The organism is Streptomyces flavochromogenes (assembly GCF_000717595.1).
Taxonomy (GTDB): domain Bacteria; phylum Actinomycetota; class Actinomycetes; order Streptomycetales; family Streptomycetaceae; genus Streptomyces; species Streptomyces flavochromogenes.
The window spans coordinates 1-98,797 of the sequence record NZ_JNZO01000029.1 but is presented as its reverse complement, the minus strand read 5'-3'; the positions used below and the strand labels follow the sequence as shown (position 1 = coordinate 98,797).

92 protein-coding genes and 2 pseudogenes are annotated in these 98,797 nt (G+C 72.4%); 50 read left to right on the top strand and 44 right to left on the bottom strand.

The features are described from left to right. A partial coding sequence (locus tag IF00_RS0131900) for a hypothetical protein (RefSeq protein WP_342451059.1) occupies nucleotides 1–1,029 on the bottom strand: 1,029 nt, incomplete at its 3' end. A gap of 426 nt (nucleotides 1,030–1,455) precedes the next feature. Here IF00_RS0131900 and IF00_RS0131895 point away from each other — a divergent pair. After that, a complete protein-coding gene (locus IF00_RS0131895; protein WP_030324088.1) occupies nucleotides 1,456–3,171 on the top strand; it encodes a chitinase in 1,716 nt (571 codons plus the stop codon). 79 nt (nucleotides 3,172–3,250) lie between these two features. Here IF00_RS0131895 and IF00_RS0131890 read toward each other — a convergent pair whose 3' ends face one another. After that, on the bottom strand, nucleotides 3,251–4,747 hold the full coding sequence (locus IF00_RS0131890) for a serine/threonine-protein kinase (RefSeq protein ID WP_030324086.1): 1,497 nt from the start codon (nucleotides 4,745–4,747) through the stop codon (nucleotides 3,251–3,253). A 122-nt stretch (nucleotides 4,748–4,869) separates the two neighbouring features. Between IF00_RS0131890 and IF00_RS0131885 the strand changes: the two genes are divergently transcribed. Continuing rightward, entirely contained in the window at nucleotides 4,870–6,225 is a 1,356-nt protein-coding gene (locus tag IF00_RS0131885) for a M14 family metallopeptidase (RefSeq protein WP_030324084.1), read from the top strand. Between the two features lie 70 nt (nucleotides 6,226–6,295). Here IF00_RS0131885 and IF00_RS0131880 read toward each other — a convergent pair whose 3' ends face one another. The 4 genes from IF00_RS0131880 to IF00_RS0131865 form a co-directional block, all read right to left on the bottom strand. Next, nucleotides 6,296–7,738, bottom strand: coding sequence for a GntP family permease (locus IF00_RS0131880; protein WP_030324082.1), 1,443 nt, complete (start codon nucleotides 7,736–7,738; stop codon nucleotides 6,296–6,298). A gap of 153 nt (nucleotides 7,739–7,891) precedes the next feature. Then, nucleotides 7,892–8,326 (bottom strand): RidA family protein, encoded by a 435-nt coding sequence (locus IF00_RS0131875; RefSeq protein ID WP_030324081.1) that lies wholly within the window; start codon nucleotides 8,324–8,326, stop codon nucleotides 7,892–7,894. After that, entirely contained in the window at nucleotides 8,323–9,084 is a 762-nt protein-coding gene (locus tag IF00_RS0131870; protein WP_030324079.1) for an IclR family transcriptional regulator, read from the bottom strand. The genes IF00_RS0131875 and IF00_RS0131870 overlap by 4 nt, the downstream gene beginning before the upstream one ends. Continuing rightward, complete coding sequence (locus IF00_RS0131865) at nucleotides 9,081–10,115, bottom strand: sugar kinase (RefSeq protein WP_030324077.1); 1,035 nt, start codon at nucleotides 10,113–10,115, stop codon at nucleotides 9,081–9,083. Before IF00_RS0131865 ends, IF00_RS0131870 begins: the two co-directional genes overlap by 4 nt. A 124-nt stretch (nucleotides 10,116–10,239) precedes the next feature. Here IF00_RS0131865 and IF00_RS0131860 point away from each other — a divergent pair, with 124 nt between their 5' ends. Beyond that, entirely contained in the window at nucleotides 10,240–11,505 is a 1,266-nt protein-coding gene (locus IF00_RS0131860) for an alanine racemase (protein WP_030324075.1), read from the top strand. Between the two features lie 11 nt (nucleotides 11,506–11,516). After that, nucleotides 11,517–13,094: an N-acyl-D-amino-acid deacylase family protein gene (locus tag IF00_RS0131855; RefSeq protein ID WP_030324073.1), complete on the top strand. Its 1,578-nt coding sequence runs from the start codon at nucleotides 11,517–11,519 to the stop codon at nucleotides 13,092–13,094. Here IF00_RS0131855 and mptB read toward each other — a convergent pair. The 3 genes from mptB to IF00_RS45805 all read right to left on the bottom strand — a co-directional run bounded on the left by mptB (nucleotide 13,074) and on the right by IF00_RS45805 (nucleotide 17,475). Next, nucleotides 13,074–14,504: a polyprenol phosphomannose-dependent alpha 1,6 mannosyltransferase MptB gene (gene mptB, locus IF00_RS0131850; RefSeq protein WP_030324071.1), complete on the bottom strand. Its 1,431-nt coding sequence runs from the start codon at nucleotides 14,502–14,504 to the stop codon at nucleotides 13,074–13,076. The genes IF00_RS0131855 and mptB overlap by 21 nt on opposite strands. An 11-nt stretch (nucleotides 14,505–14,515) precedes the next feature. Further along, nucleotides 14,516–16,849, bottom strand: coding sequence for a bifunctional polysaccharide deacetylase/glycosyltransferase family 2 protein (locus IF00_RS0131845; RefSeq protein ID WP_342451058.1), 2,334 nt, complete (start codon nucleotides 16,847–16,849; stop codon nucleotides 14,516–14,518). Between the two features lie 125 nt (nucleotides 16,850–16,974). Further along, complete coding sequence (locus tag IF00_RS45805) at nucleotides 16,975–17,475, bottom strand: hypothetical protein (protein WP_158710539.1); 501 nt, start codon at nucleotides 17,473–17,475, stop codon at nucleotides 16,975–16,977. 145 nt (nucleotides 17,476–17,620) lie between these two features. On the opposite strand from IF00_RS45805, the gene IF00_RS0131835 reads away from it, so the two are divergent. The 7 genes from IF00_RS0131835 to IF00_RS0131805 all read left to right on the top strand — a co-directional run bounded on the left by IF00_RS0131835 (nucleotide 17,621) and on the right by IF00_RS0131805 (nucleotide 24,972). Beyond that, nucleotides 17,621–18,832: a pyridoxal phosphate-dependent aminotransferase gene (locus tag IF00_RS0131835; protein WP_030324066.1), complete on the top strand. Its 1,212-nt coding sequence runs from the start codon at nucleotides 17,621–17,623 to the stop codon at nucleotides 18,830–18,832. A 78-nt stretch (nucleotides 18,833–18,910) separates the two neighbouring features. Further along, a complete protein-coding gene (locus tag IF00_RS0131830) occupies nucleotides 18,911–19,312 on the top strand; it encodes an SCO4983 family protein (RefSeq protein WP_030324063.1) in 402 nt (133 codons plus the stop codon). Between the two features lie 196 nt (nucleotides 19,313–19,508). Then, on the top strand, nucleotides 19,509–20,639 hold the full coding sequence (locus tag IF00_RS0131825) for a hypothetical protein (protein ID WP_030324061.1): 1,131 nt from the start codon (nucleotides 19,509–19,511) through the stop codon (nucleotides 20,637–20,639). Next, entirely contained in the window at nucleotides 20,636–21,853 is a 1,218-nt protein-coding gene (locus IF00_RS0131820) for a toxic anion resistance protein (protein ID WP_030324059.1), read from the top strand. The genes IF00_RS0131825 and IF00_RS0131820 overlap by 4 nt, the downstream gene beginning before the upstream one ends. Further along, complete coding sequence (locus tag IF00_RS0131815) at nucleotides 21,850–23,451, top strand: substrate-binding and vWA domain-containing protein (RefSeq protein WP_030324058.1); 1,602 nt, start codon at nucleotides 21,850–21,852, stop codon at nucleotides 23,449–23,451. Before IF00_RS0131820 ends, IF00_RS0131815 begins: the two co-directional genes overlap by 4 nt. Further along, nucleotides 23,438–24,040 (top strand): hypothetical protein, encoded by a 603-nt coding sequence (locus IF00_RS0131810; RefSeq protein WP_030324057.1) that lies wholly within the window; start codon nucleotides 23,438–23,440, stop codon nucleotides 24,038–24,040. The genes IF00_RS0131815 and IF00_RS0131810 overlap by 14 nt, the downstream gene beginning before the upstream one ends. A gap of 17 nt (nucleotides 24,041–24,057) precedes the next feature. Continuing rightward, the gene (locus tag IF00_RS0131805; protein WP_030324056.1) at nucleotides 24,058–24,972 is read left to right on the top strand and encodes a poly-gamma-glutamate hydrolase family protein; all 915 of its coding nucleotides are present in this window, start codon (nucleotides 24,058–24,060) and stop codon (nucleotides 24,970–24,972) included. Between the two features lie 138 nt (nucleotides 24,973–25,110). Here IF00_RS0131805 and IF00_RS0131800 read toward each other — a convergent pair whose 3' ends face one another. After that, entirely contained in the window at nucleotides 25,111–26,934 is a 1,824-nt protein-coding gene (locus IF00_RS0131800; protein WP_030324054.1) for a phosphoenolpyruvate carboxykinase (GTP), read from the bottom strand. 196 nt (nucleotides 26,935–27,130) lie between these two features. Here IF00_RS0131800 and trhA point away from each other — a divergent pair, with 196 nt between their 5' ends. Further along, a complete protein-coding gene (gene trhA, locus IF00_RS0131795) occupies nucleotides 27,131–27,832 on the top strand; it encodes a PAQR family membrane homeostasis protein TrhA (RefSeq protein WP_030324052.1) in 702 nt (233 codons plus the stop codon). A 39-nt stretch (nucleotides 27,833–27,871) separates the two neighbouring features. On the opposite strand, the gene IF00_RS0131790 is transcribed toward trhA, so the two are convergent. Genes IF00_RS0131790 through IF00_RS0131780 form a run of 3 tightly spaced genes read right to left on the bottom strand, consistent with a single transcriptional unit; the run spans nucleotide 27,872 to nucleotide 30,072 of the window. Next, the gene (locus IF00_RS0131790; protein ID WP_030324049.1) at nucleotides 27,872–28,894 is read right to left on the bottom strand and encodes a glycoside hydrolase family 26 protein; all 1,023 of its coding nucleotides are present in this window, start codon (nucleotides 28,892–28,894) and stop codon (nucleotides 27,872–27,874) included. 1 nt (nucleotide 28,895) lies between these two features. Further along, nucleotides 28,896–29,549 (bottom strand): vitamin K epoxide reductase family protein, encoded by a 654-nt coding sequence (locus IF00_RS0131785; protein ID WP_030324048.1) that lies wholly within the window; start codon nucleotides 29,547–29,549, stop codon nucleotides 28,896–28,898. A 19-nt stretch (nucleotides 29,550–29,568) separates the two neighbouring features. Next, a complete protein-coding gene (locus IF00_RS0131780) occupies nucleotides 29,569–30,072 on the bottom strand; it encodes a DUF5949 family protein (RefSeq protein ID WP_030324047.1) in 504 nt (167 codons plus the stop codon). 148 nt (nucleotides 30,073–30,220) lie between these two features. Between IF00_RS0131780 and IF00_RS0131775 the strand changes: the two genes are divergently transcribed. Together IF00_RS0131775 and IF00_RS0131770 are read left to right on the top strand one after the other, a co-directional pair. Next, nucleotides 30,221–30,634 carry a tyrosinase family oxidase copper chaperone gene (locus IF00_RS0131775; protein WP_030324046.1) on the top strand — a complete coding sequence of 138 codons (414 nt, stop codon included), beginning with the start codon at nucleotides 30,221–30,223 and terminating at the stop codon, nucleotides 30,632–30,634. Beyond that, nucleotides 30,618–31,484 carry a tyrosinase family protein gene (locus IF00_RS0131770; protein WP_030324045.1) on the top strand — a complete coding sequence of 289 codons (867 nt, stop codon included), beginning with the start codon at nucleotides 30,618–30,620 and terminating at the stop codon, nucleotides 31,482–31,484. Before IF00_RS0131775 ends, IF00_RS0131770 begins: the two co-directional genes overlap by 17 nt. 93 nt (nucleotides 31,485–31,577) lie before the next feature. Here the strand turns inward: IF00_RS0131770 and IF00_RS0131765 are convergent, their stop codons facing one another. The 6 genes from IF00_RS0131765 to IF00_RS0131740 form a co-directional block, all read right to left on the bottom strand. Further along, complete coding sequence (locus tag IF00_RS0131765) at nucleotides 31,578–31,853, bottom strand: chaplin (RefSeq protein ID WP_030324043.1); 276 nt, start codon at nucleotides 31,851–31,853, stop codon at nucleotides 31,578–31,580. A 347-nt stretch (nucleotides 31,854–32,200) separates the two neighbouring features. Beyond that, entirely contained in the window at nucleotides 32,201–32,677 is a 477-nt protein-coding gene (locus IF00_RS0131760) for a hypothetical protein (protein ID WP_245234688.1), read from the bottom strand. Between the two features lie 154 nt (nucleotides 32,678–32,831). Beyond that, the gene (locus IF00_RS42905; RefSeq protein ID WP_030324039.1) at nucleotides 32,832–33,425 is read right to left on the bottom strand and encodes an LPXTG cell wall anchor domain-containing protein; all 594 of its coding nucleotides are present in this window, start codon (nucleotides 33,423–33,425) and stop codon (nucleotides 32,832–32,834) included. A 255-nt stretch (nucleotides 33,426–33,680) separates the two neighbouring features. Next, nucleotides 33,681–33,962 carry a hypothetical protein gene (locus IF00_RS0131750; RefSeq protein WP_030324038.1) on the bottom strand — a complete coding sequence of 94 codons (282 nt, stop codon included), beginning with the start codon at nucleotides 33,960–33,962 and terminating at the stop codon, nucleotides 33,681–33,683. Between the two features lie 238 nt (nucleotides 33,963–34,200). Further along, nucleotides 34,201–35,076 carry a hypothetical protein gene (locus IF00_RS0131745; protein ID WP_051820711.1) on the bottom strand — a complete coding sequence of 292 codons (876 nt, stop codon included), beginning with the start codon at nucleotides 35,074–35,076 and terminating at the stop codon, nucleotides 34,201–34,203. A 277-nt stretch (nucleotides 35,077–35,353) separates the two neighbouring features. Continuing rightward, a complete protein-coding gene (locus IF00_RS0131740; protein WP_030324034.1) occupies nucleotides 35,354–35,593 on the bottom strand; it encodes a chaplin in 240 nt (79 codons plus the stop codon). Between the two features lie 403 nt (nucleotides 35,594–35,996). Between IF00_RS0131740 and IF00_RS0131735 the strand changes: the two genes are divergently transcribed. The 9 genes from IF00_RS0131735 to IF00_RS0131695 are packed head-to-tail and all read left to right on the top strand — an operon-like array spanning nucleotide 35,997 to nucleotide 46,613. After that, nucleotides 35,997–37,031: a DUF3344 domain-containing protein gene (locus tag IF00_RS0131735; RefSeq protein ID WP_388305819.1), complete on the top strand. Its 1,035-nt coding sequence runs from the start codon at nucleotides 35,997–35,999 to the stop codon at nucleotides 37,029–37,031. Between the two features lies 1 nt (nucleotide 37,032). Beyond that, nucleotides 37,033–38,169 (top strand): glycosyltransferase, encoded by a 1,137-nt coding sequence (locus IF00_RS0131730; protein WP_030324031.1) that lies wholly within the window; start codon nucleotides 37,033–37,035, stop codon nucleotides 38,167–38,169. Continuing rightward, the gene (locus IF00_RS0131725; RefSeq protein ID WP_030324029.1) at nucleotides 38,166–39,614 is read left to right on the top strand and encodes an exopolysaccharide biosynthesis polyprenyl glycosylphosphotransferase; all 1,449 of its coding nucleotides are present in this window, start codon (nucleotides 38,166–38,168) and stop codon (nucleotides 39,612–39,614) included. Before IF00_RS0131730 ends, IF00_RS0131725 begins: the two co-directional genes overlap by 4 nt. Before the next feature lie 2 nt (nucleotides 39,615–39,616). After that, the gene (locus IF00_RS0131720; RefSeq protein WP_030324027.1) at nucleotides 39,617–40,930 is read left to right on the top strand and encodes an O-antigen ligase family protein; all 1,314 of its coding nucleotides are present in this window, start codon (nucleotides 39,617–39,619) and stop codon (nucleotides 40,928–40,930) included. Further along, a complete protein-coding gene (locus IF00_RS0131715; protein ID WP_245234687.1) occupies nucleotides 40,923–42,929 on the top strand; it encodes a lipid II flippase MurJ in 2,007 nt (668 codons plus the stop codon). The genes IF00_RS0131720 and IF00_RS0131715 overlap by 8 nt, the downstream gene beginning before the upstream one ends. Beyond that, entirely contained in the window at nucleotides 42,826–43,629 is an 804-nt protein-coding gene (locus IF00_RS0131710; RefSeq protein WP_051820710.1) for a polysaccharide deacetylase family protein, read from the top strand. The genes IF00_RS0131715 and IF00_RS0131710 overlap by 104 nt, the downstream gene beginning before the upstream one ends. After that, a complete protein-coding gene (locus IF00_RS0131705; protein WP_030324021.1) occupies nucleotides 43,626–44,759 on the top strand; it encodes a glycosyltransferase in 1,134 nt (377 codons plus the stop codon). The genes IF00_RS0131710 and IF00_RS0131705 overlap by 4 nt, the downstream gene beginning before the upstream one ends. A gap of 13 nt (nucleotides 44,760–44,772) precedes the next feature. Then, nucleotides 44,773–45,456, top strand: coding sequence for a YveK family protein (locus IF00_RS0131700; protein WP_030324019.1), 684 nt, complete (start codon nucleotides 44,773–44,775; stop codon nucleotides 45,454–45,456). Beyond that, nucleotides 45,453–46,613 (top strand): GNAT family N-acetyltransferase, encoded by a 1,161-nt coding sequence (locus tag IF00_RS0131695; protein WP_030324018.1) that lies wholly within the window; start codon nucleotides 45,453–45,455, stop codon nucleotides 46,611–46,613. The genes IF00_RS0131700 and IF00_RS0131695 overlap by 4 nt, the downstream gene beginning before the upstream one ends. 540 nt (nucleotides 46,614–47,153) lie before the next feature. Here IF00_RS0131695 and IF00_RS47210 read toward each other — a convergent pair. Then, nucleotides 47,154–48,305, bottom strand: a pseudogene (locus IF00_RS47210) (glycoside hydrolase family 26 protein); the annotation flags it as partial. 156 nt (nucleotides 48,306–48,461) lie between these two features. Here IF00_RS47210 and IF00_RS0131685 point away from each other — a divergent pair. Beyond that, a complete protein-coding gene (locus IF00_RS0131685; protein ID WP_030324016.1) occupies nucleotides 48,462–49,805 on the top strand; it encodes a carboxylate--amine ligase in 1,344 nt (447 codons plus the stop codon). Between the two features lie 26 nt (nucleotides 49,806–49,831). Then, complete coding sequence (locus IF00_RS0131680; RefSeq protein WP_030324014.1) at nucleotides 49,832–51,088, top strand: FAD-dependent oxidoreductase; 1,257 nt, start codon at nucleotides 49,832–49,834, stop codon at nucleotides 51,086–51,088. Nucleotides 51,089–51,158: 70 nt separating this feature from the next. Here IF00_RS0131680 and IF00_RS0131675 read toward each other — a convergent pair whose 3' ends face one another. Together IF00_RS0131675 and IF00_RS0131670 are read right to left on the bottom strand one after the other, a co-directional pair. Then, the gene (locus IF00_RS0131675; protein WP_030324012.1) at nucleotides 51,159–51,392 is read right to left on the bottom strand and encodes a chaplin; all 234 of its coding nucleotides are present in this window, start codon (nucleotides 51,390–51,392) and stop codon (nucleotides 51,159–51,161) included. A 168-nt stretch (nucleotides 51,393–51,560) separates the two neighbouring features. Beyond that, nucleotides 51,561–51,974, bottom strand: a complete 414-nt coding sequence (locus IF00_RS0131670; protein WP_030324010.1) for a rodlin — start codon at nucleotides 51,972–51,974, stop codon at nucleotides 51,561–51,563. A 218-nt stretch (nucleotides 51,975–52,192) separates the two neighbouring features. On the opposite strand from IF00_RS0131670, the gene IF00_RS0131665 reads away from it, so the two are divergent. The 3 genes from IF00_RS0131665 to IF00_RS0131655 all read left to right on the top strand — a co-directional run bounded on the left by IF00_RS0131665 (nucleotide 52,193) and on the right by IF00_RS0131655 (nucleotide 54,563). Then, on the top strand, nucleotides 52,193–52,603 hold the full coding sequence (locus IF00_RS0131665; protein ID WP_030324009.1) for a rodlin: 411 nt from the start codon (nucleotides 52,193–52,195) through the stop codon (nucleotides 52,601–52,603). A 417-nt stretch (nucleotides 52,604–53,020) separates the two neighbouring features. Further along, nucleotides 53,021–54,061, top strand: a complete 1,041-nt coding sequence (locus IF00_RS0131660; protein WP_030324006.1) for an LCP family protein — start codon at nucleotides 53,021–53,023, stop codon at nucleotides 54,059–54,061. A 94-nt stretch (nucleotides 54,062–54,155) separates the two neighbouring features. After that, the gene (locus IF00_RS0131655) at nucleotides 54,156–54,563 is read left to right on the top strand and encodes a rodlin (protein ID WP_030324004.1); all 408 of its coding nucleotides are present in this window, start codon (nucleotides 54,156–54,158) and stop codon (nucleotides 54,561–54,563) included. A gap of 76 nt (nucleotides 54,564–54,639) precedes the next feature. On the opposite strand, the gene IF00_RS0131650 is transcribed toward IF00_RS0131655, so the two are convergent. From IF00_RS0131650 to IF00_RS47200, 3 genes and pseudogenes are all read right to left on the bottom strand, one after another. Then, complete coding sequence (locus IF00_RS0131650; protein ID WP_030324000.1) at nucleotides 54,640–56,661, bottom strand: thioredoxin domain-containing protein; 2,022 nt, start codon at nucleotides 56,659–56,661, stop codon at nucleotides 54,640–54,642. Nucleotides 56,662–56,743: 82 nt separating this feature from the next. Beyond that, nucleotides 56,744–57,262, bottom strand: a complete 519-nt coding sequence (locus IF00_RS47205) for a hypothetical protein (protein WP_030323998.1) — start codon at nucleotides 57,260–57,262, stop codon at nucleotides 56,744–56,746. A gap of 91 nt (nucleotides 57,263–57,353) precedes the next feature. After that, nucleotides 57,354–57,680 (bottom strand): annotated as a pseudogene (locus IF00_RS47200) (ABC transporter ATP-binding protein); the annotation flags it as partial. Between the two features lie 310 nt (nucleotides 57,681–57,990). Here IF00_RS47200 and IF00_RS0131640 point away from each other — a divergent pair. Further along, a complete protein-coding gene (locus tag IF00_RS0131640) occupies nucleotides 57,991–61,320 on the top strand; it encodes a tetratricopeptide repeat protein (RefSeq protein WP_030323997.1) in 3,330 nt (1,109 codons plus the stop codon). 111 nt (nucleotides 61,321–61,431) lie between these two features. On the opposite strand, the gene IF00_RS0131635 is transcribed toward IF00_RS0131640, so the two are convergent. Both IF00_RS0131635 and mca read right to left on the bottom strand, forming a co-directional pair. Continuing rightward, on the bottom strand, nucleotides 61,432–61,668 hold the full coding sequence (locus IF00_RS0131635) for a hypothetical protein (RefSeq protein ID WP_037639462.1): 237 nt from the start codon (nucleotides 61,666–61,668) through the stop codon (nucleotides 61,432–61,434). Nucleotide 61,669: 1 nt separating this feature from the next. After that, nucleotides 61,670–62,551 (bottom strand): mycothiol conjugate amidase Mca, encoded by an 882-nt coding sequence (mca, locus tag IF00_RS0131630; RefSeq protein WP_030323993.1) that lies wholly within the window; start codon nucleotides 62,549–62,551, stop codon nucleotides 61,670–61,672. Between the two features lie 98 nt (nucleotides 62,552–62,649). Here mca and IF00_RS0131625 point away from each other — a divergent pair, with 98 nt between their 5' ends. Then, a complete protein-coding gene (locus IF00_RS0131625) occupies nucleotides 62,650–63,051 on the top strand; it encodes a DUF4307 domain-containing protein (RefSeq protein WP_030323992.1) in 402 nt (133 codons plus the stop codon). A 189-nt stretch (nucleotides 63,052–63,240) separates the two neighbouring features. Beyond that, nucleotides 63,241–63,738 (top strand): transcription elongation factor GreA, encoded by a 498-nt coding sequence (gene greA, locus IF00_RS0131620; RefSeq protein WP_030323988.1) that lies wholly within the window; start codon nucleotides 63,241–63,243, stop codon nucleotides 63,736–63,738. Nucleotides 63,739–63,858: 120 nt separating this feature from the next. Here the strand turns inward: greA and IF00_RS0131615 are convergent, their stop codons facing one another. From IF00_RS0131615 to ilvA, 3 genes are all read right to left on the bottom strand, one after another. After that, nucleotides 63,859–64,656, bottom strand: coding sequence for an ABC transporter permease (locus IF00_RS0131615; RefSeq protein ID WP_051820714.1), 798 nt, complete (start codon nucleotides 64,654–64,656; stop codon nucleotides 63,859–63,861). A gap of 5 nt (nucleotides 64,657–64,661) precedes the next feature. Next, nucleotides 64,662–65,702 (bottom strand): daunorubicin resistance protein DrrA family ABC transporter ATP-binding protein, encoded by a 1,041-nt coding sequence (locus tag IF00_RS0131610; RefSeq protein ID WP_030323984.1) that lies wholly within the window; start codon nucleotides 65,700–65,702, stop codon nucleotides 64,662–64,664. A gap of 136 nt (nucleotides 65,703–65,838) precedes the next feature. After that, nucleotides 65,839–67,068, bottom strand: coding sequence for a threonine ammonia-lyase (ilvA, locus tag IF00_RS0131605; RefSeq protein WP_030323983.1), 1,230 nt, complete (start codon nucleotides 67,066–67,068; stop codon nucleotides 65,839–65,841). Nucleotides 67,069–67,217: 149 nt separating this feature from the next. Between ilvA and IF00_RS0131600 the strand changes: the two genes are divergently transcribed. The 4 genes from IF00_RS0131600 to IF00_RS0131585 are packed head-to-tail and all read left to right on the top strand — an operon-like array spanning nucleotide 67,218 to nucleotide 68,802. After that, complete coding sequence (locus IF00_RS0131600; protein ID WP_030323981.1) at nucleotides 67,218–67,784, top strand: MarR family winged helix-turn-helix transcriptional regulator; 567 nt, start codon at nucleotides 67,218–67,220, stop codon at nucleotides 67,782–67,784. A 40-nt stretch (nucleotides 67,785–67,824) separates the two neighbouring features. Further along, nucleotides 67,825–68,307: a sigma factor-like helix-turn-helix DNA-binding protein gene (locus tag IF00_RS0131595; protein ID WP_030323980.1), complete on the top strand. Its 483-nt coding sequence runs from the start codon at nucleotides 67,825–67,827 to the stop codon at nucleotides 68,305–68,307. Then, nucleotides 68,304–68,555, top strand: a complete 252-nt coding sequence (locus tag IF00_RS0131590) for a hypothetical protein (RefSeq protein WP_030323978.1) — start codon at nucleotides 68,304–68,306, stop codon at nucleotides 68,553–68,555. The genes IF00_RS0131595 and IF00_RS0131590 overlap by 4 nt, the downstream gene beginning before the upstream one ends. A 55-nt stretch (nucleotides 68,556–68,610) precedes the next feature. Beyond that, nucleotides 68,611–68,802: a DUF1059 domain-containing protein gene (locus tag IF00_RS0131585; RefSeq protein WP_030323976.1), complete on the top strand. Its 192-nt coding sequence runs from the start codon at nucleotides 68,611–68,613 to the stop codon at nucleotides 68,800–68,802. A 59-nt stretch (nucleotides 68,803–68,861) separates the two neighbouring features. On the opposite strand, the gene IF00_RS0131580 is transcribed toward IF00_RS0131585, so the two are convergent. Next, nucleotides 68,862–70,016, bottom strand: coding sequence for a cystathionine gamma-synthase (locus tag IF00_RS0131580; RefSeq protein ID WP_030323974.1), 1,155 nt, complete (start codon nucleotides 70,014–70,016; stop codon nucleotides 68,862–68,864). 73 nt (nucleotides 70,017–70,089) lie between these two features. On the opposite strand from IF00_RS0131580, the gene IF00_RS0131575 reads away from it, so the two are divergent. From IF00_RS0131575 to abc-f, 4 genes are all read left to right on the top strand, one after another. Further along, nucleotides 70,090–71,196 (top strand): hypothetical protein, encoded by a 1,107-nt coding sequence (locus tag IF00_RS0131575; protein ID WP_030323973.1) that lies wholly within the window; start codon nucleotides 70,090–70,092, stop codon nucleotides 71,194–71,196. A 113-nt stretch (nucleotides 71,197–71,309) separates the two neighbouring features. After that, complete coding sequence (gene msrA / locus IF00_RS0131570) at nucleotides 71,310–71,972, top strand: peptide-methionine (S)-S-oxide reductase MsrA (protein WP_030323971.1); 663 nt, start codon at nucleotides 71,310–71,312, stop codon at nucleotides 71,970–71,972. Nucleotides 71,973–71,997: 25 nt separating this feature from the next. Beyond that, nucleotides 71,998–72,669 (top strand): hypothetical protein, encoded by a 672-nt coding sequence (locus IF00_RS42900; protein ID WP_051820709.1) that lies wholly within the window; start codon nucleotides 71,998–72,000, stop codon nucleotides 72,667–72,669. A gap of 154 nt (nucleotides 72,670–72,823) precedes the next feature. Then, nucleotides 72,824–74,461: a ribosomal protection-like ABC-F family protein gene (gene abc-f / locus IF00_RS0131560; protein WP_030323967.1), complete on the top strand. Its 1,638-nt coding sequence runs from the start codon at nucleotides 72,824–72,826 to the stop codon at nucleotides 74,459–74,461. Here the strand turns inward: abc-f and IF00_RS0131555 are convergent. Together IF00_RS0131555 and IF00_RS0131550 are read right to left on the bottom strand one after the other, a co-directional pair. Then, nucleotides 74,444–74,800, bottom strand: coding sequence for a DUF1330 domain-containing protein (locus IF00_RS0131555; RefSeq protein ID WP_030323966.1), 357 nt, complete (start codon nucleotides 74,798–74,800; stop codon nucleotides 74,444–74,446). The genes abc-f and IF00_RS0131555 overlap by 18 nt on opposite strands. Before the next feature lie 86 nt (nucleotides 74,801–74,886). Further along, nucleotides 74,887–75,939, bottom strand: a complete 1,053-nt coding sequence (locus tag IF00_RS0131550; RefSeq protein WP_030323964.1) for an NAD(P)-dependent alcohol dehydrogenase — start codon at nucleotides 75,937–75,939, stop codon at nucleotides 74,887–74,889. A gap of 128 nt (nucleotides 75,940–76,067) precedes the next feature. Between IF00_RS0131550 and IF00_RS0131545 the strand changes: the two genes are divergently transcribed. Then, nucleotides 76,068–76,937, top strand: a complete 870-nt coding sequence (locus IF00_RS0131545; protein WP_030323963.1) for a helix-turn-helix domain-containing protein — start codon at nucleotides 76,068–76,070, stop codon at nucleotides 76,935–76,937. 98 nt (nucleotides 76,938–77,035) lie between these two features. Here the strand turns inward: IF00_RS0131545 and IF00_RS0131540 are convergent, their stop codons facing one another. Both IF00_RS0131540 and IF00_RS0131535 read right to left on the bottom strand, forming a co-directional pair. After that, the gene (locus IF00_RS0131540) at nucleotides 77,036–78,307 is read right to left on the bottom strand and encodes a L,D-transpeptidase (RefSeq protein WP_030323961.1); all 1,272 of its coding nucleotides are present in this window, start codon (nucleotides 78,305–78,307) and stop codon (nucleotides 77,036–77,038) included. A 218-nt stretch (nucleotides 78,308–78,525) separates the two neighbouring features. Next, entirely contained in the window at nucleotides 78,526–78,867 is a 342-nt protein-coding gene (locus tag IF00_RS0131535) for a hypothetical protein (protein WP_051820708.1), read from the bottom strand. 111 nt (nucleotides 78,868–78,978) lie between these two features. Here IF00_RS0131535 and IF00_RS0131530 point away from each other — a divergent pair, with 111 nt between their 5' ends. Beyond that, nucleotides 78,979–79,248: an LPXTG cell wall anchor domain-containing protein gene (locus IF00_RS0131530; protein WP_030323958.1), complete on the top strand. Its 270-nt coding sequence runs from the start codon at nucleotides 78,979–78,981 to the stop codon at nucleotides 79,246–79,248. 100 nt (nucleotides 79,249–79,348) lie between these two features. Here the strand turns inward: IF00_RS0131530 and hutH are convergent, their stop codons facing one another. The 5 genes from hutH to IF00_RS0131505 all read right to left on the bottom strand — a co-directional run bounded on the left by hutH (nucleotide 79,349) and on the right by IF00_RS0131505 (nucleotide 85,859). Continuing rightward, on the bottom strand, nucleotides 79,349–80,890 hold the full coding sequence (hutH, locus tag IF00_RS0131525) for a histidine ammonia-lyase (RefSeq protein ID WP_030323957.1): 1,542 nt from the start codon (nucleotides 80,888–80,890) through the stop codon (nucleotides 79,349–79,351). Between the two features lie 531 nt (nucleotides 80,891–81,421). Further along, nucleotides 81,422–82,564, bottom strand: a complete 1,143-nt coding sequence (locus IF00_RS0131520) for a GGDEF domain-containing protein (protein WP_030323956.1) — start codon at nucleotides 82,562–82,564, stop codon at nucleotides 81,422–81,424. A gap of 80 nt (nucleotides 82,565–82,644) precedes the next feature. Next, a complete protein-coding gene (locus IF00_RS0131515) occupies nucleotides 82,645–83,439 on the bottom strand; it encodes an enoyl-CoA hydratase/isomerase family protein (RefSeq protein ID WP_030323954.1) in 795 nt (264 codons plus the stop codon). Between the two features lie 222 nt (nucleotides 83,440–83,661). Then, nucleotides 83,662–84,804, bottom strand: a complete 1,143-nt coding sequence (locus tag IF00_RS0131510; RefSeq protein WP_030323953.1) for an adenylate/guanylate cyclase domain-containing protein — start codon at nucleotides 84,802–84,804, stop codon at nucleotides 83,662–83,664. 203 nt (nucleotides 84,805–85,007) lie between these two features. Next, nucleotides 85,008–85,859, bottom strand: a complete 852-nt coding sequence (locus IF00_RS0131505; protein WP_030323951.1) for a biotin--[acetyl-CoA-carboxylase] ligase — start codon at nucleotides 85,857–85,859, stop codon at nucleotides 85,008–85,010. Between the two features lie 134 nt (nucleotides 85,860–85,993). On the opposite strand from IF00_RS0131505, the gene IF00_RS0131500 reads away from it, so the two are divergent. Together IF00_RS0131500 and IF00_RS0131495 are read left to right on the top strand one after the other, a co-directional pair. Continuing rightward, nucleotides 85,994–87,586, top strand: a complete 1,593-nt coding sequence (locus IF00_RS0131500; protein WP_030323950.1) for an acyl-CoA carboxylase subunit beta — start codon at nucleotides 85,994–85,996, stop codon at nucleotides 87,584–87,586. 33 nt (nucleotides 87,587–87,619) lie between these two features. Beyond that, on the top strand, nucleotides 87,620–87,832 hold the full coding sequence (locus tag IF00_RS0131495) for an acyl-CoA carboxylase subunit epsilon (protein WP_030323948.1): 213 nt from the start codon (nucleotides 87,620–87,622) through the stop codon (nucleotides 87,830–87,832). An 85-nt stretch (nucleotides 87,833–87,917) separates the two neighbouring features. Here IF00_RS0131495 and IF00_RS0131490 read toward each other — a convergent pair whose 3' ends face one another. After that, the gene (locus IF00_RS0131490) at nucleotides 87,918–89,336 is read right to left on the bottom strand and encodes an MFS transporter (RefSeq protein ID WP_030323946.1); all 1,419 of its coding nucleotides are present in this window, start codon (nucleotides 89,334–89,336) and stop codon (nucleotides 87,918–87,920) included. A 37-nt stretch (nucleotides 89,337–89,373) separates the two neighbouring features. On the opposite strand from IF00_RS0131490, the gene IF00_RS0131485 reads away from it, so the two are divergent. The 3 genes from IF00_RS0131485 (at nucleotide 89,374) to IF00_RS0131475 (ending at nucleotide 90,906) form a co-directional block, all read left to right on the top strand. Beyond that, a complete protein-coding gene (locus IF00_RS0131485) occupies nucleotides 89,374–90,042 on the top strand; it encodes a TetR/AcrR family transcriptional regulator (RefSeq protein ID WP_078944922.1) in 669 nt (222 codons plus the stop codon). Nucleotides 90,043–90,146: 104 nt separating this feature from the next. Continuing rightward, nucleotides 90,147–90,275 carry a morphogenic membrane protein MmpB gene (gene mmpB / locus IF00_RS47710; RefSeq protein ID WP_280922632.1) on the top strand — a complete coding sequence of 43 codons (129 nt, stop codon included), beginning with the start codon at nucleotides 90,147–90,149 and terminating at the stop codon, nucleotides 90,273–90,275. A 25-nt stretch (nucleotides 90,276–90,300) separates the two neighbouring features. Next, the gene (locus IF00_RS0131475; protein ID WP_030323943.1) at nucleotides 90,301–90,906 is read left to right on the top strand and encodes a nucleoside triphosphate pyrophosphatase; all 606 of its coding nucleotides are present in this window, start codon (nucleotides 90,301–90,303) and stop codon (nucleotides 90,904–90,906) included. An 18-nt stretch (nucleotides 90,907–90,924) separates the two neighbouring features. On the opposite strand, the gene IF00_RS0131470 is transcribed toward IF00_RS0131475, so the two are convergent. Next, the gene (locus IF00_RS0131470) at nucleotides 90,925–91,362 is read right to left on the bottom strand and encodes a hypothetical protein (protein WP_037639469.1); all 438 of its coding nucleotides are present in this window, start codon (nucleotides 91,360–91,362) and stop codon (nucleotides 90,925–90,927) included. A 373-nt stretch (nucleotides 91,363–91,735) separates the two neighbouring features. Between IF00_RS0131470 and IF00_RS0131465 the strand changes: the two genes are divergently transcribed. Further along, complete coding sequence (locus IF00_RS0131465; RefSeq protein ID WP_030323939.1) at nucleotides 91,736–93,490, top strand: acetyl/propionyl/methylcrotonyl-CoA carboxylase subunit alpha; 1,755 nt, start codon at nucleotides 91,736–91,738, stop codon at nucleotides 93,488–93,490. 101 nt (nucleotides 93,491–93,591) lie between these two features. Continuing rightward, nucleotides 93,592–94,137 (top strand): TetR/AcrR family transcriptional regulator, encoded by a 546-nt coding sequence (locus IF00_RS0131460; protein WP_030323937.1) that lies wholly within the window; start codon nucleotides 93,592–93,594, stop codon nucleotides 94,135–94,137. A 72-nt stretch (nucleotides 94,138–94,209) separates the two neighbouring features. Here IF00_RS0131460 and IF00_RS0131455 read toward each other — a convergent pair whose 3' ends face one another. Both IF00_RS0131455 and IF00_RS0131450 read right to left on the bottom strand, forming a co-directional pair. Further along, the gene (locus IF00_RS0131455; protein WP_030323936.1) at nucleotides 94,210–95,136 is read right to left on the bottom strand and encodes a DeoR/GlpR family DNA-binding transcription regulator; all 927 of its coding nucleotides are present in this window, start codon (nucleotides 95,134–95,136) and stop codon (nucleotides 94,210–94,212) included. 249 nt (nucleotides 95,137–95,385) lie between these two features. After that, a complete protein-coding gene (locus IF00_RS0131450) occupies nucleotides 95,386–96,825 on the bottom strand; it encodes an NAD(P)H-quinone dehydrogenase (RefSeq protein WP_030323934.1) in 1,440 nt (479 codons plus the stop codon). Between the two features lie 228 nt (nucleotides 96,826–97,053). Here IF00_RS0131450 and IF00_RS0131445 point away from each other — a divergent pair, with 228 nt between their 5' ends. Further along, nucleotides 97,054–97,491, top strand: coding sequence for a gamma-glutamylcyclotransferase family protein (locus IF00_RS0131445; protein WP_030323932.1), 438 nt, complete (start codon nucleotides 97,054–97,056; stop codon nucleotides 97,489–97,491). A 211-nt stretch (nucleotides 97,492–97,702) separates the two neighbouring features. Continuing rightward, on the top strand, nucleotides 97,703–98,506 hold the full coding sequence (locus IF00_RS0131440; protein WP_030323930.1) for a purine-nucleoside phosphorylase: 804 nt from the start codon (nucleotides 97,703–97,705) through the stop codon (nucleotides 98,504–98,506). Nucleotides 98,507–98,797 lie beyond the last annotated feature (291 nt).

The window sequence follows — 98,797 nt, the reverse complement described above, 5'->3', positions numbered from 1 at the left end:
GGTGTACGAGGAGGACGGGGGCGCCGGGTGGGCCGGGTGCCCGGCCTGGTACTGAACCGGGTGCGCGTCGCCGGACTGTCGGGCCGGGAGCCCGCCCGTCTGCTGGGTCGCGTGCGCTCCTGGTCCGAGTGCGCGGGCGCCGTCGTCGCGCCGGCCCCCGGCCGGGCCGCCGTTCAGCGCGCGGCCGCCCTGTTCCGGCACCGCTCCGGCCTGGAGGGGTGCCCCGCAGAAGCCGCAGCGGTCGCCGATGAGTTCCATCGCGCACCAGTGGCAGGTCTCGCGCCGTACGGAGGAGACGAGCTGGTAGAGGACGGGCAGGTCGGGCAGGTAAGCGGCGAACTCGACGAGCTTTCCGGTCCCCCACCAGCGGGGTGAGGCCTCGGGCAGCGGAGTCTCCAGGACGGCGCCGTGGATCCGCCACCCGGGCACGAGGGTGGTCGTGGGCCAGTCGGTCTGGAGCTGGCCGCGGGCGATCAGGAGTTCGGTGGTGAACTCCGGTCCGGGCAGGGTCGCCTCGCCGCTGCCGACGCGGGTGATCTGGGCGGTGGGTCCGGCGAGTACGGCGAAGTGGGCGCCGGGCAGCCAGCCCTTGAGGTGGGAGCCGAGGCTGACGGGGACGCGGTCGAGGCGGGAGACGGAGCCGAGGACGGCGCCGGCGTAGATGTAGTGGGCGAGCAGCCGGGCGGCGGAGGCGAGGACTCCGGGGCTGAAGTCGCAGCCCGCCAACTGCCGGAGCTGGCGAACGAGTACGGCCGCTCCGAGGGGTGGCAGGTCGGTCATGACCAGCGCGATCCGGTCGCTTTCGAGCAGGGCGCGGACGGCGCGCAGGCGTTGCTCGACGGCGGCCGGGGCGGAGGTGGGGCAGACGACGATCACGTGTCCGTATCGCGCGATGAGCTGCTGCATGTCGGCGATCGAGGCGTCGAGCGACTGGGTGTCGGGGGCCGGGAGAACGGTGGCGTGCGGGGTCCCGGGATCGGTCGGCGGCAGTGCCAGGTCGGCACTGGTGACCGCGATCGCTGTCGGCACGTCGGACCCCCCGTCCCCTCCGGCCTCCGGTGGTCCCGGGGGCCGCGGATCACTTACCGCGTTCACGGCATCACCGCAGGGTGCTGCCGCCTCTGCACCTTATCCACGACCCCCGGGGTGGTGAACACACAATCCGCCAAGCCGGCCCGCTTTCTTGGGGGTCCGGAGCGCGAACCCGTCGGCCCGCTCCGGGCAGCCGTCACCCGCTCCGAACAGGGCTTGCTGCCAGAGGTCTTGACAACGCGATTGGTCTGGACCAACTTGTCCCCACAGCGGTGGCCACCGCCCGCACTGCTCGTACCGCCGGCACCTTCCGCACCCCCCTACCCCCCGCACCGCCTCGTACCCCCGTACGAGCCCCTCCGTACGACGACGTACGGCACCTCCACATCCCCCACATCCCCAACTCCCCTCCGGAGGATGCACGTGGACCGCACCACCACCCGCCCGCACGGACGCCGCTGGCTCGGCGGAGCGCTCGCGCTCGCCGTCGGCTCCGGGCTCGTCCTCGTCGGCGGAGCCGGCACCGCGCAGGCGGCCGACGTCAACGTCGCCAAGAACGCCGGTTTCGAGAACGGCCTCGCCAACTGGTCCTGTTCCGCCGGGAGCGGCGCCGCCGTCTCCTCCCCGGTCCGCACCGGCGCCGGCGCGCTCCGGGCGACCCCGGCCGGGCTCGACAACGCCAAGTGCGTGCAGACCGTGGCCGTGAAGCCCAACTCGACGTACACCCTGAGCGCCTGGGTCCAGGGCGGTTACGCCTACCTCGGGGCGAACAACACCGGGACCGGCTCCGGCAGCGTCTCCACCTGGACGCCCGACAGCGCCGCCTGGAAGCAGCTCACCACCACCTTCACCACCGGGGCGAGCACCACCTCCGTCGAGATCTACACCCACGGCTGGTACGGGACCTCCCCGTACTCCGTCGACGACGTCAGCGTCTTCGGCCCCGACGGGGGCGGCGGCCAGGACCCCGATCCGGTGGTCCCGTCCACCCCGACCGGCCTCGCCGCGGGCACCGTCACCTCCTCCTCGGTCGACCTGAGCTGGGGCACGGTCTCCGGCGCCACGGGCTACAAGGTGTACCGGGACGGTGGCAACCCGCAGACGGTGAGCGGCACTTCGGCCACGATCACCGGCCTCACGGCCGACACGGCGTACCAGTTCCAGGTCTCCGCGACGAACTCCGCGGGCGAGTCCGCGAAGTCCGGCGCCGTCACGGCCAGGACCGCCAAGGTCACCGACCCGGGCCCCGGCCCGGCCGTGCCCAAGCACGCCCTCACCGGCTACTGGCAGAACTTCGACAACGGCGCCACGGTCCAGAAGCTGCGGGACGTGCAGTCGCAGTACGACATCATCGCCGTCTCGTTCGCCGACTCGACGACCACGGCGGGCCAGATCGTCTTCAACCTCGACCCGGCCGTCGGCTACGCCTCGGTCGCCGACTTCAAGGCGGACATCGCCGCGAAGAAGGCAGCCGGCAAGTCCGTCATCATCTCGGTCGGCGGCGAGAAGGGGAACGTCACGATCAACAGCGACGCCTCCGCGACCGCCTTCGCGAACAGCGCTTACGCCCTCATGCAGGAGTACGGCTTCAGCGGCGTCGACATCGACCTCGAGCACGGCATCAACTCGACCTACCTGACCAAGGCGCTGCGTCAGCTGTCCGCCAAGGCCGGTTCGTCGCTCGTCCTGACGATGGCCCCGCAGACCATCGACATGCAGAACACGGGCACGGAGTACTTCAAGACCGCGCTCGCCGTGAAGGACATCCTCACGGTCGTCAACATGCAGTACTACAACAGCGGTTCGATGCTCGGCTGCGACGGCAAGGTCTACAGCCAGGGCTCGGTGGACTTCCTCACCGCGCTCGCCTGCATCCAGATCCAGGGCGGTCTCTCCCCGTCGCAGGTCGGCCTGGGCGTCCCGGCCTCCTCGCGGGGCGCGGGCAGCGGCTATGTCGACCCGCAGATCGTGAAGAACGCGCTCGACTGCCTGACCAAGCTCACGAGCTGCGGCACGTTCAAGCCGGCCCAGGCCTGGCCGACGCTGCGCGGCGCCATGACCTGGTCGACCAACTGGGACGCGACGGCCGGCAACGCCTGGTCGAACGCGGTGGGCCCGCACGTCCACAACCTGCCGTAACGCATCCGTCCCGCACCACCCGCGGCGCCGCCGGTCTCCCGGCGGCGTCGCGTCGTTCTTCGAGCCGAAGGCTCCGACCTCACCGGGGCAGGAACCGGGCCAGGACCCGGTCCAGTCCGGTGACCCACTCCCCGACCCTGGCCGCCCGGCGCCCGTCGATCTCGCAGACGTAGCTGGTGCCGTCGTAGAGGTCGACGGCGATCCGCAGCCACCGGCCGCGCCGGGTCCGCTCGTACCGCACGGCTCCGATCTCGGGCCAGGTGAACTCCGCTTCCTCGTCGAGCAACTGGAGGCAGATCCCGGCGCCGTCCACGACGATCCCGTACACATGGTCGGCGGCCACGAAATCCGCCACGGGCTGCGGGGGCGCGACGGGCGGCGGCGGGACGAAGAAGGCGGGGGTCGGCGGCCCGAACCCCGGCGGGACCGAGTCGTGCGGAGGCGGGGGTGCGTACGCCGACGGAACCACGGCCTGCGGCGGAACGGGGGTGGACGGGACCACGGCCTGCGGCGGCACCGGCGTCGACGGGACCACGGCCTGCGGCGGAACGGGGGTGGACGGGACCACGGCCTGCGGCGGCACCGGCGTCGACGGGGCCACGGCCTGCGGCGGAACGGGGGTGGACGGGACCACGGCCTGCGGCGGCACCGGCGTCGACGGGACCACGGCCTGCGGCGGTCCGTACGACGGCGGGATCGAGTCCTGCGGCGGCCCGAACCCCTGCGGGACCGGATGCCGCGGCGTCGCGGGCGCGTCGAGGAACGTCGGCGAGGGCGTCACCCCCGCCCCGTCCCGCGTCGCCCCCTCCCCCAGCACGTCCAGGATCTCCTCCGGCGTCGGCCGTCCGGCCGGGTCCTTCGCGAGGCAGCGGCCGACGAGCCCGCGCAGGGGCTCCGGTACGGCGGTGAGGTCCGGGGCCTCGTGGACCGCGCGGTACATGAGGCCCATCGGCGTCCCGCCCCCGAAGGGGCGCCCGCCCGCCGCGGCGACCAGCACCGCACCCAGCGCGAAGACGTCCGCCGCGCCCGTGACCTCATCGCCGAGGGCCTGTTCGGGGGCGAGATAGCCGGGGGTGCCGAAGGCGGAGCCGGTGGCGGTGAGCCGGGTCGACTCCAGCGCGCGGGCGATGCCGAAGTCGAGGACGCGGGGCCCGTCGGGGGCCATGACGATGTTGCCGGGCTTGAGGTCGCGGTGGACGAGCCCGCAGGCGTGGATGGCCTCCAGGGCCTCGGCGAGCGCGGCGCCGAGCGAGCGCAGCCGTCCCTCGTCCATCGGGCCCTGTGCGGTGACGAACGCCGCGAGGGTGGGGCCGGGGATGTAGGCGGTGGCGAGCCAGGGCGCCTCGGCGTCGGGGTCGGCGTCGACGACCTGGGCGGTGTGGAAGCCACCGACCTGCCGGGCCGCGGCGACCTCGGCGCGGAAGCGCGCGCGGAACGAGGGATCGGAGGCGAGTTCCGGCCGCGCCACCTTGACGGCCACGGCGCGCCCGCCCCGCGATCGGGCCAAATAGACGGTGCCCATGCCGCCTTCGCCTAGCTTGTGCTCGATGACGTATCTACCGATGAGGGTCCCCACCGGGACAGTATGGCCGAACTCACCGTCTTGACCGGTCCATGACACAGGCTCACCATGTGGCCGAACACCGAACACCCGCACGCGCTTGTCGCACCCCCCACCCTCCCCACCCAGGAGACAGCATGCGACGTTCCCTCCGCGGCAGAAGGTCCGCCACCCTCGCGGCCCTCTTGGCGCTCGCCCTCGCGGCGCCCGTATCCGCTCTCACGACACCCGCCGGGGCCGACCCGTCGTCGGCCGCCGCCCGGATCGCCGTCGGCGCCGACGAGGTGATCCGGCAGTACGAGGTCGCCGGCCCCTCCACCCCGGCCGCCCGGAGCGCGCTGACCGCCACCGGCGTCTCGATCGACGAGGTCGACGCCCGGTCGGTCGTGGTCAGCGCCAACACCGAACAGCTGAGGAATCTCAAGGCGCTCGGCTACAAGCCGGTCGCCCTGCCCGGCCCGCCGGACCGGACGGCCGAGGGCGGCAAGACGGCCGGCCCGCTCGACTTCCCCTCCGCCGACGCGAGGTACCACAACTACGCGGAGATGAACGCGGAGATCGACCAGCGCCTCGCCGCCCACCCCTCGATCATGCGCAAGCAGGTGATCGGGAAGTCGTACCAGGGCCGGGACATCGTCGCCATCAAGATCAGCGACAACGTCGCCACCGACGAGGCCGAGCCCGAGGTCCTCTTCACCCACCACCAGCACGCCCGCGAACACCTCACCGTCGAGATGGCGCTGTACCTCCTCCGTGAGCTCGGCGCGGGGTACGGCAGCGACTCCAGGATCACCAGCGCCGTGAACGGCCGCGAGATCTGGATCGTCCCGGACCTCAACCCGGACGGCGGCGAGTACGACATCGCGAGCGGCTCCTACCGCAGCTGGCGCAAGAACCGCCAGCCCAACTCCGGCTCCTCGTACATCGGTACGGACATGAACCGGAACTGGGACTACAAGTGGGGCTGCTGCGGCGGCTCTTCGGGCTCCAAGAGCTCCGAGACGTACCGCGGCGCCGCCCCCGAGTCCGCCCCCGAGGTCAAGGTCGTCGCCGACTTCGTCCGCTCCCGGGTGGTCGGCGGCAAGCAGCAGATCACCGCGGCCATCGACTTCCACACGTACAGCGAGCTCGTGCTCTGGCCCTTCGGCTGGACCACGGCCAACACCGCGCCGGGCATGACGCTCGACGACCGGAACGCCTTCGCCGCGGTCGGCGGCAAGATGGCGGCCAGCAACGGCTACACGCCCGAGCAGTCCAGCGACCTCTACATCACGGACGGGTCGATCGACGACTATCTGTGGGGATCGCAGCGGATCTTCGCGTACACCTTCGAGATGTACCCGTCCTCGTCCGGCGGCGGCGGCTTCTACCCGCCCGACGAGGTCATCGAGCGCGAGACGAGCCGCAACCGCGACGCCGTCCTCCAGCTCCTGGAGAACGCCGACTGCATGTACCGCTCGATCGGCAAGCAGGCGCAGTACTGCGCGGCCTGACGCCCCGTAGGCACCACGGACGCCCCGGCGGAACTCCGCCGGGGCGCCTCCGCCGTCGCGGTCCGGTCGCTCAGACGAACAGACTCAGCACGGCCGCCGCCGCGAAACCGGCCAGCGAGAGCACCGACTCCAGCACCGTCCAGGACTTGAGGGTGTCCCGCTCCGTGATGCCGAAGTACTTGGAGACGATCCAGAATCCGCCGTCGTTGACGTGCGACGCGAAGATCGAGCCGGCCGAGATCGCCATGATGACGAGGGCCAGGAAGGCCTGCGAGTGACCGCCGCCCTCGACCAGGGGCAGCACGATGCCGGCCGTGGTGACGATGGCGACCGTCGCCGAGCCCTGGGCGACGCGCAGCACCAGGGAGATGAGGTAGGCGAGCACGATGACGGGGAGCCCGACGTCGTGGAAGGTGTCGGAGAGCGCCTGGGCGACGCCGCTCACCTTGAGGACCGCGCCGAAGACCCCGCCCGCGCCGACGACGAGCAGGATGTTGCCGACCGGCTTGAGGGAGGAGGTGGACACCTGCTCCAGGGACTTCCGGGACCAGCCGCGCCGGATGCCGAGCAGCCAGTACGCGAGGAAGAGGGCGAGCGTCAGCGCGACGAAGGGGCTGCCGAAGAACTCGATGACCGAGCGGAGGGTGGACTCGTCCAGGGCGATGGAGGAGAAGGTCGCGGCGAGGATGAGGACCAGCGGCGTGCCGATGATGAGGAGCACGGTGGAGAGCGCCACGGGCGCCTCGGTGCCGCCGGACCGCTCGGCGGCGACCTTGGCCCGGGCCTCCTCGGCCGCCTCGACCATGTCCTGCGGGACCGCGACGAAGAGCCGTCGGCCGATCCAGCCGGCGTACGCCCAGGCCGCGAGCACGGCGGGGAGGCCGACGAGGACACCCATCAGGATGACCCAGCCGAGCGAGACGTGCAGAAGGCCGGCGGCGGCGACCGGGCCGGGGTGCGGCGGCAGGAAGGCGTGGGTCATGGAGAGGCCCGCGAGCAGCGGCATGGCGTAGAGCAGGATCGACTTGCCGGACCGCTTGGCGGCGGCGTAGACGATCGGCGCGAGGACGAAGATGCCGACGTCGAAGAAGACCGGGATGCCGAAGATGAGGCCGGTGAGGCCCATCGCGAGGGGGGCGCGCTTCTCGCCGAAGAGGCCGAGGAGACGGCTGCTCAGCACCTCGGCGCCGCCCGAGACCTCCAGGATCGCGCCGAGCATGGTGCCGAGGCCGATGATGATCGCGACATGGCCGAGGATGCCGCCCATGCCGGTCTCGATGACGGAGGTGGCGGCGGACTTCTGGACGGTGCCGAAGAGTTCGGTGACGGAGAGGCCGGCGGCGAGGCCGACGCCGATGGAGACGGCGAGCAGTGCGACGAAGGGCTGGAGCCGGACCTTGATGATCAGCAGGAGCAGGACGGCGATGCCGAGGGCGGCGACGGTGAGCAGCCCGGCGGTGCCGGGTATCAGGTGGAGCAGTCCACCGGTGTGCGGGGGTGCGACGGGGTTCATGGCGGGGGGAGACCTCGCTTGGGGGAGGGCGTGCGGGCAGGGCGGAGCGCGGCACGGCGTTCGCGGGGTGAACGCCGTGCCGTGGGGCGACTGGCTCAGGAGGATCGGTCCAGGTCCGTTCGGGCCGGGGTGCTCGGGTGCTCGGGACCCGGTTCAGCCGAGGACGGCGAGGGCGTCGATCTCGATGAGGAGACCGGCGGGCAGGCCGACGTAGACCGTGGTGCGGGCGGAGGCGGGGGCCTTGAGGCCCTGCTCCTCGAAGTACTGGTTGTAGATCGCGTTCATCTCGGCGAAGTGGTCCACGTCCGTCAGGTAGACGCGCATCATCATCACGTCGTCCCAGCTCGCGCCGCCCTCCTCCAGGATCGCCTTGACGTTGGCGAAGGTCTGGAGGGTCTGCTCGCGCAGGGTCGGGCCCGCGACGGTCGGCGCCTGGCCCTCGACGGCGGGCAGGAAGCCGACCTGGCCCGCCACCTGCAGGATGTTGCCCTTCTTCACGCCGTGCGAGAACTTCGCGGGCGGGGTGGTGTGGGTGGCGGGGGTGAGGGCGATCTTCTCGGTCGACTGCTCGAGGTTCTGGTCGGTCATGCGCTGTCCTTGTTCGGGGAGGTGCCGGAGTACTCCCGGCTGATGGTGTCCGCGGTGCGGCGCACCTGCGGGAGGAGGGAGAGGAGTTCCTCGGCCGTGACGACCACGTTGGGCGCCGAGACCGACATGGCGGCGACGACTCGCCCGTCGGCGCCGCGGATGGGCGCGCCGACGCAGTTGATGGACTCCTCGTGGCCGCCGAGGTCGGTGGCCCAGCCCTGTTCGCGTACGGTCGCCAGCTCCTTGAGGAAGGCGGCGGCGTTCGGGGTCGAACGGGGCGTGTACGGGGGGTAGTCGAGCTTGCCGGCGAGGGCGCGGCGCTCGGGTTCGGGCAGGTCGGCGAGGAGCAGCTTGGCGACGGCGGCGACGGTGATCGCGACGGGCTTTCCGATGCGCGAGTACATGCGGACCGGGTAGCGGCTCTCGACCTTGTCGATGTAGAGGACCTCGCCCTCCTCGTAGACGGCGAGGTGGATCGTGTGCCCGATCCGCTCGTTGAGCGCGGCGAGGTGGGGGTGCGCGATCTCGCGGATGTCGAGGTTCTCGACGGCCTCCTGCGCGAGCGCGAAGAGGCGGGCGCCGAGTCGGTACCGCTGGTCCTGCTGGCGGTAGACGAGGCCGTGCTCGTGCAGGGTGCGCAGCAGCCGGAGGGCGGTGGACTTGTGGACTCCGAGCCGGTCGGCGACCTGTCCGAGGTCGGCGGGACCCTGCGCGAGCAAGGGCAGGATGCTGAGCGCCCGGTCGACGGTCTGGCTCATGGTGTACGTCCCTCCTGGTCGTCCCCCGTCCAGCCGGGGCCGAGCTGAAGTGTGCCCCAGGCGGCAGGGGCGAGGGCGGCGAGTCGGTCGGCGTGGGCGCGGCGGGGAGGTGCGGCCAGGTCGCCGGGAACGGTGAGGGCGGCGGCGGCGAGCAGATGGCCGTGCCGGAGGCGGGCGGTGGCGTCGAGCCCGCGGAGGGTGGCGGAGAGGAATCCCGCGGCGAAGGCGTCTCCGGCGCCCACGGCGGCGACGACGTCGACGCGGGGGGCGGGCACGTGCACGACGGTGTCGGTTCCGGGGCCCGTGCGTTCGTGGACGGTCGCGCCGTCGGCGCCCCGTTTCACGACGAGGACGGCGGGTTCGGGGAGGGCCGCGCGGATCCCGGCGGGGTCGCCGAGGCCCCAGGCCTGTTCGGCCTCGTCGGCGCCGACGAAGACGAGGTCGGCCCGGCGGGCGAGCTCCAGGAGGACGGGGCCGGCGCCGGCGGCGCCGTCGCGCCACAGTCCGGGGCGGCAGTTGACGTCGAAGGAGACGAGGGGGCGGCCCGCCCGGGGCGCGGTGAGCGTGCGCATGAGGGCGAGGCAGTCGTCGGAGAGGGCTGCGGTGATGCCGGTGAGGTGGAGGACGCGGGCGTCGGCGACGGTCTCGTACGGCACGGTCGCGGGCGACATGGCGGAGGCGGCCGACCCGGCGCGGTAGTAGACGACCTCGTGGGCGTCGGTGGCGCGGTCGGCGGCGGTGCGGAAGTAGACGCCGGTGGGGCGCCGCGGGTCGCGGTCGACGGCGGTGACGTCGACGCCGTGGGCTCCGATGGTCTCGACGAGGTGGTCGCCGAATCCGTCCCTGCCGACCCTGCCGACCCAGCGGGTGCGGTGGCCGGAGGCGGCCAGGGCGCAGGCGACGTTGGACTCGGCGCCGCCGATCGCGCGCTCGAAGGCCGGTACGTCGGCGAGGCGGCCCGGTCGGGAGGGAAGGAAGGTGACCATGGACTCGCCGAGGCACACGACATCCACGGGCGGTTCTCCGGCCACTCTGGCGCTCCCTTGCGACTCTCGCGGGGTCCATTGACCCGGCCTTGGCCCGGATGCTAGACAGCATCGAGCGACATACGCAATGACTGTTGCACCCTTCGCAACGCTTCGATGAGGAGGCCTCATGCCCGACCTGGCGAACGAGCGCGTCGACCACCGCTTCAAGGCCCTGCCCCCGGACGCCGAGGGCCTGACCGTCGGCGAGCTCGCCGCCCAGCGGCGCAACCTCTTCACCGGCGGCTTCACCACACCCGTCCTCGCCCTCTCCGCCGAGTCCGTCGAGCACAATCTCCGCCTCCTGGAGACGTACGCCGAGCGCCACGGCCTTGCCTTCGCCCCGCACGGCAAGACCTCCATGGCCCCCCAGCTCTTCGACCGGCAGCTGGAGCACGGGGCCTGGGGCATCACCGCCGCCGTGCCCCACCAGGCCCGTGTCTACCGGGCCCACGGCATCGCCCGGATCTTCCTCGCGAACGAGGTCGTCGACCCGGTCGCGCTCCGCTGGGTGGCCGGCGAACTCGACGCCGACCCCGACTTCCGCTTCCTCTGCTACGTCGACTCCGTGCGCGGCGTCGAGCTGATGGACGGGGCCCTGCGCGCCGCGGGCGCCAACCGCCCCGTGGACGTCGTCGTCGAGCTGGCGGCCGGCGCGACGGGGCGTACGGGCGTCCGGACGGAGGGGGAGTGCGCGGCCGTCGCCGACGCGGTCGCGGCCGCCCCCACCCTGCGGCTCGTGGGCGTCGCCGGCTACGAGGGCACGATGCCGGGTGCCGACGGCGAGCGGGTCCGCGCATGGCTGCACCGGCTCGTCGGGCTCGCGGCCGAGTTCGACAAGTCCGGCCGCTTCGACCCCGCCATCGGCGAGATCGTGGTGAGCGCGGGCGGCAGCGAGTGGTTCGACGCGGTCGCGGACGTGTTCGCGGAGATCCCCGGGCTCTCCCTGCCCGTCCTGAAGCTGCTGCGCTCCGGCGCGTACGTCTCGCACGACGACGGGCAGTACCGCGAGCGGACCCCCTTCAACCGGGTCCCGGAGGAGGGCACCCTGGAGCCCGCGTTCCGCCTCTGGTCGCAGGTCGTCTCCCGCCCCACCCCGGAGCAGGCCTTCACCAACGCCGGCAAGCGCGACGCCGCCCACGACCTGCACCTCCCCGAGGCGCAGGTGGTCCACGACGCCCGCACCGGCGAGATCCGTCCCGCCGACGGCCTGACCGTCACCGGCCTCTCCGACCAGCACGCCTGGGTACGGACGGAGGAGGGCGCCGATCTGGAGGTCGGCGACTGGCTCGGCATGGGCCTGTCCCACCCGTGCACGATCTTCGACAAGTGGCAGCTGATCCCGCTGGTCGAGGCGGACGGCACGGTCGTCGACTACATCCGCACGTTCTTCTAGAAGGAGTCGGCATGGACCTCGTCTTCCGCGACGCGGAGGTCGTCGACGGCACCGGCGGCGCCTCCTACCGCGCCGACGTGGCGATAGACGGCGGCCGGATCGCCGCGATCGTCAAGGAGGGCGCGGCGGCCGGCTGCCAGCGCCCCACCGCCCGCCGCGTCGTGGACGCCGAGGGTCTGGCCCTCTCCCCCGGCTTCATCGACATGCACGCCCACAGCGACCTCGCACTGCTCCGCGACCCGGACCACAGCGCGAAGGCCGCGCAGGGCGTGACGCTGGAGGTCCTGGGCCAGGACGGCCTGTCGTACGCCCCGGTCGACGACCGTACGCTCGCCGAGGTACGGAAGGCGATCACCGGCTGGAACGGATCCGGCGACGACATCGACTTCGACTGGCGCACGGTCGGCGAGTACCTGGACCGGCTGGACCGGGGCATCGCCGTCAACGCCGCGTATCTGGTCCCCCAGGGCACGGTGCGGATGTACGCCGTCGGCTGGGACGACCGCCCGGCGACGGAGTCCGAGCTGGACCACATGCGCCGGCTGGTCGCGGAGGGCATGGAGCAGGGCGCGGTCGGCATGTCCTCCGGCCTGACCTACACGCCCGGGATGTACGCGAAGGACGCCGAGCTCTCGGAGCTCTGCCGGGTCGTGGCGGGGTACGGCGGCTACTACTGCCCGCACCACCGCTCGTACGGGGCCGGCGCCCTGGAGGCGTACGAGGAGATGGTGCGGCTCACCCGGGAGGCGGGCTGCGCCCTCCACCTCGCCCACGCCACGATGAACTTCGGCGTGAACGAGGGCAGGGCCCCCGAACTCCTCGCCCTCCTGGACGAGGCCCTGGACGCGGGTGCGGACATCAGCCTCGACACGTACCCGTACACACCCGGCTGTACGACCCTGGTGGCCGTGCTGCCGAGCTGGGCGAGCGAGGGCGGCCCGGAGGCCGTGCTCGCCCGCCTCCGGGACGACGAGACGGCGGAGCGCATCCGGCACCACCTGGAGGTCATCGGCTCGGACGGCTGCCACGGCGTGCCGATGGACTGGGACACGATCGAGATCTCGGGAGTGGCGGAGGCGGGGCTCGCGGACTGGGTCGGCCGCCGGGTGGACGGCTGGGCGACGGCCCGCCGCCTCCTCCTGGAGGACCGGCTCGGCACGACGATCCTCCAGCACGTGGGCCACGAGGAGAACGTCCGGACGATCATGCGGCACCGGGTGCACACGGGCGGCTCGGACGGCATCCTCCAGGGCATGAAGCCGCACCCGCGCGCGTACGGCACGTTTCCGCAGTACCTGGGCCGGTACGTACGGGACCTCGGCGTCCTCACCCTGGAGGAGTGCGTGGCCCACCTGACGTCCCGCCCGGCGGCCCGCCTGGGCCTGACCGACCGGGGCCGCATCCGCGAGGGCTACCGGGCGGATCTGGTCCTGTTCGACCCGCAGACGGTCGGAGCGGGAGCGACGTACGAGTCCCCGCGCACCCTGCCGACGGGAATCCCGCACGTCCTGGTCGACGGCGAGTTCGTGATGGAGGACGGCAGGCGGACGTCGGCCCTGGCGGGCAGATCAGTCCGCCGCACGCGCTAGCGGGCGAAGGGGCGGCGGCGCCCCTTCGCCCCACGGGTCCCGCCGCATCCACACCAGCCCCAGCGCCAGCACCACCCCGGCCGCGACGAACCCGTACCAGGGCGTCCGCCCGTCCAACGCCGTCTCGTACACCAGCGCCGCCGAGAGCACCGCAAGCACCTGCCCCGTCCGCCCCCGCCAGGCGACCGCCGCCACCACGGCCGTCCCCCACAGCAGGTACCAGGGCTGCACCATCGGCGACAGCGCGACGAGCGCGACGAGCGACAGGCCCAATCCGAGCACCGGGTCGAGAAGCCCCCGCCAGGCCCGCCACCCCAGCCCCAGGATGACCACCACGGCGACGAGCAGCCCGAGGTTCTGCACGACCGCCTTGACCGGGTCGGGGTCGTCCCCGAAGAGCAGCCCCAGCCCGAGCCCGAGATCACTGCTCACGGACAGCGCCGTGTGGATCGTCCCGGCCACACTCTGCGTCCGCAGCCACCCGAACCCGGTCCCGGCGAGCACCGTCGCCCCCGCGGCCACCGCCCCGGCCACCAGCCCCGGCAGCACGAGCCCCTTCACCAGGCCCCGCACACCGCCGCCGTCCCGCCGCGCGATCAGCACGCCGATGAAGAGCAGCGCGACCGCCGCCGGCGACTTCACCATCATCGCGAGACCCACGAGGACGCACCCGAGCACCCACCGGCCCCGCACGGCGAGCAGCACGCCCGCCAGCATGAGTCCGATCATCAGGCCGTCGTTGTGCATACCTCCCACGACGTGGATGAGCAGCAGCGGGTTGAGGGCGGCCAGCCACAGCGCGCCGTCGGGCCCCCCGCGTCCGCCACCCAGTCCCCGTACGGCCCAGACGATCAGCGCGAGCGCACCGACCGCGAGCAGCCGCATCCCGAGCACGGCGGGGACGATCTCGCCCCCGGTCAGTTTCACGACCAGCTGCGCCAGGACCAGGAAGGCGGGTCCGTACGGAGCGGGGGTGTCGGTCCAGTGCCCGCCGACGCTCGCGGCCGCGTCCGCCCCGAGGTCCCCGGGCCCGAGGACGGAGGGCCCGCCGCCGTACACGTCGTGCCCTTCGAGGACCATGGCGCCCTGCGCGATGTAGCTGTAGACGTCCTTGCTGTAGAGCGGCGGGGCGAGGAGCAGCGGCCCGGTCCACCAGGCCAGGGTGGCGAGCACCCCGTCCCGTGCCCCGCGTGCGAGAAGCACGCCGTACCGCCACCAGGCGGCGACGAGCACCGTCAGGCCGAGGTACGCGAGGAGCGCGCCGGCGAGGGTGAGCGCGGAGCCGCGCGGCTCCCACAGCCCCCAGCCGCCGCGCACCGGCAGCGTCCCGGCGGCCCAGCCGCCCACGGCGACGGCGAGCGACCCGGCCGCGCCGAGCCACCGGCATCCGGAAGCACTGAGAACCCACATGACGGGCCAACCTACCCCGCGGGCCGCACCGCGGATCCGGCGCCGGTCCGCTCCAGGGTCTCGGTGGCCGTGCCTGTGCGCTGCATCCGGTGCCAGCGCAGCCGGCTGCCGAGAAGGGCGGTGACCACCGACTGGACGACGACCAGATACATCAGCTGGCGGTAGACGACGATCTGCAGCGGAAGTGTCCAGATCGGCTCGAACCTCTCCCGGTCCAGGCGGAGCGCGTAGACGGCCGTCCCGACCTGTACCACCGTGAATCCGAGCCACACCCCGAGCGCCTGCCCGGGGTCCTGGAAGAACAGCCCATAGACGGCGAAGACGTCGACCAGCGGGGCGAGCAGGGGCAGCACCGTCTGGAAGAGCAGCAGGTAGAGAAGACCGCGGCGGCCGAGCTTGCCCGACTGGCCGCGCTCGACGACCGCACTGCGGTGCTTCCACATCGCCTGGAGGGTCCCGTAGCACCAGCGGTAGCGCTGCTTCCAGAGTTGCCGGACCGTGGACGGGGCCTCCGTCCACGCGATGGCGGACTCCTCGTACACGACGCGCCAGCCGGCCCGGCACAGCGCCATCGTGAGGTCGGTGTCCTCGGCGAGGGTGTCCTCGCTGACCCCGCCGACACCGGCCAGCGCGTCCCTGCGGAAGGCGCCGATGGCACCGGGGACGGTGGGCATGCACTCCAGGACGTCGTACATGCGCCGGTCGAGGTTGAAGCCGATCACGTACTCCAGGTGCTGCCACCGGCCGAGGACGCCCTGCCGGTTGCCGACCTTGGTGTTGCCGCTGACCGCGCCGACGCGGGGGTCGGCGAGGGGCTGGACGAGGCGGCGGACCGCTTCCGGCTCGAAGACGGTGTCACCGTCGATCATCACGACGATGTCGTGATGGGCACGGGCAAGGCCGGTGTTGAGGGCGGCCGCCTTGCCCGCGTTGGGCTGGCGCACCACCAACACCCGCGGGTCGTCGATGGACTCGGCGATCTCGAAGGTGCGGTCGGAGGAGCCGTCGTCGACGACGACGATCTGGATCGCCTCGTACGTGGAGGCGAGCAGGGAACGGACGGTCGCCTCGATCCCGGCCTCCTCGTTGTAGGCGGGGACGAGGATCGAGACCGGCGCGGTGACGGGCGGCAGTCGGGGCGCGCCGCGGCGGCGGCGGAATCGGGTGCGACGGACGTGGATGCGGGCGACGCCGAGGAGCAGGGCGAGCCGGACGGCGGTGATGACACCGGCGACGACAAGCAGCCAGGTCATGGCGTCGGCGAAGCCCCGGGACGCATCCTGGGCCTTGACGAAGGCGGCGCCCTTCCATTCGGCAAGAACGGACACGCGGTATGTGGTGTCGCCGAGTCCGAGGGCTTGGCCGACCGTGGTGTAACGGGTGCTGCCGGGGCGCGCGAGGAGCTTCTCGGTCTCGTCGGCGGCCTGGGGGGAGCCGGTGAGCTGGAGGACGGACTTGCCGTCCGCGGCCACCAGGACGTAGCCGGACCCGGCGGCCCGACGGCCGGCCTCCCACTGGTCGGCGCAGAGCGTCGCGAGGCCGCTGGTGTGGGGCAGCCGCAGCAGGCGGGTGCCGAGGCCGGTGCTCGCGGCGAGCGCGTTCTGGGTGAAGGAGAGCTCCAGGTCGGCGCGCGTGGCCGAGACCTGGGCGAGGTCGACGTCGGTGTACGTGTGCGATCCGAGCTCGTGTCCGTCGGAGACGATGCGGCGGACGAGCTCGGGATGGGCGGCCGCCTCGGAACCGGTGAGGAAGAACGTCGCCTTCGCGTGGCGTGCGGCGAGGACGTCGAGGAGGCGTGGGGTCCACTCCGGGCTCGGCCCGCCGTCGTAGGTGAGGGCCACGGTGCCTTGGGGCGGGGTGGCGCTCTGTACGGCGCCGTCGCGGTCCACCTGGGCGACCGGGCCCTCGCCGCGCGTCGCGGGGGCGGTGGGGCAGTGGGGCCGCGGCTCGGCGGTGGCGGCTATCTCGTGGCGGCCGTAACCGGCGAAGACGAGCGCGGTGGCGGCGACGAGGAGCAGGAGGCAGAGCATGGCCCAGTGGGCCCGGGGGTCGCGGCGCAGCGCATGCCGCGTGCGGGGTGCGCCGCGCGGGGAGGGCGGGGAGGGCGTGACGGGCGGCACGGGGACGTCGCCGGTCTCGTACCCTCCGTCAGCGGCATACGGGGTGTACGGCTCGTACGGGGTGTACGGCTCGTACGGGGTGTACGAGGTGTACGGATCCGGGGCGGCGGTCGGCGCGTCCGTGTAGGCGGACGCGTCTCCACGGCCGCGGTCGAGGCCGTGGCCGTGGTCGTGGTCGTGGCCGTGGCCGTGGTCGTGGCCGTGGCCGTGGTCGTATGCGTACACCTGCCCCGTGTCGGGGCTCCCGGGGTACCCGGAGCCGCCGTACCCGGGAGCGTCGTAGCTCCCGCCGTACGGGGGAGCTCCGTAGCCATTCCCGCCGTGCCCGGGACCGTCGTACCCGCCGCCCGTCACTTGGGACGCTTCGTGGCGCCCGGCGCCTCGTCGGCCTTGCCGGGGCCCGAGTCGGTCCTGTCGCCGCCACCCGAGCCGCCCCCTCCGGGAGTGGTCTCGGGCGACGGGGTCGTCGCGGTCGGGGCGGAGCTGGCTTCGGGCGACGGGGCCGCGGTGGCGGCCCCGTTCGTGGGCGTCGGCGTCGGTGTGGCCGGCGCGTCGGAGGTGTCGACCGTGGCGCGCGGAGTGGAAGAGCTCGCCGGCGCGCCGTCGGATGTGCCGGAGTCACCGGAGTCGCCCGACGCGGCGGGGTCCGGCTGGATGAGTGCGGGAGCGTCCTGCCGCTCGTCGTCCGCCCAGGGCAGCGGCCCTCCCGCGGGTCCGGCGCCGAAGGATCCGGCGACGACGATGCCGAGGAATCCGAGGCAGGCGAGGCCCACCCCTGCAGCGCCCCACCGCACCACGCGGCCGCGTCGCCCCGAGGCGTCGACGAAGACGCTGTTGTCCTGGTGACTCATGGGCGCGAAGTGTAGGGAGCACGACACCACAGCGCGAGTCCACACACATTTCGGACAGATCCAGGAAGCTTTCGTCGACATACCCGGTGTCCGACGTGTCCCAAAACACGAAGCGTCCCGGCCGACCCCGCCGTAAGCTCTCGGCATGCAGGTGATCCAGTCCACGAAGCTCGCCAACGTCTGTTACGAAATCCGGGGTCCGGTGCTCGAAGAGGCGATGCGGCTTGAGGCCGCGGGTCATCGCATCCTCAAGCTCAACACGGGAAACCCGGCCGCCTTCGGCTTCGAGTGCCCGCCCGCCATCCTCGAGGACGTGCTGCGCAACCTCTCCGAGGCGCACGGTTACGGCGACGCGAAGGGGCTCCTCTCGGCCCGCCGCGCGGTGATGAGCCACTACGAGACCAAGGGCATCCCGCTCTCCGTCGAGGACATCTATCTCGGCAACGGCGTCTCGGAGCTGATCCAGATGTCGATGCAGGCGCTGCTGGACGACGGTGACGAGGTCCTCGTCCCCGCACCGGACTATCCGCTGTGGACGGCGTCCGTCTCGCTCGCGGGCGGTACGGCCGTGCACTACCGCTGCGACGAGCAGGCGGACTGGATGCCGGACCTGGCGGACATCGAGCGGAAGATCACCGATCGCACGAAGGCGATCGTGATCATCAACCCGAACAATCCGACGGGCGCCGTCTACGACGACGAGATGCTCCGCTCCCTCACGGAGATCGCCCGCCGCCACAACCTGGTCATCTGTTCGGACGAGATCTACGACAAGATCCTCTACGACGGTGCCACGCACACCCCCACCGCCGCGATCGCCCCCGACCTGCTCGTCCTGACCTTCAACGGGATGAGCAAGAACTACCGGGTGGCCGGCTTCCGCTCGGGCTGGCTGGCGGTCTGCGGCCCGAAGCACCACGCATCCTCGTACATCGAGGGCCTCACGATCCTCGCGAACATGCGCCTCTGCGCGAACATGCCGGCGCAGCACGCGGTGGCCGCCGCGCTCCAGGGCCGGCAGTCGATCGAGGACCTCGTGCTGCCGGGCGGGCGGCTCCTGGAGCAGCGGGACACGGCGTACGAGCTGCTGACGCAGATCCCGGGCGTGACGTGCGTGAAGCCGAAGGGCGCCCTGTACCTGTTCCCGCGGCTCGATCCGAACGTCTACAAGATCAAGGACGACCGGCAGATGGTCCTGGACCTGCTGCGGGCCGAGAAGATCATGGTGGTGCACGGGACGGGCTTCAACTGGCGCGAGCCCGATCACTTCCGGATCGTCACGCTGCCGGCCGCGGCGGACCTGGCGGACGCGGTGACACGGATCGGCCGCTTCCTGGACGGCTACAGCCAGCCGTAGCGCGCCATGGCCGGACCTCACTCAACTTTAGACTGAATCTAAGCTAGGATGGTTCCAGAGCACTCAGGAGGCCGTCCCATGTACGAACCGATCCGCACCAAGTCGGTCCACCGGATGGCCGACGACGCCCACGACGCGTACCCGCACCGCTCCCGCGAGGAAGAGCTGGACATCCAGCTCGCCGGACACCTCTCCGCCCTGCTCGCCGTCACCGACGAGCTCGGCGACACCGAGGCCGGCGAACTCATCGCCCGGCAGGTGGCGCGGCTGCGCGGCGCACCGCCCGCACGGCACGCGGGTCTGAGCGGCGCGTCCGCTCCGGACCTGCACCGCAGGGCCCACGCCCTCGCGGGCCGCGCCCTGGTCGTCGCCGCCTCCCGGGCCGACACCGCCGCCGCGATCCTCGCCGCCGAGCGCATGGACGCGCACACCGCGGCACTGGCCGGGGAACCCGCCCTGGCCACGGCCGGCACCCCCTGACGGCCCCGGTCCGCGCGGCACGAACCGCGCGGACCGGGCGCCACCCACCGGCACACCCCCGTACCGCCGCCGGCCCCTCCTTCCCTCACTCCACACCCCTCCCACACCCCGAGACCGCGGGGATACGGCAGTCCACGCTCCGGTTCGGTACCGGGATCGCCCCTTCACCTCTCGTACACCCGACTCCCCCTGGAACGTGGGTTTCCGTGAGCACGCTGCCCACGTGAGACGCATTCTGGGAATCGTCCTGGCCGTCCTTCTCCTCGGCGGCGTGGCCGCCGTCCTCGTGACGGGCGGCGACAAGGACACGGGCACGGCAACGAAGACCGTGCGAGGAGTCATCGGGTCGGAGAAGGCGGAGTTCTTCACCGACCCTCAGGTGGTGAAGGCCCTCGCCGCGAAGGGCTTCACCGTGGGCACCGAGACCTCCGGGTCCTGGGACATGGAGGAACTGCCCCTCGACGGTTACGACTTCGCCTTCCCGTCCTCCAAGGCCCCGGCCGACGGGCTGCGCGCGAAGGCCGCGCAGAAGACGAAGGCGACGACCGCCCCGCTGCGGCCCTTCTACTCGCCGCTCGTCGTCGTCGCGCACAGCGCCGCCGCCCGGGTCCTCGCCGGGAACGGCCTGGCGACCCTCGGGCCACGCGGCACCAGCGGCACCCTGAAGATGGGCGCCTATCTCGCGGCGGCCCGCGCCGACCGGACCTGGCAGCAGCTCAAGGGCTCCGCAGGGCACGCCGAGCTGAGCGGCACCCTCTTCATCACCTCCACCGATCCGGTCGCCTCCAACTCGGGCGCCCTCTACCTCGCCGCCGCGAGCTACGTCGCCGACGGCGGCCGGGTCGCGGGCGACAGGGCGGCCGTCACCCGCACCGCCCCGCTCCTGCGCAAGCTCGTGCAGGTGCAGGGCGCCCAGCAGTCCGGTTCGGACGCCCCCTTCCGGGACTTCATCAGCGGCGTCGGCAACCCGCTCGTCCTCGTGTACGAGTCCCAGGTCGCCGCCCAGCTCCTGGCGGGCCGGCCGATGGGCGACCTCGTCGTCCTCTACCCGGACACCACGGTCAGCAGTGACCACACCCTCGTACCGCTCACTGAGAACGGCCGGGCGCTCGGCGAACTCCTCTCCACCGACCCCGAGTTGCGCAAGCTCGCGGTCCGTCACGGTTTCCGGCCGCAGGGCGCGGCGAGCGAGTTCACCGCCGCGACCCAGAGCCACACCGCCTACCTCAACCAGACGCTGACCGGGGTCCGCCAGGCGCCCGTGCCCACCGGAAAGGTGCTGCACGAGATGGCCCTGCGGGCCCGCGACCAGGGGGACACCGCATGACCACGCCCGAGGATCCGAGAAGGACGATGGCCCTGACACCTCCCGAGCACGACACCCCGCTGGTCCTCACCCCGCCCGAGCCCGTGCCGCCGGTCCGCGCCGAGCAGGCCTCCGGCCTGGTGCCGATCGACGAGGCCACCCGTACGGAGCTGTCCCGGCGGGCCGCCGAGTACGTCGGATCGATCGAGGGACTCGACCCGCGCTCCCCCGAGTTCGCGGGCCGCGTCGGCGAGATCGCCGGACTCGGCGCGGGCGAGATGCGCTCCGCCGCCCAGCAGTCGAACCGGATGCTCGACCGTACGATCCGCTCGCTCGACTCCGGATCCGGCGGCGACGCCCGGTCCCGGGTCGGCTCGTCCCTCGTCGAACTCCGGCGCACGATCACGGACCTGGACCCCCGCGACACCCCCGGCAAGGGCCTCAAGGGGCTGCTCTCGAAGCTCCCGGGCGGCAACAGGCTCCGTGACCACGTCGCCAGGTACGCCTCCTCGCAGGCCACGCTGAACCGGATCGTCGGATCCCTGCGCGGCGGCCAGGACGAACTGCGCCGCGACAACGCCGCGTTGCAGACGGAGCGGGCCCGGCTCTGGGAGACCATGGGCAAGCTCCAGGAGTACGCGGTGCTCACCGACGCGCTGGACGCGGCCGTGGAGCGGCGCATCGCCACGACGGCCGACCCGGCCCAGGCGGACGCGCTGCGCGCGGACGTCCTCTTCCCGGTCCGCCGGAAGCACCAGGACCTGCTGACCCAACTCGCCGTCTGCGCCCAGGGGTATCTGGCGATGGACGTGGTCCGCCGGAACAACGACGAACTGATCAAGGGTGTGGACCGGGCGGCGACGACGACCGTGTCGGCGCTGCGGATCGCGGTGATGCTGGCGTCGGCCCTCGAGCACCAGCGGAAGGTCACCGAACAGGTGGACGCGCTGCGCTCGACGACCGAGGACCTGATCCGCGGCAACGCCGAGATGCTGGCCACCCAGGCGGGCGAGATCCAGCGGATCGCGGCGGACCCGGCGGTGGGCGCGGAGACGCTCCGCACGGCGTTCCGGCAGATCTACCGGACGCTCGACGCCATCGACACGTACAAGGTGCGGGCGACGGAGTCGATGGCGGCGACGGTCGAGTCGCTGACCGCCGAACTCCAGGAGGCCAGTGCCCATCTGGCGCGCAGCCGCCGCACCGGCGCGCCCGAGGGTGGTGACCTCGCGTGACGACCCGTACGCGACGCACCCGTTCGCTCTCGCGCACCGTCGCCGGGCTCGCCCTCGCCCTGCTCGTCACCGCGACCGGCAGCTCCTGCGCGTCCGGTGACCACACCGGGCAGGACGACGGGCCGCGCCTGCCCGTCCGGCCCGGCACCCTCCGCGTCCTCGCCTCCTCCGAACTCTCCGACATGGAGCCCGTCCTGCGGGCGGCACGGACGCCGACCGGCGTCGACGTCCGCCTCACCTACACCGGCACCCTGGACGCCGTCGAGCAGATCGCCTCCGGCACGGCCGAGAAGGCCTACGACGCCGTCTGGCTCTCCTCCAACGACTACCTGCGACTCCGGCCCGACACCGCGAGGAAGATCACCGGCGAGACGCCGGTCATGGCCTCGCCCGTCGCCCTCGGCGTACGTCCTGCGGCCGTCGCCCGGCTCGGCTGGGACCCGGCGAAGGTCACCTGGTCGCAGCTGCACCGGGCGGTCGCCGACGGGAAGCTGACGTACGGCATGACCGACCCGATGCGCTCCAACTCGGGCCTCTCCGCGCTGGTCTCGGTCGCCTCCGGCCTCTCGGGCGCCCAGTCCGCCCTCACCGAGCGGGACGTCGCCGAGGCCACCCCGCGGCTGAAGGAGTTCTTCACCGGCCAGAAGCTGACCTCGGGCTCCTCCGGCTGGCTGGCCACCGCGTTCGCCCGCCGCACCGACGTCGACGCGCTCGTCAACTACGAGTCGGTGCTGCTGTCCTCGTTCCGGTCCGGTGAGCTGACGGTGATCCGGCCGACCGACGGTGTCGTCACCGCCGACTACCCGCTGACCCTGCTCACCTCCGCCCGCCCGGAGGCTAAGGAGGCGGCCGGCCGGCTGACCACGTACCTGCGCACCCCCGAGGTCCAGGGCCGCATCACGGAGGCGACCCTGCGCCGTCCCGTCGTCCCCGGGGTCGCCCCGGCCCCGGCGCTCGCCCGGGATCAGCGGCGCGAGCTGCCGTTCCCCGGCAGCCGGAAGGTGGCGGACGAGCTGCTCGACGCCTACGACAACACCCTGCGCAGGCCGTCCCGCACGGTGTACGTGCTCGACACCTCGGGTTCGATGGGCGGTGAGCGGCTCGAACGCCTCAAGAAGGCCCTGGCCGAGCTGACCCGTGACTTCCGGGACCGGGAGGAGGTCACCCTGATGCCCTTCGGTTCCGCCGTGAAGCAGGACGAGGTCCGTACGCACACGGTCGACCCGGCCTCGCCGCAGGCGGCGCTCGACGCGATCAAGGGCGACGCGCAGAGGCTCTCGGCCTTCGGCGGCACCGCGATCTACTCCAGCGTCCAGGAGGCGTACCGCTTCCTCGGGAGGTCCCGCGGTGACGTGTTCACGTCGATCGTCCTCATGACGGACGGGGAGAACACCGACGGCGACCCGGCCACCGCGTTCGAGACATTCCACGGTTCCCTGTCCGCCGAGCAGAAGCGCACGCCGGTCTTCCCGATCCTGTTCGGGGACTCCGACCGCGGCGAGCTCGACCACATCGCGGGCCTGACCGGCGGCAAGCTCTTCGACGCCGACCAGGGGTCGCTGGACGGTGCCTTCGAGGAGATCCGTGGCTACCAGTGAGAGACCCTGGAACGCCCTATTCCGGTACGCCGAGTCCCGCAAGAACCTCCTGGGCTCCGTCTGCGGTCTGGCCGGGGTCGGCATCGCCCTCACCGGGGCCGCGGGCGCCCTGTGGCCCGCCGTGGTCGGCGGTCTGTACGCGGCGGGGGCCCTGATCGCCCCGCCGGACCGGCCGGCGACCCCGGAGTTCGCCGAGGAGGGGTACCGGCTCGACGGGCTGCGGGCCGACTTCGCGAGGCTGCGCGCGTACCTGGCGGAGGCGGAGCTGCCGCCCGCGGCGCGCGAGCGGCTCACGGCGCTCGACACCCTCGTCGAGGCCCTGCTCGCACCGGGCTGGGTCACCGACCCGGAGCACCTGCACGTGCTGGCCCGCGCGGTCCGCCAGGACATCCCGGAGGCCGTCGACACCTTCGTACGGACCCGCTGGTGGTCCCGGTTCACCCCGGGCACGGAGCAGCCGGAGCACCACCTCGAACGCCAGCTGGCGGCGCTCCACGAGGAGGCCACGGCGATCGCCGGCGCCCTCAGGGAGGCGGAGGCCGTCCGGCAGGAGATCCACACCAGGTACGTGGAAGGGCGCGACGGATGATCGGTTAAATTCCGCGCATGACCTATCCCGAACGCACCACCTCCCGCCGTACCGTTCTGACCGCCCTGGCCGCCGCGGCCACGGTGGGAGGCCCGATCCTGTCCCAGCTCGCCGCCGCGGCCCCGGCCGTCGCCGCCACGGCCGAGGACCCGATCGAGTACGCCTCGAACACCGCCCTCTACAAGGACACGAACCTGGTCGAGGGCACCTCGTACAGCCGTCGCTACCGCCGCCATCAGCAGTTCGACCTCAAGATGACCGAGAAGTACGACTTCCCGCGCACCGCGATCCTCGCGCTGCACGGCGGCGGCATCGAGATCGGCACGAGCGAGCTGTGTCTGGGCATCGCCGGTTACAGCCCGAGCGACGCCGCGGGCGCCGCGATCCTGCCGACCGTGCACGACTACTTCATGTTCGAGGGCCTGCTCTCCTCCGGGAACCGCGCCCTGCACGTCACCTCGAAGAACTGCGACGACCACGTCGCCCTGTCGACGGCGGCGAGCCACCTCAACGTGCTGTCCCTGCACGGCTGCCAGTTCGACCAGCTGAAGCTGCCCACGTCCAGCTTCCCGGCGACCGGAGACCGTGGTGTCGCCGTCGTCGGTGGTCTGCACGCCGAATTCCGCACGGCCCTGGTGACGGAGATCAGGAACGCGGGCTTCCAGGCTGTCGACGCCTACGACTCCCGGTACTCCGCCACGCTCGGCGACTTCAACGGCAGCCACGTGACCAACCCGTGCAACCGCACGATGCTCGCCAAGGGCGCCCAGCTGGAGCTGACCACGGAGCTGCGCGAGAGCCTCTTCGGCGACTCGTCCTCCCGTTCCGCCCGCGCGGCCACCTGGAACCAGTCGGAGGGGCGTTTCGAGAGCTTCCGCGACGCCTGCCGCAAGGCGATCGCGACGGTCGAGGCCGGCCAGCCGATCCTCTGACCCGAACGTCGGCGGACATGCGCCGGCCCCCGGAGCCTGAGGGGGCTCCGGGGGCCGGTTGCGTCGTGGTGGGCCGTCGTGACCCCACTGGTCAGGGCGGTTTCTCGGGGCAACCCACCACGAGTCTGCGGTGCGGGATCAGCCCAGGCGCTCGACCAGCGCGCGGTACTCGTCCCACAGCTCCTTCGGCGTGTGGTCGCCGAAGGTGTTGAGGTGGTCGGGGACGAGGGCGGCCTCCTCGCGCCACACGTCACGGTCGACCTTGAGGAGGAACTCCAGGTCCTCGGCCGGCAGGTCGAGGCCCTCGGTGTCGAGGGACTCCGCGGTCGGCAGGATGCCGATCGGGGTCTCGACGCCCTCGGCCTTGCCGTCCAGGCGCTCGACGATCCACTTGAGGACGCGGCTGTTCTCGCCGAAGCCGGGCCAGACGAACTTGCCCGCGTCGTTCTTGCGGAACCAGTTCACGTAGTAGATCTTCGGCAGCTTCGCCGCGTCGGCGGTGGCACCGACCTTGACCCAGTGGGCCATGTAGTCGCCCATGTTGTAGCCGCAGAACGGCAGCATGGCGAACGGGTCGCGGCGCAGCTCGCCGACCTTGCCCTCGGCGGCGGCGGTCTTCTCGGAGGCGACGTTCGCGCCGAGGAAGACACCGTGGTTCCAGTCGAAGGACTCGGTCACCAGCGGAACCGCGGAGGCGCGGCGGCCACCGAACAGGATCGCCGAGATCGGGACGCCCTTGGTGTCCTCCCACTCGGGGGCGATCGTCGGGCACTGCCCGGCCGGGACGGTGAAGCGGGCGTTCGGGTGGGCGGCCGGAGTCTCCGACTCCGGCGTCCAGTCGTTGCCCTTCCAGTCCGTGAGGTGCGCGGGGGCCGTCTCGGTCATCCCCTCCCACCACACGTCGTTGTCGTCGGTGAGGGCGACGTTGGTGAAGACGGAGTTGCCCCAGAGGGTCTTCATGGCGTTGGCGTTGGTGTGCTCGCCGGTGCCGGGCGCGACGCCGAAGAAGCCGGCCTCGGGGTTGATCGCGTAGAGGCGACCGTCCTCGCCGAAACGCATCCAGGCGATGTCGTCGCCGATGGTCTCGACGGTCCAGCCGGAGATCGTGGGCTCCAGCATGGCCAGGTTGGTCTTGCCGCAGGCGGACGGGAAGGCCGCGGCGACGTACTTCGCCTCGCCCTGCGGCGGGGTGAGCTTCAGGATCAGCATGTGCTCGGCGAGCCAGCCCTCGTCACGCGCCATGACGGAGGCGATGCGGAGCGCGTAGCACTTCTTGCCGAGCAGGGCGTTGCCGCCGTAGCCGGAGCCGTACGACCAGATCTCGCGGCTCTCGGGGAAGTGCGAGATGTACTTGGTGGAGTTACAGGGCCACGGCACGTCCTCCTGGCCCTCCTCCAGGGGGGCGCCGAGGGTGTGGATGGCCTTGACGAAGAAGCCGTCGGTGCCGAGCTCGTCGAGGACGGCCTGTCCCATGCGGGTCATGGTGCGCATGGAGACGGCGACGTACGCGGAGTCGGTGATCTCGACGCCGATGGCGGAGAGCGGGGAGCCGACCGGGCCCATGCAGAAGGGCACGACGTACATGGTGCGGCCACGCATCGAGCCGCGGAAGATGCCCTTCTCGCCCGCGAAGATCTCCTTCATCTCCGCCGGGGCCTTCCAGTGGTTGGTCGGGCCCGCGTCCTCCTCCTTCTCGGAGCAGATGAAGGTCCGGTCCTCGACGCGCGCGACGTCGGTCGGGTCGGAGGCGGCGTAGTACGAGTTCGGGCGCTTCACCGGGTCGAGCTTGGTGAAGGTTCCCTTGGCGACGAGTTCCTCGGCCAGGCGGTCGTACTCGGCCTCGGAGCCGTCGCACCAGACGATGTTGTCCGGCTGGGTGATCTCCGCGATCTCGTTCACCCAGGAGACGAGCTCCTGGTGCTGGGTCGGAAGGGTCTGGGGAGCCGCGTTGTCGCGCGCCACGATTGCTCCTTGTAGAGGGATTTTTAGGTGTGTGCCCCGTGGGGGCTGCGACCCGGATGCTTCGTAGCTGCTCATCCGGTGCCGACCGCACTCATTTGATCATCCGACGGATCCGCCCATATGTCCAGGGGCGCGCACACGTGAGCATCGCCACTCATATTCGCGACCTACGGGGCCGTAGGTACGATTCCGTTCCATGACTGCAGCCACGCCGGAAGTGACCCCGATCGAGCCGGATCCGATCGGGCAGGCCCCGTCGCTCCCGCTGAAGCCCCGGCTCAGAGGCTGGCTGCACGCCGGCATGTTCCCGGCCGTGATCGTCGCCGGCCTGGTCCTGGTCGCCCTCTCCGACTCGCCCCGCGCCCGCGTCGCCTGCGGGATCTACGTCCTCACCGCCTGCCTGCTCTTCGGCATCAGCGCGCTGTACCACCGCGGCAACTGGGGCCCGCGCGGCGAGGCCGTCCTCCGGCGCCTCGACCACGCCAACATCTTCCTGATCATCGCGGGCACCTACACCCCGCTCACCCTGCTGCTGCTCCCCGACTCCACCGGCCGCCCGCTCATGTGGGCGGTCTGGGCGGCGGCACTCGCCGGCATCGCCTTCCGGGTCTTCTGGGTCGGCGCCCCGCGCTGGCTGTACACGCCCTGCTACATCGCGATGGGCTGGGCCGCCGTCTTCTTCCTGCCCGACTTCATGCGCGCGGGCGGCATCGCCGTCCTCGTCCTCGTCGTCGTCGGCGGACTGCTCTACAGCGCGGGCGGCGTCATCTACGGAATGAAGCGCCCGAATCCCTCACCGCGCTGGTTCGGTTTCCACGAGGTCTTCCACTCGCTGACGCTGGCCGCCTTCATCGTCCACTACGTCGGCATCTCGCTGGTGGCCTACCAGCACGCCTGACCCGGACACCGGGAAGGGACACGGGAACGGCCGGCCCGCTCACGGACCGGCCGGACCTCCCAGCGCCTTCCTGACCACCCGCGCCGACTCGGGATTGTCGGCGCACCCCCACACCCCGTGCGGGCAGTAGTCGGTGACCGTCTGGTAGACGGGCCGGTGGACCGCGAACCAGTCCAGCATCCCCCGCACGTACGCCGGGTTGTCCCCGTTGCGGAAGAGCCCCCACTCCGGGTACGAGACCGGCTTGCCGTGCGCCGCCGCGAACCGCACGTGATGTTCGAGCCCGTACTCCTCGGCCACCTGGTCCTCGAAGGAGAGCCCCTCGGGCTGGTCGTACGCGTCCATCCCGATGATGTCGACGACGTCGTCCCCCGGGTAGCAGCGCGGCCACTCCACGGCGTCCCGCCCCCGACTCGGGGTGAAGTCGAAGCGGAACCGCTGCCCCGCCACCCCCCGGAGCACCTCGACGACCCGGCGCCAGTACGCCTTCCAGGCCTCCGGGTCCGGCCCGCAGCGATGGCTGTACGTGGTGCCGTTCATCTCCCAGCCGAGCACCAGGACCGCGTCCCCGAGGCCGTGCTCCACCAGCCGCTCCCCCAGCGTCCGGAAGTGCCCGTCGAAGGCGCCCGCCGCGCCGCTCCGCAGCCCCGCCCGCACCTCGGCGTCCGGCAGCCCCGCCTCGCTGCGGTCCATCATCGGCACGTTCAGCACGAAGAGACGTCCCGGCCGCGCCTCCTTCCAGCGCGCCCAGGGCGCGAAGAGCGCCGGATGACCCTCGATGTTGGACCAGCGGTCGCCCGGCAGATAGGTGTGCCCGACGGTCAGCGCCCCTCCGCCGAGCCAGGCCTGCGCCTGGGCGATCCGGCGCACACCGGCCTCGTCGGAGCCGGTGAAGAAACCGGACGGCACCCCGGGCAGCGGCGCCGGATCCGCCTCGGGCGCCGCCCGGGTCCCGGCGTGCCGGTCGCCGGGCGCGATCCGGTCGTACGGCACCAGGAGCACGAGAACGGCCGCGAGCAGCACGACGAGTGCGGCACGCGGCCAGGGAGGGAGACGTCTCACGTCAGCTCGTCCAGAATTCCCACCATCGGGTCAGGATCAGCATCCCGATGATCCCGATGTGCAGGACGGGCAGGGCGAAGGTGAACTCGCCGAGGAAGGTCCGCACACCCGCGGGAGCGGGGATCACCTCGTGCCGGACGTTGTGCGCGGTGACGTACCAGAACATGACGATGGTGGCGACCCAGGCCAGGCAGCACCACAGACAGAGCGCGTTGATCTCGTACAGCGACTGGTACATCAGCCAGGTGCAGAATCCGACGCCGAAGAGCATGCCGGCGTTGAGGCCGAGCCAGAGCCAGCCCCGGTAGCGGGCCCCGGCGAGGAGCCCGGCACCGAGGGCGACGACGACGGCGTACGTGACGAGCCCGAGCATCGGGTTGGGGAAGCCGAAGACCCCCGCCTGCTCGCTCTTCATGATGTTGCCGCAGGACACGACCGGGTTGAGGCTGCACCCGGGCTGGAAGCCCGGGTCCTCGAGCAGCTTGAACTTGTCGATCGTGATCACCCAGCCGGACAGCACGCCCGCCGCCCCGGTGATCATCAGCATCCAGGCGAGGGCCCGGCTCCCGCCGATCGTCCCCGCGGTCTCCCGCGCGGACTCCTCCCGCTCCTGCCGCTGCTCCGGCACCCCGCCCCGTACGTTCACCGTCGCCATGACGCGACCCCCTTCCCGCTCAGCCCTGCAAACGCCGGACGGGCATCAGCACGTGGGCGCTGTCCTTGAGCATCTCCTCGTCGGAGACGAACGCCCGCAGCCGCGCCTCGTCGACCGGCTGCCCGGGGACCGCCTCGGGCCACGGCCGCACGGAACAGATCAGATAGACCTGGCCGCGCTCGCGGGCCGCCTCCTGCCACTCGTCGGGCACCGGGCACTGCACCTTCAGGAACGGCAGGTTGAGCACGGCGGAGCCGCCCTCGACGAGCAGCGAGGCGGTGATCCCGGCGTCCTTGTCCAGATCGAAGAGCCGGTCGCCGACGGAGAGGCCCATGCCCTCCAGGGCGGTCCGCATGGCCTGCTGACCCGCCTCCGGCCCGTCCCGGCCGTCGCCGAGCGAATACGCCATGAGAAACGGCGTACCGGCCGAATCGGCGGAGGGCTCGCTGGACCACGGGATCACCGTGAGAGTTCCCAGCGGAGAGGCGCTGCGAGCCGAGGAAACGACGTTGGAAGTGGTCATGAATCGGATGCTAATGCTCCAACCACCCTTTCCCCGCGCCGTTTTCACTCGAACGGCCGACATTCACGCCGCTGGCATTTCCGGCGCAACGAACCCGGGTTTTCATCGTTGTGCCCTGAGGGCTCCCCCGACCCCGAGGAGATCACTCATGATCGTCCCGCGCCGCGTCGCACTGCGGTCCCTCTTCGCGCTGGCCGTCACCGCTTTCACGGGGGGCGCCCTCGGCCGCATCACGAACCGCCCACCCTCCGGATCACCCGCGGAGAACCCGCGCGATCCGCACGCCTTCGACGAGATGTACGGGGGCCGTCGCATCCAGGGCTTCTCCGGCCCCGAGGGTGAGCCGGTGGCCCTCGTCGACGGCCGGCCGCTGCATCTGATGCGCTGCGCCGACGGCGGTTACGTCACCCCGATCGACCACTACGAGTCCTGCCCCACGCCGCTGGCGGCCGTCCGCGCGGTCGTGGACGAGCTGGGCACCGCCCGGCTCTCCCCGCTCGCCGCCGCCCACGGCGTCCACACCGACCCGACGGGAGGGAGCCCGCGTGGTGTACACGCGTAAGAACCAGCGCGATCTGACCGGCGCCGAGCGCCGGAAGTTCGTCGCCGCCGTCCTGGAGCTCAAGCGCACGGGAGCCTACGACCGCTTCGTCCGCACCCACATCGACCACTACACGGCCGACGGGGAGGGCCGGCTCCGGGTCGCCCACATGACGCCGAGCTTCCTGCCCTGGCACCGCAAGTTCCTGCTGGAGTTCGAGACGGCCCTGCGCCGGATCGACCCGACGGTCTCCGTCCCGTACTGGGACTGGACGCGCGACAACAGTCCGGCGTCCTCGCTCTGGGGCGAGGACTTCCTGGGCGGAAACGGGCGCCGGGCCGACCTCCAGGTGATGACCGGCCCCTTCGCGCACTCCGCCGGACGCTGGACGATCACCCAGTCGATGACCGAGGAGCGTTTCCTGACCAGGGACTTCGGCCGACCCCGGGACCCGATCGCGCTGCCGACGCAGGCCCAGCTCGACGAGGTGATGCGGGAGCGGGTGTACGACGTGACGCCCTGGAACTCGACGAGCGCCTCCGGCTTCCGCAACCGCCTGGAGGGCTGGGCGCCGGGCCGGGGCAACGAACGGTTCCGCATCCACAACCGGGTGCACCGCTGGGTCGGCGGTCTGATGCTCGGCGGCGGCTCCGTGAACGACCCGGTGTTCTGGCTGCACCACTCGTTCGTCGACCTGGTCTGGTCGCGCTGGCAGCAGCGCAACCCGGGGGCCGCGTACCTCCCCGCGGAGCCACCGCCGCTCGGGGACGCGCAGTACCGCAAGGTCGTCGCCCGGCACGAGGCGATGGCGCCCTGGGGTGTGACACCGACGTCGATGTTCGACCACAGCCGGATCTACCGGTACGCCTGAGGGGGCCGGGGGCCGCCGGAGACGCCCCGCGACCCCGTACACACGTGTCCCCCCGACCCGGCCGGATCGGGGGGACACGGTCGTTACGGGCGATCAGCCGCCGTAGCCGCCGTCACCGTTGTCGTGGCCGTCGGCGTTGATGCAGGTGTTGCCGAACGCCGGGTTCAGCAGACCGATGACGTTGACGGTGTTGCCGCAGAGGTTGACCGGGACGTGGACCGGGACCTGGACGACGTTGCCGGAGGCGACACCGGGCGAGTGGGCGGCGACGGCCTCGGCGCCCGAGTCGGCGACGGCCAGGCCGGCTCCGCTGAGGGCAACGGCACCCGTGCCGGCGAGAACAGCGGCAGCCTTCGCGATGCGAGACATCAAGAACTCCTTGGACGTGGAAAGCGACCGCAGGAATCACGGCCGTCATTCCCGTTCAACGTCGCACCACCGACCGGGTCACGGCCTTTGGGCCGAAAGGGACGAAGGAAAACCGAAAAATGGCCCGCAGGCCGAAACCGTCCGCCGCCGGATACGGCGGGACGGCCTCGGTCCGCGGGCCGTGGCCATGCGACAAGCCTCCTCTTGCAACGAACGAAAGCCCTTCCGGTGGCGGGGAAGAATCGTGTCTTCACCCGCCGGGCCGCCGATCGCACAAAAGAACGAGGAAAGGCACGGGCCCAGGGGAACGGTCTTCTGCCCGCCCTGTCCCGACGGGGCTCGCCGCGTCAGCGCGCCTCGGGCGCCAGGCCGAGCTGGGAGTCCAGCGCACCGCTCACCATCGGAGGCAGCAGGCCGACCCGGGGCTTCGCGAGGTCCGGAAGGCCGGCGAGACCGTTGCCCTCGGGGGCGACCACCGGGTTGCCGACGACGGCGCCGGGGGTGGCCGCCGCCATCTCCGAGTGCGGGGTGGCGAAGAGCGCACGGCCGGGCTCGCTGTCCTTCAGGACCTCAGGCAGCGGGGCGTCCACCACCGTCGCGGGGAGGGTGCCGGTGAGCGGCACGCTGGGCAGAGCGACGTCGGGCAGCGAGCCGAGGCCCTTCTGGAAACCGGTGGGTGCGCCGGGCATCGGGACGGGTACGCCGGTGGCCACCGTGGGGGCGTCCATCGGGAGCACCGGCTCGAGCCCCTGGAGGGGGACGATCACCGGTGCCTCGACGGCCGAGGCCGGGGCGGCCAGGGCGGCGGAGGCGAATGCGGTCATGAGGAGTCCCATGCCGGCGTGAGAGCGCAGAGTCATGTTCTGACAACGAGACCTTCGGGGGAACGTCTCCGGAACTCCCCCATGTGCAGCAACGGGCGAGGCCCTCACCGGTGAAGGTGAGGGCCTCGGTTGACGCTGGGCCGGTCGTACGGCGTCAGTGGCGGCGGGCGATCCGGCCACCGCGGAGGTACACGACGGCGCCGCCGACGATCAGTGCGGCACTGATCGCGGCCGCGCCCATGAGCGCGGTCTCGTCGCTGCCCGTGTCGGGAAGCTCGGGCGGGGTGGTGGGAGGCGTGGTCGGCGGGTGCGTCGGCTCCTCGCAACCGGGCTCCGGCTCCTCACCGGGCGGGGGCTCCTCACACTCACCCGGGTGGGTCGGCGGACGCGTCGTGGGGTGCGTCGTGGGAGGCGTCGTCGGCGGGTGGGTCGGCGGGTGCGTGGGTTCACCCGGATGAGTCGGCTCGCCGGGGTGCGTAGGTTCACCCGGCTCGTCGCCGTAGCCGCCGGGACCCTCCGCCTGGTCGCAGAGGTCACCGACGGCCGCGGCGACGTAGCCGCCGAGTTCCATGCTCTTTCCGCAGACGTCCGCAGGCAGCGGGGCCTGGACGTGACCGGCGTTGCCGGGGCCCGGACCGTCGCCGGTACCGGCGTGGGAGTTCGCGGCCAGGGCGAATCCGCCGCTCAGCGACAGGATGCCGGTCGCTGCCGCCGCGGTGAGTACTTTCCTGCTGATGATGGACCGCATACCGCTCTTCCTCTGGAGAAAGGGAGAGGCCGGCGAGGATCCCCCCTCGCTCCGACCGGCCTGATCCACGCCGACGTTCGCGTGGGACTGGCCAGAGGGTATGGGTCGGCGAACCCCGTGCAACGGGGGCCACACGGCAGCTGATCAGAAAATCATTCGATCAGCCGACCGTGGGAGAGGGTGGCGTCGAGGCCACCGCAAGTACCCGGAAGGGCAGGGCTACTGAGCCGACGTCAGTCGGGTGACGGACCGGCGTCAGCCGCCGACCGGCAGGCCACCACCGACCGGCAGGCCGCCGAGCAGCGAGCCCCCCTTGGTGGTCTCGTTCAGCTGGGTCGCGGTGTCGGTGACGGTCTTGACCGGGGAGCCGTCCGTGGTGCTGCTCAGGACGTCCGACTTCAGCCCATTGGCGGCGATCGCTTCGAGGCCACCGTTCAGGCTGGTGGGGGTCAGCGCCTCCGTGGCCATGGCGGGTGCGGCAGCGCCGAGGGCCATCAGCGAACCGGCGACAACCGCGGCGACCTTGGTGGGCTTCATGGGATGAGTCCTTCCTCTATACCTTCAAGTCACTTACTGCACAGGCTTCTTGGCCGAATCCCGCGCACTTTGTTCTGCTTCTGTAACGAACGGCGTGCCGCACGGAAACTCCGGAAGGAAGGATTTCTCGACACTGCACCCGATCGATGCGGACCGGTGCTATTTGCCGATCGCGCACCGCCGCACACGCCTGTGCCGGCCCGGCGGGACGCCGGGCCGGTACAGGGGCTACGGGTGACTACCGGACCGGCAGCGGGGCCGCGACCGGCAGCTCGGGCACGTCGACCGGCGGGTCGACGGGCAGCTCCGGCGGGTCCACCGGCAGCTCGGGCGCGGTGACGGGGAGCGTGGGCAGCGCGGGCAGTCCGGCCAGGTCGGGAGCGGGCAGGCCGCTGCCGAGGACCGTGGCGACGGCCAGGTTGACCAGCGAGGTCAGGGTCGCCGTGACCTGCGGCACGACGCCGCCGGCGTCGCCGGAGGTGACCGCGGCGAGCAGGGCGGCGACCGCCTTCTCGACCGTGGCGAGGGCGTCGCCGACGACGTCCGCCGGGGCGGCCGCCTTCCCGGCCCAAGCGGCCTTCGCGTCGGCCGCGACGGGCAGGGTCACGGGCGGCTTGACCGGCAGGGCCGGGGCTTCCACGGGTGGCGTCGCCGGCAGCTCGACGGGGGTCTCCACGGCCGGCGGCGTGACGGGGAGCTCGGCCGCCGGCGGCGTGACAGGAAGGTCCGCCGACGGTGGCGTGACCGGGAGATCGGCCGAGGGCGGCGTGACGGGCGTGGCCGGCAGCGGGGCGGGCGCCGTGGCCTTGGCCTCCTCGACGGCTGCCGCGATCTTGGCCTTGAGGGCCTCGGCGTCGGCGGCGGGGAGCTGACCGGAGTCGGCCTTGAGCGCGGCCGTGACGAGTTCGGTCACGGGGGTGGTCACCGAGCCGAGGTCTCCGAGCGCCTCGGCCTGGGTCAGCAGGGCGGCGGCGTCGGGGAGAGGTGCGCGGGCGGCCCGTTCGGCCGCGGTGGACGGATGGTGTTCGTCGGCGAAGGCGGGTCCCGCCGTGCCGAGGGTGATGACGGCGGATATCGCCAGGGCGGTGATGCGGCGTGTAGCCAGGGGACGCATATGTGTTCCTTTTCCTTATGCGTCGGACAACTTCCCTCTCACCGTGCCTGCGGGTATAGCGCTCCGCAACCGCAGAACTACTGAGCGCCACGCCTCCGTTCGAGTGAATCCACCCCTCGAACATGCCCCCCGAAGGGGCGTACGCCGTTGCACCGACCGGCGCACGACGGTGCCGACGAACGAGTACCACCCCCATGACGACAAGGAGAAAGCCGGTGTGCCCACCCCGTCGGGAGTGGGCACACCGGCTTCGGAAGGACTGATCAGGCGTGCCGGATCAGGCGTTGACGCAGGTGTTGCCGAAGGTCGGGTTCAGCGCGCCGATGACGCTGACCGTGTTGCCGCAGAGGTTGACCGGGATGTGCACCGGGACCTGGACGACGTTGCCGGAGCCGACACCGGGGGACTTCACGGCCGCGCCCTCGGCGCCGGCGTCGGCGGTGGCGGCACCGGCGGCACCGGCGACCGCGGCAGCGGCACCCACGGTCAGGACAACGGCCTTGGCGATACGGGACATGGGGAAGTGCTCCTCGATCGAAATTCAACGTGGACTGCGCGGACTGTTCGGCCCGGCTCTCTCAACAACGCCCCGGCTTTTCATCGGTTGCTCTCCCGAACGGGTGACGTTCAACCGATCTTTGGGCCATAGGAGGGCCATTGGAGGGAGTGGGCGTGGAATGGCGCAACACGCTCAACGAGGAACCTGCCCCGTGGATACGGGAGTTAGCGTTTCCAGGCATCTAATGCTTACTATCGCCCCGCGTCGGGGTTATAACGTTCCCGAACGTTGCTTCCGGGCCCGCCGCGCGTTCACCCATTTCGTGCGGACGACACCTTCCCCCCTCCCGGCCTTCACGGGTCTTCCCTTCCTTCTCTCATCTAAGCGGAGAACCTGTATGCGGAATTCAGCGGTTCTTGCTGTGCGTCGCAGCGTGTTGTGCGCCCTGTCGTGTGCGGCGCTGTCGGCCGCGCTGCCGGTCGCCTCCGCCTCAGCCCCCCAGCCCCGGGAGGCGAGCCGCGTCCCGTTCGCCGCGCGCTACCAGTCCGTGCAGCACGGTGGGGTCGTGCGCGCGGCCAACTCCTCGGCGAAGGGCGCGAAGGGCACCGAGTCGGTCAACGACGACGCCACGATCGCCTACGTCGACGTGGACAGCGACCCCAACACGTACAACTCCAGCCGTGCGGAACTCGCCGTCCCCGCGGGCGCCCGGATCAGCTGGGCCCGTCTCTACTGGGGCGGCAACCTGCGGGTGGGCGAGCAGAAGCCGCCCAGGGACAACGGCCGGGTGCTGATCGCCGAGCCCGGCGGCGCGTACAAGGCGCTGCTCGCGGACACTCTGATCGGCCACCGGACGGCCGACGGCGCCGATGCGTTCCAGGCCTCCGCCGATGTCACCGAGCTGGTCCGTTCCTCCCGTTCGGGGCAGTGGACGGTCGCTCAGGTCAACGTCGCCATGGGCCGGTCGGCGGTCGGCGGCTGGGGTGGCTGGACGCTCGTCGCCGCGTACGAGAAGGCCTCGGAACCACTCCGCAGGATCGGCGTCTGGGACGGATTCGAAACGGTCGGACCGCGCTCCGGCGAGCTTCGCGTACCGCTCGACGCAAACCGTTACGGCAAGGCCACGAACGGCACTCTCGGAGTGATCGCCTATGACGGTGACCGGGGTACTTCCGGTGATTACCTGGCGGTGGAAACGAGCCGCTCGAAGAGCATCCGGCTCTCCGATTCCGCCAATTCCGCGGACGACGTGATGAACTCCAGCATCACCGAATTCGGCACCGGTCGCACGGTCCGCTCACCCGATGGTACGAAAACTCTCGGGTACGACTCCGACGTCTTCGACCTGCGGGGGGCACTGCGCGATGGGGCCGACCGTGTCCACGTCCGGTCGGGGAGCCGGAAGGACACCGTCTGGCTCGGTGCGCTCTTCTTCCAGGCGGACGTCCGGCGCTGACGTGCTGCCTCCACGAGACACGGACCCCGGGTCCGTCACCGTCCTGCACGCGGTCCAGCCCGGCGACGGCGGGGTCGCCCGTGTCGTCATCGACCTCGTCCGCGCCCAACTCGCCGCTGGTCTGCGGGTCGCGGTCGCCTGCCCACCCGACACCGCCCTCGCCGCCGCCGTACGTGCCGAGGGGGCCGACACCCATGTCTGGCGGGCCGGCCGGAACCCAGGGCCCGAGCTCGTCCGCGAGACCCGAGGCCTCGCCCGGGTGATCCGTGCCGTCCGCCCCGGACTCGTCCACGCGCACAGCGCGAAGGCCGGGCTGTGCGCCCGACTCGTCCTGCGCGGACGGATTCCGACGGTGTACCAGCCGCACGCCTGGTCCTTCGAGGCGGTCGAGGGAACGACCGCCTCGCTGGCCCGCCGCTGGGAGCGCTTCGGCGCCCGCTGGACCGACCGGATCCTCTGCGTCAGCGAGGCCGAGCGGCGTACCGGCGAGGCCGCCGGGGTCACGGCCGACTGGTCCGTCGTCCACAACGGTGTGGACGTGGCCCGGTTCGCGACCGACGGACCGCCCGGCAACCCCGCGCCCACCCTCGTCTGCGTGGGCCGGCTCTGCCGCCAGAAGGGGCAGGACGTGCTGCTCGCCGCCTGGCCCGCCGTTCTCGCGGAGGTGCCGACGGCCCGTCTCGTCCTGGTCGGCGACGGCCCCGACGGCGACCGGCTGCGCGCCGCCGCCGGCCCCTCGGTGCGGTTCACCGGAGCCGTCGACGACACCGTCCCCTGGTACCGGGCCGCCGACGTGGTCGTCCTGCCGTCCCGCTGGGAGGGCATGGCGCTCGCGCCCCTGGAGGCCATGGCCGCCGGCCGGCCGGTCGTCGTCAGCGATGTCGACGGGGCCCGCGAGAGCCTGCCACCCGCCCATGAACCCCTGTGCCTGGTCCCGCCCGAGGACCCGGCCTCGCTCGCCACCGCTCTCGGCCGCCTCCTCGGCAGGCAAGAGCTCCGGCACCGCCTGGGCCGCGAGGCCCACGAGCACGTACTCAGCAGATTCGATGTCCGGCGCACCGGCGCGGCCGTCGCGGACGTCTACCGCGAACTGGCCGGAGTGCGAGGCACCGAGCACAGAGAGCCGATTGCGCAGTGACCACCGAAAGCACCAGCGTCCCTCCCTCACCGGGCCCGTGGCCCACGGCGGGCCAGGCCTACGGCCTCGCCTCCCTCGCACCGAGCCGCCGCAGGACCGACCGGCTCGCCCTCCCGTACCGCCCCGCGCGGCCGCGGTCCGGCGTGCTGCCGCTCGTCGCGGTCGACTGCCTGGCCGTTCTGTCCGCCGCCACGCTGCTGAGCGCGGCGCACCACGACGCCCGGCTGCTACTGCCGGTCGTGGCGCTCGTCCTCGCCCTCGACGGGCACGCGGGGCTCCACCGCCCTGCCCCGCACACCCGGGCCCTCGACGAACTGCCGGCGCTCGCCTCCCGTGCCGGCGTCGCCTGGTGTCTGGCGGCGGCAGGAGTGGCCGCGTACTCCCCGACCCTGGCGATCGGACCGCTGCGGCTCTGCGCCGCGTACGCCGCACACGTCGGCGTCGTGATCCTGGTCCGGGCGCTGCTGCTCAGCCGGCGGCGTCTGATCGCCCGCGCCCATCCCCGGTCGGCGCTGGTCGTCGGCGGGGCGGGGGCCGCGCGCCGGTTCGCCTCCGCGGCCGCCCAGCATCCCGAGTACGGGGTACGGGCGGTGGGCATCGTCGGCGTGCCCGAGCAGGGTGGCGCGCCCCGGTCGGCCGGCGAGTCCGGTCTTCCGGTGCTCACCACGACCGAGGAGATCCACCGGGCCGTCATCCAGAACACCGTGCGCGACGCGGTGTTCCTCCACGACGACCCGGCGCTCGTGACCCTCTTCCAGCACTACGGCTGCACGACCTGGCGGGTCGGCGGACGGCACCAGGACGGTCCGATGGGCGCGCACATGTGGGGGTACGCCTGGCAGCGCATCGTGCCGCCGGTCGAGCGGCGCCGTCTGCCCGCCAAGCGCGCCCTCGACATCGTGCTCGCCGCGCCCGCGCTGGCCCTCGCGCTGCCGGTGCTGCTGCTCTGCGCGCTCGCCGTGCGTCTCGCGGACGGTCCCGGGGTGCTGTTCCGGCAGGAGCGGGTGGGCCAGCACGGGCGGCACTTCACGCTGCTCAAGTTCCGTACGCTCCGCCCATCCGACGACACCGAGTCGGCGACCCGCTGGAACGTGGCGGGCGACCGGCGGATGAGCGCGGCCGGGAGCTTCCTGCGGAAGAGCTCGCTCGACGAGCTGCCGCAGCTGTGGAACGTGCTGCGCGGTGACATGAGCCTGGTCGGGCCGCGGCCCGAACGCCCTTACTTCGTCACCCAGTTCAGCAAGATCCACGCCGGTTACGCGGCCCGGCACCGGATGCCCGTGGGGCTGACCGGTCTGGCGCAGGTGCACGGGCTGCGCGGCGACACCTCGATCGAGGACCGCTGCCGCTTCGACAACCACTACATCGACCACTGGTCGCTCTGGCAGGACGTCTGCATCCTGCTGCGTACGGCGGCCGGCCTCGTCCGACCCACAGGGAGCTGAGGATGGCCACGGCCGTGACGGTGCCGGCGCTCGCCCCGGACGACGTACGGGACTGGGCGCGCAGGGCCGGGGCGCTCTCCCCGGTCCTCGCCGTGATCGCCCTGCTGGTCGTCCCGGGCGGCGGCGGCGCGCAGGGCGGCACCGGCGGTACGGGGACGGTCGCCGACGCGGCCTCCGGGCTGCTCGTCCTGATCTGTCTCGTCCGGGTGCTGCGCGGCGGCGCCCGGCCGCTGACCCGGACGGCGGCCGTCGTCCTCGGCCTGCCGGTCCTCGGGATCTGTCTCGCGGCGATCACCTCGAACGACCCGGCGGCCAGCCTGCCGGGCGTCGCCCGGTACGTGCAGATCTTCGTGCTCGTCCCGGCCGCCGTGCTTCTGATGATCCGTGACCGGCGGGACTTCGCCGTGGTCGCCTGGGGTCTTGTCGGGCTCGCGCTGCTCCAGGGCGCGGTCGGCGTCGCCCAGTACCTGACCGGCACCGGCGCCTCGTACATGGGTGAGGACATCCGGGCCGTCGGCACCTTCGGGCCGACCGATGTGATGGGCATGGCGACCGTCGTGTCGTACGGGCTCGTCGTCGTCACCGGGATCGCCCTCGGCAGCGGGCCGGGCCGGACCCGGACGGCCGCGCTGGTCTGCGCCGGACTGCTCTTCCTGCCGCTCGTGCTGTCGTTCAGCCGGGGGGCGTGGATCGCGACCGTGCTCGCCTGCGGGATCCAGCTGCTGCTCTCGGGGCCCCGGCGGGCCGCGCGCGTGGCCCTCGCCGCCGGCGCGCTCGGGGTGGTCCTGGTCGGCGGCCTCGGCATCGGCTCTGCGATGGTGAAGGAGCGGGTCGCCAGCATCACCCAGGTGACGGCCGCGCCGGACCAGTCGGTGACGGACCGGTACACGATGTGGGCGGCGGCCGGGCGGATGTGGGCATCAGAGCCCGTCACCGGCGTCGGCCTCAAGGGCTTCCCGCAGTACCGCGACTCGAACGCCTCCCTCGCCCTGTCCTCCGGCAGCGACACGGCCGGCGCGGGCGCCGCCTTCGCGCGTCAGCCGCTGCTGTCCCCGCACAACATGTACCTGCTGGTCCTCAGCGAGCAGGGCCTGTTCGGCCTGCTCGCCCTCACGGGCAGCTGGGTGGCGCTGCTCGTCGGCGCGCTGCGGCGCCGCCGCCTCGGCGCCGACTGCGCGCTCGTCGCGACGGGCCTGCTCGGCTGGCAGCTCATCGACTTCTTCTACGCGGACATCGGCGGCCCCTCGACGGTCCTGATGTCGGTCGTGCTGGGCCTCGCGGCCTGGTGGGCCCTCGCGGAGGTCCGGCGTGCGTGACCCGTGGGCCGGGCAACCGGAGCCCACGGACACCCCGCGGGCCGGTGAACCGCGCCCCACGGGCCCACCGCCCTGCGGCATCCCGCTGACCGACCCCTGGCCGACCGCGCCTCCGGGCCCCACGGACTCCCCGTGGCCCCCGGAGGCCGTCGTGCTGCCGGGGACGGGTCCGAGCGCGGGTACGGGAGCCGTGCCGCCGCCCGTGCCCCGTACCGCCCCCCTCCGTACGGCCGCCCCCCGCACCGCCCCGTCCCGCGCCGTCCCCTCCCGCGCCCCTTCCCCCCGGCCCTCCGGCCGCCGTGCCCACGCGCGGGGCCGAAAGGCCAGGACCGGCGCGCCCGAGGGCCGGGGGTTCCTCGCGAAGGCCACCGCCGTGACCGCCGGGCTCACCGCGGTCGGGGCGCTGCTCGGGCTCGTACGGGACCAGATCCTGGCCGGGTACTTCGGGGCCGGCGCCGAGACGGACGCGTTCCTGGTGGCGTGGACGGTGCCGGAGTTCGCCTCGACGCTGCTCATCGAGGACGCGATGGCGCTGATCCTGGTGCCCGCCTTCTCCCGCGCCCTGGCCCGCCGTTCCGGCCGGCTGTCCGGCGACCCCGTGCGCGCCCTCGTGCGCGGCACCCTCCCCCGGCTCACCCTCGCCGTCGGTGTCATCGCCGCGATCCTGATCGCCGCCGCCCCGCTGATCGTCGGGGCGCTCGCGCCCGGACTGCCCGACCCCGGGCTCGCGATCGACTGCACGCGGCTGACCGGGACCTGCGTCCTGACCTTCGCCCTGGTCGGCTACTGCTCGGCGGCGCTCCGCGCGCACGGCTCGTTCCTGCCACCGGCCACCATCTACGTGGCCTACAACGCCGGCATCATCGGCACCATCCTGCTGCTCCGCGATCCGTGGGGCGTGCGCTCGGCCGCCGCCGGGGTCGCCGTCGGCGGAATCCTGATGGTCCTCGTCCAGGCCCCCTCGCTCATCCGGGAGCTGCGCGCCCGCCCCGTCCCCCTGGGGGAGCCCGAGACGCTCACGCCGCCCTCCACCGGTGAGGGCCGCATCCTGGTCCTCGGTCTGATCGCGCCCGTCGTCGCGTTCTCGCTGTCCCGCCAGTCCCAGACGCTGATCGAACGCTTCCTCGCCTCGCCGCTGCCCGCCGGCGCCATCTCGCATCTGAACTACGCGCAGAAGGTGGCGCAGATGCCCATGATCCTCTCCCTGATGCTGTGCACGGTCAGCTTCCCCGTGGTCGCCCGCGCCCTCGCGGCGGGCGAGACGGAGGCGGCCCGCCGTCGCGTCGAGCGGGACCTGCTGCTCGCCGCCGTCGTCGTCCTCGTCGGCGCCTCGACGGTGATCGCGTCCGCGCCCCGGATCGTCGAGCTCCTCTTCGAGCGCGGCGAGTTCACCCGTGGCGACACCGTCGCGACCGCCGCCGTCATGCGGGTCTACGCCCTCGGGCTGCTCGGCCAGACGATGGTGGGCGCCCTGGTCCGCTGCTACTTCTCCGCCGCGCGCCCGCTCTGGTACCCGGCCGCCGCGATGGCCGCCGGGCTCGTCACCACCGCCGCCGCCGGAGTCCCCGGCGCCCACTACTGGGGCGCCGTCGGCATCGCCGCCGCCAACGCCCTCGGCATCACCCTGACCGCGGTCCTGCTGCTGCGCGGAGCGCACCGGCAGGCCGTACCGGTCCACGTCGAACGGCTCGGCGAGGGTCTGCTCCGGCTCGCCACCGCGGGCGCGTGGGCCACCGGCGCCGGCTGGCTGTGCCAGCTCGCGATCGGCCCCGCAGCCCTCGCCGTCGCGGTGGCGGGACTGGTCGTGACCGGCGTCTTCCTGATCTTCATCGCCTGCGCCGCCAAGGCGCCCGAGATTCCGCCCCTGCCCCGCTCCGCCTCCCGGAGGACCCCCCATGCCCGCCGCCACCGCGCTGAGCCGTCTGCTGCCGAAGCCGCCCCTGTGGATGAAGCCTCCCCCGTGGGTGGCGATGTACCACTCGATCACGGACACCGCTGACGATCCGTACCGGGTGACCGTCTCCCCCGTGCGCTTCGCACGGCAGCTGCACTGGCTGGGCGACCGGGGACTGCGCGGGGTGTCGGTCCGGGAACTGCTCGCCGCCACCGCGGAGGGGCGCGCCAAAGGGCTCGTGGGCCTGACCTTCGACGACGGTTACGCGGACTTCTTCGACTCGGCGCTGCCGCTGCTCCGCCGGCACGGCTTCACGGCGACGGTGTACGTCCTGCCGGGGCGGCTCGGCGGCGAGAACACCTGGGACACGGAGGGTCCGCGCAAGCGGCTGCTCACCGAGGACGGCATCCGGCGGATCGCCGAGGCCGGCATGGAGGTCGGCTCGCACGGGCTCACGCACGTCTCGCTCACCGAGGCCGACGACACGGAGCTCGCGGCACAGACCCGGCAGAGCCGCGAGCTCCTGGAGGAGATGACCGGCACCACCGTCGAGGGCTTCTGCTACCCGTACGGGAAGGTCGACCCGCGCGTGATCCACGCCGTGCGCAAGGCCGGCTACCGCTACGGCTGCGCGATCGACCCGGGCCCGCACACCGGCACGTACGCGCTGCCCCGGGTCCACATCGGCGAGGACGACACCTCGTGGCGGCTCACCGCCAAGCGCCTCCTGCACCCGCTGCGCCGCCGCCACCCGGCCGACCTGCTCCCCGCCCGGTACCGCCCCGCCGTGGTCGGTGCGTCATGAAGGTCCTGCACGTCATCACCGGGCTCGGCATCGGAGGCGCCGAGCAGCAGCTGCGGCTCCTGCTCCGCCATCTTCCGGTGCGGAGCGGCGTGGTCACGCTCACCAACCCCGGCGTGGTCGCCGCCGGCATCGAGTCCGACGGCACCCCCGTCACCCATCTGGGCATGGCCGGCAACCGTGACGTCGGCGCCCTCCCCCGCCTCGCCCGGATCGTCCGGCAGGGCCGCTACGACCTCGTCCACACCCACCTCTACCGGGCCTGCGTGTACGGCAGGCCCGCGGCCCGGCTCGCCGGCGTGCGGCGCGTCATCGCCACCGAACACTCCCTCGGCGAGACCCAGATCGAGGGGCGGCCGCTCTCGGCGGGCACCCGCGCGCTCTACCTCGCGTCCGAGCGGCTCGGCACCTCCACGGTCGCCGTCTCCCCCAGCGTCGCCCGCCGGCTCGCCGACTGGGGGGTGCCGCCGGACCGCATCCGGATCGTCCCCAACGGCATCGAGACCGGCCGCTTCGCCTTCGACGCCCGCGCCCGCCGCCTCGCCCGGGGAGTCCTCGGGCTCCCCGAGGACGCCTATGTCGTCGGCGGGGTGGGGCGGCTCACGCCAGGGAAGCGGTTCGAGCGGCTCGTCCGGGCCGTGGCCTCGATCCCGGACGTCCGGCTGCTCCTCGTCGGCGAGGGCGAACAGCGCGCGGAGCTCCTCCGGGTGGCCCGCGAGTGCGGGGCCGCCGACCGGGTCCTGCTCGCCGGCGCCTGCGAGGACCCGCCGAGCGCCGTCCGGCCCGGACCCTCGCTGCCCGAACTCCTCGCCGCCATGGACGTCTTCGTGTCCACCTCCCCCGACGAGACCTTCGGACTCGCCGTCGTCGAGGCCCTCGCCGCCGGACTCCCCGTGCTGTACGTGGCGTGCCCGGCCATCGACGACCTGACTCCTGAGGCGGCCCCGGGGGCCCGCCGGATCGGCGAGTCCGTACCCGAGCTGATCTCCGCGCTGCGCGGCATCCACGACGCCCGGCCGGCCAGGTTCCCGCTGCCGGCCGCCGCCCGTCGCTACGACATCGCGCACAGCGCACAGCAGTTGATGTCCCTCTACGACCAGGCCGTCCACGGCACCCCCTCCCCCGCGAAGTGAGAGAGCCCGTCCCATGAACACCAGCCCACGCCGCACCCACCTCCCCGCCGGCCTTCGCGCACCGGGCCGCTGGGCGGTCCTGCCCGCCGCCGTCCTCGCCGGAGCCGTCCTCGGCGGCGGTTACGGTGCCCTCAAGGCCCCGCAGTACGCGGCGACCAGCTACGTGATCGTCGTACCGGCCGAGAAGTCCGACCCCGCCGCCGCGCTCGGCTTCGCCCAGGCCTACGGGCGGGTCGCCACCGACATCGCGGTGACCGGCGACGCCCAGGTGTGGGCGGGGGTCACCGCCGACACCCTGCGCAGGAACGTGCAGGCCGCGACCTCCCCGGACGCGCCGATGATCTCGATCACCGCCACCGCCGATAAGCCCGCGAAGGCCGTGTCCATGGCCGACGGGGTGGCCCGCGCGCTCATCCTCAACAGCACCCACGTCGCGGGCAGCACCGGCGTGAAGGTCGTGCAGTTCTCCCGCGCGACCAAGCCGGTCGCGCCCGTCTCGCCCTCCGCGCCGCTCTCCGCGCTCGTCGGCGGCTGTGCGGGCGGGCTCCTCGGCGGCCTCGCCCTCCTGGTCCGGCCGAAGCGCGCCGCCGCGCGCGGCGAGGCCCGGCACTCCCGGCAGGCGTCCCCGTCCGGAGCCGTCTCCTCCGCCGCCGTGCCCGCGCCGGCCGCCGCCGCGCACCAGCCGGAGGCGGTGTGAGTCCGAGAGCGACGGGCGCCGCTGCGGCCCTGCGGACGGAGATCTGCCGTGACGAGGAGGGCTTCGGGCGGCTGGCGGCCGAGTGGACGGCGCTGTACGGGCGCTGTTCCTCCGCCACCCCCTTCCAGTCCCACGCCTGGCTGCACTCCTGGTGGCTCTCGTACGGCAGGCCCGGTGCGCTGCGGCTGGTGCTCGTACGACGGGAGGACGGCGAACTCGTCGCCGCCGCGGCCCTGATGCGCGCCCGGGGGCCGCTGCCCGTCCTCACCCAGCTCGGCGGCTCGATCACCGACTTCACGGACGTGCTCCTCGACGACGGCTGCCCCGAGGCGGCCCCCGCGCTGGCCGGGGCGCTCGCCCGGACCGCCCGGGGCGCGGTGATCGACCTGCGCGAGGTGCGGCCGGGGGCGGCGAGCGAACGGGTCCTCGTCCACTGGCGGGGTCCACGCCGGCGGATGCCCGACTCGCTGTGCCTCGAACTGCCCGCCGTACCCATGGAAGGGCTCCTCGCCCGCATCCCGTCCGGGAAGGCCCAGCGGGTCCGCGCCAAGCTGCGCAAGCTCGACGCCCTCGGCATCGACGCCCACGTGGTCACCGGGCCCGAGGTGCCCGCCGCCCTCGACCGGCTCCTGAGGCTCCATCAGCTCCAGTGGCAGGGGCGGGGCGTCACCGCCGAGCACACCAGCGAGCGGTTCGCCCAGCACCTCACCCGGGCCGTACGGCCGATGGTGGACCGCGGGGACGCGATGGTGACCGAGTTCCGGCTGGCCGGGGACGTGGTGGCCGCCGACCTGACCCTGATGTCGCCGCGGCTCGCCGGCGGCTATCTGTACGGCGCCGACCCGGCCCTGCGGGCCCGCAAGGTCGACGTCGCGACGATGCTGCTCCGGCACGGCGCCGGGGAGACGAGCACGGACGGCCGGGCCACGCTGAGCATGCTGCGGGGCACCGAGGCGTACAAGCACCACTGGCGGCCCGAGACCGTCGGCAACCAGCGGCTCATGCTGACCGGCCGGGGTACGGCCCCGCTGCTCTGGCTCCGCGCGGCCGCCGCCGACGCGCGCCGCTGGGCGGCCCGGCAGGCGCGGGAACGCGCCTGGGTGGGCCGTGCGCTCGGCCGGCTCCCGGGACGCACGCCGAACGACGGCGGCGGATGATCTCCGCCGCCGCCGCGGGGATCAGAAGGGCCAGACGCCCTTCAGCGCGTCCTTCCAGTCGAGGTCGACCTCGTCCTTCCAGGAGTCCTTCGGGACGCAGACCGGCCCACCGATCCAGCTCTCGACCCATGAACCGAGGTTCACGGTCCAGCAGCCGGGCTTGGGCTCGGGCTGCGGCTCGGGCTTGGGCTCGGGCTGCGGTTCCGGCTTGGGCTCAGGCTTCGGCTCAGGCTTCGGCTCAGGCTTCGGCTCCGGCTTCGGCTCCGGCTTCGGCTCCGGCTTGGGCTCAGGCTTCGGCTCAGGCTTCGGCTCCGGCTTGGGCTCAGGCTTCGGTTCCGGCTTGGGCTCAGGCTTCGGTTCCGGCTTGGGCTCAGGCTTCGGCTCCGGCTTGGGCTCAGGCTTCGGCTCCGGCTTGGGCTCAGGCTTCGGTTCCGGCTTGGGCTCAGGCTTCGGTTCCGGCTTGGGCTCCGGCTTGGGCTCAGGCTTCGGTTCCGGCTTCGGTTCCGGAACCGTCGGGTCCACCGGATCCACCGGGTCCGTGGGTTCCGTCGGGTCCGTCGGGTCCGTCGGCCACGTCGGGTCGGTCGGGTCCACCGGCTCCGTCGGGTCCACCGGCTCCGTGGGATCCGTCGGCTCCGTGGGATCCGTCGGCTCCGTGGGATCCGTCGGCTGGGTCGGGAGTTCCGGCTCGGTGCCGTACAGCATCTGCCGGAACGTCTGTGACGACCGCGGATTGTCGTCGCACTGCCAGACGCCGTGCGGACAGTAATCGGTGATCGTGTGATACAGCGGCTTGTGCTGCTTCATCCACTCCAGCATGCGCCGCATGTATTCGGGGTTGTCGCCGTTACGGAAGAGCCCCCATTCGGGATACGAGATCTGCTTTCCGTGCTCGGCGGCGAAATCGACCTGCTTCTGCAGTCCGTAGGGTTCGCTGACGTGCTGGTCGAAATTCGAGCCCGGGGGCTGGTCGTACGAATCCATCCCGATGATGTCGACGACGTCGTCGCCCGGGTAGCACTCGGTCCACGGAACGGCGTCGCGGCCGCGGCTCGGGTTGAAGTCGAAGCGGAACTCCTGGCCGGGAACGGAACGCATCGCGGTGACGATCCGGTTCCAGTACTTCTTCCACGCGGTCGGGTCGGGCGCACAGCGGTGGGTGTACGTCGTCCCGTTCATCTCCCAGCCGAGGTTGACGACCGTGTCGACCGCCCGCAGCCGGACGAGCCGCTCGGCGAGGACCGTGAAGTGGTGGTCGTAGTACCCGGCGGCACCGAGCTGGAGCTGGCGGCGGACCTCGGCGTCGGAGACGCCGGCCTCGTTGCGCTCCAGCATGGGGACGTTGAGGACGAACAGGCGGTCGGCCTTCTCGTTGCGCCAGTCCGCCCAGGCGTCGAGGAAGCCGGGCGGGCCCTCGATGTTCTTCCAGAGGTCGCCGGGGAGGTAGGTGTGGCCGACGCGGAGTTCCCGTCCGCCGAGCCACTGCTCCAGCTGCTCGATGCGGGCGACCCCGAGCGCGCCCGAGTCGAGGAAGGCTCCCATGGCGCTGGAGAGAGTCGGTCCGGGGTCTCTCGTCGTTACCGATGCGGAGGCGTGCGCGGGGGACGCGAGCACGACTGAGCCCGAGGCGAGGAGACCGGCGGTGAACACCCCCAGCCACACTCTCGATGGTCGCCGATGTGTAGCCGCCATGGCCGCTCCTTCGCGTCGTACGCGTTTTGATGCTCCGTCAATCCGATGCTCCGAAAGTATTCCTAATGAGCCGACCGTGAACTCCGCTTCCCCTGATCAGTAGTCCATTAGAGGATTTGATCGCCCAGTTGGGGCACCCGAGATGAAGGGCATGCCGTGCCGCGTCGTCAGAGTTTCGACACCCGCGTCCCCACCATCCTTGTGCGGCTCGACCGGAATCCCTTCCATCACGGCACGCTCGGCGCCGCGCGTTCCCTGGGCCGGGCGGGAATTCCGGTCCACGCGGTCATCGAATCGGGGACCAGCCCGGTCACCCGTTCCCGTTATCTCCGGTCGGCCCGGGCGAGCCCCGGGGAGACCTCCGACACCGAGCTGGCCGCGCTTCTCCACCGGTACGCGGACGAGATCGTGAACGGGACGAGCCCGGCACCCGACGATGCGTCAACTCCCCTCCTCGTCCTTCCCCTGGACGACGTGAGCGCCCTCGGCCTGGCGCGCCGCCGCGCCGAGCTGTCCCCGCGCTTCCTGCTGCCCGAGCAGACCGAGGAGCAGCTGCTGCGGGTCGCGGACAAGGCGGAGCTCGCCGAGACCTGTGCGTCCCTTGGCCTGCCCCACCCCCGTACCGAACTCCCCACCGGTGCCGACGAGGCCGCCGCGATGGCGTGGTCGCTCGGCCTGCCGGTGGTCGCCAAGTGGAGCCGTCCCTGGCTGCTTCCGGCCGGCGGCGGGCTGCGCAGCACCTCGATCGTGCGGTCCCTCGCGGAGGTGCGGGAGCTGTACGCCCGGGCCCCGGAGGCCGGCAGCCGGCTGCTGCTCCAGGAACTCCTCCCGGCGGGCCGTGACCTGGACTGGTTCTTCCACGGGTACGTGGACGCGAACGGCGGCTGCTCGACGGGGGCGACGGGGTGCAAGGAGCGGTCCTGGCCGGACGGGGCCGGGCTCACCGCCGTGGGCCGCTGGACGGCGAACCCGGCCGTGGAGCGCGCGGCCCGCGAGCTGTGCGGCGCGCTCGGCTTCCGGGGGGTGTGCGACCTGGACTTCCGGATGAACCGGGCGACGGGGGCGTACCACCTGCTCGACTTCAATCCCCGGCCCGGCGCGCAGTTCCGGCTCTTCGCCGACGCGAACGGTCTGGACGTGGTCCGGGCGCTCCATCTGGACCTCACCGGGCGTCCCGTACCCCCGCACTCCCCCGCGTACGGGCGCCGGTTCGTGGTCGAGAACTACGCGGCGCTGTCGCTCCTCACCTCCCCGCGGCGCCGCCCCGCGGACCGGGACGGTGCCGGGGTGGAGGGCATGTCGCGGCGGACCGAGTACGCCTGGTGCGCGGCGGACGACCCGGCACCGGCGCTCGCGATGGGCCTCGTCTGGCTCGGGCACCTGCTGCGCAGGGCGGTGGCGTCGGCGCGCCGGTTCCTCGGGTCCCGGCGGGCGGGTCCGGCGATCTCCCCGTCGGCGCCGCCGGCCCGCAGTTCCTCCCACCAGCTCACCCCACGATGAAGGCGGAAGGCACGATGTCGAAGTCGATGTACGACCTGGTGGTCGTCGGGGCGGGACCGTACGGTCTGTCCGTCGCCGCGCACGCGGCCGCCCACGGGTTGCGCCTGCGGACCTTCGGCCGCTCGATGGGGTCCTGGCACGCGATGCCCTCGGGCATGTTCCTGAAGTCGGAGCCCTGGGCCTCACATCTCTCCGACCCGGAGCGGGCGTACGGGCTCGACGCCTACGCCGCCACGCGGGGCGTGCGCGCCACGCACGGGGTTCCGCTGCCCGTGGGCTTCTTCGCCGCGTACGGCGACTGGTTCGCCCGGCGGGCGGTGCCGGCGCTCGACGAGCGTCTGATCGACTCGGTCGCGCCCTGCGCGGACGGGTTCGAGCTGCGTACCGAGGACGGCGAGGCGCTGCGGACCAGGACGGTGGCGCTGGCGGTCGGCGTCCTGCCGTTCAGGGAGATGCCGGGGCCGCTGCGGGGCCTGCCCCGGCGGTATGCGACCCACTCCAGCCACCACGGCGACCTGGACCGCTTCGCGGGCCGGGACGTGACCGTCGTCGGGGCCGGGCAGGCCGCCCTGGAGACGGCCGCACTCCTGGTCGAGGAGGGTGCCGCGACGGTGCGGATCCTCGCCCGCGCGGACCGGCTGAGCTGGAACACCCTGCCCCCGGCCCTCGACCGGGGCCTGTGGCCGAGCGTGTGCGCCCCGCACACGGGGCTCGGCTGCGGCTGGCGGAACAAGCTGTACGCGGACACGCCGGGGGTCTTCCGGCGGCTGCCGGCCGCGACCCGGGAGCGGCTCTTCGACTCGGCGCTCGGCCCGGCAGGGGCCTGGTGGCTGCGTGAGCGGTTCACGGCGGTCGCGGACGTACGCCTCGGGCAGCGGATCACCGCGGCGACCGTGACCGGGGACGAGCGGCTGCGGCTCGACGTGACCGGGCCGGAGGGGGCGACGGTCCTGGAGACCGACCATGTCGTCGCGGCCACCGGTTTCACACCGAGCCTGGACCGGGCGGGCATGCTCTCCCCGGAGCTGCGCGGCGCGTTGCGGACGGTCGGCGTGGGCGGCGCCCCCGAGGTCGGCGGTCTCTTCGAGTCCTCGTGGCCGGGCCTGTTCCTCGCGGGACTGCTCACCGCTCCTTCGTACGGTCCCTCGATGCGGTTCGTCCTCGGCGCCGAGTACACGGCGGGGCGTCTCGTGCGGGGTGTGCGGCAGCGGCTGCGCGCGGGTGCCCGGGGCGGAACGGTGGGCCGGCCGCGTACGGGCCGCAAGGCGCCCGTCTCGGCATGAGGGAGGGCCGGCCCCCGGGAGCGGGTGCGCTCCCGGGGGCCGGCCCCTGTGCCTGCGAGCCGCTCGGGGCTCAGAAGTTGGCGCAGGTGTTGAACGCGGCCGGGTTGAGCACACCGATGACGTTCACGCTGTTGCCGCAGACGTTGATCGGCGCGTGGATCGGGATCTGGACGACGTTGCCGGAGAGGACGCCCGGCGAGCCGATCGCGAGACCCTCGGCGCCCGCGTCGGCGAAGGCGGGGGTCGCCGCACCCATGGCCATGATGATTCCGGCGACGACGGCAGCAGCCTTCTTACAGTTCATTTTCGTCTGCATCCTTTCGGTGGCGGAACACTTTCACGCAACACAACGAACATGCCGCACAAAGGAAACCGCGAAAACGACGACTTTCGTTCTTTCACTCCATTGCGCGCACGACAGGGCCGGAGGGAACGCGATCGTTCCCTCCGGCCCTGTCCCGCGCGAGACGGATCAGCCGTTGTAGGCACCGTTCCCGGAGAGGACCGGGATGTCCTCCAGGATGTGCGACAGCGGCTCGTCACCCTTGGCCTGGGTGGAGTTCTCGGTGCACTGCTGGTTCTGCGGGTTGGACAGGACGTTGATGTCCTGGACCGCGACCGGGACGAGGACGCCGACGACCGAGCCGACGTTGCCCTTGACCGGGGCACCGAGGCAGAGCTTGTTCAGCGAGCCCTGGACGGCCGAGAACTGGGGGCTCATGTCGCCCGCGGTCTTGGAGTTGCCGAACGACTGGTGCGCGCCGTTGCCGCTGAGCGAGGTCGTGCCGCCGTCGTCGGCGATGGCGAGCGCCGGGGAGGCCGCCGCAGCAGAAGCGCCGACAACAGAGGCCGTAACAGCCGCAGCCGCCATAATCTTCTTGATCACGGTGATTCCGTTCCTGTTCCCACCAATCGACCTGATTGATGCGACGGGATCAACTGCGCGCGGGGGCTGAGGTTCCGGCGCTTCACCCGTTCGACTGGCCCTCCGTTTGGCGCTGCCGAGTGCGCTCCGCCAAGGGAGTGACACAGCGGAACCCCCGCGTCCGTGGCCAGTTGACCAGGTCGCTCCCTGCACGGAGCCGGTTCTAGAAGGGAACTCCCGTGATCAAGAAGGTTATGGCCACTGCGGCCGCAGCCGTCTCCATCGTCGGCGCCACCGCCGCCGTTGCCTCGCCCGCGCTCGCCATCGCCAACGACGGCGGCACCACGTCGCTCAGCGGCAACGGCGCCCACCAGGAGTACGGCAACTCCGCCACGTACGGCCACATGAGCCCCCAGTTCGCGCTGGTCCAGGGCTCCCTGAACAAGCCGTGCGTGGGTCTGCCGGCCAAGGTCAACGCCGGTTCGCTCCTCGGGGCCATCCCGATCGCGGTCCAGGACGTCAACGTCCTGTCCTCCCCGCAGAACCAGCAGTGCACCGAGAACTCCACCCAGGCCAAGGGTGACGAGGCGCTCTCGCACATCCTGGACGACATCCCGGTCCTGTCGGGCAACGGCGTCGGCAACAACTGACGTTCCGCCTTCGCGCGACGACGTTCACACGTCAGGGGCCGCCCTCCGGGGCGGCCCCTTCCGCGTCTGCTCCGTGCCGGCCCGGCCCGTCGCTACCAGGTCGGCCAGACCGGCGTGGCCATCAGGCGTTCCCATTCACGATCGGGCATCCCCGGTACCGTCCGGCCCGCCTGCACCCACTGGGTCACGAGTGAGGAATAGAGGGGGAATGGTGTGCGGTCGACTGGGGGCGGGTCGCTCACATATCGGCTCTTCGGAATGAAGGCCATCCGTTCCCATTTCCCGGGATCCGGCGCCATCTTCGCTCCTTCCGCTGCGATTCCCGCATCATTCCACAGGCGCCGCAGGAGAGTGATTCGTCCTGTTCATGTCGCGTCGTGTATCTGTGTGCGAGAGCGATCGAATTACCGTGCGGGCATGAAATTCCCACGAACACGGCGCCCCCGACGTCCGCTGCTCGTCCCGGCGGCGCTCGCCGCCCTCGCCGCCCTCGCTCCCGCCGCCTTCGCCGCCGTCCCCACCGGTCTCCCCGCCCCCGACAAGGGGCTGAACCTCCTGGTGGTCGGCATCGACAGCCGCAAGGGAGTCACCGAGGAGGAGAAGGAACGTTTCCGGCTCGGCGGGAAGGAGTGCGACTGCACGGACGTGATGATGCTCGTGCACGTCTCGGCCGAGAACGACCGGGTCGACGTGGTGAGCCTGCCCCGCGACTCGCTCACCTCCTTCCCCGACCAACACCGCGACCGGCGCACCGGAAAGCTGCACGCCGCCCACCAGGCCAAGATCAACGGAGCCTGGGCGGAAGGCGGTTCCTCCTTCGCCGTGGAGACCGTCGAGTCGATGACGGGACTGCCCGTCCACCGCTACCTGGAGATCGACTTCCGGCGCTTCATGGACACCGTGGACCGCGTCGACGGCGGGGTCCCCATCTGTACGGAGAAGGCCCTCAAGGACCCGGCCACCGGCATCGACCTGCAGCCCGGGACCAAACCGGTCGGCGGTGGCGAGGCCCTCCAGTACGTGCGGTCGCGGAAGGCCGACGGGCAGATGGACTTCGGCCGCATCCAGAAGCAGCAGAAGTTCGTGGTGAACACCCTGGAGCGGCTCCGCGAGGGCATCCTCGACGATCCCGGCCGGCTGCGGGACTTCGCGGAGACCCTCCGCGGGACGGGCGCCGCCGAACGAGGGATCTCCGCGACCGAGCTGCTCGCGCTCGCCGGGCGGCTGCGGGACCTGCCCCCGGACCGTACGGAGTTCGCCACCGTGCCCGTACGCGGCTTCAACCCGGACATCGCCGGTGTCGGGTCCACCCTCGCCTGGGACGAGGAGGGGGCGGCCGAGGTCTTCCTGCGGCTGCGCGAGGACCGGCCACTGCCGGCGGCCGACGAGGTCGCGCCCAGCCAGATCTCCGTCGGCACCTACCGGCCGACGCCTGGCGCTTCGCTCATCTGCCCGTAGTCCGTCCGGTGGACTTCGCGGAACCTCCGCACCGCTGACCAGTTGATCAGCACGGCTCGGCACTCAGCGGGCCACGATCCGAAAGGCCTGAACAATGAAGAAGCTGTTGGCTACGGCTGCTGTGGCCGCGTCGGTGCTCGGCGCGACGGCGGCGGGTGCCGGACAGGCGCTCGCCATCGCCGACGACGGCGGCACCACGTCGCTCAGCGGCAACGGCGCCCACCAGGAGTTCGGCAACTCGGCCACCCACGGCAACATGAGCCCGCAGTTCGCGCTCGTTCAGGGCTCCCTGAACAAGCCGTGCGTCGGCCTGCCGGCCAAGGTCAACGCCGGTTCGCTCATCGGCCTCATCCCGATCGCGGTCCAGGACGTCAACGTCCTGTCCTCCCCGCAGAACCAGCAGTGCACCGAGAACTCCACCCAGGCCAAGGGTGACGAGCCGCTGTCGCACATCCTCAGCGACATCCCCGTGCTGTCCGGCAACGGCGCCGGCAACAGCTGAGCGACGACGCCCGGCACGGTGCGGCCCCGCCGCCCCTCCTCGGAGGGGTCGCGGGGCCGTCCCCGTTCCGGAGGCCTCAGAGCTTCCGGCGGAGTGCGTCCGGGTCGGTGACCGGCGCGTCACAGGTGAAGTGACGGCACACGTACGCGGCGGGACCACCGGCCACCAGCGGACGGTCCCTCAGCAGCGGGAACTCCTCGCTGTCGGGGGCTCCGAAGGCGAGCACCGCGCCGGGGGCGGTCGCCTGGAGCGCGGTACGGCGCAGCTCCCGGAAGGCCTCGTCGCCGGAGGCGCCCACCACCGCGATCTCCCGGGGCCCGTCGAGGAGGGCCTCGGAGACGGCCAGGCCCCAGCCGATGAAGCGCGGCGCGCGCGGGCCGAGGGCCTTGACCACGCCGAGGGCGCCCTCGGCGGCGGCGCGGTGGGTGTCCGAACCGGTGTGCGCGGCGTACGAGAGCAGCGCGCCGGCCGCGGCCGTCCAGCCCGAAGGGGCGGCGTTGTCCGTGGGGTCCTGCGGGCGGCGGATCAGGGCCTCGGCGTCGTGGGCCGTGTCGTAGAGGGCGCCGCCCTCGGCGGTGAAGCGGTCGATGACGAGGTCCAGGAGGAAGCCGGCGAAGTCGAGCCAGGCGCCCTCGCCGGTGACGGCGGCGAGGGCGAGGAAGCCCTCGGCGACGTCGGCGTAGTCCTCCAGGACACCGTCGTTGGTACCGGCCCGGCCGTCCTTGGACGTACGGGTGAGGCGCGCGGACTCGTCCATGTGGACCCGGACGAGGAGGTCGGCGGCCTCGGTGGCGCGCTCGACGAGGTCGGGGCGGTCGAAGAGGGCGCCGGTCTCGGCGAGGGCGGCGATCGCGAGACCGTTCCAGGCCGCGACGACCTTGTCGTCGCGGCCTGGACGCTCGCGCTCCTCGCGGGCGGCGAGGAGCCGTGCGGCGATCGAGGCGATCCGGTCGGCGTCGGCCGGACCGGCCTCCTGCGGAAGCTGGAGGACGGAGCTGCCCTGCTCGAAGGTGCCGTCCTCGGTGACGCCGTAGTGGGCGGCGGCGAGGGCGGCGTCCTCCGCGCCGAGGACCTCGGTGAGCTGCGCCGGGGTCCACACGTAGAAGGCTCCCTCGACGTGCTTGCCGGTGCCGTCGTCGGAGTCGGCGTCGAGCGCGGAGGCGAAACCGCCCTCGGGGGTGCGGAGTTCGCGGACCAGGAAGTCGGCGGTCTCCAGGGCGACCCGGCGGGCCAGGTCGCTGCCGGTGGCCTTCCACAGGTGGGCGTACGCCCGGCAGAGCAGGGCGTTGTCGTACAGCATCTTCTCGAAGTGGGGCACGACCCAGGCGCGGTCGACGGCGTAGCGGGCGAAGCCGCCGCCGAGCTGGTCGTAGATGCCGCCCCGGGCCATCGCCTCGCAGGTGTCGGCGGCCATCTGGAGGGCGCCCTCGGAGCCCGTGCGGGCGTGGTGGCGGAGCAGGAACTCCAGGGTCATGGACGGCGGGAACTTGGGGGCGCCGCCGAAGCCGCCGTGGGTCGCGTCGTACTCGCGGGTGAGACCGAGGAGGGCCTGGGCGAGTTCCTCCTCGCCGGGGACGCCGTCGCCGCCGTACGCGAGGGAGCGGCCCGCGAGGTCCTTCACGATGCGCTCCGCGACCTCGCCGACCTCGTCGCGCCGGTCGGCCCAGGCGCCCTTGACGCCCTCCAGGACCTCCGGGAAGGAGGGCATGCCGTGGCGGGGCTCGGGCGGGAAGTACGTACCGAAGTAGAAGGGGGCGGCGTCCGGGGTGAGGAAGACGGTCATCGGCCAGCCGCCCTGGCCGGTCGCGGCCTGGACGGCCTCCATGTAGACGGCGTCGACGTCGGGGCGCTCCTCGCGGTCGACCTTGACGGCGACGAAGTTCTCGTTGACCAGGGCCGCGGTGGCGTCGTCCTCGAAGGACTCGTGCGCCATGACGTGGCACCAGTGGCAGGAGCTGTATCCGACGCTGAGCAGCACGGGGACGTCGCGGCGCCGGGCCTCCTCGAAGGCCTCGGCCGACCACGGCCACCAGTCGACCGGGTTGTCGGCGTGTTGAAGGAGGTACGGGGAGGTCTCATGGGCCAGTCGGTTCGCCATGGAGTCCATCCTGCCCTGCCGCCCCGGAGTCGCGCGCGACCCGTGCCCCCGGCGGACCGGGGGCCACTCCCGTGGGGCGTCGCTACACCCGGCCGAGACGGGTGACGAAGGGCCGGAGGGACCACCCGGTGCGGCGCAGGCCCGCCCAGACGCAGCAGGCGGCCGCACCGAGCGCGACCAGCGCGGCGCCGGACGCGGACGGCGTCCCGTTCATCACGAGGACGCCGGCCAGGACGACGACGAGTCCGTCGAACTGCCACACGAAGACGCGGAGGGCGGAGAGGTCGCCCAGCGGCGTGACGACGGGAAGGAGCAGTGCGACGGGCAGGTTCGTCTTCATCTCGCGCAGGAACCTGGCGCCCAGCGCGAGCACCACGGCGACGGCGGGCCAGGCCAGGGTGCGGGCGAGCATCCCGCCCCACCCCTCCCCGAGCAGCGGGGCAAGGGTCGGTTCGTCACGCAGTCCGCGCCGGCTCTCGCCGACCCACCCGGACCCCAGGTGCACGCCGACCGCGCCGGCCGTCCAGGACAGGGTCGCGAGGCGGGCGTCCGGCTCGGCGACGCCGAGCGTCAGCAGGGCGCCGCCGGCCGGCAGGAACACCGCGGCAGCGATCGCGCGCCCCCGGGTGCGGGCCGCGCGGACCGCACCCTGGGCGAGGTGGCCGCGCCTCGTCGGCGCGTTCGGCGGTCTCCGTGGTGTTGCCGTACCAGGAGGCGGCGACCAGGGTCACCTGCTCGCGGAGCGTGATGTCACGGGCGACGGGGATCGGTTCGACGAGCGAGGCGATCAGGCGCCGGTGCCGGGGCCTGGCCATGTCGACGCTCTCGCCGCGCACGAGGACGGCGCCGTCCGTCAGCCTGCGGCTGCCCAGGAAGGCCCGCAGGAGGGTCGTCTTCCCGGAGCCGTTGCTTCCGGTGAGGCACCAGAAAGCGCCGGGCATCACCTCGAACGTCGTCGGCGCGAGGAGGGTGGTCCCGTCGAGGACGACCGTGGCGTCCTCGGCGGCGATCGCCGGCACGTCGCTCACCGCCGCTCCGGAACGACCGGCATCTCCCGGGAGCGCGTGGTGCGGGCTCTCCCCCGTACGACCCGTCGACGCCCGTCACCTCCAGAACCGCGATCCGTGCCGTCAGCCGGATCTCCGCCGGCGTAGCCCAGGCGGTCGTGGAACACGGTGAGTGCGCCCTGCCGACCGGCCCACCGCAGCCCTCCCCTCCGTACTCCGCTCTCGCGCCATCACGCCCCGCACAGCACACTGGACGCGCACGGACCGGGGTCTGACAGGGCCTCAGGGACGGACGGTCGGGCACGCGCGGAGGGGGACGCAGATGCGGGACAGCCATCGGGCCGAGGCTGAGCGGCTGTGGGAACGGGCTGTGGAGGAGGAGTTGCGGAACTCCGGGAGCCGGGCGGGCGCGGAGGCCCTGCTCGCCCGGGGCCGGGCCGCGCTGGACTCGATGGCGGCGGGCGCGGGCGAGGAGTACGCCGCGTACGTACGGGCCGTGGAGGAGGGGGAGGCCGGCGCCCGGACCGCGGCGAACCGTTCCTCCGGGCCGGTGTTCGGCGGTCCCGCGCTCGTCGCCGGAGTCGCGGCCGTCGCCGCGGTCGGCGCGGACCTGGCGCTCGGCACGACGGCCGGGACCGCGCTCGGCGCGGGCGCGGTGGTGGCGGTGGCGGGCGCGGCGGCGACGGTGCTCAGGGCGACCGCGGGACGGCCCGGGCCGGTCGCGCCGACGGCGGCCACGGCAACGGCGGTGCCGGACGGTGCCGTCGAGGCGGCGCGGGTCCGCTGGATGACGGCTCTGGAGCTACGGGGCATGCGCCCGTTCCTGGAGCGCGAGCGGGTGTCGCAGGCCGGCGGGAACGGGGACGTACCCCCGGCGGAGGCGGGAGACCGGTCCGGCGGGGCCGGTGGGGTCGGCGGGGTCGGCGTCGGGAGCGGGCGGGGCCCGCTGCCGGACGACCCCGAGAACAGGTCCTCCTGGGACCGACGGGCGGCGGCGTCGCGGCCCGAGCGGCTGCGCGGGGCCGATCGGAGCGCGGCGGCCCGGCGACGGGCCGTACTGGAGCGTTCCTTCGGGCATCTGCCCGACCCCGGTGGGGATTTCGCGGGCCGGCGGGAGGAGCTGGCACGGATCACCCGGTGGGTGCAGACGGGGCGCGCCTCGGCGGAGACCCGGCCGACGGTGGTCCTGCTGCACGGCGAGCCCGGGTCCGGGCGGACGGCGCTCGCGGTACGGGCGGCGCACGCGCTCCGCGACCAGTTCCGCGGCGCGTGCGTGGTGGACCTGCGCGGCGGCGCGAGCGGCGAGCGGCCACTCGCGACCAGGGAGGCGCTGCTCCACCTGCTCAACCGGCTCGGGGCCCCGCGCGAGCGGCTCCTCTTCCGGGAGGGCGCCACGGCCGACCGGCAGGTGGCGCGGCTCACGGAGTTGTACCAGCGGCAGCTGACCGGGGTGCCGGTGACGGTGATCCTGGACGACGCCGTGGACGCGGCCCAGGTGCGGGCGCTGCTCCCGGAGCGCTCGGAGAGCCTAATCCTGGTGACCTGCCGGGAGCCGCTGGACCTGGGGGACGTGGTCGCGCACGTCCTGCCGGTCGCGGCGCTCGACGCGGCCGGGGCGGAGGAGCTGTTGCGGGCGGCGGGCGGGGCTATGGCCCCCGAGCCGTACGACGCGGAGGCGCTCGACCGTATCCGGGAGCTGTGCGGCGGGCTTCCGCTGGCGCTGCGGGCGGCGGGTTCCCTGTTGGGACGGCGGTCCATGGACGATCTCGCGGAGGTGCTGGGCCGGCCGGGGTGGGGCGATGCCCCGGTCGAACGCGCCCTGTGGGCACGGTACTTCGTCGATCTCGACGACGAGGCGAGACGGCTGCTCCGGCGGCTGTCGCTCGCCGGACGTGCCTCCCTCGGCGCCGCGGCCGCCGCCGCGCTGCTCGACGGGAGCGGCGCCGAGGGCGCCCGGCTGCTGCGGGAGCTGGCCGCGGCGGGGCTGCTCGCCCCGGTGCGTGGGGAGCGTTACCGGCTGCACGACGCGGTCCGCGGCTTCGCGGCGGTACGGCTCCTCGACGAGGAGGACACTGCGGAGATCGCGGCGGCGCAGGAGCGGTTGATACGGAACTACGCGGAGCTCGCGGACGCGGTGATCCGGATGGTCGACGGCAAGATGTCGACCCGCGCCGACCGTTTCGACGGGCACGGGTTCGGTTCCCTGGAGGCGGCCTTGAGCTGGCTCGACGAGGAGTCCAGCTTCATCACGGCGGCCCTGCGGCACACGGAGGGCGTCGACCAGCAGACCGTGCTCGATCTGCTGGGCGCGCTCTGCGACTACTGCCTGCTGCGCGGCGACCTCTACCGGCTCGGCGAGATCAACGAACTGGCCGAGTCCGTCGGGCAGGGCCAGCTGTCCCGCTCGGTGCAGTGGCGGACCGGCATCGCGGCCCGGCAGCTGGGCGAGCTCGACAAGGCACGGACGACCCTGACGTCCGTGGTGTCGCTCTACCAGGAGGCCCACCAGGACCCGGGGGCGGCGCTCGCGCTCTGCTCGCTCGGCATCACCCTGCACCACCAGGGCCGGCTCACGGACGCGGCGGCCCGGCTGCGGGAGGCGCTCGCGCTCCAGGAGCCGGCGGCGCTCGCCGCCGACCGGGGCTGGACGCTGCACGCGCTCGCGGCCGTGGAGCGGGACCGGGGGAACCTGGCGGAGGCGACGGCGCTGCTCGACCGGTCGCTCGCGCTGCACCGGGAGCACGAGTCCCCGCACGGCCAGGCGTGGGCGCACTTCCAGCGGGGTCAGGTGCTGCTGCTGCGGGGTGACGTGCCGGGCGCGGAGGCCGGGCTGCGGGAGGCCCTCGACGGCTACGGGCGGATCCATGACGGGCGCGGCGAGGCCTGGGCGCTGACCCAGCTGGCCCGGGCGCGGCTCGCCGCCGGGGACGCGGAGCCGGCCGTCGAGGGGCTGCGCGGGGCGCTCGCCCGGCACCGGGAGCAGGAGGACGCGCGCGGGGAGGCGTGGACGCTGTTCCACCTGGCCCATGCGCTGGAGGAGCGCGGCGACCGGGACGACGCGGTGCGGGAGCTGGGCCGGGCGCGGACGATGTTCTCGCGGATGCGGGACGTGTACGGGCTGGCCAGTGCCCGGCACCATTCGGGGAGGGTCACTCGTGACCAGCTCGCGGCCCGCACCGGCGGTCTGCGCAATTCGGGCTTCGCCCGGCAGCTGCTCGTGGACGCGCGGGCCGACTTCCAACGGATCGGGCTGCCGCACGGGGAGGCCTGGACCTCCCTGGAGCTGGCGATCATCGACGCCGGCAACGCCCGGGTGCCGCAGGCGCTCGGGCTGTGCGACGAGGCCCGCGCGCTGTTCGGCTCGTACGGCGACCTGCGGGGCGCGGACTGGGCGCGCTTCCTGCGCTGCACGCTGCTCCCGCACGCGGTCCCGGGGAGCCCGGAGCCGGGGACGGTCACGGCGCGCGAGGAGCTCGCCGCGCTGATCGCGGACCGGCATCCGGCGCGGGACCCGCGGCTCGACGACTGCGCGGAGGCGTACACGGTGATCCTGGGCCGGGGCATCCACCCGTCGACGCCCTGGCAGGCCTGGGACCTGGGCATGGTGCCGAACCGGCACGCCCGGGAGGTCCTGGGGGTGCCGGTGGGGTAGCCCCGCCGTTCCGGGGCGGCGGCCCCGGGCCGTGCCACGGGAGTGGCCCGCCGTCGCACGACGGCGCCCCCGGGCCCGTACCGCTGGGGTACGGGCCCGGGGGCGGGTCGGCTACTTGCCGGCGGGACCGGCCGAGGGGGCCGGGGTCTCCGAGGCGACGGCCGGGTCGGGGGCCTCCTCGAAGGTGACCTTGCCCATGTGGCGGTTCATCGACTTCATCAGCTGCCAGACCGCGACGGCCAGCACCGCGAAGACGACGAAGCCGAGGACGCCGGGGGTCACCTTGTTCTCGTCCAGCTCTTCGGCGGCGAAGGGGACAAGCTGGGTCAGTGCCAGGTGTGCGCTCATGTCAGGCATTGTCGCGGATGCCCGCGAAGAGATCTTCCTCGGGGAGGGAGGTCGGCACCAGCGCCTTGCTGAGCTCGTACTCCTCCGTCGGCCAGACCTCCTTCTGGATGTCCATCGGGACGCGGAACCAGCCGCCGTCGGGGTCGATCTGGGTGCGGTGGGCGATCAGGGCCTTGTCGCGGATCTCGAAGAAGTCCGCGCAGGGGACGTGCGTGGTCAGCGTCCGCTCCTTGCCGCCGAACTCCTTCCAGCGCTCCAGCCACTCGCCGTACGGGGACTCCAGGCCGCGCGCGAGGAGCGCCTCGTGCAGGGCGACGGTCCTGGGCCGGTTGAAGCCCTGGTTGTAGTAGAGCTTCAGGGGCTGCCAGACCGGGCCGAACTCGGCCTCCGGGTACTTCTCGGTGTCGGTCGCGCCGTCGAAGGCCACCATCGTGATCTTGTGGGTCATGATGTGGTCGGGGTGCGGGTACCCGCCGTTCTCGTCGTAGGTCGTGACGACCTGCGGACGGAAGGAGCGGATCTTGCGGACCAGTTCCCCGGCCGCGGTGTCGACGTCCTCCAGGGCGAAGCAGCCCTCGGGGAGCGGCGGCAGCGGGTCGCCCTCGGGCAGGCCCGAGTCGACGAAGCCCAGCCATTCCTGGGAGACGCCGAGGATCTCGCGGGCCTCGTCCATCTCCTTGCGGCGCACCTCGTGGATGTTCGCCTCGACATAGGCGTCACCCTGGAGCTGGGGGTTCAGGACCGAGCCGCGCTCGCCGCCCGTGCACGTCACGACCATGACGTCCACCCCCTCGGACACGTACTTGGCCATCGTGGCCGCACCCTTGCTCGACTCGTCGTCGGGGTGGGCGTGAACGGCCATCAGTCGCAGCTGCTCAGTCAAGACTCGATCCTCAGTGATTCGACGCGGAGGGTGGTCTCTATAGTGACGGAATCGGGGGAGTGAAAATTCCGCCACCCCCGGCTTCGAGAGGATCGATCATGAGCGCGGTGCGAGAGCAGCTGCCCGAGGGGCGTTACGGTCGCTCCGCGGACGAGGCGGCCGACCGCAAGCTCAAGATCACGGGCGCGGTGCTCGGCGTCCTCTTCCTCGGCCTGATGGGCTGGTTCGGCTGGCACTACGTCGTCGACAGCAAGATCAGCGCCGAGATGATCAAGTTCGACGTGGTGAGCTCCACCGAGGTGCAGGTGCACCTGGAGATCCGCAAGGACGAGGACGTCAAGGGCGTCTGCACCCTGCGCTCCCGCTCCGAGGACGGCGCCGAGGTGGCCCGCAAGGACGTCCGGGTCGACGACCCCGCGACCCGGGTCGACCGCGTCTACTCGCTGCGCACGACCGCCCGCGCGACCAGCGCGGAGCTCATGGGGTGTACGGCTCGGTAGCGGTGGGTAGGGACCGGGTGTCGAGTCCCGGCGAGTCACCCCGGTGACCTGGGGTGACGCCATCCCGATGGTTATGTCCTCCCGCTTTCCGCCACTCATTGTTAGGCTCGTGGTTTCGCCCACCCGGGACAGCAGAGCTTTCCCGTGTAGGGCGATGCTTTGTATTCCCAGTACCTACGAGGAGCACCTGTGACCCAGACCAGCGACAACGTCACCTGGCTCACCCAGGAGGCGTACAACAAGCTCAAGGACGAGCTTGAGTACCTGTCTGGTCCCGCGCGCACGGAGATCACCATCAAGATCGCCGCCGCCCGCGAAGAGGGGGACCTGCGCGAGAACGGCGGGTACCACGCGGCCAAGGAGGAGCAGGGCAAGCAGGAGCTCCGCATCCGGCAGCTGACCCAGCTCCTCGAGCACGCCAAGGTCGGCGAGGCACCGGCGGACGACGGCGTCGTCGAGCCGGGCATGGTCGTCACCATCGCCTTCGACGGCGACGAGAACGACACGATGACCTTCCTGCTCGCCTCCCGCGAGTACGCGAGCGGCGACATCGAGACCTACTCGCCGCAGTCGCCGCTCGGCGTCGGCGTCAACGGCAAGAAGGCCGGTGACGACGCCGAGTACGAGCTGCCGAACGGCAAGAAGGCCACGGTCAAGATCCTCAGCGCGAAGCCGTACACCGGCTGAGGCACCTGATCTCCACGAAGGGCCGGCCCCACCCGGGGCCGGCCCTTCGTGCCGCACGCGCGCGTCCTGTGCCGATGAGGCAGGTGCGGCCCGGCATCGCGCCACAAGCGGGGTGGAGCGTCAGCCGTTCGCGCGCCGGTACTTACGGACGGACAGGGTCCGGAAGACGGCGACGATCAGAACGGAGTAGATCAGTGACGCCCACACCGGATACTGCATCGGCCAGGCGTCCGACGGTGACAGACCCGGATCGCCGAAGAGTTTGCGGCAGGCCTGGACGGTGGCGCTGAAGGGGTTCCACTCCGCGACGGGCTGGAGCCAGCCCGGCAGGTTGCTGGAGTCCACGAAGGCGTTCGAGATGAACGTCACCGGGAAGAGCCAGATCAGTCCGCCCGACGTGGCCGCCTCCGGGGTGCGGACCGAGAGGCCGATCAGGGCGCCGATCCAGGTGAAGGCGTAGCCGAGGAGGAGCAGCAGGGCGAAGCCGGCCATGACCTTCCCGAAGTTGGTCGGCGCCGCGTAGCCGGGACGCCAGCCGATGATCAGCGCGACGATCGCGAGCACGAAGAGCGTCAGCGCGGTCTGCACGAGGTCGGCCAGGGTGCGGCCGGTGAGGACCGCGCCGCGGGCCATCGGCAGCGAACGGAACCGGTCGATGAGGCCCTTGTGCATGTCGTCGGCGATGCCCGCGCCCGCGCCCGCCGTGGCGAAGGTGACCGTCTGGGCGAAGATGCCGGCCATCAGGAAGTTCTTGTAGACGTCCGGGTCGGTGCTGCCGCCGACGCTCATCGAGCCGCCGAAGACGTACGTGAAGAGGATCACGAACATCACCGGCTGGATCAGGCCGAACAGGATCATCTCCGGAATCCGGGACATCCTGATCAGGTTCCTGCGGGCGATCACCAGGGAGTCGTTCATGGTGCTCACTCGGCCGCCTCCTTCACGCGCGTGCCGTCGCGGCCGCCCGGTCGGGACTCTCCGTCCGACCCCCCGCTCTCCTCCGCCTCCCGCTCGGCCGCGTGGCCGGTGAGGGAGATGAAGACGTCGTCGAGGGTGGGGCGGCGCAGCCCGATGTCGTCGATCTCCACACCGACCGCGTCCAGGTCTCGGATGACCTCGGCGAGCAGCTTCGCGCCGCCCGCGACGGGGACCGTGAGCTTGCGGGTGTGGTCCTCGACGGACACCTCGCCGTGGCCGATGCCCTCGATGCCGTAGCGCGCGAGGACCCCCCGGGCTTCGCCGATCATCCCCGACTCGTGGACGACGACCTCGACGCGCTCGCCGCCCGTCTGGGCCTTGAGCTGGTCGGAGGTGCCGCGCGCGATGACCTTGCCGCGGTCGACCACGCAGATGTCGTGGGCGAGGTGATCGGCCTCCTCCAGGTACTGCGTGGTGAGCAGCAGGGTCGTACCGCCCGCGACGAGTTCCTTGATGACCTCCCACAGGCCCTGCCGGTTGCGGGGGTCGAGGCCGGTGGTCGGCTCGTCCATGAACATGACGGGCGGGGACACGACGAGGGCGGCCGCGAGGTCGAGGCGGCGGCGCATGCCTCCGGAGTACGTCTTCGCGGTGCGGTCGGCGGCGTCGGCGAGGTTGAAGCGCTCCAGGAGCTCGTCGGCCCGCACCTTCGCGTCCTTCGCCTTCATCTGGTAGAGCTGCCCGACCATCTGGAGGTTCTCGCGGCCGGTGAGGTACTCGTCGACGGCCGCGAACTGGCCGGAGAGCCCGATTCTGCGGCGCACCTCGTCGGGATCCTCGAGGACGTCGATCCCGGCGACCACGGCCCGGCCGCTGTCGGGCTGGAGGAGGGTGGTCAGCACGCGCACGGCGGTCGTCTTCCCCGCGCCGTTCGGGCCGAGCAGACCCAGGACGGTGCCCTCGGGGACGTCGAGGTCCACGCCGTCCAGAGCTCGTACGTCACCGAAGGTCTTCACCAGACCCTCGGCGTAGATCGCGCCTGGCATGTGGGTACTCCCAGGGAGATACGGACGTTGAATTCGGGCGTTTCCCACCCGATCCTAGGTTCGTCCCAGCCGCCCCGCCCAGTGAATTTGTGACCTGGGACACATGATCATGCGACGGGCGGGTGCGGGGCGCGGCTCAGCCCAGCACCGTGTACCCCGCGTCCCGCAGGGCGTCCGCCACCTCGCGGCAGTGCTCCGGCCCCTTCGTCTCCAGGTGCAGCTCGACCTCCGCCTCGGTCAGGCCGAGCCGCGGATCGGTCCGCACATGGCTCACGTCCAGGACGTTCGCGTCGGCGACCGTGAGCACCGCGAGCAGGGTCGCCAGGGCCCCCGGCCGGTCCGTGACCCGCAGCCGCAGACTCAGGTAGCGGCCCCCGGCGGCCATGCCGTGCCGCAGGATGCGCTGGAGCAGCAGCGGGTCGACGTTCCCGCCGGACAGCACCGCCACCACCGGACCCTCGACCGACTTCGGGTCGCTGAGCAGGGCCGCGACCGGGCTGGCGCCGGCCGGTTCGACGACCAGCTTGGCCCGCTCCAGACAGAGCAGCAGCGCCGAGGAGAGCGCGTCCTCGGAGACCGTACGGACCTCGTCGACGTACTCCTGGATCAGCGCGAACGGCACGTCGCCCGGCCGTCCCACCTTGATCCCGTCCGCCATCGTCACCGGCGACTCGATCACCACGGGATGCCCGGCGGCCAGCGAGGGCGGGTAGGCGGCCGCGCCCTCGGCCTGCACGCCGATCACCTTCACGTCCGGGCGCAGCGACTTCACCGCGAGCCCGATACCGGCGGCGAGACCGCCGCCGCCGATGCCCACCAGGATCGTCCGGACCTCCGGGCACTGCTCCAGGATCTCCAGGCCCACCGTGCCCTGCCCGACGATGATGTCGGGGTGGTCGAAGGGATGGATGAAGACGGCCCCGGTCTCCCGCGCGTACCGCTCCGCCGCCGCCAGCGTCTCGTCCACGACATGACCGTGCAGCCTGACGTCGGCGCCGTACTCCCGGGTCGCCGCGACCTTCGGCAGCGGCGCCCCGACCGGCATGAAGACCGTCGCGTGCACGCCGAGCAGACGCGAGGCGAGCGCCACACCCTGCGCGTGATTTCCCGCCGAGGCGGCGACGACCCCGGCCGCCCGCTCCTCGGGCCGCAGCCCGGCGATCCGCACGTACGCCCCGCGCAGCTTGAACGAACCGGTCCGCTGCAGGTTCTCGCACTTGAGGTGTACGGGCGCTCCCACCAGCGACGACAGATGACGGCTGCCCTCCATCGCGGTCGTCCGTGCCACCCCGGACAGCATCTTCTGCGCCCCCCGTACGTCGTCGAGCATCAGCCGGTGCAAGGGGTCTGGCGTACGGAAGCTCATGACAGCAAGTCTCGCAGCTCACGGCCCTGGTGGCCGCCCGGCGACCGGGTGCTCCAGCGGGTTTGCGCAGCCCCGGTACGGACCTCCCCGGGGCCGCGTACTCTGTCCCCCACCAACCGACCACCCCCGCACGAGAGAGACCCACAGCCATGCCCACATCTCAGGACATGACGACTGAGTTCGACCCCGGTCTCCTCGATGCCCTCCAGCACCAGGTGGCCGTCTTCGCCCGCCGGGCCGAGCAGACGCGCCTCGGTGGCACCGGACAGCTCCGCAACTCGATGGACCGCGCCGCGTACCTGCTCCTCAACCGTCTTGACCAGGAAGGCCCGATGGGCGTGAAGGCCTTGGCGGCGGGCATGGGCATCGACTCGTCGACGGTCACCCGCCAGGTCGCCCCGCTCGTCGACACCGGCCTGGTGAAGCGCACCTCGCACCCGGAGGACGGACGCGCGGTCGTGCTCCAGCTGTCGCCACGCGGGCTCGCCCGGCTGGAGGAGGTCCGCTCCTCGCGCCGCCAGCTGATGGTGGAGGTCACGGAGGGCTGGACGCCGGACGAGCGGGAGTCCTTCTGCACCCTGCTCACCCGCTTCAACACCGCCCTGTCCGCACGGCAGTCGGCGCACACGGGCGGACCGGCGACGGACTCCGCGGCCCCGTCGGCGACCGCGGCCGCGACCGAGGGCCCGGCCGAGGGGTCGAGCGAGTCCGCGTAGACCTCTTGACCCCACCCCCGCGCTGTCCTCAGATGAGGACGTGGCAGAGCAGCGGAACGGACCCCGTGCCGAACGCGCCCACCGCACCCGGGAGTTCGACGCGTTCGTGGCCGTGGCGGCGGGCCGGCTGCTGCACACCGCGACCCTGCTCACCGCCGAGACCCGCACCCGCAACCCGTACGCCCAGACCCTGCTGACCGCCGCCCTGGCACACACCTACGCGGTGTGGGAGCGGCTGCGGGACGAGGACCCGTACGAGCTCACCCGGCGCGATCTCGCCGCCCGCTTCGCACGCACCGCCTGGCGGCACCACGGAGGCCGGGGCGGGGTGCTCTCCGCCCTCCTTCCGCAGGAACGGCTCGTCGTCGTCCTCCGGCTGTACGAGGGAGTCGCCGAGGAGCAGGTCGCGGCACTCCTCGGACTGCCGGAGGCCCGTGTCAGGGCGGTCCACGCCCGGGCGGTGGCCACCCTGAGGGCGGGCCGGGACAGCACGGGGAAGCCTGCCGGGAGGACCGCCGCGTGAGCCGGTACGAGGACAAGGAGGCGGCCGTCCGACGGCTGCTCGACACCCCGCACCCGCCGGTCCCCGGCCACCTCGCCGGAACAGCCGCGGAACGCGGCTCCCGGCTGCTCCGGCGGCACCGGGCAGTGCGCCGGGCCGCGTGGACACTGTTCGCGCTCGCGTTGCTCGCCTTCGTCCTCTGGGCATCGGTGGCACAGCCCTGGGAGGCCCCGGCGGCGGAGACCACACCGCCGTTCGACGGCTTGTGAGGACGGCCCTAGCCTGGAAGGAGGAGCCTGCCCGCAGGCCCGTCAGGAGGTCGTCATGGCCAGGAAAGCAGCCGACTGCCGGGACACCCCGAGTGTCTCCGGCTGCTCGCTCTACATGTCGGGCGAGGAGGAGGAACTCGTCCGGGCGGCCGTCGCACACGCGGTCTCCGTCCACGAGCACACGGACACCCCCGAGCTCCGCGAAGAGGTCCGGGCCTCGCTGAAGGACCCGCTGCCCGGCACCTGACACACGGCGGGCCGGGCGGGCGCTCCGTACGACGGAGGCACCCGCCCGACCCGTGGCGACTAGCCCAGCGCCTGCCGCAGGTCGGCGAGCAGGTCGTCGACGTTCTCGATGCCCACCGAGAGACGGACGAGGTCGGCCGGGACCTCCAGGGCGGAACCGGCGACGCTCGCGTGCGTCATCCGGCCCGGGTGCTCGATGAGCGACTCGACACCGCCGAGGGACTCACCGAGGGTGAAGAGCTGCGCGCGGTTGCAGACCTCGACGGCCGCCTCCTCGCCACCCTCCACGCGGAAGGAGATCATGCCGCCGAAGGAACGCATCTGCTTGGCGGCGATCTCGTGCCCCGGGTGCTCCGGAAGCCCCGGGTAGAGGACCTGGGTCACCTTCGGGTGCTGGGTCAGCATCTCGACGATCTTCTCGGCGTTCTCGCTGTGCCGGTCCATCCGGACCGCCAGGGTCTTGATGCCGCGCAGCACGATCCACGAGTCGAAGGGACCGGCGACCGCGCCCATCGCGTTCTGGTGGTACGCGAGCTCCTCGCCGAGCGCCTCGTCGGCCGTCACCAGCGCGCCGCCGACGACGTCGGAGTGGCCGCCCATGTACTTGGTGAGGGAGTGCACGACGACGTCCGCACCGAGCGCCAGCGGCTGCTGGAGGTACGGCGAGGCGAAGGTGTTGTCGACGACGAGCTTCACGCCGGCCTGGCGGGCGACGCCCGCGATCGCCTCGATGTCGGTGATGCCGAGCAGCGGGTTCGACGGGGTCTCGACCCAGATCAGCTTCGTACGGTCGTTGACGGCGGCGCGCACTTCTTCGACGTCGGAGGTGTTCGCGACGGAGAAGTCGACACCCCAGCGCTCCACGACCTTGGCGAAGAGCCGGAAGGTGCCGCCGTAGGCGTCGTTCGGGATGACCACGTGGTCGCCGGGCGCGAGGAGCGTGCGCAGCAGGCAGTCCTCGGCGGCCAGGCCCGAGGCGAAGGCGAGACCGCGCCGACCGCCCTCGAGGGCCGCCAGGTTCTCCTCAAGGGCCGTACGGGTGGGGTTGGCGCTGCGGCTGTACTCGTAACCGCCGCGCAGCCCGCCCACGCCGTCCTGCTTGTAGGTGGACACCTGGTAGATGGGCGGGACGACCGCGCCGGTCAGCGGGTCGGCGGTGTTGCCCGCGTGGATCGCGCGGGTCTCGAAGCTCTGGTGAGAGTGCTGGTCGCTCATGTGTCAGGAGCGTAGTCCCGAGCGGCCCCCGGCGCCGCGATCGTCTCATCACGCGTCCTGGACAATGGACACCATGGAGATTCTCTGGTTCCTGATCGCGCTGGGCCTGCTGTTCGGCGTCCTCGGCCCCTACCTGCTGCGCCGCCGCGGTGGCGGGATCCGTCAGGTCGCTCCGGGCGCCCCGGACGCGGCGGACCCGGAGGCGTACGGATTCGTACGTCAGGAGGACCAGGACGTCCGGCTCCCGGGCGCGGACGACGAACTCCTGCACGTCCTCGACGTCGTCCAGGCCACCCAGGACTGGCGGGCCGCGTCGCGGCTGCTCGCCGCCACCGACAAGGAGGGCGAGGTGCGCTGGCAGCGCGTCCAGGCCTTCGCGGGCGCCGCGTCCCTGGAGCTCCAGGAGCGGCCGGGCGTCGGCGGGGCGTGGCTGCGGACCTGGCGGGCGGAGGCCCCGAAGGACGCGGGCGGCGCCGCGGTGCACGGCGAGTTCCTGGTGCAGCAGGCCTGGCGTTCCTCGGCGGCGGGGACCGACGACTTCCGGATCATCCTGGAGGAGGCGCGGAAGGTCACCGACGAGGCGGCGCTGCTCGCTCCGGGCGACCCGGTCCCGTACATCACGCAGCTGGCCGTCGCCCGCGGCCTCGGCTACAGCCACGAGGAGTTCGACCAGGTGTGGGCGCGGGTCATCGACCGGGCGCCGCAGCACATGGGCGCCCATCTCGCGGCCCTGCACTACTGGTGCGAGAAGTGGCACGGCTCCCGAGAGGAGGCCGACCACTTCGCGACGACGGCCGCGGCGCGCGCCCCTCGGGGTTCGCTGCTCGCGGCGCTCCCGCTGTTCGCGGTGTACGAGCACGTGCCGGACGTGGTGCTCGTGCAGGACTTCTTCCGTACGGCCGTGGTGTCGAAGGCGATGGACGGCGCGCTGTACGCGGTGCACTCGGCCCGGCCCGACGACCCGATGCTGGCACACGTCCGGCATCTGCTCGTCTGGTTCCTGGTGCGCGGCGAGCGCTGGGCCGAGGCCATGCACCAGCTGGTGAAGGTCGACGGGCACGTGGGCGCGGTGCCGTGGACGCTGAGCGGTGACCCGGCGGCCGAGTTCACGGTCTTCCGGAACCTGGCGGTGGCGGGGTACGAGGCGAACGGCGGCAACCCGGCGACGCTGCCGCACTGACGGCCTGGCGGCCGGCGGCGAGCGGCGGGCGGCGGGCGGGGAGGGCCCCTCGGGGAATCCCTCCCCGCCCGTCTGCGTTGTGACCACTGCCGACCGTCGAGGAGAGATGCAGCATGTTCCTGTCCCGCACCCCCGTCCTCCCCACTCCCGAGCAGGCCCTGCGCGGCCGTCCCGAGCCGGAGTTCACCGTTCCCGAGCGCCACACGGTCCTCGGCAACCCGCTCCTCGGCCCCTACCCGGAGGGCCTGGAGGTCGCCGACTTCGCACTGGGCTGTTTCTGGGGCGCCGAGCGCAAGTTCTGGCAGACCGACGGCGTGTGGACCACCCTCGTCGGCTACCAGGGCGGCTACACGCCCAACCCGGCGTACGAGGAGGTCTGCTCGGGCCTGACCGGTCACACCGAGGCCGTCCGGGTCGTCTTCGACCCGTCGAAGGTCTCGTACGAGTCCCTCCTGAAGCTCTTCTGGGAGTCCCACGACCCGACTCAGGGCTTCCGCCAGGGCAACGACGTGGGCACCCAGTACCGCTCGGCCGTCTACACCCACTCCCCCGCCCAGGCGGCGGCCGTCGACGCCTCCCGGGAGGCCTACCAGAAGGTCCTGACGGGCTCCGGCTACGGCACGATCAGCACCGAGATCCTCCCGGCGGAGGGCCGCACCTTCTACGCGGCCGAGGGATACCACCAGCAGTACCTGGACAAGAACCCGGCGGGCTACTGCGGCATCGGCGGTACGGGAGTCTCCTGCCCGATCGGCGTCGCGAAGGCCGAGGGCTGACGGTCCGGGGGCCGGGCTTCGCCGGATGAGCTTCGGGACCCACGCGCGGCGGGTGCGCGACGAGCGGGCGGCACCCGCCCGCAGGCACCGGGCGCTGCGGTGTGCCGTCGCGGAGTACGGCCCGCTCGGCTTCCACGCGACCTGGGCCTACCTGACCGCGACGGCCGTGCCCGCGCCGGACCTCCGGCGGGACACGGCCGCCCTGCTGCGCGCCATCGGCACGCTGGAGGCGAGCCGCGCGGTCAGGATCGAGGAGACCGCGGCCTTCGCGGCCCGCCGCCGCGTGGAGAAGGCCGCCGGCGTCCGTACCCCCCGGGGCGGCGACCCCCTGGCGCCGACGTGGCGGCCCCGCTGGCCGGGCGGCCCCTCGCGCCTGGGGCTCGTCGCCGCCGTGGCGAACCGCCGCGCCGCGTTCCTGGAGGTCCCCCACCCCGATCCGTCGCTGCTCCCCGACGGCCTCGGGCACCGGCTCGCGGACCTGCGCGGACGTCTCGACGCCTGCGCGGCCGACTGGCTCACCGCGCTCGGGCGGCCCGACGGCCCGGCCCGGGACGAGCCCGCCGGGATCGCCGCCGGCATCCACCGGCACCTCACCCCGGGATACGGGCCGCTGAACGTTCCCCTCCTGCAGTGGCTGCGCTTCGCGGAGCTCCTCGACTACGCCGTAAAAGCGACGGCGGTCCCCCACACCCGGTAGCTACACTCGACCGCATGGGTTCGTTCTACTTCTTTCTCTGATTCCGGCCGCGGACACGGTGTGACCCGCTGATCCGGCGCCCTCGGGGCGCGGCAGTGGTGGTCCCGGTGTCCCTTCCCGGCCCGAACGCCCCCAGCACCCAGGGAAAGATCCCATGTGCGACCGCGCCCAGTTGACCCTGAAAGACGTCTCCAAGTCCTACGGGGACCGCTCCGTCCTCGACCAGCTCACGCTCACCGTCCGCCCCGCCGAGAAGGCCGCGGTCATCGGCGAGAACGGCTCCGGCAAATCGACCCTGCTCCGGCTCCTGGCCGGGGCCGAGACGCCCGACACCGGGGACGTGACCGTCCGCTTCCCCGGTGGCGTCGCGCGCCTCGCCCAGACGCTCACCGAGACCCTCGGCCTCGGCCCCGGGCACACCGTGCGGGACGCCGTCGACGCGGCGCTCGCCGAACTCCGCACCATGGAAAGGGAGATGCGGGCCGCCGAGGAGACACTCGGCTCCTCGACACCCGAGCAACTCCTCGCGTACGGGGAACTCGCCGCGCGCTACGAGGAGCGGGGCGGCTACCAGGCCGACGCCCGCGTGGACGCCGCGCTGCACGGCCTCGGCCTCGGCCATGTCCCGTACGAGCGTCACGTCGGCACGCTCTCCGGCGGCGAGCAGTCGCGGCTCGCCCTCGCCTGCGTCCTCGCCTCGGGCGCCGAGCTGCTGCTCCTCGACGAACCGACGAACCACCTCGACCGGGCCGCCGCCGACTGGCTGGAGGAACGGCTGCGCAGCCACCGCGGCACGGTGGTCGCGGTCACCCACGACCGGGCGTTCCTGGAGGGCATGGCGACCACGATCCTGGAGGTCGACCGGGACACCCGCACGGTGACCCGGTACGGCGACGGCTGGCCCGGCTACCGCGCGGCGAAGGCCGCGGCCCGCCGCCGCCGGGTGCAGGAGCACGAGGAATGGCGGGAGGAAGTGGCCCGTACCGAGGAGCTGGTGGCGGCTGCCGGGCAGCGGCTCGCAGGGGCGGGGAAGGACCCCCGGCAGGGCTTCGGCAAGCACCGCCGCTCGCACGAGAACAAGCTGTCGGGCCAGGTCAGGGCAGCCCGGGTCAGGCTGGAGCAGCTGCGGAGGTCCCCGGTCCCGGCCCCACCCGAACCCCTGCGCTTCACGGCCCGGATCGCGACGGCGGCCCCGGGGAAGGAAGCGGACCCCGAGGACGGGGTGCTCGCCGAGCTCGTCGACGTCGTCGTCGGCGAGCGGCTGCGGATCGACAAGCTGCGGATCTCGGCCGGGGACCGGCTGCTCGTCTCCGGGCCCAACGGCGCCGGAAAGACGACCCTGCTCCGGGTCCTCGCCGGTGACCTGCGCCCCGACAGCGGGACGGTCCGCCGCGCGGGCCGGGTCGGCCGGCTGCGCCAGGAGCTGCCCGCCGTACCGTCCCCGAACCCGCTGCTCACGGAGTACGCGGCGGGACGCCCCGGCCTGTCCGAGGAGTACGCGGCGGAGCTGCTCGCCCTCGGGCTCTTCAGGGAGGAGGACCTGTCGGTGCCGGTGGCCCGGCTCTCGGTGGGCCAGCAGCGCCGCCTGGAGCTGGCCCGGCTGGTGACCCGGCCGGCCGATCTGCTCGTCCTGGACGAGCCGACCAACCATGTGGCGCTCTCCCTGGTGGAGGACCTGGAGGCGGCCCTGGCCGCCTTCCCGGGCGCGGTGGTCGCGGTCTCCCACGACGAACGCTTCCGCGCGGGCTTCGGTGGTCGGCGGCTGGAGCTCCGCTCAGGCCGGGTCGCCTGACGCGGCCCGCATCGCCGCGGCCGTCGCCGCCGGGTCGTACCCGTCGGCGACGCCGTCGATCAGGAGGATGTCGCCGGCCATGTGGCGGGTGCGGAGCGGGATCAGGGCCTGGTAGGCGGCGGAGTCGTACCAGGCGCGGGCGTTCTCGTACGACGGGAAGCCGATGATCACGACGGCGCCCGGCCAGTCCCCCTCGGGAACCTCACGGGCGGGTGCGCCGTGGACGAGGAAGCGGCCGCCGAAGGGGTCCAGGGTGCCCTGGATGCGCTCCATGTAGGTGAAGACCTCCTCGTCGAGGACGGGCTTCGGGTGCAGGTTTCCGATGGCGTATGCGGTCATGGGACAAGACTGCCGGGGCATGCCCTGCGGGGTCGATTACCCCACAGGTCATGCCCCGGCATCGTGCGCGGGCGTCGCGCCGGGCGTCAGATCGTCGACGCGTCGATCACGAAGCGGTAGCGCACGTCGCTGGCGACCACCCGCTCGTACGCCTCGTTGATCTGCTCGGCGCGGATCAGCTCGATCTCCGCGCCGAGGCCGTGCTCCGCGCAGAAGTCGAGCATCTCCTGCGTCTCGGCGATGCTGCCGATCATCGAGCCCGCGAGGGTCTTGCGGCCGCCGATGAGGGAGAAGAGGTTGAGGGAGACGGGCTCCTCGGGGGCGCCGACGTTCACCAGGGCGCCGTCGGTCTTGACCAGGCTCAGGTAGGCGTTGAAGTCCAGCGGCGCGGAGACCGTGGAGATCACCAGGTCGAAGGTGCCGGCCAGTTCGGTGAAGGTCGCCGGGTCGCTGGTCGCGTAGTAGTGGTCGGCGCCCAGCTTCAGGCCGTCCTCCTGCTTCTTCAGCGACTGGCTGAGGACGGTCACCTCGGCGCCGAGCGCGTGGGCGATCTTGACGCCCATGTGGCCGAGGCCGCCGAGACCGACGATCGCGACCTTCTTGCCGGGGCCCGCGTGCCAGTGGGCGAGCGGCGAGTAGAGGGTGATGCCGGCGCAGAGCAGCGGGGCGGCCTCGTCGAGACCGATGCCCTCGGGGATGCGCAGCGTGTAGTTCTCGTCGACGACGATGTGGCTGGAGTAGCCGCCGTAGGTGGGCTCGCCGTTCTTGTCGAGGGCGTTGTACGTGCCGGTTCCGCCCTGGACGCAGTACTGCTCCAGACCCTGGAGGCAGTACGCGCACTCCCGGCAGGAGTCGACGAAGCAGCCGACGCCGACCCGGTCGCCCACCTGGAACCTGCTGACCCCGGGGCCGACCTCGGCGACGATTCCGGCGATCTCGTGGCCCGGGACCATCGGGAAGATGCCCTCGCCCCAGCCGTCGCGTGCCTGGTGGATGTCGGAGTGGCAGATGCCGGCGTACTTGATCTCGATGAGGACGTCGTGCTCGCCGACGGGCCGGCGCGGCACGGTGGTGCGCTCCAGCGGGGCGTTGGCGGCGGGTGCGGCGTACGCGGGGACGGTGGTCACGTTCGTGGTCATGACCTCAGCCTGCGCGAGGGCACCGGCATCACCCAGCCCCCTGTGCTGCCTACGTCCAGCGTGCCTACCACTGGCAGGGACAGGAACAGCCGTCCGCCGGGACGGGCGACCTGGGATAATCGGGACGCATGGATCTCAGTGCCGAACTCAGCGAATTCCTGCGCTCGCGCCGGGCCCGGCTGAAGCCGGAGGACGTGGGTCTGCCGGAGTTCGGTCGCCACCGCCGGGTGCCCGGGCTGCGCCGGGAGGAGCTGGCGCAGCTGGCCGGGGTGTCGGTGGCGTACTACACCCGGCTCGAACAGGGCAACGGCCGCAATGTGTCCATGGAGGTCCTCGACTCCATCGCACGGGCCCTGCGGCTGAGCGACACCGAGCGGGCGCATCTGACGCATCTGGCCAAGCCGACGGCGAAGAAGAGGCAGCACCGGGCGGCGATCGCCCGCCCCCAGCAGGTGCGGCCGGGTCTGCGGCATCTGCTGGACGCGATGGAGGGCGTCCCGGCGTTCGTCGTGGGCCGGCGGCTCGACGTCCTCGCCTGGAACCGGATGGCACGGGCCCTGATGGGCGACTTCGAGGCGATGGAGCCGGCCGAGCGCAATGTGGCCAGAATGGTCTTCCTCGGGCCCAACTCGCGTGACCTCTACCGGGACTGGGAGTGCAAGGCGACCGAGGTGGTGAGCGTGCTGCGGCTGTACGCGGGCTGCTACCCGGACGATCCGGCGCTGCTCGCGCTGGTCGGCGAGCTGTCGGTGCGCAGCGAGGAGTTCCGCTCGTTGTGGGCGGCGCACACCGTCGCGGACAAGGGGCACGGGACGAAGGTGCTGCGGCATCCGCTGGTGGGCGAGATGACGCTGACGTACGAGAGCATGCAGGTGGCGGGCGGGGATCCGGACCTGGTGCTCATCACGTACCAGGCGGAGCCGGGGTCGGCGTCGGCGGACGCGCTGCGGCTGCTCGCGCAGTGGGGTGTGGACGAGAGCGTGGACGTACGGAAGTAGGGACGGGAGCGGCCCCTCCCGGTGCGGGAACGGCCCCCTCCCGGTGCGGGAGGGGGCCGTTCTCGTGCGTGTGCGCGGTGGTGTCTCCGCGGCGCGGATCAGGCTTCCGAGCCGGCCTTCCAGTCCGCCCAGCTCATGTTCCAGCCGTTGAGGCCGTTGCTGGGGGCGATCGTCTTGTCCTTGGAGTTCTTGACGATCACGACGTCGCCGACGATCGAGTGGTCGTACAGCCAGGCGGCCTGCTGGTTCGGGTCGCCGGCGCCCTTGACGTCGTTGAGACCGACGCAGCCGTGGCTGGTGTTGGCCGAGCCGAAGATCGAGTCCGGGCCCCAGTAGTTGCCGTGGATGAACGTGCCCGACGTGGACAGGCGCATGGCGTGCGGCACGTCCTTGATGTCGTACTCGCCCTTGCCGTCGTCATCGGTGAAGCCGACGGTCGCGCCGTTCATCCGGGTCTCCTTGAACTTCTCGGAGATCACCATCTGACCGTTGTAGGTCGGGTTCTCCGGGGAGCCGGCGGAGATCGGGATGGTCTTGATCGTCTTGCCGTCCTGGGTGACCGTCATGGTCTTGGTGGCGACGTCGACGGTGGAGACCTGGTTGCGGCCGATCTTGAAGGTGACGGTCTTCTGCTGGACGCCGAAGACACCGTCGGCGCCCTCGACACCGTCGAGGTCCAGCTTGAGGGTGACGGTCGAGCCCTCGGTCCAGTAGTCGTCCGGACGGAAGTCGAGGCGCGTGCCGTCGAACCAGTGCCCCACGACCTCCTGGCCGCTGCTGGACGTGACCGTGATGCCGGCCTGGACGGCCTTCTTGTCGGTGATGGCCTTGTTGAAGTTGATCGAGACCGGCATGCCGACGCCGACGGTCGAACCGTCCTCCGGCGTGAAGTTGCCGATGAAGCTGTTGGCCTTGGAGACCGTGGTGAACGAGGAGTTCTCGTGCGCCTCCAGGCCCTCCGCGTCCGTGGCCGTGGCGGCGATCTTGTAGACCGTGGCGCGCTCGAGCTGGCCGGTCGGCTTCCAGCTCAGGCCGTCGGCGGCTATCTCGCCCTTGACGGCCTCGCCCTCGGCGGAGGTCATGACGACCTCGGTGAGCTTGCCCTCGGTGACGGAGACCTTGGCGTCCTTGTTGATGGAGGCGTTCTGCGCGCCGTTCTTCGGCGAGATCGTGATCTTCGCCTTGGAGGTCTTCTGCGCGGCCGCCTCGTCGACCTGGGCCTGTGACTGCGGCGTCGCGGAACCGGAGGTGCCCGCGCCCTTGTCCTCGTCGCTGCACGCCGAGAGCACCAGCACACCGCTGAGCACGACGGCCGCGGCGGCCAGGCTCCTGCGGCGGCGCTTGCCGTCCGTCATCACACGCATCTCCATCGTCGCCGATTCCCTGCCAACTTCTTGTTGAGAACGCCCATGACACCCCGTCCGGTTCCGGAAGCGGAGCGTTTGTGGGGAACACCACTGATCGACACGCTCGTACGGTCCCGTCCGGTTCCCGGAGCCGCAGTGGCCCCCGTCACCGGTCGCACCCCTGGCGCACCACAGGCCCCGGGACGGCGTCCCGGGGCCTGTGAACAGGTCGGATACCAGCCTTACGACCGGTCGTCGTCGTCTTCCTCCGCCCCATCTTCCTCGCCGAGGTCCCACTCCAACGCATCGGGGTCGTACTCGATCTCCTCGCTGCTCCAGGAGGCCTGGACCATCTCGATGCCGGGGACGTCGCGGATCAGGTCGAAGGGCTCGACGAGGTACGCGAGGGCCTCGGCGCTGTCCTCGTTCACGGCGGCGCGGGCGGGCACCCGCTCCTCCTCGGGCATGAACTCGTCGGCGTCGATCCGGGCCTCGGCCGCGGAGGCCAGCTCGACCGGCCCGTCGATCTCCAGGACCACATCGACCCGAAGGCGTACATAGCGCGGTGTGTCAGAAGTACTCATGGGTCGGAGCGTAGGCGTCCCGGGGCTCCCGGCTTTCCCACGACCCGCTGTGTTCATTAGCATCGGCGCACCGACCAATTCGCGGTTTCCGCAAGGGGGATCGAAATTTCCGTGTCCGCCGCCCGACGCCCACTGCTGACCGCGACCGCCGCGGGCACGCTGCTGTGCGCCCTGTGGTTCGTACCGTCCGCCAATGCCACCGACGATCAGGGCGGGGTACGGATCGGGGTGATCCAGGACGGCCCCGCCACGGACGACGGGCGCCTGGCGGAGACCGGCGGCCGCGACACCACGCCGTATCTGCTCGGCGGGACGGGCTTCCTGGGTGTCGGGGCGGGATTCGTGGCGCTGGCGATGCGGCGCCGCGACCGGACGTCCTGAGCGCTGCGGAGACCTGACGTCCTGAGCGGCCGCGCAGAGCCGGACGCCGAAGGGCCCGCCCCGGAGGATCCGGGACGGGCCCTTCGCCCTCTGTTCGTGCTTACGCCAGCGGGCCGGTGACCGGCTCCACAGCGGCGAGCAGCTTTCCTTCGCGTACGAAGGTGTCGGCGGCCGCCAGGTCGGGGGCGAGGAACCGGTCCGGGCCGGGGCCCTGGACACCGGCCGCGCGCAGCGCCTCGATGGCGGCGGCGGAGGCGGGCGCCGGGGACAGGCCGTGGCGGAGCTCGATGCCGCGGGTGGCGGCGTACAGCTCGACGGCGATGATCCGGTTGAGGTTGCCGATCGCGGTACGCAGCTTGCGGGCGGCGGACCAGCCCATGGAGACGTGGTCCTCCTGCATCGCCGAGGACGGGATGGAGTCGGCGGAGGCCGGGACGGCGAGCCGCTTCATCTCGCTGACCAGGGCGGCCTGCGTGTACTGGGCGATCATCAGGCCCGAGTCGACGCCGGCGTCGTCGGCGAGGAAGGGCGGCAGGCCGTGCGAGCGGTTCTTGTCGAGGAGCCGGTCGGTGCGGCGCTCGGCGATGGAGCCGAGGTCGGCGGCGGCGATGGCGAGGAAGTCGAGGACGTACGCGACGGGGGCGCCGTGGAAGTTGCCGTTGGAGCGGACCTGGCCGTCGGCGAGGACCACCGGGTTGTCGACGGCGGCGGCCAGCTCGCGCTCGGCGACGAGCAGGGCGTGGGCCATGGTGTCGCGGCCGGCGCCGGCGACCTGCGGGGCGCAGCGGACCGAGTAGGCGTCCTGGACGCGGGGGGCCTCGCCGCTCTGGAAGTGACCGGTGAGCTCGGATCCCTTGAGCACGGCCAGCATGTTGGCGGCGGAGGCGGACTGGCCCGGGTGCGGGCGGATGGCGTGCAGCTCGGGTTCGAGGACCTTCTCGGTGCCGAGGAGGGCTTCGAGGGAGAGCGCGGCGGTGATGTCGGCCGACTTGTAGAGGGTGTCGAGGTCGGCGAGGGCCATGATCAGCATGCCGAGCATGCCGTCGGTGCCGTTGAGGAGGGCGAGGCCCTCCTTCTCCTTCAGCTCGACGGGGGCGATGCCATGGGCGGCGAGCAGCTCGCCGGCGGGCCGGAGCTCACCGTCGGGGCCCTCGGCGTCGCCCTCGCCCATGAGCGCGAGGGCGCAGTGGGAGAGCGGGGCGAGGTCGCCGGAGCAGCCGAGGGAGCCGTACTCGTGCACGACCGGGGTGATGCCGGCGTTGAGGACGTCGGCCATGGTCTGGGCGACCTCGGGGCGGACGCCGGTGTGACCGGAGGCGACGGTCTTGAGCCGCAGGAACATCAGGGCGCGGACGACCTCGCGCTCGACGCGCGGGCCCATGCCGGCGGCGTGCGAGCGGACGATGTTGCGCTGGAGCTGGGCGCGGAGCTCATGGCCGATGTGCCGGGTGGCGAGCGCGCCGAAGCCGGTGGAGACCCCGTAGACGGGCTCGGGCTTGGCGGCGAGCGCGTCGACGATGTTGCGGGCGGCGGCCAGGGCCTCCACGGCCTCGGGCGACAGCTCGACGCGGGCGCCGTGGCGGGCGACGTCGATGACGTCCTGCGGGGTCGTGCCGGACGTGCCGAGGACGACTGTCTGCATATCCATATTCAGCACCCTACGGACTGAAGACCAACCTGTCACTAGGTGAAGGGTCACCGGCTCGACCATGGACGACCCCTTACCGGATCGATCCTCGCCGACGGGCTCCCAGTCTGCCGCTCGACGGCCGCCGGGACGGCGCCGGGACGCCACCGGGGCGGCGCGTCGAAGACCGTCGACTCACGGATGCCGGCGGCTGCCGGGTGGCGCTCAGGGCCGCGTCCTCCGGGTGGGCCGGGTGCGTGAGTGCCGGGTGGGACCGCGGGGGCGGGTCCACGCGCAGGGCCAGGGCAGTGGCGGTGGTCGGCGTGCGCGCACCACGAACCAGCCGCCGGAGGCCCACCAGCCCCGACCGCGAACCCAGCCCCCACCCACCGGCCGGGCACGCGCACGCCGACCCCCGCCAGTGCCCGGGCCGCCCGCGCGGCCCCGCCCCCGGCCGCCCTCCGAGTGCGAAAAGGCGGAGGCCGCCACACTCGGAAAGAGGGCGGCCGCACCCGAGACCAACCAGGCACCCCCGCCCCAGAAACCTCACCCCCGCCCCTCCGGCGCCGGCGGTTCCACTGGTGGCGCGTCCCTGAACCGCCGCCGGTCCCGCGCTCCCGGTGGCGCGTCGGCCAGGCGGACGACCGTGCCGTCGCGGCCCGCCACCACCGGCTTCGCCGAGCGGGCCGCCTTGGCCTGGTACTGGGCCGCGTCCGCGAGACGGAAGAGGCGGCGGGCCGACCTGAGCGGGCCGATCGGATCGCCCGTGGACGCCACCCCGCAGGCCACGCCCTCGCCGAGTTCCAGTTCCGCCGCCCGTACGCAGAGTTCCTCGGCGACCGCCACCACCTCGTCCGCCGTCGGGCCGACCGTCAGGAGGCAGAACTCGTCGCCGCCGAGTCGGGCCGCGAGGGCGCCGGGGAGCATGGCGCCGCAGCGGGAGAGGACGGAGCCGAAGCGTTCGAGGAGCCGGTCGCCGACCGCGTGGCCGTGGGTGTCGTTGACCCGCTTGAGGCCGTTCAGGTCGCAGACCATCAGGCTGACCACGGAGCCGTCCACCCGGTAGCGCTCGATGGCCTCGTCCAGGCGGGTGTCGACGGCCCGCCTGTTGGCCAGTCCCGTCAGGGGGTCGGTGAACGCGAGCTTGCGGACCTCCTCCAGGCGTTCGGCCTGCGCGATGCCCGCCGCGACCACCGCCGCAAGTACGGTGGCGAAGTCGGCGTCCGCGCGGGTGAAAGGTTTCTCCTGCGGCGGGCGGGCCACGTACAGCTCACCCCACGCGCGTCCGTGCAGCACGATCGGGGCGACCACGCAGCAGCCGCGCCCCCGCCGCCGCAGGCCGGCCACCCGGCCCGTCGGGACCGGGTCGTCGGCGGTCTCCACCCAGGCGTCCGGCTCCCCGCCGCCCGCCCACTGCTCGTGCAGGAACTCGGTGATCTCGGGGAACTGGTGCACCGGATACGTCTCCGAGTCCGGGAACTCCTCCTCGCCCAGGGCCCGCTCCCCGGCGTTCACCAGGACCTTGAGGCGTCCGTGGTCCCGCTGCCATACGGAGAGGGCGGCGAAGGTGCCGTCGAGCCCGTCGCAGGACCCGAGCGCCGCCGCCCGCCAGAACTCGCGTGGAGTGTGCGCCGCCGCCATCCCCTGCGCCAGCGCCACTACGGCCCGCAGCCGTCCGTCCTCACCCATTCCTCCAGCTTAGGGAGGTTTGATCCGTTTTCCCCTCCGAGGCGTCACCGTAAGTGATATTTGGTACAAAACGGTAGAACTTACTCGCCCGGCCAGTTCGGCTTCCGCTTCTCGTTGAAGGCCGCCACACCCTCCGCGCGGTCCCCCGAGAACGCCACCGAACGCCAGGCCGCGTCCTCGACCTCGAGCCCCGCTCGCAGGTCCAGACCCTGCCCCAGCCGCATGGCCTTCTTCGCGGCCCGCAGGCCGACCGGCGAGTTGGCCGCGATCCGCTCGGCCAGCTCCAGGGCCGCCGCCCGCGCGTCCTCCTCCAGGAGGTCGACCAGACCCAGCTCCCGGGCCTCCACGGCCTCCACCCGGCGGGCCGTGAAGACCAGCTCGGCGGCGCGCGACGCGCCCACCCGGCGCGGCAGCAGCTGCGTACCGCCACCGCCCGGGATGACGCCCACGGACACCTCGGGGAGACCGACCACGGCGGTCGCGTCGGCCACGATCACGTCGCAGGCGAGCGCCAGCTCGAAGCCGCCGCCGAGGGCGAAGCCGTGCACGGCGGCGACGGTCGGCATGGGCAGCTCCAGGACGCCCGTGTAGGCGGCGCGGGCGGTCGGCCGCTGGCGGACCAGCTCGGCGTCGGTGAAGGAGTTGCGCTCCTTGAGGTCGGCGCCGACGCAGAAGGCGCGGTCGTTCGAGGAGGTCAGCACGGTGACGCGGACCGAGGGGTCGGCGGCGAGGGCGTCGCAGGCGGCGCCGAGGGAGCGGGCCATCTCGGAGGAGACGGCGTTCATCGCCTTGGGCCGGTCGAGGACCAGCTCGGCGACGTGCCCGTTCCCGTCCTTCCGGACCACCACGAACTCACCGAAGCGCTGCTCGGACATGACCGCACCCTCCCGATTCAGGGCCTGTTAACGGCTGTTAACAGGCGTTCACGGGAGATCCTAGGGCCTGGCGGCCGGCTCCGGCAGGGTCAGGGAGCGGCGCCTGGTGCGTGCAGCTGCAAGGCGGAGGAAGGAGGCATGGCGGAGCCATGCCGACTGACGACAACGCGGCAGATGCACGTGCCGGGCGCCGCGAGCCCTGCCGGAGCCGGCCGCCAGGCCCTAGGTCGGGCGGCGGGTCAGGAGCCAGGGTTCGACGACGCCGAGGCCGCGGACGGGCCGCTGCCACATCGGCTGCAGCGCGAAGCGGTACCTGGCGGCCTGGCGGCCCTCCTTCTCCGCGCGGGCGGCCTCCTCGGCGGCCTCCGTCTCCGAGACGGGCGCCTCACCCGTCCGGGACAGCTCCTCCGCGAGCGCGCCGTCGACGAGGACGGCGTCCTTCGGCGCTATCGAGGTGAGCCTGCTCGCCAGGTTCACGGTCGTGCCGAAGACGTCGCCCATCCGGGTCGTCACCGTGCCGAAGGCGATGCCGACGCGCAGCGCGGGCATCGTCTCGTCGTGGCTGAGGGTCTCGATCAGCCGCAGCGCGATCTCGGCGGCCGTACCGGCGTCGTCCGCCGCGTACAGCACCTCGTCGCCGAGGGTCTTGATGAGCCGGCCGCCGTGCGCGGCGACCAGGTCGGCGCAGGTCGTCTCGAAGGCCTCGACCAGCTCGCCGAGCTCCTCCTCCTCCAGGCGCCGGGTCAGCCGGGTGAAGCCGACCAGGTCCGCGAAGCCGACCGCGAGCCGCCTGTCGACCATCTCCTCGTCGTCGGCGGCCTGGACGAGCACCCGGCCGGTCGCGGCGGCGAGCTGCCGCCGCCAGACGTAGATGAGGAACTCCTCCAGCTCGGGCAGGAGCAGCTCGACCAGCGGGTACGTGACCTCGGTGCGGGTCATGCCGGGTTCGGGCGGCTCGGTGAGGCCTTCCAGGAAGGAGTCGATCTGCCATTCGGCGAGCCGGGCGGTGGTCTGTCCGGTGGAGCGGGCGACCTGCACGGCCATCGGCTCGCTGAGCAGCCCGGCCTCGACGAGACCGGCCAGGCGGCGCAGTGCGAGGACGTCGGCCTCGGTGAGTGCCTTGGCCTGGCCGATGTCGGCGAAGCCCATGGCGCGCCAGAAACGGGAGGCGAGCTCCATGGAGACGCCGGCCGTGCGGGCGGCCTGGAACGGGGTGTAGCGACGGTCCGCGCCGAGGATGAGCTGTTCGAGGCGGATGGCGAGCGGGTCGTCGCTCGGTTCGGCCGTGTGGTCGACCTCGTGATGGGGGGTGGGGTACGCGGGAGGCTCGGGCGCGCCGCCCTCGTTCTCGTCGTCGACGGTCACCGGCCGCCTCCTGCCCGTTCCCTGCCCACTTGCCCTGCCGATCTGTCGCCCTGGATCGCGGTCCACGATACGACAGCTGTGGCTTGGCTCACGCGCTTACGGCTGTCGCCCATGTTTCGGGCCCTTGATTGTGCGGGGCCCCGGGGTGCGCGGGCCCCCGGGGTGAACGGCCACGAGGGCGCGCCGCGCTGGTGGGGTGGAGGTCAGGTGCCCGATCGCAGATGGACGATGTCGCCCGCGCCCACCGCTTCCGTGCCGCCGCCCTCTGTGGCGACCACCAGACGGCCGTCGCCGTCGAGGGCCACCGCTTCGCCCTCCAGCATCCGCTCGCCCGGCAGCTCGGCCCTGACGCGGCGGCCGAGGGTAGCGCAGCCGGCCGCGTAGGCCGCCTGGAGGCCTGATTCCGCGGGGTCGCCGTCGGCGCGTGCCCAGGTGTCGTACCACTCGGCGAGGGAGCGCAGGACGGCCCGCAGGAGGGTGTCGCGGTCGGTGGAGACCGCGCCTGCGAGGAGCAGCGAACCCGCCGCCGGGACGGGGAGTTCGTCCTCACGGAGGGTGACGTTGATGCCGAGTCCGACGACGATGCCGTCCGCGCCGGCCCGCTCGGCGAGGATTCCGCCGGTCTTGCGCTCCTCGCCTCCGACGGAAACCAGCAGGTCGTTGGGCCACTTGAGGGACATGTCGACCCCGGCGGACTTCGCGAGGCCGGTCGCCGCGGCGACGCCGGTGAGCAGCGGGAGCCAGCCCCAGCGGTGGACCGGCACCTCGGGCTTGAGGAGGACGGAGAGGAAGAGCCCGGAGCGGGCGGGCGCCGTCCAGGTGCGGTCGAGTCGGCCGCGGCCGGAGGTCTGCTCCTCGGCGATGAGCACGGCGCCCTCGGGCAGCTCGTCGGCGCGGGCGGCGAGGTCGCTGTTGGTGGATCCGGTGCTCGTGACCACGTCGAGCGAGGTCCACAGGCTGTCGGGAAGGACGAGGGCGCGGCGCAGTGCGGGGGCGTTCAGCGGGGGCCGGTCGAGGTCGGACCAGGGTCCGCCGGAGCCTTGGGAGGACGTCATGCAAGCCAGACTAGGTGTGGCAAAGACCGCAGTGCCGAACCGTATCGGCGTCGATACGCTACGGCTCAGTAGCTGAGCAGTAGCCCATTCGTAGTCAACGAACCCCCCGTGACCAGGCAGGGAGCCGCATCCCGATGTCCGAGCCGGCAGAGCAGTACGAGATTGACATTCACACGACCGCAGGCAAGATCGCGGACCTCAAGCGCCGTATCGACGAGGCCACTCATGCCGGCTCGGAGCGTGCGGTGGAGAAGCAGCACGCGAAGGGCAAGCTGACCGCGCGCGAACGGATCGCCCTGCTTCTCGACGAGGGGTCGTTCGTCGAGCTGGACGAGTTGGCCCGGCACCGGTCGACCAACTTCGGCCTGGAGAAGAACCGTCCGTACGGAGACGGTGTCGTCACCGGCTACGGCACGGTCGACGGGCGTCCGGTCGCCGTCTTCTCGCAGGACTTCACGGTCTTCGGCGGGGCGCTCGGCGAGACGTACGGCCAGAAGATCATCAAGGTGATGGACTTCGCGCTGAAGACGGGCTGCCCCGTCATCGGCATCAACGACTCCGGCGGCGCCCGTATCCAGGAGGGTGTGAGCGCGCTCGGCATGTACGGCGAGATCTTCCGCCGCAACACCCACGCCTCCGGGGTGATCCCGCAGATCTCGCTGGTCGTCGGCCCGTGCGCGGGCGGCGCGGTGTACTCCCCCGCGATCACCGACTTCACGGTGATGGTGGACCAGACCTCGCACATGTTCATCACGGGTCCCGACGTCATCAAGACGGTGACCGGCGAGGACGTCGGTTTCGAGGAGCTGGGCGGCGCCCGGACGCACAACGCGACCTCGGGCGTGGCGCACCACATGGCGGGGGACGAGAAGGACGCCATCGAGTACGTGAAGTCCCTGCTGTCCTACCTTCCGTCGAACAACCTCTCCGAGCCGCCGACCTTCCCCGAGGTCGCGGACACCGAGGTGACGGACGAGGACCGCGAGCTGGACGCACTGATCCCGGACTCGGCGAACCAGCCGTACGACATGCACAAGGTCATCGAGCACGTCCTCGACGACGGTGAGTTCCTGGAGACGCAGGCACTGTTCGCGCCGAACATCCTGACCGGCTTCGGCCGTGTCGAGGGCTTCCCCGTCGGCGTGGTGGCGAACCAGCCGATGCAGTTCGCGGGTTGCCTCGACATCGACGCGTCCGAGAAGGCCGCGCGGTTCGTCCGCACCTGCGACGCCTTCAACATCCCGGTCCTCACCTTCGTGGACGTGCCGGGCTTCCTGCCGGGCGTGGACCAGGAGTACGGCGGCATCATCCGGCGCGGCGCGAAGCTGATCTACGCGTACGCGGAGGCCACGGTCCCGCTGATCACGGTCATCACGCGGAAGGCCTTCGGCGGCGCGTACGACGTCATGGGCTCCAAGCACCTGGGCGCGGACCTGAACCTGGCGTGGCCGACCGCGCAGATCGCGGTGATGGGCGCGCAGGGCGCGGTCAACATCCTGCACCGCCGCACGATCGCGGAGGCCGAGGACCAGGAGGCGGAGCGGGCGCGGCTGATGCGGGAGTACGAGGACGCCCTGCTCAACCCGTACACGGCGGCCGAGCGCGGCTACATCGACGGTGTGGTCATGCCGTCGGACACCCGCCCGCAGATCGTGAAGGGGCTGCGTCAGCTGCGGACGAAGCGGGAATCCCTGCCTCCGAAGAAGCACGGCAACATCCCGCTCTAGGCCTCCCCGGACCTGGCCCTTCAAGGAGTCGACATGATCAAGGTCGTACGAGGAAACCCGACCCCGGAGGAGTTGGCCGCCGCACTGGCGGTGGTTCAGGCGCGGGCCGCGGCGACGGCGGCGGCGTCCGCCGAGAGCGGCGGCCCGGCGGTCCCCGAGGGGTGGTCGGACCCGTCCCGGATCGCGCGGTCGGTGCGGCACCGGCCCGGCCCGCGGGCCTGGGCGCGGTCGTACTGGCCGGTGTAGCCGGCGGAACGGCGAGAAGGGCCGGACTCCCCCCGTGGGGGTCCGGCCCTTCTCACGTCCTGCTCGGGTGCTGTCCCGCCACCCGTCACGTGCGGCGCAGGAAGAGGCCGGCCAGGACGGCTCCGGCGGCGACGATCGCCGCGTTCACGAGGACCGCGAGGCCGATGCCGTCGAGGAGCACGGGGGCGGTGACGACGACGGCGCTCATGATCGGGGTGCCCATGGTGATGCCGATCTGCTGGGTCATGGTCGCGAGCCCGGTCGCCGTGCCCTGCTCGTGGTCGGGGATCCCGGAGGTGGCGGTGACCATGAAGCCGACGATCGCGAGCATGTTGCCGATGCCGCCGGCGAAGGTCGCGGCGAGGAGCAGCCAGAGGCTCCCGGGGCCCTCGCCGAGTCCGTACAGGGAGAGGGTCGCGACGGCCTGGAGGAGGCCGCCGGAGAGCAGGGCCGTACGGGCGCCGAAGCGGCCGATGAAGCGGGAGGCGAACACCCCGCCGAGGACCGTGCCCGCGCCGAGGACACCGAAGGAGAGGCCGGCGGCGAGCGGGGAGAAGTCGAGGACGTCCTGGAGGTAGAGCGTCATCAGGAAGACCAGTGAGGTCTCGGTGACGAAGGCGACGAGTCCGGCGAGGTTGCCCCAGACGACGGTGCGGCGCTTGAGGATGTGGAGCGGTACGAGGGGGGCGGCGGCCCGGCGTTCGACGAGGACGAAGGCGACGAGGAGCGCGGCGCCGGCGGCGAGGGCGGTGAGGGCGGTCGGGTCGGTCCAGCCGTGCTCGCCGCTGACGGTGAGGCCGTAGACGAGGGCGAGGAGTCCGCCGGTGACGGCGATGGCGCCGGGCACGTCGAGCCGGGGGCGGACGGCCGGGCGGCTCTCGGTGAGGACGGCGGGGGCGACGAGGAGGACGGCGAGGGCCACCGGCACGTTGACGAGGAACGCCCAGCGCCAGGAGAGCAGGTCGGTGAGGACGCCGCCGAGGATCGCGCCGGTGGTGAAGCCCGCGGACATGAGGGCGCCGTTGAGTCCGAGCGCACGGGCGCGCAGCGGGCCCTCGGGGAAGGAGGCGGTGAGCAGGGAGAGCCCGGCGGGGGTGACGGCGGCGGTGGCGAGGCCCTGGGCGACGCGGGCGGCCATCAGCATCTCGGGGCCGGTGGCGAGGCCGCCGACGAGCGAGGAGACCCCGAGGAGCGCCATGCCGCCGAGGAAGAGGCGGCGGCGGCCGACGAGGTCGGCGACGCGCCCGAAGAGCAGGGTGAATCCGGCCGCCGCGAGGGCGAAGGCGGTGGCGATCCACTGGAGGCCGCCGAGGCTGAAGCCGAGTCCCTGACCGATGACGGGCAGTGCGACGTTCAGGATCGAGAAGTCGACGGCGAGCATGAACTGGGCGAGGAGGAGGACGACGAGGACGAGCCGCATCCGTCCGGTCATACGGGCGTCCGCTGTCCCGGCGGTCGGGGCCGCGGGCTGTTCGACGGGCTTGGGGTGATCCAGGGCAACCATGCGTACGACTCCTTAATGGGAGGCTGGTTCCGTTAAGATGTCCCGTACCGTAGCAGAGTCGACGGAGTTAATGGAACAGGAGACCCATTTGACTGAGAGCCAGCCGGCCTCGCCCGGCACCCTGCGCCCCGGCGGCCGTACCGCGAAGGTCCGCAGGGCCGTCCTCGACGCGACCCAGGACGCGCTCGCCGACACCGGCTTCCACGCGCTGAACATGGACCGGATCGCCGCGACCGCGGGCGTCGGCAAGACCACCGTCTACCGCCGCTGGGGCTCCCCCGTCGGCCTGGTCACCGACCTCCTCCACGACATGGCCGAGCAGTCCCTGCCCGCCTCCGACACCGGCAGCCTCGCCGGCGACCTGCGGACCAACGCCGAACTCGTCCGCGCCACCCTCACCGACGCGCGGATGGGCGCCGTCTTCCGCGCGGTCATCGCGGCGGCCGCCTGCGACGAGGACTGCGCCCGCGCGCTCGCCGACTTCTACCGGACCCGGCTCGGCGAATGGGCCCCCGTCGTCGCCAAGGGCGAGGCCCGCGGCGAGATCCCGGCGGGGACCGACCCGACCGAGCTGCTCCGCGCCGTCTCCGCGCCGCTCTACTACCGCTTCGCGGTCACCCGCGAGGAGGTCACCGCGGACGTGGCGGAACGGGCGGTCACGGCGGCGCTCGCGGCGGCGCGGGACGGGGTGTTCATCCGGGCATAGCCCTCCGGCGACCTCCCGTTCGTCCGCGAATAGTCCCTCGGCACCGGGGCGCCTGAGTATCCGTACTCAGGCGCCCCGCCCGCCCCGCCCCCAGGATCGGAGGCATGCTGTGGTCCGACCCGAAGAATCAGGCGCCGAAGTTCATGCGCGACATGCAGGCGAAGCTCCGTCGCGCGGGCGTGCTGCTGGCCCTGGCGATGGTGGTGGCGATGTTCGTGGTCAGCGCCCGCTGAGCCCACGACTGGCTACGCTGCCCCCATGACTGCTGATCCGCGCCGTGTCGTGCTCGCCTCCGCCTCCCCCGCCCGCCTCAACCTGCTCCGTCAGGCCGGGCTCGCCCCCGAGGTGATCGTGAGCGGCGTCGACGAGGACAAGACGCACGCCCCGACACCGGCCGAGCTCGCGCTCGCCCTCGCGGAGGCGAAGGCCGCCCATGTCGCCGCCCGCCCCGACGTGTTCGGCGCACTCGTCATCGGCTGCGACTCGGTCCTGGAGCTCGACGGGCAGGCCCTCGGCAAGCCGGCGGACGCGGAGGAGGCCACCGCGCGCTGGAAGGCGATGCGCGGCCGGGTCGGCATCCTCCAGACCGGCCACTGCGTGTACGACACGGCCGCCAAGCGCTACGAGTCGGCGACCGCCTCCACCGTGGTCCGCTTCGGCGAGCCGACGGACGCCGAGATCGCGGCGTACGTGGCGAGCGGCGAGCCGCTGCACGTGGCGGGCGCGTTCACCCTGGACGGGCGCTCGGCTCCGTTCATCGACGGCATCGACGGCGACCCGGGCAATGTGATCGGCCTGTCGCTGCCGCTGCTGCGCACCCTGCTCGGGAAGCTGGGCGTGCAGATCACCGACCTCTGGGCCTGACGGGCCGTCGCGCGGCCCCTACGCGGGCGCCGGCGCTCCCTCGCGGGGCTCGGCGCCCTTCTCGTACCCCTTGCCGTACGCCACGAGGGTGAGCACGATCAGGCCGAGCACGAGCATCATGAACGCGAACGCGCCCCACCCGATCAGGCCGACGGTGACCGCGCCGAGGATGCCGTGCACGACCGCGCACCCGATGAGCAGGCCCCGGCCGGCGCGTCCGGGCCGACGGTCACGGATGCCGGCGACGAGGGCGACGAGGCCGCACAGGGCGAGCGCGACGCCGGAGGCGATGCCGAGCGCCCAGGTTCCGGTGTACATCGCGTCGGGGTCCATGCCGTCGAGGGACATCGTCTGGATCTTGACGAAGCGTGCCATCACCGCGTTGATCGCGACGATCCCGGGCGCTTCGAGGAACAGCACCGCCGCCGTCACGAGAGCTATCGGTCTGCGGGCCACCTCGGCCACCCCCTGGATACGACTGTTACCGACAGTACGATCGACAGCGCGAAGGCTACTGGCCGGTAAACCCCTGGACAAGAGTGTGCGCACGACCGGCGACGGCGGACGGCAGGGCAAAGAATCGTTGGGCCATTCGTAGGGACTCGACAAAGAAACCCGAATGGCCACTGGCCCCACGAACAGAGACCTGCGCCACACCTCGGAGCTACTGTGCCGTAAAGGAACCCTGCGTACCGTGGTGCGACAAGGGAATTCACGACCCGAGCAGGCCCGGGGTCACGCTCCGTGTGGGCAAGCTCACCACTGGGGACGGGTCGAAAGGCCGTGTCGGCAGTCCCTAAACTCAGCTTGTTTCAAGGAGGGAGCCATCGTGCGCAAGGTGCTCATCGCCAACCGTGGCGAAATCGCTGTCCGTGTGGCCCGGGCGTGCCGGGACGCGGGTATCGGCAGCGTGGCCGTGTACGCCGAGCCGGACCGGGATGCCCTGCATGTCCGGGCGGCTGACGAGGCGTTCGCTCTGGGCGGTGACACTCCGGCGACCAGTTATCTGGACATGGCGAAGGTGTTGCAGGCCGCGAAGGACTCGGGCGCGGACGCGGTCCACCCCGGCTACGGGTTCCTCTCCGAGAACGCGGAGTTCGCGCAGGCCGTCCTGGACGCCGGCCTGACGTGGATCGGCCCGCCGCCGCAGGCGATCCGCGACCTGGGCGACAAGGTGGCGGCGCGTCACATCGCGCAGCGCGCCGGTGCCCCGCTCGTCGCCGGTACGCCCGACCCGGTCTCCGGCGCCGACGAGGTCGTCGCGTTCGCCGAGCAGCACGGGCTGCCGATCGCGATCAAGGCCGCCTTCGGTGGTGGCGGTCGCGGTCTGAAGGTCGCGCGGACGCTGGAAGAGGTCCCGGAGCTGTACGACTCCGCGGTGCGCGAGGCCGTCGCCGCGTTCGGCCGGGGCGAGTGCTTCGTGGAGCGCTACCTGGACAGGCCGCGGCACGTGGAGACGCAGTGCCTGGCCGACTCCCACGGCAACGTGGTCGTGGTCTCCACGCGTGACTGCTCGCTCCAGCGCCGGCACCAGAAGCTCGTCGAGGAGGCCCCTGCGCCGTTCCTCACCGAGGCGCAGAACGCCGAGCTGTACGCGGCGTCGAAGGCGATCCTGAAGGAGGCCGGCTACGTCGGCGCCGGCACGGTCGAGTTCCTCGTCGGCACCGACGGCACGATCTCCTTCCTGGAGGTCAACACCCGTCTGCAGGTCGAGCACCCGGTCACCGAAGAGGTCACCGGCATCGACCTCGTCCGCGAGATGTTCCGGATCGCCGACGGCGAGGAGCTCGGTTACGGCGACCCGGAGATCCGGGGTCACTCCTTCGAGTTCCGTATCAACGGCGAGGACCCGGGCCGCGGCTTCCTGCCCGCCCCCGGCACCGTCACCCTCTTCGCCCCGCCGACCGGCCCCGGCGTCCGCCTGGACGCGGGCGTGGAGTCCGGCAGCGTCATCGGCCCGGCCTGGGACTCGCTCCTGGCCAAGCTGGTCGTCACCGGCGCCACCCGCGAGCAGGCCCTGCAGCGCGCCGCGCGTGCGCTCGCCGAGTTCAAGGTCGAGGGCATGGCCACGGCCATCCCGTTCCACCAGGCCGTCGTGGTCGACCCGGCGTTCACCGCCGACCCGTTCCGGGTCCACACCCGGTGGATCGAGACCGAGTTCGTCAACGAGATCAAGCCGTTCGCCCCCGCCGGCGCCGACGCCGACGAGGACGAGTCCGGCCGCGAGACGATCGTGGTCGAGGTCGGCGGCAAGCGTCTCGAGGTCTCGCTGCCCTCCTCGCTCGGCATGACGCTGGCCCGCACGGGTCTCGCGGCCGGTGCGAAGCCGAAGCGCCGCGCAGCCAAGAAGTCCGGCCCGGCCGCCTCCGGCGACACCCTCGCCTCCCCGATGCAGGGCACGATCGTGAAGATCGCGGTCGAGGAGGGCCAGGAGGTCAAGGAGGGCGATCTGATCGTCGTCCTGGAGGCCATGAAGATGGAGCAGCCGCTCAACGCGCACCGCTCCGGCACCGTCAAGGGCCTGACCGCCGAGGTCGGCGCGTCGATCACGTCCGGCGCCGCGATCTGCGACATCAAGGACTGACCGACGGCACCGGGACCGGCCACGGTCACCGAGTACGGTACGAAGGGCCCGCAGGCAGCCGCCTGCGGGCCCTTCGTCGAGGGGAGGGGGACCCACCAGCCATGCGAGCCGACGCACGACGCAACCACGAGCGGCTGCTCACCGAAGCCCGCGCCACCTTCGCCGAACAGGGCGCAGACGCGCCCCTCGAAGAGATCGCGCGGCGCGCGGGCGTGGGCATCGGCACCCTCTACCGCCACTTCCCCACCCGGGCCGAGCTGCTCAACGCCGTCTTCCAGGAGGCCCTCGCGGAACTCCTGCACCGCTCGGGAGAGCTGGCCGAGGCCGAGGAACCGTGCCGGGCGCTCGTGGAGTGGCTGCGGGCGCTGATCGCCCACGCGGGCGAGTACCGGGGGCTCGCGCACGCGCTGATGTCCGCCTCGTACGACCGGAGTTCCGCGCTCGCCCAGTGCAGCGAGCCGCTGCGCGCGGCGGGTGAGCGGCTGCTCGGGCACGCCAGGGAGGCGGGTCAGGTGCGCGCCGACGTGTCGATCGGCGATCTGATGCAGCTGACGAACGCGATCGCGCTGGCGGCGGAACAGTGCCCGGAGGACGCGGAGTTGGCTGACCGCCTGCTCGCGCTGACGCTTCGGGGCATCAAGGACTGAGAGGGCAGCTGCCGTCGGGGCAGGGTCGGTTCGGCGATGGAGCGCGGGACCCCTGGGGGAGGGCCCCCCGACTCAGCGGCGACGCATGTCCGCGACCCGCGCCGTGCGCTCCAGCGTCTCGGCGGCCATCCCTCCGCCCGGTCCCCGGAACTGACCCGCCGCCATCCGGCCGCGCTGCACCGGCAGCGGCATGTCACGGCGGGGCCGGGCGCCCGGGGGGACCTGGTCACCGCCCGGGGGGCCACCCGCGGCGCCCGTACCGGCGACGGCGATCTGCACACCCTGGTCGGCGAGGGCCTGGAGCTCGGTGGCGGCCCGGTCGTCGTGGGCGGGCGGTTCGTCGGTCACCAGGCGGGTGATGACGTCCGTGGGCACCGTCTGGAACATGGTGTCGGAGCCGAGCTTGGTGTGGTCGGCGAGGACCACGACCTCGGCCGCCGCCTGGACCAGCGCCCGGTCCACGCTCGCGGAGAGCATGTTGGACGTGGAGAGGCCGCGCTCGGCGGTCAGTCCGCTCCCGGAGAGGAAGGCGCGGGAGACCCGGAGCCCCTGGAGCGACTGCTCGGCGCCGCTGCCCACCAGGGCGTAGTTGGAGCCGCGCAGGGTGCCGCCGGTCATCACGACCTCGACCCGGTTGGCGTGGGCGAGGGCCTGGGCGACCAGGAGCGAGTTGGTGACCACGGTCAGACCGGGCACGCGGGCGAGCCGGCGGGCCAGCTCCTGCGTGGTCGTCCCGGCGCCGACGACGATGGCCTCGCCTTCTTCGACGAGGCTCGCGGCGACGTCGGCGATGGCCGTCTTCTCCGCGGTCGCGAGATGGGATTTCTGCGGGAAGCCGGATTCTCGCGTGAATCCGCCCGGCAACACCGCACCGCCGTGCCGGCGGTCGAGGAGTCCTTCTGCCTCGAGTGCCCGTACGTCTCTCCGTACGGTCACTTCAGAGGTCTGGACGACGCGGGCGAGCTCGCGGAGCGACACGGCCCCATTGGCTCGCACCATTTCGAGGATCAACTGGCGACGTTCTGCAGCGAACACGAAACTGACAGTAACGTGACCGGCCGATAGTTTTCAGCAGTATGCGCCGAATTGCAGAAGATGCGCACAGACGGGGCCTCCAAGTGATATGGGAGACCCCGCCGTTGATCCGTGGTGCGCCAGGGCTATGCCCCGCCTTGCCGGGGGTTGTCCGAGTCGGCGAACCGTTCCCGCAGGCGGGAGCCGTGCGCCGGAGGGCCGCCCGGAGGGATGTCAGACCTCGCCCGCGGCCTTCCGGGTGTGCAACTGCCGTGCCACTTCCGCGATCGAACCCGACAGGGAGGGGTACACGGTGAAAGCATTTGCGATCTGTTCGACCGTCAGATTGTTGTCGACCGCGATCGAGATCGGATGGATCAGTTCGCTCGCCTTCGGCGCGACGACACAGCCGCCGACCACGATCCCGGTGCCCGGGCGGCAGAAGATCTTGACGAAGCCGTCCCGGATGCCCTGCATCTTCGCGCGCGGGTTGCGCAGCAGCGGCAGCTTGACGACCTTTGCGTCGATCTTGCCCGCGTCCACGTCGGCCTGCGTGTAGCCGACCGTGGCGATCTCGGGGTCGGTGAAGACGTTCGACGAGACCGTCTTCAGATTGAGCGGGGCCACCGCGTCGCCGAGGAAGTGGTACATCGCGATACGGCCCTGCATCGCGGCCACCGAGGCGAGCGCGAAGACACCGGTCACGTCACCCGCCGCGTACACGCCGGGGGCGGTCGTACGCGAGACCTTGTCGGTCCAGATGTGACCGGAGTCCTTCAGTTTGACCCCCGCCTCCTCCAGACCCATTCCGGCCGAATTCGGGATCGCGCCGACCGCCATCAGGCAGTGCGTGCCGGAGATGACCCGGCCGTCCGCGAGGGTGACCTCGACGCGGTCGCCGACCCGCTTGGCCGACTCGGCGCGCGAGCGGGCCATGACGTTCATGCCGCGGCGACGGAACACGTCCTCCAGGACGGCGGCGGCGTCCGGGTCCTCGCCGGGCAGCACGCGGTCGCGGGAGGAGACCAGGGTGACCCGGGAGCCGAGGGCCTGATAGGCGCCGGCGAACTCGGCACCCGTCACACCGGAACCGACCACGATGAGCTCCTCCGGGAGCTCCTTGAGGTCGTACACCTGCGTCCAGTTCAGGATGCGCTCGCCGTCCGGCTTGGCGTCCGGCACCTCGCGCGGGTGGCCGCCGGTCGCGATCAGCACGGCGTCCGCGGTCAGCGTCTCCTCGGTGCCGTCGGCGGCCGTGACGATCACCTGACGCGAGCCGTCCATCGCCTGCCGGCCGGAGAGCCGGCCCCGGCCGCGCAGCACCCGGGCGCCGGCCCGGGTGACGGAGGCGGTGATGTCGTGCGACTGGGCGAGCGCGAGGCGCTTCACCCGTCGGTTGACCTTGCCGAGGTCCACGCCCACGACACGGGCGGCCTGCTCCACGTGCGGGGTGTCGTCCGCGACGATGATGCCGAGCTCCTCGTACGAGGAGTCGAAGGTGGTCATCACCTCGGCGGTGGCGATCAGGGTCTTGGAGGGGACGCAGTCGGTCAGGACGGACGCGCCGCCGAGGCCGTCGCAGTCGACGACGGTCACCTCCGCGCCGAGTTGGGCGCCCACCAGGGCCGCCTCGTATCCGCCGGGTCCGCCGCCGATGATCACGATCCGGGTCACTGGGATCTACGCCTCGCGCTCTCGTTCTGCCGGGGGGTCCCCCCGCTGGGATGCAGTGCGTACGCCATTGTCCCGCACGCTTCAAGTGCGTACCCCATTCTCCCGCACGCCCGGCGCGGCCTCACGCCGGGGCCTCCGAAGGGGTGCGCGCGCCCCGTGGCCGCCCCCCCCTCGGCCCCCGCCCCTGAGTTCCCCGGACACCCCGCCCCCTCCCGTACCCTCGGTCCCATGTCGCTCTACGCCGCTTTCGCCGGCAACCTCGACGCGCGGCTGATGAGCCGCCGCGCACCGCACTCCCCGCTGCGCGGCACCGGCTGGCTCAACGGCTGGCGGCTCACCTTCGGCGGCGAGCAGATGGGCTGGGACGGCGCGCTGGCCACCATCGTGGAGGCCCCGCGCTCCCAGGTCTTCGTGGCGCTGTACGACATCGCGCCGATGGACGAGGAATCCATGGACCGCTGGGAGGGCGTCGGGCTCGACATCTACCGCCGGATGCGGGTCCGGGTGCACACCCTGGACGGCGAGGAGCCGGCCTGGGTGTACGTCCTCAACGCGTACGAGGGCGGGCTGCCGTCGGCGCGGTACCTGGGCGAGGTCGCCGACGCGGCCGAGTCGGCGGGCGCGCCGCACGACTACGTGATGGAGTTGCGCAAGCGCCCCTGCTGAGGCCGGCGCGAAGCCGGTCCGGGGGTGTGGGAACCACCGAGGGACGAAGGTGACTCCTCCCTTGTGCGATTCGTCGGAAACGACAAGACAACGATCGCATGTCCGTCGGCATCGTCATCTACGCGCGTAGGCAAACTCCGGATACGCTTCTGCGCGTATCAAATCCGTCCGGGGCCAGCCTCGGACCCCCCTCCCCGAGGCGAGAGAGTCAGTGAACGCAACTGCCACCCCGTACGAGGCCGCCGAGGCCGCTGCCGCACGTCTTCGCGAGCTGACCGGAGTCGAGAACCACGACGTCGCCCTGGTCATGGGCTCGGGCTGGGCGCCCGCTGTCGACGCCCTCGGTGCCCCCGAGGCCGAGTTCCCGGTGACCGACCTGCCCGGCTTCCCGCCCCCCGCCGTCGAGGGCCACGGCGGAAAGGTGCGCTCGTACAAGATCGGCGAGAAGCGCGCCCTCGTCTTCCTCGGCCGCACCCACTTCTACGAGGGCCGCGGTGTCGCCTCCGTCGCCCACGGCGTCCGCACCGCCGTCGCCGCCGGCTGCAAGACGGTCATCCTGACCAACGGCTGCGGCGGCCTGCGCGAGGGCATGCGCCCCGGCCAGCCGGTCCTCATCAGCGATCACCTCAACCTGACGGCCGCCTCCCCGATCGTCGGCGCGAACTTCGTCGACCTCACCGACCTGTACTCGCCGCGCCTGCGCGCGCTGTGCAAGGAGGTCGACGAGACCCTCGAAGAGGGCGTCTACGTGCAGTTCCCCGGCCCGCACTACGAGACCCCGGCCGAGATCAACATGGTCCGCGTGCTCGGCGGCGACCTGGTCGGCATGTCCACCGTCCTCGAGGCCATCGCCGCGCGCGAGGCGGGTGCGGAGGTCCTCGGCATCTCGCTGGTCACCAACCTGGCGGCGGGGCTCTCGGGCGAGCCGCTGAACCACGAGGAAGTGCTGCAGGCGGGACGGGATTCGGCGGCGCGGATGGGCGAGCTGCTGACGCGGGTCCTCGACCGGATCTGAGTTCTCACCGCGCCCCTCGCACCGGTCGGCCCCCGGGGGCCGACCGGCCGCCGGGGCGCTGCGGCGGCCCCGACCGCCGGGGTGGTCCCGGCCGCCCGCCGGTCGGGGGCGCTGCGCGGGGCCTCTGCCCACCGCCCCGCCCCTTCCCGGACCGGGGGCCCCGCCCCCGGCCCCGGCCCCGGCCCTCGAAAGCCGGACGGGCCGGACCACCGGCGCGGGATCGGGGGGCGGAGCCCCCGGTTTCGGGAAGGGGCGGGGCGGGGGAAGGCTCCGCGCAGCGGCACCCCGCAC

Coding starts and splice junctions, on each gene's coding strand:
- IF00_RS0131885 (WP_030324084.1), top strand. CDS start 4,870: ATGCGACGTTCCCTCCGCGGCAGAAGGTCCGCCACCCTCGCGGCCCTC.
- IF00_RS0131880 (WP_030324082.1), bottom strand. CDS start 7,738: ATGAACCCCGTCGCACCCCCGCACACCGGTGGACTGCTCCACCTGATA.
- IF00_RS0131875 (WP_030324081.1), bottom strand. CDS start 8,326: ATGACCGACCAGAACCTCGAGCAGTCGACCGAGAAGATCGCCCTCACC.
- IF00_RS0131870 (WP_030324079.1), bottom strand. CDS start 9,084: ATGAGCCAGACCGTCGACCGGGCGCTCAGCATCCTGCCCTTGCTCGCG.
- IF00_RS0131860 (WP_030324075.1), top strand. CDS start 10,240: ATGCCCGACCTGGCGAACGAGCGCGTCGACCACCGCTTCAAGGCCCTG.
- IF00_RS0131855 (WP_030324073.1), top strand. CDS start 11,517: ATGGACCTCGTCTTCCGCGACGCGGAGGTCGTCGACGGCACCGGCGGC.
- mptB (WP_030324071.1), bottom strand. CDS start 14,504: ATGTGGGTTCTCAGTGCTTCCGGATGCCGGTGGCTCGGCGCGGCCGGG.
- IF00_RS45805 (WP_158710539.1), bottom strand. CDS start 17,475: ATGAGTCACCAGGACAACAGCGTCTTCGTCGACGCCTCGGGGCGACGC.
- IF00_RS0131835 (WP_030324066.1), top strand. CDS start 17,621: ATGCAGGTGATCCAGTCCACGAAGCTCGCCAACGTCTGTTACGAAATC.
- IF00_RS0131830 (WP_030324063.1), top strand. CDS start 18,911: ATGTACGAACCGATCCGCACCAAGTCGGTCCACCGGATGGCCGACGAC.
- IF00_RS0131820 (WP_030324059.1), top strand. CDS start 20,636: ATGACCACGCCCGAGGATCCGAGAAGGACGATGGCCCTGACACCTCCC.
- IF00_RS0131805 (WP_030324056.1), top strand. CDS start 24,058: ATGACCTATCCCGAACGCACCACCTCCCGCCGTACCGTTCTGACCGCC.
- trhA (WP_030324052.1), top strand. CDS start 27,131: ATGACTGCAGCCACGCCGGAAGTGACCCCGATCGAGCCGGATCCGATC.
- IF00_RS0131785 (WP_030324048.1), bottom strand. CDS start 29,549: ATGGCGACGGTGAACGTACGGGGCGGGGTGCCGGAGCAGCGGCAGGAG.
- IF00_RS0131780 (WP_030324047.1), bottom strand. CDS start 30,072: ATGACCACTTCCAACGTCGTTTCCTCGGCTCGCAGCGCCTCTCCGCTG.
- IF00_RS0131775 (WP_030324046.1), top strand. CDS start 30,221: ATGATCGTCCCGCGCCGCGTCGCACTGCGGTCCCTCTTCGCGCTGGCC.
- IF00_RS0131765 (WP_030324043.1), bottom strand. CDS start 31,853: ATGTCTCGCATCGCGAAGGCTGCCGCTGTTCTCGCCGGCACGGGTGCC.
- IF00_RS0131760 (WP_245234688.1), bottom strand. CDS start 32,677: ATGACCGCATTCGCCTCCGCCGCCCTGGCCGCCCCGGCCTCGGCCGTC.
- IF00_RS42905 (WP_030324039.1), bottom strand. CDS start 33,425: ATGCGGTCCATCATCAGCAGGAAAGTACTCACCGCGGCGGCAGCGACC.
- IF00_RS0131750 (WP_030324038.1), bottom strand. CDS start 33,962: ATGAAGCCCACCAAGGTCGCCGCGGTTGTCGCCGGTTCGCTGATGGCC.
- IF00_RS0131745 (WP_051820711.1), bottom strand. CDS start 35,076: ATGCGTCCCCTGGCTACACGCCGCATCACCGCCCTGGCGATATCCGCC.
- IF00_RS0131740 (WP_030324034.1), bottom strand. CDS start 35,593: ATGTCCCGTATCGCCAAGGCCGTTGTCCTGACCGTGGGTGCCGCTGCC.
- IF00_RS0131720 (WP_030324027.1), top strand. CDS start 39,617: ATGGCCACGGCCGTGACGGTGCCGGCGCTCGCCCCGGACGACGTACGG.
- IF00_RS0131710 (WP_051820710.1), top strand. CDS start 42,826: ATGCCCGCCGCCACCGCGCTGAGCCGTCTGCTGCCGAAGCCGCCCCTG.
- IF00_RS0131705 (WP_030324021.1), top strand. CDS start 43,626: ATGAAGGTCCTGCACGTCATCACCGGGCTCGGCATCGGAGGCGCCGAG.
- IF00_RS0131700 (WP_030324019.1), top strand. CDS start 44,773: ATGAACACCAGCCCACGCCGCACCCACCTCCCCGCCGGCCTTCGCGCA.
- IF00_RS0131680 (WP_030324014.1), top strand. CDS start 49,832: ATGTACGACCTGGTGGTCGTCGGGGCGGGACCGTACGGTCTGTCCGTC.
- IF00_RS0131675 (WP_030324012.1), bottom strand. CDS start 51,392: ATGAACTGTAAGAAGGCTGCTGCCGTCGTCGCCGGAATCATCATGGCC.
- IF00_RS0131660 (WP_030324006.1), top strand. CDS start 53,021: ATGAAATTCCCACGAACACGGCGCCCCCGACGTCCGCTGCTCGTCCCG.
- IF00_RS0131655 (WP_030324004.1), top strand. CDS start 54,156: ATGAAGAAGCTGTTGGCTACGGCTGCTGTGGCCGCGTCGGTGCTCGGC.
- IF00_RS0131650 (WP_030324000.1), bottom strand. CDS start 56,661: ATGGCGAACCGACTGGCCCATGAGACCTCCCCGTACCTCCTTCAACAC.
- IF00_RS0131640 (WP_030323997.1), top strand. CDS start 57,991: ATGCGGGACAGCCATCGGGCCGAGGCTGAGCGGCTGTGGGAACGGGCT.
- IF00_RS0131635 (WP_037639462.1), bottom strand. CDS start 61,668: ATGAGCGCACACCTGGCACTGACCCAGCTTGTCCCCTTCGCCGCCGAA.
- IF00_RS0131625 (WP_030323992.1), top strand. CDS start 62,650: ATGAGCGCGGTGCGAGAGCAGCTGCCCGAGGGGCGTTACGGTCGCTCC.
- IF00_RS0131615 (WP_051820714.1), bottom strand. CDS start 64,656: ATGAACGACTCCCTGGTGATCGCCCGCAGGAACCTGATCAGGATGTCC.
- IF00_RS0131610 (WP_030323984.1), bottom strand. CDS start 65,702: ATGCCAGGCGCGATCTACGCCGAGGGTCTGGTGAAGACCTTCGGTGAC.
- ilvA (WP_030323983.1), bottom strand. CDS start 67,068: ATGAGCTTCCGTACGCCAGACCCCTTGCACCGGCTGATGCTCGACGAC.
- IF00_RS0131600 (WP_030323981.1), top strand. CDS start 67,218: ATGCCCACATCTCAGGACATGACGACTGAGTTCGACCCCGGTCTCCTC.
- IF00_RS0131585 (WP_030323976.1), top strand. CDS start 68,611: ATGGCCAGGAAAGCAGCCGACTGCCGGGACACCCCGAGTGTCTCCGGC.
- IF00_RS0131580 (WP_030323974.1), bottom strand. CDS start 70,016: ATGAGCGACCAGCACTCTCACCAGAGCTTCGAGACCCGCGCGATCCAC.
- IF00_RS0131575 (WP_030323973.1), top strand. CDS start 70,090: ATGGAGATTCTCTGGTTCCTGATCGCGCTGGGCCTGCTGTTCGGCGTC.
- msrA (WP_030323971.1), top strand. CDS start 71,310: ATGTTCCTGTCCCGCACCCCCGTCCTCCCCACTCCCGAGCAGGCCCTG.
- IF00_RS42900 (WP_051820709.1), top strand. CDS start 71,998: ATGAGCTTCGGGACCCACGCGCGGCGGGTGCGCGACGAGCGGGCGGCA.
- abc-f (WP_030323967.1), top strand. CDS start 72,824: ATGTGCGACCGCGCCCAGTTGACCCTGAAAGACGTCTCCAAGTCCTAC.
- IF00_RS0131555 (WP_030323966.1), bottom strand. CDS start 74,800: ATGACCGCATACGCCATCGGAAACCTGCACCCGAAGCCCGTCCTCGAC.
- IF00_RS0131550 (WP_030323964.1), bottom strand. CDS start 75,939: ATGACCACGAACGTGACCACCGTCCCCGCGTACGCCGCACCCGCCGCC.
- IF00_RS0131545 (WP_030323963.1), top strand. CDS start 76,068: ATGGATCTCAGTGCCGAACTCAGCGAATTCCTGCGCTCGCGCCGGGCC.
- IF00_RS0131540 (WP_030323961.1), bottom strand. CDS start 78,307: ATGGAGATGCGTGTGATGACGGACGGCAAGCGCCGCCGCAGGAGCCTG.
- IF00_RS0131535 (WP_051820708.1), bottom strand. CDS start 78,867: ATGAGTACTTCTGACACACCGCGCTATGTACGCCTTCGGGTCGATGTG.
- hutH (WP_030323957.1), bottom strand. CDS start 80,890: ATGCAGACAGTCGTCCTCGGCACGTCCGGCACGACCCCGCAGGACGTC.
- IF00_RS0131520 (WP_030323956.1), bottom strand. CDS start 82,564: ATGGGTGAGGACGGACGGCTGCGGGCCGTAGTGGCGCTGGCGCAGGGG.
- IF00_RS0131515 (WP_030323954.1), bottom strand. CDS start 83,439: ATGTCCGAGCAGCGCTTCGGTGAGTTCGTGGTGGTCCGGAAGGACGGG.
- IF00_RS0131505 (WP_030323951.1), bottom strand. CDS start 85,859: ATGACGTCCTCCCAAGGCTCCGGCGGACCCTGGTCCGACCTCGACCGG.
- IF00_RS0131500 (WP_030323950.1), top strand. CDS start 85,994: ATGTCCGAGCCGGCAGAGCAGTACGAGATTGACATTCACACGACCGCA.
- IF00_RS0131495 (WP_030323948.1), top strand. CDS start 87,620: ATGATCAAGGTCGTACGAGGAAACCCGACCCCGGAGGAGTTGGCCGCC.
- IF00_RS0131490 (WP_030323946.1), bottom strand. CDS start 89,336: ATGGTTGCCCTGGATCACCCCAAGCCCGTCGAACAGCCCGCGGCCCCG.
- IF00_RS0131485 (WP_078944922.1), top strand. CDS start 89,374: ATGTCCCGTACCGTAGCAGAGTCGACGGAGTTAATGGAACAGGAGACC.
- mmpB (WP_280922632.1), top strand. CDS start 90,147: ATGCTGTGGTCCGACCCGAAGAATCAGGCGCCGAAGTTCATGCGCGAC.
- IF00_RS0131475 (WP_030323943.1), top strand. CDS start 90,301: ATGACTGCTGATCCGCGCCGTGTCGTGCTCGCCTCCGCCTCCCCCGCC.
- IF00_RS0131460 (WP_030323937.1), top strand. CDS start 93,592: ATGCGAGCCGACGCACGACGCAACCACGAGCGGCTGCTCACCGAAGCC.
- IF00_RS0131455 (WP_030323936.1), bottom strand. CDS start 95,136: ATGGTGCGAGCCAATGGGGCCGTGTCGCTCCGCGAGCTCGCCCGCGTC.
- IF00_RS0131445 (WP_030323932.1), top strand. CDS start 97,054: ATGTCGCTCTACGCCGCTTTCGCCGGCAACCTCGACGCGCGGCTGATG.